This is a genomic window from Acinetobacter vivianii (assembly GCF_014635885.1).
Lineage (GTDB): Bacteria > Pseudomonadota > Gammaproteobacteria > Pseudomonadales > Moraxellaceae > Acinetobacter > Acinetobacter vivianii.
Window position 1 is genome coordinate 1 of the sequence record NZ_BMDR01000008.1, and the last position, 115343, is coordinate 115343.

Below are 115343 nucleotides of genomic sequence, written 5' to 3' on the forward strand. Positions count from 1 at the left end.
CTCTTAGCGCTGATGGTAGTGTGGCACTTGCCATGTGAGAGTAAGTCATCGCCAGCTTTTAAATCTAAACACCCCTAACCTTACGGTTAGGGGTGTTTTTTATTGGCTATAAAAAATAAGATTGGAAGCTTTATTCTTGATTCAGTTCTTTCAAAATAGCTTCATTAAACTGCGGGATATCATCTGGACACCGTGAGGTGATAAGAGGCCAGTCATTGGTATTACAACGATGTACGGCTTCATCTACCCAGTGTGCACCTGCATTTTCTAGATCTAAACGGATACTTTTATAGGAAGTCAGATTTTTATCCTTAATCCGTTTTGCATTTATCAGCGCCCAAGGCGCATGGCAGATTGCAGCAATAGGTTTCTTCTGATCAGTGAAATATTGAATGATGGCATGCGCATTTTCATTTAGGCGCAATGTATCGGCATTTACTGTACCACCAGGAATAATCAAAATATCGTAGTCTTCTACAGAAACCTGATCTAAAGAGGCTTGTGGGGAGTAACTTGGCCCTAATGCCTTATCACTTTTCACCGTTTGCACAGCGTCAAATGTTTCTGCGGCATGGATGACTTCAATGCCTTTTCCTTTTAAAAACTCAAGTGGTTGAATCAATTCATCATGTTCAACACCTATATTTGATGTGATGATCAATGCTTTTTTAACCATTGTTACGACCTCAAAATCATTTTTATTTTAGGGTAACAAGCTAAAAACATGAAAAATGTAGGGCTTTCTGGGGCAGATTGTATCTTGCGGGATACGAAGTCAAGTTCTGTTACATGCTTTAAATAGGCAAAAAAGAAGCCCCATCATCCTGACGGGGCTTCTTCGTATTCAGCTTATGTCGTTAATATCCTATTAACGACCACTTCCTGTGTGTCTTATTATTCTCAATGAGACTTCCTGTCTCTCTATGCTTTGTATATTAAAGATAAAGCAGAGTAGAGAATAGAGGTGAATGTAGCTTGTCTATGTACGCTTAGGCTTACATCTACACAACATTATATTTCTGTAATTTGCTGATAAGTGCTGCCAAGCCTTTGACCTCAAACTCATTGGCTTCAAACGTTTCTTCTTTATTACGTTTAAAAATATCACGGATTTCAAGAACAGCATTGCTGTCAACCAAGCCGATATAGGTCGCGACCTGACGGAGTTGATCAATTGAGCGAGAGCCATTGGTGGCACCGTAGCCTACGTAAGCAGCAGGCTTGCCTTGCCATTCCTTAGCCACGTAATCCAATGCATTTTTGAGTGCTGGGCTGTAGCCATGATTATATTCAGGGCTAATAAAGATAAATGCATCGGCTGCCGCAATTTTATCAGCCCATTGTTGTTGCTTAGGTTGGTCGTAAACGCCTGTCGCTGGCGGATGAGCGCCTGCAAATATAGGTAACGCCCATTCTTTCAGATCGACGATTTCTGTTTGAATATCAGCTAATGAAAGTTCATTGATGGCTTGATTGACCCAATTGGCGATTTTAATTGCAGTTCGGCCTTCACGGATACTACCGACGATAATATAAATGAGCATATTTGTATTCCTATGTATTATTGCTTTGAATCAAAATGAATGTCTTTTAATGATCTTATACTTTTATTCAGGGTTAAAAAAAGCTCTCATTTGAGAGCTTTTGTGTTACATCAATTTAATGCCTTGCTGTCCAGCAGGGGTGACCTTAAAGATTTCCACTTCAAAGGTAATATTTTTGCCCGCCAGTGGATGGTTAAAATCGATTTCAGTGGTGTCATCATTAACCGATTTTACAATTCCAAATAAGGTTGCTTTGGCTTTATCTTCAAATTCGATCATATGACCAACGATTGGACGTTGTTCAAACTTAACTGTATCGAAGATCTGGATATTTTCAGCATTCCAAGGCCCAAAAGCATCTTCAGGTGGTAAATGTACAGTACGACGATCGCCTGCACGTAAACCAAATAAAGCCTTTTCAAAGCCTGGTAACAGATTACCATCGCCAATGACCAGACTTACGGGTTCTTCACGACTACGCGTATTATCAATTTCAACACCATTTTCGATTGAAACCGAAAAGTGTAAGTCGACTTTTGAGCCGTCCTGAATACGAATTTCTTCGTTTGGGTGGATAATTTCGTTCATCTTATACATCCGCATTTTGGTTGCGTTTCTTCTCTAAGAAGAAAGTATCGATCAGCAGCAAGATCGTTCCCAATGTAATGGCACTATCTGCAAGGTTAAATGCTGGAAAATGGCTGTTCTGGTAATAGACATGGATAAAATCGACCACATAACCCAAGCTGACACGGTCAATCAGGTTGCCAATTGCTCCACCGAGAATCAACGCAATCGCCATAGGCAAAACGATCATTTTCTTTGGCATGCGCATGAGCCAGAACACAAAAATAACCGACACAATGCCTGCTAGAGACGTAAAAAGATAACGTTGCCAGCCACCCGCATCAGATAAAAAGCTAAATGCTGCGCCATGATTGTGAAGTAATGTCCAGTTTAAAAAAGGCAGAACTGGAACAGGATCAGCATAATTTAAATGCGAACTTGCAATCCATTTGGTCCATTGATCCAGCACAATGGCAAGGACAGAAAGTCCAAGCCACATTAAGTTGTGCGGGTAAAACTGGAATAAGCCTTTTTTTGCGGGGCTTGTTTGCACAGAATTATGCATATTTTCTCACTTCGCCACTGCCAGTGACATTGATAATACAACGAGCGCATAAACCAGCATGACCAACGTGTGTATTTACATCTGGCAGCACATGCCAGCAGCGTACACATTTTTCACCATCCGCAGCTGAAACCTGAACACGTAACCCTGCAAGGTCCGTGCTTTCACCTTGTTCAGCATAAGGATGCACAATGACTTGAGAGGTGATCAAGACAAAGCGTAATTCATCAGCCAATTGGTTCAACAATTTCTGTAATGCTTCATCTGCCCAAAGTTCAACTTTTGCAGATAAGTTACTGCCAATCAGTTTAGCGTTACGTGCTGCTTCAATCTGTTTATTTACTGCTGATTTTACGCTAATCAATGTTTGCCAATCTGCTTCAGACAGTAAGTTTGCTGTTGATGCCGTTGGAATGTCATACCATTCAGCGGTAAACACATATTTTTCAGTTTGTTCTGGAATTAATGGCCATGCTTCTTGCGCTGTAAAGCTGAGAATTGGCGCCATCCAGCGGACAAAGGCTTGAACGATATGATACAGCGCTGTTTGTGCAGAATGACGTGCTTGAGAATCTGCCTTGGTGGTGTATTGACGATCTTTGATGATGTCGAGATAGAAACCACCCAAATCATTGATACAGAAGTTGGTGAGGGCATTGGTCACAATATGGAAGTTCATCTCTTCATAGGCTTGCTGAATGGTTTTTTGAACTTCAGCAGCACGTTGAAGGATGTATTGATCCAATGCAATCAATTGGTCCACTGGCAGCGCATCTGTTGATGGTTTGAAGCCATTCAGGTTTGCCAGCAAGAAACGTAAGGTATTACGGATACGACGGTAACCATCTGAAGCACGGCTAAAGATTTCTTTACCAGCCGTCATTTCATAACGGTAGTCCGCAGAAGCGATCCAGAAGCGTAAACCATCTGCACCCATATCTTTAATAATGTCTTGTGGGGTAATGATATTACCTAATGATTTAGACATTTTACGGCCTTTCTCATCGACCACGAAACCGTGTGTGAGCAAGCCTTTATATGGCGCACGTTCATTGATTGCAATTGATGTCAGCAATGAAGACTGGAACCAGCCACGGTGTTGATCTGAACCTTCAAGGTACAAGTCAGCAGAATCTTGCAGGTCTTCACGTTCACGTAGCACAGCATAGTGTGTTGTGCCAGAGTCAAACCAGACATCAAGCGTGTCGCGGATTGCATTGTAGTTCTCGGCATCTGTACCAATGAAGTCACTTGCTTCACGGTTATACCAGCCATCGATCCCTTCTTGCTCGATCAACTTAGCCACTTCTTCAATCAGTTCAGGCGTGCGAGGATGCAATTCATTGGTATCTTTATGAACGAAGAACGGGATTGGCACACCCCATGTACGTTGACGTGAGATACACCAGTCAGGACGACCTTCAATCATGGACTGAATACGGCTTTGACCCCAATCAGGCACAAATTCGATGTCATTTTCAATCGCGTTTAATGCATTTTGGCGTAGACCATTGGCATCCATGCTGATAAACCATTGTGGTGTCGCACGGAAGATAATTGGTGTTTTGTGACGCCAGCAATGCGGATAGCTATGCTTGATTGGCTGATGCGCCCATAAACGGCCCACTGCACCCAATGCTTCGATGATTTGTGGGTTGGCTTTATAGATGTGCTCACCTGCAAAAATTGGCGATGTTGGTAAATAAACACCATTGCCGCCTACAGGATTTTCAACTTTCAATTGATAGAGCAAGCCAACTTTATAGTCGTCTACACCGTGGCCTGGTGCGGTATGTACTGCACCTGTACCACTGGTTGCAATCACGTGTTCGCCTAAAATCACAGGCACTTGACGATCAGTTAAAAGCGGATGTTGCAAAAGAAGATTTTCGATTGCAGCACCTTTGAAATCAGCAAGTACAACTGGGTTTTCAAGCTTATAACGCTCGATTGCTGATTCCACCAGATCTTTGGCAAGAATAAAGTTTTGCGTACCACAGTCGGTCGTAACCTGTACCAGTTGATAGTCGATTTCAGCATGCAATGCTACGGCTTGGTTTGCAGGCAAAGTCCACGGTGTCGTGGTCCAGATCACGATATCAGTCGCATCTTTAACCTCGACATTCAAACGTGTGCTGAGATCTTTCAGATCAACCACGGTGAAGCCGACATCAATGGCATCTGATTTTTTATCTTCGTATTCAACTTCAGCTTCAGCCAGTGAAGAACCACAGTCCATACACCAGTTTACGGGTTTTAAACCTGGCTCAATATGACCTGCTTTGGCAATAGCACCGAGTGCACGTACGATATCTGCTTCTTGTTTGAAGTTCATGGTGAGGTATGGATTGTCCCAGTCACCAAACACGCCCATACGTACAAAGTCTTTTTTCTGTAATTCGACTTGAGTGTATGCATATTCACGACATGCTTTACGGAAAGTAGATGCATCAACTTTGACGCCAACTTTACCAACTTTTTCTTCTACTTTAAGTTCGATTGGCAGACCGTGACAGTCCCAACCTGGCACATATGGTGCGTCAAAGCCATCTAAAACGCGGCTTTTGATAATGATGTCTTTTAAGACTTTATTAACAGCATGACCTAAATGGATTTGACCATTGGCATACGGAGGGCCGTCATGAAGTACATATTTTTTCTTGCCAATACGCGATGCACGAATCTGCTGATAAATGTTGTCGGCATACCACTCTTCTAACCATTTGGCTTCACGCACAGCCAAGTTTGCCTTCATGGCAAATTCAGTCGCTGGCAAATTGAGTGTGGCTTTATAATCCACTGCATTTTCAGGAGTTTGCTTATCGCTCATGCAAGTTTTCTTCCAGTTTGATCAGTTTGTAAACTGACATGTATTACAAATGAAAATTAAATTTAAAAAGGAAATTCTGGTGTGCTGCTACGATAATCTCGTAACTTTTGCACATCACCATTAATTCCAGCTTTGAGGGCTTCAAGCGAAGGGTAATTCAGCTCACCATGCAAATAGTGAAGGAAAGTTACCCGCATCAATAAGCCATACAGATTAGCAGAAACATCGGGGAAATGTACCTCTAATCGCCATTCAGGTTGGACTTGTTTGATGGCTGGGCGTGTCCCCACATGACCTGCGCCAAATAAACTGTCGGCTTGATAGCCAGAGATGCCATTAAGAGCAGGATCTGTATGTTTTATTTTTGCCGTAAGAGAGGCGTCTTCACACACTACATCGACTGCATAAATCCCGTTTAAGCACGGTTTATGACGGTTTAAACGAACATTAATCGTTGGAAAATCAAGGGTGCGACCAATTTGATCACCATACTGGACACGGCCAGTGATGCTATACGGACGACCTAGTAATTTTGCAGCTAAAGCCAGATCACCTGCTTGTAGGACCTGACGAATACGGGTTGAACTCACCCGTTCACCATTCAAGGCAATGGTATTTAAATTGGTAACATCAAAGCCATAGTTGCGTAGAAATTCGCTGTTGCCTTGACGGTCTTTACCAAAATGGAAGTCATCGCCAAGAACGAGACTTTGTGCATTGAGTTTTAATTTGAGTAAATCTGCAAATTCAGTGGCATTTAAGCTTCTGAAATATTGATCGAACTTCGCGACCGCAATGTAATCAACACCAAGCTCAGTTAAATATTCTACTTTTTCACGTAATGAGCTAATGCGTGGCGGAGCATCATAACCTTTAAAAAATTCAAGCGGTTGCGGCTCAAAAATCATCACCAATGTTTTTAAGCCTTGAGCAGAAGCCAACGTTTTGAGTTGAGCAATCATCGCTTGATGGCCGAGATGGACACCATCAAAATTGCCGATCGTTACCGCAGTCGGAGGTAACTGAAAATCTGGCGATAAAGCGTTGAGACGAAGCAACTTCATGGGCGTTAAATACAGTGATTTTTGCAAAGGCTATATATTGCCATATTCTCAGCGTTTCGTCTTGTTGTTGTGTTTTTACACAGAAAAATTTCAGGATTTAGAAGTTTTATATCAATAAAACTGATTCATTAAATAAAAATAAATCAATTTTTCTTATTTAAAAGCTCAATTAAAATTGCTTTATAGTCGCTTTACATAGAGATCGAGATGAAAAAGCCGTTTTATCAGCTGGAACAGACGAAAGATGTGATTCGTCATTTTACCCCGAACTGGTTTACTGCCACCATGGGCACGGGTGTTGTGGCCATGATTTTAACACAGCTTCCTTTTGCTTCGTCTCTTTTGTTCACAATTGCGACTAAATTGTGGCAATTCAACATTCTGTTATTTACGACCTTTACTGTGCTGTATGCCTTGCGCTGGATCTTGTTTCCACATGAAGCGAAACAGATTTTTAGCCATCCCAATATGAGTCTGTTTTTGGGTGCGATACCAATGGGTCTAGCAACAATTGCCAATGGTTTTCTCAGTTTCGGGACACATTTATATGGTGATATTGCTATACAGATTGCGACTTACCTTTGGTACATCGATGTAATTCTTGCCGTTGTAATCGCTTGGGTCGTGCCATTTTGCATGTTTAGCTGTCAGGACCATCAATTGCAACGCATGACCGCCGTATGGCTGTTGCCGATTGTGGCATGTGAAGTTGCTGCCAGCTCAGCAGGTCTGTTGTTGCAACATTTAGCAGCCGATCAACATGCCTTGACGATTTTGATCACAGGCTATGTGTTGTGGGGCATTTCTGTGTTACCTGCTTTTGCGATCCTAACCATTCTGATGTTACGTCTGGCTTTGCATCAATTGCCCGAGAAAGAAGTCGCGATTTCTAGCTGGCTATGCTTGGGCCCGATTGGGACAGGGGCGTTAGCGTTATTATTACTCGGCGAGCAGGCACCACGGATCATGCAAGCGATGGGATTCGAAAGCTTGGCTACCTTGTTGCCTGCTTTGGGAATCGTGGCGAGCTTGGTGTTATTAGGCTTTGGTGTATGGTGGTTCGGTATTGCGATTTTGACCACACTGCGCCATGCCCGCACTGGCATTCCATTTAACCTAGGTTGGTGGGGACTCACTTTCCCATTCGGTGTATTTATTCTGGCAATTTTTAATCTGGCGCATCAACTACACATCGACTTCTTACAGTATGTGGCTGTGGTTTTAAGTCTGTTGTTGGTTGGGTTATGGGCATTGGTCGTGAAGAAAACAGTGGCAGGAGCGTATAGCGGTCAGTTATTTTTCTCTCCTTGTTTAGTCGCCTTACAGCAGAAGATGCAATAATATCAAGATGTGCCTGAGCACACCTTGATGTGTCTCTCATTTTATTTGAACGAGTCTTTTTATGAATGCTAATGTTGCTCTGATTATGGCCTTGCCAAATGAATCTAAAGGTTTGTTTGAGCAAGCAGGAATAGACGTTCATTACAGTGGAATCGGAAAAATTAATGCAGCATTCAAAGCCTTTGAGGTCATTCAAAAAACGGGCTGTAAAACGCTAATCAATTTAGGCAGTGCAGGCAGTTCTCACTTTGATGCGCACAGTTTGGTTGAGGTGATTACTTTCGTGCAGCGCGATATGGATGTGTCTCCACTGGGTTTTGCCGTAGGCGTGACACCGATGGATGATGAGATTCCTGCGGAGATCCATACCCAACCGCATTTTGAGCTTTTACCTAAAGGGATCTGTGGAACGGGTGATTCTTTTGAAACAGGTGTTCCAAAGGTCAACTGTAACTTAGTCGATATGGAAGCTTACGCCTTAGCCAAAGTATGCCAAAAGCTCGGGGTACGTTTGATTTCAGTCAAATATATTACAGATGGTGCCAATGATACTGCGCATCTGGACTGGGAAGAGAATCTGTTGCTTGGCGCACAAAAATTATTGGCGTTGTATCAAGCGCATTTTTAAATGCAAAGGTTTAATGTAGTTATGTGCATGGATAAAATAACGAATATACTTAAGTTGTGGAACTAAAGTGCTATTTTGTTTGGTTTCGCATAAGAGATTTTATGTTAACTGATTAGATTTTGATGAAAATTATTAATTCAATTCGGGGGATATGCTTTACTTTATTTCTACTCTATTATGAAATGTGAAAATTAGTCAACTTAGTTTAATAAATATGTCCGATTACGATTTTAGTACACTTAATGATAAAGATTTTGAAGAATTAGTTGTAGATCTACTTTCAGCAGAATTCGGTAATAGAATAGAGCGCTTCAAATCTGGGAAAGATGGTGGCGTTGATGGACGTTTTTTTTCTATTGATGGTAAAGAAGAAATTATTCAGTGTAAACATTGGATAAAATCTGGTGTTAGTGCGCTAATACAATCATTGTCGAAAACAGAATTAGCTAAGGTACATAAGCTTAAGCCTCAGAAATATTTTTTGATTACATCGCTATCTCTTTCACGAGATAATAAAATAAAAATAAAAAATATTTTTAAAGATTATATTAAAATAGATAACCAAATTTTGGGTAAAGAAGATTTGAATGATCTTTTAAAAAAGCATTCAAATGTTGAACGTAATCACTATAAGTTATGGATTTCAAGTACAACAGTTTTAGAAACAATTATTCATGCAGATATAATTGGAACTAGTAGATATAAGCTAGATGAAATAAACAGTAAATCAATTAAATATGTTGTTACAGAGAACCATAGTGAAGCAATTAATATTCTTGAAGAAAAAGGTTCTTTAATTATATCAGGATTACCTGGAATTGGTAAAACCACATTGGCTGATCAGATATGTAGAAGCTATTTAGCACAAGGATTTGATTTTTACTATATTGAAGATAGCATTTCTAGTATAGAAAAAGTTTATAAAGAGGAAAAAAGTCAAATTTTTTATTTTGATGACTTTTTAGGGAGTAATTATTTAGAGGCTATTGAAAATAAAGAAGATTCTAAAATTTCCGCCTTTATTAGGAGAGTAGAAAAAATAAGAACAAAAGATTTATATTAACATCAAGAACAAATATACTTAATCAAGGAAAAAGATTAAGTTCAGCATTTTATGATCAGAATATTAATAGAAATGAATATGAATTGCTTATAGGAAGTCTAAAATCTATAGATAAAGCTAAAATTTTATATAATCATATATTTTTTTCTAACTTATCAGAAGATTTTATAGATGAATTATATATAGATGAACGTTATAAAGAAATTATAAATCATAAAAACTATAATCCACGAGTAATTTCATTTATTACGGATTCACAGCGATTAATAGAAATTAAAAAGGATGATTATTGGTCATATATTTTATCTACTTTAGAGGATCCAGCTCAAATATGGGAGAATGTATTTGATAGACAAACTGATGAAATATCTAAGGATATTATGGTAGCAGTCGTTTTACATAAAGGGCGTATATCGGAAAAGGAATTAGAAGAAATTTACTACAAATTATGTGCTGAAAAAAATGGAGAATATGGAAAAACTTTTTCTTTTGTTATGAAAGCACTAACTGGATCACTATTAAATAGAAATATAGTTGGAAAGGAAATCTATTATGATCTTTTTAATCCATCTATCTCTGATTTTATTACATTAAATTATTTATCTAATAAGTTTTATATTTTAAAATTAATAAATTTATCAAATAAAATTTTATGTTTAGAAACGCTAATTGATTTAGGTAAAAATAATATTATTGATAAGGTAATTGTTTCTTATGTTTTAAAAGAATTTTTAAATAAAAATAAAAATAAAAATTTATGGTCTGAATTTTCATTGGTGTCTTTAAGTGGGTTTTTAGAAGTTTCAGATATAAAAGAAATTTTTAATTTGATAAAGAGTAGCTTTTTTGTCGATAAAAACTATTCAATAAGATCATTTAAATTTATATTACATTTAATGAATAATGGTATTATTGTTAGTGATAACACTTTTTTTGGATTACTTTCTGAAGTGAAATCAATTTTCATAGACTCAGGAGATTATTATTTATTATCCAATTTAAGTAATATTTTTAGTCTAATAAAATTAGATGAAAATTCTGAATACTACATTCTTTTAAAAAAAGAAATATTAGAATATTTTTATTCAGAAATTACATCAATGGTTATTCAAGATAATGTTGTAGATGGAATATATCTAGCAGATGATTATTATGAAGAATTAGTGGTTGATTATGTTGATAATATTTTAAAAAATGACTTCCCTATTAAATTTAATGAAGATGATATTTATAATATAATTAGTTTTCTAGATGTAGATGATGCTATACAAGCTAATATGAATGGTGCCTATAATCATGAACATGATAAATTTGAGAGTAGCAGTTTCAGTCAAAGTGATTATATAGATCCAATAACAGATCTATTTGATCGAAGTTAATAAAAGGGAAGTTATCTGACTTAATAAAAATGAAATTGTTTGGGATACAATATCAAATTTTAGAATAATTTAAGTTATTCTAAAATTAACATAATACGGCTTATACGAAATGCTTGAGCTTTTCTTATTTGCATCAATATCTTAGCCTAAACCGTTCTAGGGTTCAGCGAACTAGAACGGCTTTTTCTTCACTTTTCACGTTCCACGTATGTTTCTTAATCAATGTTCCACATTTTTGATTAGCTCAGTTGAATAATCGCCTTAACCATTTGGCAAGAAAAAAGCGACTAACAAAGCCGCTTTTTCTATTTCAATCGGTAAAATTAAGGCTTATGAAGAAAATTTAGCGTGGTAATACGCCGTATAACATCACATGCACAGTATGTTCGATTGTACGTTGAAACATACTACGGTTACGTAAGGTTTTCCCTGTCACCATTTCAATTTGAGTTGAGAAATCCGCGTAATTCTGTGTAATGGCCCAGATATTCAGAATCAACAGTTCTGGATCAATATCTGGTGATAATTTGCCTTGTTCTTGCCATGTTTGAATGACTTTAGCTTTACGTTTAAACAGCTTTTTCAAAGGGCCTTTTAAGATTGGCAAAATATGTGGTGCACCTTGAATGATCTCAAGTGCAAATAAACGTGAGGCCTTAGGCTGGTCACGTGAGCTTTCGATTTTTTGAATTAAATAATGCGTGAGTGCTTCTGTGGGTTCAAGTTCTGACTCCAATGTCTGTAAAGGCGCCAACCATTTTTGCAGAACGGTGGTGAGCACTTCGACATACAGTGACTCTTTATTTTCATAGTAGTAGAAAATATTGGATTTATGCATGTTTGCGAGCTGTGCAATCTCATCCAGACTTGCGCCACTAAACCCATAGACGGAAAAAACATCTAGGGCAGCATTCAGCAGTTGATTGCGCTTTTGTGTACTTTTTTTCTGTTCCATCTGCGAGCTTGATTCAAAAAATGTCATTGACATTGTAAGATAAATTGTCGGATTTGTGCACAGTAACACAATTTTTTTATCGAAAAAAATATACTTTTCAGGCCAATGTTGGGGATGTATTTGATAATTATTGAAATCTAAAAACGGCCATACATATTTTGTAAATAATTCATGTGCTGGTCATCAATTTGAATTGTAGTTTTTAATGATTTGACGCCTTTTTTAGAAAAAAATAATGCGGTTTTAGGTCGCTAAAACCGCATCAAGAACTTGTTGTTCGAGTTGTGCAAAAGCAATACTCTTTTTACGTGGACGAGGCAGATTCACCTGAAAACTATGCGCGATATGACCTTGATCTAAAAGAATAATTCGATCAGCCAACTGAACTGCTTCACTCACATCATGCGTGACCAGAATTGCGGTAAAGCCTTGTTCTTTCCAGAGACGTTCAATTAGGTTTTGCATTTCCAAACGGGTCAGGGCATCTAAGGCACCTAAAGGTTCATCCAAGAGCAAAATACGTGGTGAATGCGAGAGGGCGCGAGCCAGTGCCGCACGCTGACGTTGCCCGCCTGAAAGCTGTGCAGGCCATTGCGACGCCTTTTCTTTTAAACCGACTTTCTCCAGTAAGGTCGCTGCGAGTTGGTGCTGGTCTTTTGGTAGACCGAGTTGAACATTTTGCAGAACACTTTTCCACGGCAACAGGCGAGGATCCTGAAACATTACCCGAATGTCTGCATTGGTGATGCCTTCACGAAAATGACGTGCAGACTGGAATTTGATTTCACCATAACTGGCTTTTTCAAGTTGGGCAATGAGACGGAGCAGGGTGCTTTTACCACAGCCACTGCGTCCGACAACGGCAACAAATTCACCTGCTTGAATATGCAAATCAAGATCTTCGAGAACCTTGACCTCACCATAAAACTTATAAAGCTGCTCAATCAGAATATCTGCGCCATTGGCAGGTGCCTGAGCTGTTTCTGGTTCAGTCACAGGTTGAACCAGATTATTGTCATAGAAATTTAGATTTAAATTACTCATCTTTATCTTCCTTTTATTTCTGGTAGCCTGCATGCCAGCGTAATAAATAACGTTCTAAACCTTGAGCCAATACATCTGCTAATTTGCCCAGTAGTGCGTAGAGTAAAATACCGACCAGAACAATATCGGTCTGTAAAAATTCGCGTGCATTCATGGTCATATAACCAATTCCTGATTGTGCAGAGATCGTTTCAGCCACAATCAAAAGTACCCAGACCAGCCCTAAAGAGAAACGTAGGCCGACTAAAATAGACGGCATTGCACCCGGTAAAATAATTTCTTTATACAACTGCCAACGGCTTAGCCCGTAGCTTTTACCCATTTCAATCAGTTGAGGATCGACAGAACGAATGCCGTGATAGGTATTGATATAGATCGGGAAAAACACACCCACAGCAACCAGAAACAGTTTGGCAGTTTCATCAATACCGAACCATAAAATGACCAATGGAATCAGCGCCAATGCAGGGATATTACGGATCATTTGCAATGTGGTATCGAGCAGGGTTGAAGCAATCCGTGATGAGCCATTTAATAGACCTAAAATCAGTCCCAAGCCCCCACCAATGAGTAAACCGAGTAGGGCACGACCAGCACTGACTTTAACATGCAGCCAAAGTTCTCCACTGAGCAGTAAGTGCCAGAAAGCACTCACCACAGCAGTTGGGGCTGGTAACACCCGATTTTGTAGTAAACCTGCGCTTGAGGCAGCTTGCCAAATCAGAATCAGTAAAATTGGAAATAGCCAAGGCAATAAACTTCTGCCTATTTTTTGTGTTCCACGTGAAACATTATTGACGGAAACTTTGGTGCTCATACAGTCTCCTTAGCCAAGGTCTTAGGTTCCTTGACTTCAGGCACATAGTTATTGGCAATGATTTCACCAAATGGGCCTGTTAAATGTGGTTGCGCCAGTTTCTCTCGGGTTTTAAGTGGTAATAATGGGAACACCAGTTCAGCAAAACGAATGGACTCTTCCAGATGCGGATAGCCTGAGAAGATAAAGGTATCAATGCCTAAATCAGCATATTCCTGAATACGTGCCGCAACAGTTTCAGGATCGCCGACCAAGGCGGTTCCTGCACCGCCGCGCACGAGGCCAATGCCTGCCCAGAGGTTAGGTGAGACTTCAAGTTGGTCTTTACGTCCGCCGTGAAGTGCAGCCATACGTTGCTGACCGACTGAATCCATTTGAGCAAATTTTTTCTGCGCCGCGGCAATGGTGGCATCATCCAGATATTGAATCAGTTCATCTGCCGCCGCCCAAGCCTGCTCGTTGGTTTCACGGACAATCACATGTAAGCGGATACCATAATTAAGGGTGCGACCCTTTGTAGCCGCTTTGGCACGTAAATGTTCAATTTTTTCTTTTACCGCAGCAGGGGGCTCGCCCCAAGTCAAATAAGTATCGACCTGTTCTGCCGCCAATTCGGTTGCCGCTTCTGATGAACCACCAAACCACAGTGGGGGATAAGGTTGCTGTACAGGTGGGTAGAGCAGTTTGGCGTCATCGACACTGAGACGTTCGCCGTGGAATGTAAATGATTCACCTGTATGTGAGCGAGTCAGGATTTCACGCCAGATTTTGACGTATTCAGATGCTGTCTGGTATCGGGTACTGTGATCTTCATATAAACCATCACCCTTTAATTCCTGTTCATCACCACCCGTTACGAGGTTGAGCAAAATACGGCCATTGGAAAGTCGGTCAAAAGTAGCAGCCATGCGTGCAGCAAGTGCTGGAGTGGTAATGCCGGGACGCAGTGCGACGAGGAATTTAAGCTGTTTGGTGGCATCAATCAGACTGGCAGCAGTAATCCACGGATCTTCACAAGAGCGACCTGTCGGAATCAGAACCCCTGCATAACCGAGATTATCCACGGCAACGGCAATTTGTTTCATATAAGCATGATCGACCTGACGAGCACCCTTGCTGGTGCCTAGATAACGACTGTCACCATGAGTGGGAATAAACCAGAAAATATTCATGTCGATGTTCCTTATGAAAATGAAATCAATGTTTATTGGGCAGACCAGACGCTATGCTGAATATCGATCTGCACAGGGATAAGCTGCTCTTGTTTAAATAAATCGGCGATTTGTTGCTGACTCTGTACGACCTCTGGTGTGAGGATGTGTACAGGTGATGGTTTTGGACGTTTGTCTAAAACACGTTGCGCTACGGGAAGGCTCAAGCCCGTACTTTGTGCGTAAATCTGTAGCGCCTGATCTTGATGTTGAACGATCCATTGATCAGCAAGGTTGATGCTTTTAATGAGCTTTGGCGCAGAATCGGGATGCTTTTTAATATAGTCAGGATTACCAATATAAAAAGAATACGTGGTTGGAAAAGCAGAGCCATCTACCAAGGTTTTGGTATGACCTTGAAGTTCGGCTGTACCCAAGTAGGGCTCCCAAATGGCCCATGCATCAACAGCCTGTTTGTCAAATGCTGCACGTGCATCGGCAGGAGGTAACCAGATGGGCTGAATGTCTTGCCAAGATAGACCCGCTTTTTGCAGGGTTTTAGCCAGCAATTCGTGTGCACTTGAGCCTTTTTGTACCGCGATACGTTTGCCCTTTAAATCTTGCAAAGTGCTGATTTTATCGTTGGCATGTACCAAAACAGCCTGTCCCGTCGGCGCAACCACTTCATAAGCCACATAGCTCAATGGTTTAGCCGCGGCCTGAGCAAAGATCGGTGGCGTATTGCCGACATAACCAAAATCAACGGCCCCGACTGCAAGTGCTTCAAGCATCTGTGGGCCAGCAGGGAATTCACGCCATTCAATTTTGGCATTTGGAAATTCTTGCTCAAATAGCTTTTGTTGTTTGGCAACCAACAAATTGAGTGAAGATTTCTGGAAACCGATCGAGAGTGTTTTTACCGCTGTATTTTCAGTTGTTGAAGTTGCTTTCTCCGTATGCTGTTCGGGTTTCTGGCAACCACTCAGCGAAAATGTAGAGATCAGCACACCCAGAACAGAAACTTTAGATAACAACTTCATGGTGATCCTCAATTATTTAACTTCGTTCTTCAATAAGGCATCTTGGATCACAAGCTGCTTTGGAATCAGTTTCTGGGCAAAAAATGCATCAGCTACATATTGCTGTTCTTTGGCGACCTTTTCAGAAATAGGTTGAACCCCAAAACCCATACGTGAAATTGATGTTTTTAAAATGTCGAATTCAAGTGCGGTCGGTTTTTCTAACAGTTTTGCAGCATCATCAGGGTGGGCTTTCACCCAGTCCGTTGTTTGATTGAGTGTCGTTACCACGGTATTTAACACCTGCGGATGACTTTCAGCGAACTGGCGATCAGATAGATAGAATTGATGGTTACTTACAAGGTGCTCACCATTGGCAATGACACGTGCATGAATCTGATGTTCAGCCGCAGCCAAGAATGGATCCCAGATCACCCATGCATCGACAGCACCTTTTTCAAATGCCGCACGTGCATCTGAAGGCGGCAAATAAACAGGCTGGATATCATTTAAGGTGAGATTATTTTCTTCTAGCAACTTGAGTAACAGGTAGTGCACGTTGGAGCCTTTATTTAAGGCAATGCGTTTACCTTTTAAATCCTGAACAGATTGAATCGGAGAGTCTTTTTGTACAATCAAGGCTTCTGCGCTTGGTGCAGGTGGCTGGTTGGCAACATAGATCAGATTCGGATTGGCGGCTTGCGCAAAGATAGGTGGGGCTTCACCAGCCTCACCCAATACGACGCTGCCAACATTCAAGCCTTCTAATAATTGTGGGCCAGCGGGAAATTCGACCCATTTAACTTGTACACCTTGAGCAGCAAGGGTTTTTTCTAATTCACCTTTTGCTTTGACGATCGGCAAGATGCCATACTTTTGAAAGCCGATATTTAATGTTGTGGTTTCTTGTTTTGTTGTACCTTGCTGCTCAGGTTTTTTTGCACAGCCTGTCACACCCATTAGACTGGCAAGACTTGCCGCAATGAGAGTAGATGTTGCCCATGAGCGATTGATTGAAACAGCCATGTTGGTTGTGCTCCCCGAAAAATCAAAAGATTTAAATAAGATGAGCAACTAAGCTAAAACTTTTTTTATTGCATAAAAAATAACTAATCGGGCTTTGCTTATGATGAAAAGTGCAAAATAGAAGATCGAATAATCTTATCTGTAGATTGAATAAGAGAAAGTGATTTATTTTTAACTAAGATTATGTTTTTTAATTAAATTTTAAATATTTTAATGTTTGTTTAAATTTTTATCGAAATTGTCTTAAGCAGAGATCATGATGATAAGGAGATATTCTTATCAAAAATAAAAATATCTCCAACGGCCTTATTTTGCAGGCAAGGTTTTCTTAAAGACCAGTGAATTACGCTGATAGTTATATAACTCTTGGCGGGCATTGGGTAAATCATCCACACTGGCAGGGCTAAAGCCTTGTTCCAGAAACCAGTGAGCGGTTCGGGTGGTGAGTACGAAGAGCTGTTGAATCCCTTGTTGCTTGGCTTTGCTTTCAAGGAATTGCAAAATCTGGCTGCCGCGATTTGATCTACGATAACTGGCATCGACAGCCACACAGGCAATTTCAGCAGAACGGATTTCATTAGTTTCGGCAGGAATTGGGTACAGTGCTGCACAAGCCAGAATCATACCGTCACGCTCAATCACCGCAAAATGTTCAATTTCACTTTCAAGGCGTTCGCGTGAGCGATAAACCAGAATGCCTTCCTGTTCGAGTGGGCGTAACAGATTAATCAAGCCACCAACATCATTGATATTGGCGATACGGACTTCTTCATAGTGTGCATCGGTAATCAAGGTGCCGACACCATCGCGGGTGAACAGTTCTTCAATTAGTGCGCCGTCATAGGCATAAGAAATCAGATGTACGCGATGTACGCCTGACAAGGACGCTTGTTGAGCTTGTTTGAGATGTAAGGCAAATTCTGGATATTGTTGTTGGTTCTGTTGAATATACGGTTCTAGTTGATGCGGATTTAATTCACGTAATAGCTGTTGCTGTTTATTCATCAGTCCTTGCTTTTCGCCTAGGAAAATCAGCTTATCCGCTTTTAAAGCAATAGCCGTTTTGGTCGCAACTTCTTCTGCCAGTAAATTAAAGACTTCCCCAGTGGTTGAATAGCCCGTGGGCCCGAGCAGGACGATGTTGTGATTATCTAGATGGCGTTGAATGGCATCGGTATCTACAGAACGGACTTCACCAGTGAGCTGGAAGTCGATCCCATCACGAATACCATAAGGTTTGGCAGTCACAAAATTACCAGACACCACATCAATGCGAGCACCATACATAGGTGAATTCGCCAATCCCATAGACAGCAGGGCTTCAATTTCTAAACGGATCGAACCCACAGCATTCATAACGCCACGTAAAGACTCACGTGTGGTAATGCGATGGTTTTGATGAAATGGGGTCTCAATATGACGTTCGAGCAAATTCTGATTGATTTGCGGACGTGCGCCGTAAACGAGAATCAAGCGGATGCCCAGCGAGTGTAACAAGGCAATATCATGAATAATATGCTGGAAATTTTCGTGCTGAACCGCTTCGCCCGCAAACATCAGGATAAAGGTTTTATCACGATGGGCATTAATATAAGGTGCGGAATGGCGAAACCAATGTACATAATCTTGTGTTGTACTATGTAAAGTTTCAGTCATTTGGGTCGCCATGTGAATCTCAGAGATGTACCAATTGATCTGATTTTAACGAAAAAAACGAAAAGATAAATCTATTCTGAAAACAACAACCCAACTTTAATATCATTCGCCTTTTGAAAAGTGCTTAGAAGCCCATGATACGGATAATACTGTTATCCTCTGAGTTGACTAAAATATAGTCGTTGTTGATCTTGTACCATTGTTCGTTACGGCTCGGTCGAGGAAGGTTATTGTCTTTATAATCGACTTTATAACCATTACCACGATAATGCTGTGGCATGACATAACCTGCCTGCCAACGATGTTGTTTTAGGCGCTCCACACCACGTTCTTCGCGCATACGGCGTTCACGTTGACGATTTTCACCATCTGGACGATCAAAGCCACGACCATTTTGCCAGCCGCCACCACGCGAGTCTTCGTCACGATCATGCGGACCTGCAAAACTCCCCATGCTACTGAATAGGGTCGTCGAACCTAAAACCAAGATAATGAAAATTTTTTTCATGATGCACCTTATTGACTTCGGATGTCTCTCATGTGAACTACTGTACGTTAAAAATGCAGAGAAACTGTGAAGATCAATTCATTGTTCCATTAAAAAGATGAAGATTCTTCGCCCATTTCTCTGAAAAAAGCAGTTTTAACGTCAGTGTCCAATGTTATTTAGAATTATTTTAATGTGTGAATTAAGCTTGAGCATCAATACTTTGGCCATTCATCTCCAGACTATCGTCACCCATCAGGTACAGGTAGGCTGGCATAATGCTATCTGGTGTTGGAAGTACTTTTGGATCTTCCTCTGGATAGGCCTTGGCACGCATCGCTGTACGTGTACCACCTGGATTGATGCAGTTAAAACGAATATTTGGATAAGTATTTTCTGCGGCAAAGATTTTGCTCATGGCTTCAGTTGCAACTTTAGACACTGAATAAGCGCCCCACAATGCACGTGCTTCGCGACCGACACTCGAGCTGGTGAATACCACAGAGGCGTGTTCAGATTTCTCTAACAACGGCAATAAAGCTTGAGTCAGGGCAAAAGGCGCACGTAAATTGACGGCCATGACATCATCCCAGACATCGACTGGATATTCTGCCAGTTCAACACGATCACCCAGCATGCCTGCGTTATGCAAGATGCCATCAAGACGACCGAATTGCTGTTCAAGCGTATTGACCAGAAGCTCGTAATCATGTGTTGACGCTGTTGAAAGCTGCAAAGGTAAAATTGCAGGTTGAGGCGCACCCAAACCTTCAATTTCGTCATAAATCACTTCAAGTTTATTCAAGGTACGACCGTGTAGCACAACGGTTGCACCATGAAGGGCATAACTCATAGCAGCAGCACGTCCAATACCGTCACCAGCACCGGTGATCAGGATAATACGGTCTTTCAGCAAATCTGGACGAGGTTGATATTCTGAATATTTCATTGTTATGCCTCCTGTTTTTATCATCAATATTTAACCCATCATACCCTGATTTTCTGACAAAACAGTGATTTTCTGTTTGAGCAGTTGGTGTAATTCGGGGATGGTGTGAATAATGGCATCTGCCTGCCATGCCGCCAGATCATCACGTGATCCTACGGGTAAATAGCCATAAGCTGCCAGAATGGTATACATATCTGCATTGCGACCTGCATCGATATCACGTGGATGATCGCCCACATAAATGATGTCTTTGGCATCAAGATTGAGCTTTTGTGCAGCGAGATACATTGGTTCTGGATCGGGTTTGGTTTTGCTGACATCTTCCGGGCAAACCAAGACCGCACAACGCTCTGTCAGGTTTAATGCTGCGAGCAGCAGTTCACTTAAACCACGAGGTTTATTGGTCACAATACCCCACGGAATCTGATGTGCTTCGAGTTCTTCCAGTAAAGGGTACATGCCTTCAAACAGTTCGGTATCGACAACAATATTGGCACCATAGGTATCTAAAAAGCGCTGACGATGTGCGAGGAAAACCTCATCGGTGATCTCTAATTCTGGATAAACCAGTTTCACCATGGCACGTGCGCCTTCAGACACTTGAGTGCGAATGGCTGCAGCATCTACGACAGGACGTTGTTCATCACGGCACATTTGTTGAATGATACGGATAAAGTCTACAGCGGTATCGATCAACGTACCATCAAGATCAAATAAAACAGCTTTCATCATGCACCTGTATTTGTCGTATGAACCATGTAATTCACATCAACATTTGGCGCTAACCAGTAATGTTTGGTGATCGGGTTGTAATGTAAACCTGTCATTTCTTTCAGGCTGAGTCCTGCATTGCGGATATCGTGTGCCATTTCTGAAGGACGAATGAATTTATGATAGTCATGCGTTCCTTTTGGTAGTAAACGAAGGACGTATTCAGCACCGATAATGGCAAATAAATAAGATTTTGGATTACGGTTAATCGTCGAGAAGAACACATGACCGCCTGGCTTAACCAAAGCCTGACAGGCTTTGACGATTGAAGCAGGATCAGGTACATGTTCCATCATTTCCATACAGGTCACGACATCATATTGACCTGCCTGTTCTTGTGCCAGTTGCTCAACTGGAATCTGACGGTATTCAATATTTTCAACATTGTCCTGCTGCGCATGCAAACGTGCCACAGCAAGTGGTGCTTCGCCCATATCAATGCCGAGTACTTCCGCCCCACGACGCGCCATGCTTTCTGCCAGAATTCCGCCACCACAGCCAACATCGAGTACTTTCTTGCCAGCCAGACCGCCAACACGTTCATCTACCCAGTTTAAGCGTAAAGGGTTGATTTGATGCAACGGGCGGAATTCAGAATGTTGATCCCACCATTTGGCAGCCAATGCTTCAAATTTTGCGATTTCTTGCGGGTCAACATTCAATTGCGACATAGTGTCACCTCTATATAAGGATGATTATTTAGGTTTAATCTGTTGGTAGTGTAGCGATTCTGGCAAAAAAAGCGATAAATCCAATAAAAAACTTCACAGAAGCAAAACGAATTGCTCGTGTTTGTTTTATATTAAGCATATAAACTTACGAAAAATGCTTAGAGGAAAAGCAAAGTCAATGAAAAAGTTAGTATTAAGTGGTTTGAGTGTAGCTGCATTGGCATTTTCAATGAATGCGATGGCAGCAGATTTTGTGGCTGGTAAAGACTATACCGTTATTGCAAATCCAGGCAAAACGGTTGCGCCAGCAGGCCAGCTCGAAGTGCGTGAGTTCTTCTGGTACGGCTGCCCGCACTGCTTTAAGCTTGAACCACATATGCAAGCATGGTTGAAGCAGATTCCGAAAGACGTTTATTTCCTTCGTACACCAGCAGCCATGAATAAAGTATGGGAACAAGGTGCTCGTGGTTACTACGTTTCTGAAGCATTAGGTGTGCGTAAAAAGACCCATATTCCACTTTTCCATGCGATTCATGAAGGTGGTCAGCAAATCTTTGATCAAGCTTCTCAAGCAAAATTCTTTGCGCGTTACGGCGTACCTGAGCAAAAATTTAACAGCATGTTTAACTCTTTCCCAATTACTGCAAAAATTGCCGAATCAAATAAACTGGCGCAGCAGTACCAGTTGACGGGTGTTCCTGCTGTGGTTGTGAATGGTAAATATGTGGTTCAGGGTGAAGATGGTAAAGTCACTCAAGTGGTGAATTACTTGTTAGAAAAAGAGCGTAAAGCGAAATAATTGATGCATTTTCAAATAAAAAGGACTGCCATGACAGTCCTTTTTTTTATTTAGTCTTGATCCAGTTGAAAGTCTTTTAAATCAATCTGAACTTTCTGTGTCGGAAGTGATAAGGCCTGATTGACATACAGGTTAATTAACTTTTCACGTGAACCAATCGAGCGCTGGTAATAGCTTGAATTCAACAATAATGCTGCGCCGTAGGTCAGGGACCAGATATAAGAAAGATAATCACGAATCGACATATCATAATTCTGTGATTTTAAATATTTTTCAGTCATGTCTTTTAACGACACGATACGTTGTTGACGGATCGAGTAAAGCTCATCAAAAAGATGCTTTAACTTGGATTCAGTCATGGTCAGATGTTCTTCTAACTGATGCAGCAGAATGGTACGGCTTGGTGAGGTGAGATGATAGAGCATGTAACGTGGCGCATACTCTTTGACATCTGTATTGTATCTATCTGAAATTTTTAAGATTTCTTTTTCATTCTGGATAATCAGTTCCAGCAATAATTCATTTTTGCTACGGAAATGTTTATATAAAGTGCCTTTGGCAATATCCAGTTCAGCAACCAGTTCATCGAGGGTCATTTCTTGGTTGTTTTCTAATAACAGCTTTTCTGCAACCTGCAAGATTTTTTCTTTACGAATTAAGAACTGAGTATGACGATCTGGATTCATGATGCTTATAAGCTCCTCATAGTGTTCCACACTGCATTTGCATTAGTGTCCAATGCATCATAACGCGAAGCAATGCTTTTATATATCAAACTTTGGTTTGGATATGGTCAAGCGTTTTCTGGTTCCCAGTTGGAAATCCCACTGAATAATAAGCGCACTTGGGTCGCTGCATTATCAATAAACAGGTTTTGTTGTTCGAGTAAATGATCAATCGTGAACTGTTTTGGCAAATTGATCCAAGTCATGGCCCAGGTAAATGACATATTAATCAAAATCGTAGAAAGGACCTGTAAATGCTTGGCTTCCTTGATGTGTTTGAAGGTTTCGAGCTTGCACAGATCAATGGCTAGATCTTCGATCAGAAACTCAATTTCCCGTGCAATCGCAATACGGACGGTTTCAGATCCACCCCAGCGTTCCGCAATCATAAATTGCCATTGCTGCGGGCTGTGATTAACCGCCTGTACGAATAACTCAATGCTGGTGCGGGTTTTGGCCGAACCACTGTGTAACAGGTAGCTTTGCCCCAATTGATGAATCAGGCTTTTTAAATGCAAAGAGACCTGATCGACCAGCTCTTGTCCGAGCGCATCCATGTCTTGAAAATGACGATAAAACGCCGTTGGTACCAAACCAACTTCACGTGCAACTTCACGCAAGCTAATGCTACTAAATGAGCGTCCTGCGGTACTCAGGTGGAGGGCTGCATCCAGTAAAGCCTGTCGACTCTGTTGTTTTCGTTCATCTCTAATCGACATGAATAAGATCCATTAAAACCATACCAAAGAGTCTAGCAAAAAAAACAGAAACTTTTTAGTCTTCGTACATTGCTAAATACAGATGTTTTTGATCTTTACACGCGCAACAGATGTGCAAATGATAAGCAGAATCTGAGAGAAGCGTTTTATTTTCCCCGTATTTTGAGTGGCTTATAACGAGTATAAAAAATATTCAAAAAATTAGTGAACAAGTGTTGACTCAGTGAACACAAATAAATATAGTGTACACATGTTCACTACATGAACATTTGTTCACTCAAAATAAATAGCCAGATACAAAACGAGGAACGTATGAACGCAGAGTTAAGTTATCAGCCACATTGGATTCGAGAAGATTTCGTTGATTTTATCTTGCAAAAGATCAAGCCAACCTTCGCCTGGAAACGCATTCTTGCGCAAGTCACTGCTGTGCAGCCGCTGAGCGAAGATATGGTTTCACTCAGCTTAAAGCCAAATCATAATTTTGATATTCGCCAAGTTAAAGCAGGTCAAAGCGTTTTAATTACCCTCATGATTAACGGGGTATATCAACAACGTAGCTATTCCATTATTGAGGTCACGCCACAAGGTGAAATCCGTCTAGGCATTAAAGTTCAAGGTTTGGTGTCTAAGGCAGCACAACAATTGCGTGTTGGAGACAGCTTCGAGATTTCTCAGCCGCAAGGGGATTTCGTCTTACATCAAGGTCAGCAACCTGCATTACTGATTGCTTCAGGTTCTGGTATCACTGCAATTTATTCTTTATTAAAACAAGCATTACAACAGCAGCTTGAACAAGTGCATGTGGTATATTTTAACCGTGCTGAAGTATTGCATCAGGACATCTTGGCCTTGGCTGAGCAATATCCACAACTGAATTATCATTTCTTTAATACGGCGCAGCAAAAACAGCATTTAGATGCAGCATTGTTAGAGAAACTCGTCCCTAATTTTAAAGATATTCAAGCCTATGCCTGTGGTCACCACAACATGATGAAACAGGCGCAACAGATTTATACGCAGCATGGGGTCGTGGAAAACTTTCATCAAGAATTTTTCCAACCCGTACAAGTCGAGCATTCCAGTGAAGCTCAACCGATTACGTTTCGTCGTGCGCAACAAAATTTTATTGCAACGACCAATCTCCTGAGTAGTGCAGAGCAAGCAGGTTTACGTCCACAACATGGTTGTCGTATGGGCGTGTGTAACCGCTGTAGCTGTACCAAAGTCAGCGGTGTGACCCAGAACGTCCTCACTGGCGAAATTGATGATCAACCGAATCGTCCAATCAAGTTATGTGTGAGCCAGGCGCTGAGCCCAGTCACGATTGACCTATAAAAACAAAGATATTTGAGGATCCAACACAATGAATATGGCATTAGAATTTAAAACCGTATCAAAGTCAGCACATTTAACCCCAGAACAAGTCGAGGAGTTTGGTCGCCGTGTCGAGAAAATTCGACTAGACGTGATGCAAAACCTCGGTGAGCAGGACTCGAAATATATTTATAAAGTGCGTAATTTCGTGCGTTATACCGAAATTGCATCCCGTGGCATGTTGATGTTCGGTGGCTGGATTCCACCCGTATGGTTGCTGGGGACAGCCATGCTGGGTGTGTCTAAAATCGTCGAGAATATGGAACTGGGCCATAACGTGATGCATGGTCAGTTTGACTGGTTGAATGATCCAAGTTTACGTGGTGAAGATTACGATTGGGACAATACCTGCTCAGGCAATGACTGGCGCTATACCCATAACTATATGCACCATACTTATACCAATATTGTCGGTAAAGATCATGATGTGGGTTATGGCATTTTACGTGTCACAGAAGACCAGAAATGGGAAGTACGTCATTTGGCCAATATCCCATTGGCACTTCAGCTCATGTTCTTTTTCCAGTGGTATGTGGGTGTACAAAACCTGCATCTGGAAGATGCGTTGGTGTATAAAACCAAAACATGGAAACAGGTTTGGGCAGATGCGGCGGAGTTCCGTAAAAAAGCCAAACGCCAAGTGTTAAAAGACTATGTGTTCTTCCCGGCGATTGCCACAGTAAACTTTATTCCCGTATTGGCGGGTAATGCAGTCGCAAACATCATGCGTAACTTATGGTCGTCAGCAGTGATTTTTAATGGTCACTTTACTGAAGATGCTGAAACCTTTGAAGCAGACAATACCGAGAACGAAACCAAGGCACAGTGGTACCTTCGTCAGATTCGTGGTTCAAGCAACTTCACAGGTGGGAAATGGATGCATTTTATGAGTGGTAATTTGAGCCATCAGATTGAGCATCATTTATTCCCTGATATGCCTGCCAATCGTTATGAACAGGTTGCACCACAAATTAGAGCATTATGTGCCGAATATGGAGTGAACTATAACGAAGCCAACTTCATGAAGCAGTTCTGGACGGTGTGGGTGCGTTTGGCTAAATGTTCATTGCCGAATGATTTATCCGCACAACTGGCACAAGGCTGGAGCAATCTGAAAGCGAAGTTTAGATTTGCTTAATTGGGTGAATTGTAACGAATAAGTAAAACTGAAAGCACGTGTAATTGAGCTATACTATGGCGCAATGATATTTGAGCCATAGTTTTAAGGAATCGTTATGCGTATTGACCAAAGAGCATTAGACCAATTACGTGAGGTAAAAATTACCCGTAACTATACCCGTTACGCAGAAGGCTCAGTTTTGGTTGAGTTTGGTCATACTAAAGTGTTGTGTACTGCGAGTATTGATAACTCGGTACCACGCTTCCTGAAAGGTCAGGGTCAAGGTTGGGTAACAGCTGAATATGGCATGTTGCCACGCTCAACGCATACGCGTAGCGATCGTGAAGCGGCTCGTGGTAAGCAAACGGGTCGTACTCAAGAGATCCAGCGTCTGATTGGCCGTAGCTTACGTGCAATGGTGGATTTGAAGAAGTTGGGCGAGAACACCATTACAATCGACTGTGATGTGATTCAGGCAGATGGCGGTACCCGTACTGCGGCGATTACGGGTGCAGCAGTGGCTTTGGTTGACGCAATGAATGTATTGCTCAGCAACAAAAAGATTAAACAGGATCCATTAAAGAGTTTAGTGGCAGCAATTTCGGTGGGTATGTATAAAGACGAAGTACTCCTCGATCTATGCTACGAAGAAGATTCAAATTGCCAAACGGATTTGAACGTGGTGATGACACAAGCGGGTGAATTTATTGAAATTCAGGGAACGGCAGAAGACAAACCGTTTACCCGTCAACAGTGCAATGCCATGTTAGAGCTTGCAGAAAAAGGAATCGCGGAATTGATTCAAAAGCAACAGCAAGCACTCGGTTGGTAAGTTCCAGTTGATAGTGCGGGCGGTCTGGTGTGTTTAGACCGCCTTTTTTTTATCTTATTTTTCTGTCATCAAACTGCGATCAAATCATCATCTCACTGTCATTTATATTGTATTGACTATCTGCACTGATATTTTAACGGATAGTAAAATGCGAAATTTCTTTTTAGCGTTACTGAGTAGTAGCTGCTTTTTACTCAGTGCCTGTAATGATAGTGATCAAGGCGATAACAATAATTCCACGCCAAATCCACAGCCGCCCACCACAAGCTGCAAAATTCACTGCGCGCCCTAATGAATAACAATAAGGAAGTTAATAAGATGAATCGTCGTGACTTTGTATTAAATTCAAGCAAAGCGTTGTTTGGTACGGCTGCATTGACCAGTTTTCCAATGAGTATTCAAAAAGCACTTGCGATTGATGCCAAGGTAGAAACAGGCACCATCAAAGATGTTAAGCACGTGGTGATTTTGACTCAGGAAAACCGTTCTTTTGATAATTACTTTGGAACCCTGAAAGGTGTACGTGGTTTTGGCGACCGTTTCACGATTCCACTGAGCCAAGGCCGTAAAGTCTGGGAACAATACGACGCCAATAAGAATAAAGTTTATCCCTATCATCTGGACAGCAGCCGTGGCAATGCACAGCGTGTGAGTGGCACACCACATTCATGGACTGACGGGCAATACGCGTGGGATCATGGTCGCATGGGCAATTGGGTGCAATACAAGCAACCACAATCTATGGGCTATTACAAACAACAGGAAGTTGAATTCCAGTTTGCCTTAGCCAATGCTTTTACGTTGTGCGATGCCTACCACTGTGCGATGCATACCGGCACCAATTCTAACCGTATGTTTATCTGGACGGGAACCAATGGCCCAACAGGGGCGAATGTTGCCAGTGTGGTTAATGATCTGGACTCGATTGGGACATCTCTCACAGGTTATGACTGGACTACTTATCCTGAGCGCTTACAGGAAGCGGGCGTGAGCTGGAAAGTTTATCAAAACATGCCAGACAACTTTACCGATAACCCATTGGCAGGATTTAAAAAGTACCGCCGTGCCAACGAATTATCAGGTAAGCCAGTTAATAACAGTACGATTTGCCCAGCTTATGATCCAGCCATTGATGCCAGACAACCCTTATATAAAGGCATTGCCAATACCATGCCAGATGGTGGTTTTCTCGGTTCATTTAAAGAAGATATTGCCAAAGGGCAGCTACCACAGGTGAGCTGGCTGGTGGCGCCTGCAACCTATAGCGAACATCCTGGGCCTTCAAGCCCTGTGCAAGGTGCATGGTATATTCAGGAAGTGTTGAATGCGCTGACTGAACGTCCAGAACTGTGGAGCCAGACGGTTTTCCTGATTAACTTTGATGAAAATGATGGTTTCTTTGACCATGTACCTTCACCAAGTGCGCCTTCGATGGATATTTCAGGTGAAGTCTATGGTAAATCGACATTAAGCAAGGAACAAATGTCTTATGAGTATGCGACGCATGCCAAAGCATCCAATGGACAACCGAATTTTACCGATCCAAAAGTCAGTAATGGGGTTGGGGTCTATGGGCCAGGGATTCGTGTACCGATGTATATCATTTCACCGTGGAGTCGCGGTGGCTGGGTCAATTCACAAGTGTTTGACCATTCTTCCGTAATTCGCTTCCTAGAACAATGTTTTGGCGTACAGGAACCGAATATCAGTCCATATCGACGTGCGGTATGTGGCGATTTAATGTCAGCCTTTAACTTTAAGACCCCGAATTTACTCCCAATGCCAGATTTGGCGGGGAAGAAGAGCAAAGCTGAAGCAGATGCCATCCGTAAAGCACAGGAGCGTTTGGGGCAGGTGAGTCGTCCAGAAAGTCAGACCTATCCTGTGCAGGACATGGGTATCCGTCCATCTCGTGCCTTACCTTATATTCTGCACACCAGTGCTAAAGTGGACGTTACGGCGAAAACTGTCAAACTGATGTTCTCGAATACGGGTACGCATGCAGCCGTGTTCCATGTCTACGATAAATTGAATCTGGATGCTGTGCCGCGCCGTTATATGGTTGAGGCAGGCAAGCAACTGGATGATATCTGGCAGACTCATGATAATCGTTATGATCTATGGGTATTGGGGCCGAATGGCTTCCACCGTAGTTTTACGGGTAATCTGGCTCAAGCGATACAGATTCAGGCATTGCCAGAGATTCGGGTCTGTATGGAAGAGTGTGATCCTAAGCTGTTCTTAAAAGTACGTAATGACGCAGCACAGGTTGCAAAACTGGTGATCAAAGCCAATGCTTATTTACCCAACAAGCTCTGGCAGATTGAAACAGCGGCTTCTGAAAAAGAACTTGGCTGGGACATGAGTGAGTTTGGCGGCTGGTATGATTTCACTGTTACCATTGAAAATGATCCAAGTTATAGCCGTCGTTTTGCTGGACGTATTGAAACCAATGAAGACTCCATTTCTGATCCATATATGGGCTTTATTGAGCTATAAATTGTAGGATTAGATGAGAAAAAGCAGTCTAGGTGGGTACTTAGGCTGCTTTTTAGATTAAATTAGTGCAATAAAAAATAAAGACACAATATTATCAGTAGCAGCAAACTGAAAAAACCAGCTACAAATACTTCTGTACTGTCAAAATCCACCCGTTGCCCAAGCCGATAACAGCGGACTACTCCATAACCGATGCAACGAATTAATCCTTCAAAAATAATTTCAAAGATTACATTAATAAATACAAAGCGGAAAAACTTAAAAAGTAAGTGGAATAAAGCCTCAAATATGCTGTCCATCGTTATTATTTTAATCAATAGTGTTGCTGAGCATTATGAGCTTACACAGATCGAAATGAAAGCAAACATATAGCTATCATCTTCAACAGAATCTCACTGAGTGTTTTCATGCTGTTACATAGCACTCAGATTTGGCTCATGTTCGTTTGATACAGTGAGCAAAAATTGAAAGTAAGATATTTCGGGGTAAGGATGTTACAAGTTTTTCTCGTGTTATTAACCGCAGTAACTTTTGTTTTAATGGCGGCAGATCCACGACCAACTGATTCGACCGAAGCCAAATCAGCGTGGCAAGTTGAAACAACAGAAGTTTCTAAGAAAACAGAACTTTTAGCTTCACAAAAGCATGAGTCTCAAGACAAAGAGACAGATCAGGCTTAAGCGTTAAAACGCATGGATAGATCAACCGCTCTTACATCTTTGGTCAATACACCCATTGAGATGTAGTCGACCCCTGTGGTCGCCACTTCACGTAAATTTTCGATGGTAATATTGCCCGATGCTTCTAGCTTACAGCGACCTGCAACATGTTTAACCGCATCAATCATTTGTTGCTGACTAAAGTTATCCAGCATTACGATATCAGCACCAGCTTCAAGTGCCTGATTTAACTCATCCCAAGTTTCAACTTCAACTTCGACAGGTTTGCCTGGCGCGATTTGGTGTGCTTTGGTAATGGCCTGGGCAATACCGCCAGCAGCCATAATATGATTTTCTTTAATCAGGAAAGCATCAAATAAACCTAAGCGGTGATTTTGCCCCCCCCCGATTGCTACGGCATATTTTTGTGCGATACGTAGTCCTGGTAAGGTTTTACGGGTATCCAGCAGTTTGGTATGTAAACCATCAAGCTGTTTGACATAGCTAGCAGTTTTAGTCGCAACCGCAGACAAGGTCTGGATAAAGTTTAAAGCTGGACGTTCTACTGTGAGTAAGCTGCGCGCTGAACCAGCGAGTTTTAAAAATGCTTCATTTGCACCAACCACGTCGCCTTCTTGCTTTAACCATGTCACTTGCACGGTATTGTCATAGGTTTGAATCAAGGCATTCACCCATGGTTGACCTGCCAGCACCATCTCTTCACGACTAATAATGGTTGCTGTAGCTTGCTCATCGACTGGTGTAAGCATGGCGGTAATATCGCCGTCCCCAATATCTTCTTGTAATGCTTGCTGAATATTGATTTGAATAGATTGTTCAAGCAAAGATTGAGGAATACTCATACCAGTTCCAGTGTATGTTTGACTAAAAAACGTGTGTCATATATTAACATCCTCCCTGTAAAAAATAAGTATTTCATCTCGATTATTCTGGATAAAGCATGGCAGAATGGCATCTATAAAGATTAAATTGTTGATTCGAGTCACAATGCAACACGCTAGATTTGCTCAAGTACAAGAGGGTGTATTGGTGGGGGCGGCCCAGATTGCATCGCCTAATTTCAATACACGTCCTGCTGGAACCGATATTCAACTGATCGTTATTCACAATATCAGTTTGCCGCCTTCCCAGTTTGGTGGGGGCTATATTCAGCAATTTTTTCAGAATCAATTAGACTGGTCGCTACATCCTTATTTCCAGACCATTGAAGGGATGCAGGTCTCGGCACACCTGTTGATTTTGCGGACAGGTGAAGTGATTCAGTTTGTGAATTTTAATGATCGTTCTTGGCATGCCGGACGTTCGAGTTATCTTGCACAGAAAGAATGTAATGATTATTCGATCGGGATCGAGCTGGAGGGTAGTGATGATTTGCCTTTTGAGCCAGCACAGTATCAAGCATTGGTTGAGGTTGTGAAAACCTTACAACAGACCTATCCAAAAATTCAAAATCATATCGCAGGCCATTCTGACATTGCGCCAAAACGTAAAACCGATCCAGGTGAACATTTTGATTGGCAATTATTTCGAAATTTGCTCGCTCAACAGAAGTTAGCCGAAAAAACATCGATAGATTTATAATTTCACAACGAAATCTGTTGGGACTTTCATTACAATAACGCTTTTTAAAAGATAAGCCGTAGGTGAATGCGATGGCATTGTGGCGATCGACTGTAATTGTCAGTGCAATGACAATGTTATCTCGGGTATTGGGTTTGGTACGTGATGTGGTACTACTCAATGTATTTGGTGCGGGTAAGGACTTCGATACCTTTGTTGTTGCCTTTCGTATTCCCAACTTTTTTAGGCGCTTATTTGCAGAAGGGGCTTTTTCTCAGGCCTTTATTCCTGTTTTAACTGAATATAAAACTAGCCGTGCCCATGCCGAAGTCCAGATTTTAATTAGTCGAGTATTTGGTTGCCTGCTTACGGCTATGTCATTACTGACCTTTGTGGCGATGGTTGCCGCACCAGCGATTATTTATCTCTACGCACCTGGTTTCCATAACGACCCAGAGAAGTTTGAGCTTGCGGTCGATATGTTCCGCCTGACCATTCCGTATCTGATGTTTATGTCTTTGACGGCTTTTGCCAGCAGTATTCTGAACAGTTACGGTTCTTTTGCCTCACCTGCATTTTCTCCAGTACTGCTCAATGTTGCGATGATTGCAGGGGCATGGTGGTTGACGCCGTATATGGCGGAGCCGATCATGGCTTTGGGTTGGGCTGTGGTTGCGGCGGGTGTTCTACAGTTGGCGATTCAGATTCCGGAATTATGGAAGAAGAATTTGCTGATTCCACCTAAAGTTGATTTTAAACATGAAGGGGTGGATCGCATCTTAAAATTGATGCTGCCTGCCTTATTTGGTGTATCCGTTACCCAGATTAACTTGTTGCTGAACACCATTTGGGCTTCCTTTATGCAGGATGGTTCGGTCTCCTGGTTATACAGTGCCGAGCGTATGACTGAGTTACCATTGGGGCTGATTGGTGTTGCGATTGGTACGGTCATCTTACCTTCGCTCTCTGCACGTCATGCAGAGCAAGACCAAGCTAAATTTAGAGGAATGATTGATTGGGCTGCGAAGATTATTATGCTGGTGGGAATTCCTGCGAGTATTGCCTTATTTATGTTGTCGACGCCGATCATTCAAGCGTTATTCCAACGTGGTGAATTTACTTTAGAAGATACCAGAATGACGGCTCTGGCATTGCAATGTATGAGTGCAGGTGTAATCTCCTTCATGCTGATTAAAGTCTTTGCACCTGGTTTCTATGCTCAGCAAGATACCAAAACACCTGTTCGAGTGGGGTTAATGGCGGTTGCTGCCAATGCCATTTTAAACGTGATTTTTATTGGCTTCTTTAAGTTGATCGACTGGCATGCAGAACATATGGCTTTAGCTTTGGCATCTTCTGGTTCTGCTTTGGTGAATGCGGGCATGCTGTATTTCTATCTGCATAAACGTAATATTTTCCGTTTTGGTGCGCATTGGAAAAAACTTGCGTTTCAATATGCCGTTGCCAATATCGCGATGATTGCTGCACTTTGGTATGGCTTAACGTGGTACCAAGGCGATATTTCACAATGGTTACGCATTGCTGAAGTGGCTGGCTTATGTGTGGTTGGCGTGGTGGCTTATGCTATTGGGTTACTGGTGACAGGTTTTAGGCCAAGACATTTAAAGGCATGATGTAATATATAGGTGTGTAGGAAAGGGCTATACACCTGATAAATAATCTAAAATAATATGAAGAAAAGATGTAAACTATTTATACAAAATACTATGGAATTTCTAGTTGTAGCTTGAGATCATAAGTAAATTTTTTGAGAATGAACTTATGAATTTCATTTCTTATGCATCATTTGTTTTTTTAATAATTATTTCTCCAATCACTTCTGCTGATAGTGGTAATTTTCAAAATAATTCAGATATTACTGATTTGATAAATAGCCAAATAAAAGAAAATACTTTGATAAAAATTCCCGCTGGAAATTTTAAAATCAATGCAGAAAAATCAATTATTCTAAAAAATAATGTCAGTATTGAGATGAGTCCTGAAACTATTTTAAATGTTATACCAAATAATAAGGGTGGTTATCAGGTTTTTAGAATTCATAACGTTAAAAATGTAAAAATTTCTGGAGGGATGATTTTAGGGGATAAATATACACATCTTGGCAATGGAGGAGAGTGGGGAACAGGTATAGAAATAAAAGATTCACAAAATATATATATATCTAATATGAGTATCAAAAGAATGTGGGGAGATGCTATTTATATTGGTAATAATGGCAAAAATTCTAATTCCAATTTGAATTTAAATAATTTGAAGTTAGATGATAATAGACGACAAGGGATCAGTGTTGTTAGTGTTAATGGGTTGTTTGCTAATAATATATTAATATCTAATACAAAAGGTAAAAGTCCAATGAGTGGTATAGATATTGAGCCTAACAATAATAGAAACATCTTAAAAAATATAAATTTTTCTGAAATAATATCGCTAAAGAATGCTGGGGATGGTTTTCAAATATCTTTAAAAAAATATAATGACTCTCCAGAAAAAATATCAATTAATTTAAAGGGCTATAAGGATTCTGGTTCACGATCTGGGATAAGGATACAGGGAGTAGAAACACCTGTTTTAGGTGAGATAAATATTGATAAAGTTGAATTAAAGAATAATAAAATATCAAACTACTGTTTTAAAAACTGGGGTAATAATAGGATTAAAGTGAAAGTAACTAATCTTATTCATGATAAGGACTATATAAAAAATCAAGACAAATGGTGTTCGCCTTATAGAAATAATGAATTTTTAGAAGTTATAAAAAAGAGATAACTAAGTAGTATCAATTATCTCTCTTTGATTTGTGAGATCAATGATTTATTTATTTTTTGAGGAAATCTCCAATAACTCAATATCAAAAATTAAAGTACTGTTTGGTCCGATGGCATCACCTGAACCAACATCGCCATAAGCGAGGTTTGCAGGAACGAAGAAGCGGGTCTTACCACCTTCTTTCATCGTTTGCACACCCTCAGTCCAGCCCGCAATAACTTGGCTGAGTTTAAATTCTACAGGATGATTACGGGCGATAGAGCTATCAAACACTGTGCCATCTAATAGTCGGCCTTCATAATTCACTTTTACCGTAGAAGAGGCTCTGGGAGATTTTCCCTGCCCTTGTTGAAGCACTTGATACTGTAATCCTGATTTCGTCGTTACGATATCTGCTTTTTTACCATTTTCAGCTAAGAACGCTTTTCCTGCCTGATCATTTTTTTGGGCCTGCTCCTGAAACTCTACCAGTTGCTTGGCTTCCAGACGCTTTTTATATTGATTCAGAACATTTGCCATTTCTTCATCAGTTAAAGAGGCTGGCTTACCTTGCATGGCTTCTTGTAAGCCTTGTACAAAAGTCTCGATATTCAAATCTTTGAGTGTTTCTGCATTCCCTCGACCCATCAGATAACCATAGCTATAGCCGAGTTGCTCTTTCTGTGGGCTTTTTGTAGAAATGGGAGCTGCTTGAACCGTTCCGATGGTCGAGGCAATTAAAATCAGGCCTAATCTTTTCATTCTATCTTCCAAAAAATAAAGGAGGACTCTAGCCCTCCTTAAATCATTTATTTTACAGCGATTAATTCTACATCAAATACTAGTGGGCTATTTGGTGGAATTGAACCAGGGACACCTTGTTCACCGTAACCTAGATTTGCAGGAATATAAAGCGTTGCCTTACCACCTTCTTTCATTAGCTGTAGACCTTCAGTCCAACCTGGAATCACTTGATTCAGTGGGAATTCAATTGGCTCGCCACGATCATAAGAGCTATCAAACACTTTGCCATCAGGGAGTTGGCCTTTGTAATGCACTTTTACAATAGAGCTTGCGGTCGGTTGCTTACCTGTACCTTCTTTGGTGATTTTATATTGCAAACCAGAAGCTGTTGTTTTCACACCTTCTTTTTTCGCATTTTCTGCCAAGAAGCTGCTATTGGTTGCTTCAACTTTTTTAGTTTCATCCATTTGCTTTTGTTGTAGTTCCTTTTGGAATTCTACATAAGCTGCCTGTAACTCTTCTTCTGTATATGCAGCAGGTTTTTGCGCATGGGCATCACGGAAACCTGTGATAAATGCACTTGTTTCTAATTCTGGTGGTGTTTGCTTAGCAACTTCATAGCCGAGTGCGTAGCTGATTTTTGCGACAGGCGCTGCATTTTTATCAGCTTTTGCCCCAAGTTCAGTCGCTGGGTGTTGAGTTGCATAGTAGACAGGAACGAGTGCTGCACCGCCTAATACGGCTGCGACAACGAAAGGTAAAGCTTTACTCATGAGATGTCCCAAAGTGAGATTGGAATAAAAAATATGGCAATGATCTTAGCATGTCTACGCTTAAGCATTGAATAACTAAGCGCAAAAATGCGTGGGTTTTTTATAAGATTTATGTGTTTAAATAACAAACCAGATCATGGGATCTGGTTTGTTAACAATCAACTACAAATATTTTTAGTCATCTTTATTTGCTTTATAAGCGTATGAATAATTATAACCATATCCGTAACCAGCACTAGAACGTTGAATGTCATTTAGAATGAAGCCATTCACTTTCACATTCGCCTGTTCAAAACGATTCAAACTTAGTTCAAGCTCTTTCATTTGTGATTTGGCATAACGCGCCACTAGTAAGTTCACACCTGCATATTGCGAAATAATAATACCATCGGTCACCGCCAGAATCGGTGGTGTATCGATAATAATATGATCATATTGCTGGCTGAGCTGTTCCATCAAGGCTTTAAATTGTTCAGAACTCAGCATTTCAGAAGGATTCGCCGGATTTTTACCACGAGCAATAACACTTAAACCACTAACATCAGTTTGATGGATGACTTGGTTTAAGTCTGCAAGATTACTTAAATATTCTGCTAAACCAGGTTTAACGTCTAAATTAAAATACTTATGCATGTAGCCACGACGCATATCGGCATCAATCAGTAATACTTTTTTATTACTTTGTGCAAAAATCGTCGCTAAATTGGTCGAGATAAATGATTTACCTACTTCTGGTGACGGTCCCGCAATCATAATAATGTTGTTCTTGGCACTGCTGAGTGCAAAATGGATCGCAGTGCGGATACTGCGTAAACTTTCTACCGCAATATCATCATTATGTTTAACTGCCAAAATTGGAATGGATTTCTTTTTCTTCAAGATACTCATACGGGTTTCTTGAACAGGGGAGCGTGGTACAGTTGCATACACTGGCAAATCAAACTCATTCTCGATTTGCGCTGAATCTTTTACACCAGTACGTAACATATTACGTATTAGAGCAATCAATGTTCCGAAGAAACCACCGAGGAATATCGAAAGTATTAGTATTTGTAGTTTTTGTGGCTTAATCGGTTGGACGGGCTCAACTGCCGTATCGACAATACGCACATTACCAATTTCACCTGCTTTAGCAATACGTAGTTGCTGGTAAGAATTTAATAAAGCAGTATAAAGCTGGGTTTTTACTTCTACTTCACGATAGAGTTGTAGATATTGGCGCTGAATATCAGGTAACTGTTTTAAGGTAGTATTTAATTCTGTAATTTGTTTATTCAATGCAGCAATTTGAGCATTAATTTCGCGTATTGCTGGATGTTCAGTCGTATATTTAGCGGTAAGGTCTGCCTGTTTTTGCTGTAATTCAATCTTTTTAGTTTCGAGAGCAATACTTTGAGTTAGATATAGTTCTGACTCTTTGGTCACATCGACTGTATTATATTCTTGACGAAATTTATTGAATACACGTTCCGCATCATCTAACTGCTTTTTCAGATCAGGTAATTGTTCATCCAGAAATTTTAAGGTTTGAGCGGTTTCAGCTGAACGGCGTTCGACATTTTGGGCACTATAAGCTGCTAAAATTGCATTTAAGACCTTAGTGATATGCCCTTTATCTTGGCCTTGATAATTTAGTCCTAAAATTCCAGTCAATTTTCCTTTTTCTGCTACAGAATAATTAGCATTAATAGCTTGTACTGCAGCAGGTAATGATTTCTTTTGTATTAAATAGTGCGTATCAAACTTATCGGTTGTAAATATAGCAATTTTCCAAACGCCAAAGCTGGTACTGAGTTGATTTAATTGATTCAGTGGAGCCGTTAAAAGTACTTCATCTGTTGCTGGATTAGTCAAACTAAAATTATTATTTTTGAAACTTAAGCTAAGTTTTTTATCCAGATAGTAGGCCGGTATTTCAAATGTTTGAATATCAAATGTTTTTTCCTCATCGTGAAAAGTGACTGCTTTAGGGCCATATTCAGTGGCATAGTCGGCTTTATTGAATAGACGATGAGAGAAAGTATCTTCTGGACTGGAAATATTCAGATCTAGATGAAGCGCCTGAATTACTGAGCCAAGTACCAGACGCGATTTTAAAATTTCGATTTCAGATTGGGCCGGTGACTTTTGCTCCATCATTTGAGAGAGTTCACCAAGTAAAGCGGCGGATGCACCTTTACTATCTTCCACTTGAACCAAGGCATCCACTGAATAAGTATCAGGTGTTGCACGTAGGTAAAGCAAAGCAAGCACCAAGCTTAGAATAATACACAATGCAATGAGCTTCCATTGTGCAATCAAAGCAAAGAAAAGCTCTTTTAGGTCAATTGTATCTTCAGTATTGGTATTTTGGCTCATAATCTTAATCTAAAAAGTTAAATATAATTTTTCCAGTCAGTCACACATTGTTGAATTAACTGGCAGGTATTATCAAAAAAAGCTTGGTCATGTTGATAAGGGTCAGGTACATTTTTATTTTGCCAATGCCCTAGTCTAAAAATTTTCCCTTTTGCAAATGGCCACATCTGTTCAATATGTTTTTGCTGATTATGACTCATCACTAAAATCAGGTCTGCTTGTTTTAAGTGCTCTGCATTCAGTTTTTTTGCAACATGTAGGCTCATATCAATATCTAGACGTTGCATACACAGTTGAGCCTTATCATCTGCTGGATGGCCGATCAGTCCAGAAATACCAGCAGATTCCACTCGCAGATTTGGGTGTTGCTGTTTGATCAAGTACTCAGCCATAGGACTACGGCAAATATTACCTACACAAACGACCAAAACGCTTTTAATCTCCATTGTAATTATTGCCCCAAACGATCTATGTTATACAAGGCATTTGAGAATGGAATAATCTGGTTGACAATTCGTTGCCAGCGGGTCAGTCCCGTTGCATCCACATAAACGATATCATTACTACGTAGCTTAAACTGATTTGCAAGACCAAAATCGCCCAGACTTAATAAATTCAAATGATAAAGTTCAGTATGGCGATCATTAGGATTGGTTCGGAGGACATAAATACGACTGGCGCTAGCAGAATTTGGGTTAATACCTAAACTTTCACCAAGCGCATCACTTAAGGTCATACCTTGATCGCGTATTGGTAGAGCTTGATTTTTGCCAGACTCACCCATTACATAAATTTTCTGATTTTCTCGGCTACTTACATAAATTGTATCATTGGGTTGCACTAACAATTTATGTAAGGAGTAGCCCGCTTTCTCAAGCTCGATCGTATTTAAATCATACGTCTGTCCATTACGAACCAGTTGGACGTAGGTATTTGCTCCTTTATCATTAATGCCGCCTGCCATACCTAACGCAGTATAAATACTAGTAGGTTGATCATTTAAATAGAACTGCCCACCTTTGAGTACACTACCTTGTACTGAATAACGTTGTCCTTGGTATGACAAAACACGTACGATGACATCTGGGTTTTTAAGATATTGAGCAAATTGCTTGCGTAAGTCCACATTCAGTTGCGCTAAGCTTTTACCAGCTGCTTTATAACGTCCAACCAGTGGTAGTTGTATATAACCACTTGAATCAATTGGATACCCATTTGCTTGAACTGCCTGTTCATTATTTATTGTCGTGGTTGGGGGGGTAATTTCTGGGTAAGCCCAAAGTTGAATCGAGAGTATATCTCCTGAACTTAGGCGATAAGTTGGCCGTTGTTGTTTAAACAACGCTTCATAATTATTTCGATAGTTGATTTGGGCCGGTTGAAGAGCCATTAAGTTATCTTGAGTAATTTTTATTACATCGACATTGGTTCCTTGATCAGTCTTATATGTACCTTCACTTGGAATATCATAGGTTTGTAAGCCTGAAGTAACAGCACAAGCTGTAGCACTAAGACTAATCGCAAGAATGGAAAAAAGTTGATAATGCTTCACACTCGACCCTTAATATTTATGTCTAAAATAAGATCCGTTGCCCAAAATAGCGAGGGTTTAGACTTAGAATTTTGCCCATTCTAGCCGAAAAAAGTTAAAAAAACAGCGCAAAATCTTTTCGCTTTGTATGCTTAGTATTGCTGAAAAAATTTTCAAGAACATTTGTCTATAATTACAATATAAATTTCGTTGGTATAAGTAGCTATTAGTGAAGGTGATTGTAGTTAATTTTTTCTAATACTTTATAAGGCATATATGTTGTAAATAAGGTGCAGTATGATAAGTGCTGAATAATGAAATAATAGAGAAGAGGCGAATGAAAAAAAGAATTTTACTTATATTTGGTACGCGACCTGAAGCAATAAAAATGGCGCCTTTAGCGTTAGCTTTACAAGGGTTTATACAAGATTTTGACACTAAAGTCTGCGTAACTGGACAACATCGACAAATGTTGGATCAAGTCTTAGAACTTTTTAATTTAGTGCCTGATTTTGACCTGAATTTAATGAAACCAGGACAAACTTTGTCAGATGTCACTTCTGGCGTACTTAAAGGTTTGGAACAAGTATTTGAACAATGGAAACCGGATCTTATTTTAGTGCATGGAGATACTGCAACAACATTTGCAGCTTCATTAGCTGCTTATTATCACAAAATAAAAGTTGGACATGTAGAAGCTGGCTTGCGTACAGGAGACTTGTATTCACCTTGGCCAGAAGAAGCCAATCGACGATTAACAGGTGTGTTGGCAAATTATCATTTTGCTCCGACACTGTCCTCTTATGACAACCTTATTAAAGAAAATGTTAACCCTGCGAATATTGTAGTGACTGGTAATACTGTGATTGATGCTCTATTGCAAGTGAAACAAAAGGTTGAGCAAGACCAAATGCTTGTGAGTCAATTTCAGAAGCAGTTTCCATTTCTAGATACGAACAAAAAAATGATTCTTGTGACAGGCCATCGACGTGAGAATTTTGGGCAAGGCTTCTTAAATATTTGTTCAGCTTTGGCTAATCTTGCCAAAAAGTATCCAGATATCCAAATTGTGTATCCAGTACATTTGAACCCAAATGTACAGCAACCTGTGAATGAGCTTTTAGCTGGTATAGAGAATATTCAACTGATCGCTCCTCAGGATTATTTACCGTTTGTATATTTAATGAATCGCAGTTATTTGATCCTTACAGACTCAGGAGGTATTCAGGAAGAAGCGCCATCTTTAGGTAAACCAGTGTTAGTGATGAGAGAGACAACAGAACGGCCAGAAGCAGTCGAAGCAGGAACAGTAAGGTTAGTAGGTACGGAAGTAGAAGTCATAGAAAATGCTGTAGGTGATTTGTTAGAAAATCTAAAGACCTATACTATTATGTCGGAAGCTCACAATCCTTATGGTGATGGCACAGCTTGTCAACAAATAATTGATTTTATAAAGACTACATTAACTTAAAATATCAATTATAAGTTTGGCCTAATATGTCAAAATAGTGATGAATTTCACTGTATTTTTAGAGAATGTAAGGATGTTGAAGGCTTGTAAACACATTCATACAATTGAAATATGGAGGCTATAAAAAATCTCCTATATAGTACGCGCAATTATTTCATTGCTGTTATACGCAGTATCTACAGATAAAAAATTGTAAGGGATAAGGCTTTATTTATGCTAACACTTGCCGAGTTAAAAATAGCAATTATTGGTTTAGGATACGTTGGTTTACCACTAGCGGTTGAGTTTGGAAAAAAGGTGCCAGTTGTTGGCTTTGATATTTATCAGAAACGTGTAGATGAACTAAAGAGTGGACAAGATCACACTTTGGAGGTCTCTCCAGAAGAGCTAAAACAAGCTACTCAACTCAGCTATACTGCAAATTTAGATGATCTAAAAGACTGTAATTTTTTCATTGTTACAGTACCTACTCCTATTGATGACTACAAACAACCAGATTTAACCCCGCTTGTAAAAGCCTCAACTAGTATTGGTAAAGTGCTAAAAAAAGGCGATATCGTTGTTTATGAATCAACTGTTTATCCTGGCGCAACAGAAGAAGAATGTATTCCTGTACTTGAGCAAGTATCTGGGCTGAAATTTAATCAGGACTTTTTTGCTGGCTATAGTCCTGAACGTATTAATCCTGGTGATAAATTACATCGTGTCACTAATATTTTAAAAATTACTTCGGGATCAACACCTGAGGTGGCTGATTTTGTTGATCAAGTTTATAACTTAGTTATTGAGGCTGGTACGCATAAAGCACCAAGTATCAAAGTTGCTGAGGCGGCTAAAGTGATCGAAAATACTCAGCGCGACGTTAACATTGCATTAATTAATGAACTTGCCTTAATTTTTAATAAAATGGGTATTGATACAGAGGACGTGCTCAAGGCTGCTGGAACAAAATGGAATTTTTTACCTTTCCGTCCTGGTTTGGTTGGTGGTCATTGTATTGGTGTTGATCCGTACTATTTAACGCATAAAGCACAAGCAATTGGTTATCATCCGGAAATTATTCTTGCTGGTCGACGTTTAAATGACAATATGGGTGCTTATGTGGTAACTCAGTTAGTCAAAGGGATGATTAAGAAAAAAATTCAGGTCGAAGGTGCCAAAGTATTAGTTTTAGGTTTAAGTTTTAAAGAAAACTGTCCTGATATACGTAATACAAAGATTATAGATATTGTTACAGAGTTAAAAGAATATCAAATGCAAGTCGACGTATATGATCCATGGGTTGATACAGCAGAAGCTCAACATGAGTACGGTATTACGCCTGTACAAACGGTTGAGTCGAATAATTATGATGCTATCGTTCTAGCCGTCGCTCATAATGAATTTAAAGAAATGGGTACAGAGTCTATTCGTAATTTAGGTAAAACAAGTCACGTTTTGTATGATCTAAAATATGTACTACCTGCAGCTGATGTTGATATTCGCTTGTAATATTTAATAAAGGAATTTTAAGAGATGAGCCAATATCAAATAGTATGCGAACAATTAAAACAATCACCTAAAACATGGTTAATCACAGGGGTGGCTGGTTTCATCGGCTCTAACTTGTTAGAAACTTTGTTGAAATTGAATCAAAAAGTGATAGGTCTGGATAATTTTGCAACAGGGCATCAATACAATTTAGATGAGGTACAAAGCCTAGTCACGTCTGAACAATGGTTGAATTTTAGCTTCATTCAAGGTGATATACGTAATTTGGAAGACTGTCAAAAGGCATGTTTTGAAGTAGATTATGTATTGCATCAAGCAGCATTAGGCTCTGTACCTCGTTCCATTGCTGATCCGATTACAACAAATGCAGCAAATATTACTGGCTTTTTAAATATGCTGGTAGCAGCGCGAGATGCGCAGGTTAAAAGCTTTACATATGCTGCTAGTAGTTCTACTTATGGTGATCATCCAGCATTACCTAAAGTTGAAGAAAATATTGGTAATCCATTATCTCCATATGCAGTAACCAAGTATGTTAACGAGTTATATGCTGATGTATTTGCTCGTACATATGATTTTAAATGTATTGGATTACGCTATTTCAACGTATTTGGAAAACGCCAAGATCCGAATGGTGCATACGCTGCTGTAATTCCAAAATGGACAGCTGCAATGATCCAAGATGAAGAAGTTTTTATCAATGGTGATGGGGAGACAAGCCGAGATTTTTGTTTTATTGAAAATACAGTTCAAGCTAATATCCTCGCAGCAACAACGACAAATGATGAAGCAAAAAATCAGGTGTATAATGTTGCTGTAGGTGATCGAACTACTTTAAATGATTTGTTTAATGCAATTAAAAACGCATTGGGTGAAAATGAAATTACGTATGCTAAAAATCCTATTTATAGAGAATTTCGTAAAGGCGATGTAAGGCACTCACAAGCATCTGTTGAAAAAATTGAGACTTTGTTAGGTTATAAAGCTCAATATGTGATTTCTCAAGGTGTTGATTTAGCAATGAAGTGGTATGTAAAGAATATTTCATGAATCTTCGATTGTTGATAACCAAATACAAATCGATTGGTGTTATAACATCAAGTTTATTGGTTGGTGCGATAATAACTTTTATCGCACTTCCAATCTTGACTCGTTTATATAGTGTTAAGGATTTCGGGCAATATGGTGTTGCATTAGCTATTGTAAGTGTGATGTCAACAATTGCTAATTTACGTTTAGATCAGGCAATATTAATTGCACAAGAAAACGAAAAGAAAAGTTTGATTTCTGAAAGTATAATATTAACATTTTTGTTTTGTCTGCTTTCGTCAGTGGTGATGATATTTATATTTAGTCCGTTAATGATATTGGCAATTAATTTTGGAGTTTTTGCAAACATTATAATCCAATGTGTTTATAATTATAATTTTTCTATTGAAGAAGAAAAGTTTTGTGCGGTATTAAATATCCTTCGTAGCTTGATAGTTGTTTCTATACAAATCGCTTTCCCGTTTTTTTATGAGGCGAACTTATTGTCAAGCTATTTAATTAGTTCTTTAGTTATAATTTTTTTATTGTCAATATATATATGTAAGTATAGGCTGTATAGTTTTAATTTTTCTACTTTTAAGAATTATAAAGATTTTATTTTTTCAAATACACCGCATGCACTGTTAAACAGCTTCTCTCATAATTTACCTTATTATGTGGTTTCTCATTTTTTAAGTTACCAAGTTGCAGGTTTCTATTCAATTGTGGAGAGAACACTTAGACTGCCCATTAATTTAATGTCACAGACTGTAAGGCAGTTTTTTATTCGTAAATTCAATACAGAAGGTAATTATAAGGAAGCTTTAAAAAGTAGTTTGTTTTTAAGTGTAGTCTCTCTTCCTTTCTTTCTAATATTTTTTATTTTACCCGAATCTCTTTATACTTTGATTTTTGGTAGTGAATGGAATGGTATTTCTACATATTTTAAGATACTTACGCTGGGGTACTGGGCAGTCTTTTGTAACCCACCAATCTCAGGCTTTTTAATTGCAAAAAGAAGAAGTGATATATTATTAAAACTGCAAATTGTTGAGTTGGTTATTAAGGCATTGTTTTTTATTCTTATTTATACTTTATTGGACGATAAGAATATTATGTTGTATGCGATTCCATTGAGTTTGATTTTTTATAATTTTTCTATTTATTTTGCTGTAGGGAAGATGAAAAAATGTTAATTATGAAGATTATGAAATTATTTACGATATTTTTCACTTCATTTAGAACATACTTTTATAGTATTGCTTTTGGAAAAAAGTTAAAAAAAATTGGGAAAAATGTCAAATTTGATATAAATGGAAAGGTAGTATTTGGGAAAAACTTAACAATAGAAAATGGAGCCACCATTATTGTTGAAAAAGATGCAAAATTGGAAATAGGTGATAATGTTTTTATAGGAGAGAATACTTACATAAAATGTTATGGTGGAAATATTAAGATTGGTGATCATGTTAGTGTTAACTCTAAATCATTTTTAAATGGTGCAGGTGGATTATTGATTGGTGACAATACAAGAATAGGCACGCAAACTATTATGATATCAAGTAATCATATTTTTGAAGATAAAAATGTATTAATTAAGGATCAAGGTACAAGTAGAGCTGGAATATCAATTGGAAAGGATGTTTGGTTAGGCGCTAGAGTAACTATTTTAGATGGTGTTTTTATTAAAGATCGTATAGTTGTTGGTGCATGTAGTCTAGTAAATAAAACTATTGCTGAGAATGGAGTATATGTTGGTATCCCTGCTCGGAAAGTTAAAGACATTTAAGATTAGGTAAAAACTATGATTATAGATAAGAAGTTAATAATATATTTTATAGTTTTTCTATTTTTAAATACCTTTTCTGCTATCTATTTTGAAAACGGTAAGGTTGGTGATTTTTTAGTAACTAATTATGATGAGCTACGTTATTTGTTAGCGAGTGATTCAATAATTCAGGACACTAGAACATATGGGATTATTTTTACATTAGAGAATTTTTATAATTATTCTCAAAGTATTCATTTTTTGCATTACTTTATTTTATCTTTTTTTAGATATTATTTTAGTGATTCTATGGTTGCATGGAATATATATCAATTATCAGTTTATATGGTAGGTAGCTACTATTTTGGTAAGTTTCTTCGTTTAGAGTATGATTTTGTTTCTAGTAATGAAGAGTTGCTAGGAACTTTTTTGCTATTATTCTATCCGGTATTTTATTTTTTAACTTTCTCTTTAATGCGTGATATAGCAATCTTTTCTCTTCTAGCTGTCTGTCTTTATCATTATAAATCGAATAATTATAAGCTTTTAGTTCTTTTTCTTTTAATTATTTCTTTATATAGATTGAATATGATGCTTTGTATTTTGGTTTATATTATTGTTGATCAATTCAGAGGGAAAGGTTTTAAGTCTATATTGAAGTATATAACTTTGACATCTTTAATACTTTTTGTGGTAGATAAAATATCTATTAACTTCTTATCTAGACATGTGAATAGAATTTATGAATTTAATTTGTTAGGTTTTATAAATGAGTTTTTAGTTTTTCTACTATCTCCTTTACCAATTTCAGTTGATCCTTCATTACCACCATATCTGCGTTTATGGTTTATGCTATCCTTCTGGATATGTATATTGTTATTGTTTGTGTATATGGTTTTTCTTTTTCAAAAGAAAAATATTCAACTGGTTTTGAAATTTCCAATTTTATGTATGAGTTTATTTTATGTGGCTACATATAGTATTGAAGCTGGGATAGGGTTCAGACAGTCGGCAATACTTTTACCTTTTATTTATATTCCTATTTTTTTATATTTTATTAAACAGATTTTTCCTGTTAAAAAGTTATTATGATTTAAAAGAGGATTAATGGATGAAAAAAATACTTCGTATTTTTAGTTATGTTTATGATATTTACTATTTTCTTATGAAAGGAAGTATTGCCTATGCAAGAAAAAAAGGAGTTAAGATAGGTAATGATTGTAGGATTTATATAAAAGAGTGGGGTTCAGAACCATTTCTCATTTCTATTGGTGATAGAGTAACTATTACCTCTGGTGTACGTTTAGTAACACATGATGGAAGTACTTGGCTAGTTAGAGATGAAAATAATAACAGATATCAAAAATATGCTCCAATAAGTATAGGTTCAAATGTATTTATAGGTCTCAACACAATTATTATGCCTGGCGTAACAATTGGTGATAATGTTGTAATTGGTGCAGGTAGTGTAGTCACTAAAAATATTCCTATGAATAGTATAGCTGTAGGAAATCCTGCTCGTATTATTTCGACATATGATAAATTTCACCATAAAATTGAAACTTCTTGTGTGAATAATAAAGAAATTCAGCATATTAGTGATTATAAAGATCGCGTATATAAGGCAATTGAAATAGGTAGATCTCGAGATGGTAAATAATCACCTTTTTGTTTTTCCAACAGCAATTTTAGGAGGAGCAGAACGTGTTATGTTTAATATCATTTACCACCTTCTATTGGAGAAACAGGATGTTACTGTCGTAATCATGTCTCGTGGTAAGCAAAGCGGATGGGAGAAATTAGAAAGCTTCCCTAACTTGAATTTAATCATTTATAACTATTCCTCAGAAAAAAAAGCAATTATTCCTTTGGTTGTGAGATTAGTACGATTGAGTTTTGCCTATAAGTTTAATTATATATTTTCTTCTCATACGCACATTAACGGATTGTTAAGCTTTTTAAAGAAAATCTGTTTTTTTAGAGGTTCGGTTTTAGTCTCTAGAGAGTCAACTTTTATTTTTGATAGATTTTTTGGTGTAAAGCGTTTTATTTTTAAATTTATATATAAATATTTATATGGGCAACAAGATTTAATTATTTGCCAAACTAAGAAAATGAAAGATTCTTTAGAGAATTCTCTGGGATATATACCAGCAAAAAAAATGGAAGTTATATCAAACCCAGTAAATATTGATTATATAAATTCATCAATCTCAACTGTTATTAAAGAAAATATTATTGTAGGTTGTGGTCGTTTTATCCCTTTAAAAAAATTTGACTTTTTACTCCAAGCATTTGCACAGTTAACTTCAAAGTATGATTGTTATAAGTTAGTACTTATTGGTGATGGGCCAGAAGGTGAAAGGCTAAGAACAATGGCTGAAGACTTAGGGGTATCAAAAAAAGTTATATTTACTGGGAAAATTAATAACCCAATTCAGTGGTTTGCAAATGCAAAAATAGGTGTCATTTCTTCTGAAATTGAAGGTTTTCCAAATGTACTTATTGAAATGATGGCTTCTGGTATTAATTGTGCTATTTCTACACCCTGTACTGATGGAGTTTATCAATTACCAAATGTAATAGTAACAGCTGATTGTTCTATTGTGGAGATTGGAAAAGCCTTAGAGGAAGTGTTAGAAAGTCAATTAAATTACTCGGTAGATTATAAAAAATACATTGAACAGGAACGCTCAGTTTCTTATTTTTGGAATCAGGTTTTAGAGCTTACAAAGTCATGAAGTTTTTAATTATTGCTAGTTATCTACCCTCTGTTCTAAATTTCCGAGGCAAGCTTCTTGAGGCAATTGCGGGAAAAGATATTCAAGTTTATATCTTAAGTCCCGATTTAGACTTATTTCCTAATGAAGTGAATCAATTAAGAAATTTGGGTTATAGTGTAGATGAAATTCCAATGCAGCGTACAGGAACTAATCCGCTTTCAGATATTAAAACCTTATTGGCTATATATAAATGTATAAGAAAAATAAAACCAGATTATGTATTGTCTTATACTATCAAACCTGTCATTTACGGGACGTTGGCTGCTAAATTAGCAAAAGTCCCTCATCGTTTTGCGCTAATTACAGGATTGGGCTACGCTTTTCAAAATGTAGAACAGGGCAGTAACCGTAGTTTCTTTCAAAAACTCGTACATGGATTGTATCAATATGCGCTTTTCCATACTCATAAAGTTTTCTTTCAAAATCCAGATGATCAACAACTATTTATAGAATTAAACTTAATTGATTCTAATAAACCAACTGTAGTTGTAAATGGTTCTGGAGTGAATGTTCAGGATTTTAGTTTAGTGGCACCCCCTAAAAGTGATTCTGGCGAAATTAAGCAATCCTTCTTACTTATTGCTCGTTTATTAGCTGATAAAGGTATAAGAGAGTATGCCGAGGCTGCTAAACACATTAAGCAAATGTATCCAGAAGTTGAGTTTCATTTGGTAGGATGGATTGATGAAAATCCAGCAGCAATTGCTCAAGAAGAGTTGGATGTATGGATCGCCGATGGCAGGCTAAATTATTGGGGTAAACTTTCAGATGTTCGTCCTGCAATCGCGGCTAGCTCAATATATGTTTTACCTTCTTATCGTGAAGGAACCCCTCGGACAGTCTTAGAAGCAATGGCGATGGGCAGAGCTGTTATTACAACGAATGCACCTGGATGTAAAGAAACTGTAATTCATGGTGAGAATGGATTCTTAATTGAAGTAAAATCAAGTGAAAGTTTAATAAAAGCAATACAACAATTTATTATTGATCCAAGCTTAATTGAAAAAATGGGAAAAAGATCGCGTGAAATTGCTTTAAATAAATATGATGTTGATGCAGTGAATAAACATATGCTAAGTGAAATGGGATTATGAAAATGATTAAACGTATTTTAGATATCATTATTGCATCAACTGCCCTAATTCTGCTTTCACCTTTATATTTCTATGTTGCTTATAAAGTAAAAAAGAACTTAGGTTCGCCAGTTTTATTTCGGCAAGTTCGTCCAGGTTTACATGGTAAGCCATTTGAAATGATCAAGTTTCGCACCATGAAAGATGCAATCGATGAGCGAGGCAATCCATTACCAGATAGCGAGCGTCTAACGCCTTTTGGCAAGATGTTACGTTCAAGTAGTCTGGATGAAATGCCTGAACTCTGGAATGTGATCAAAGGTGATATGAGTATTGTAGGCCCACGTCCATTATTGATGGAATACCTGCCATTGTATAATAAAGAGCAGGCAAAACGTCATGACGTACGTCCAGGTATGACAGGACATGCTCAGGTCAATGGGCGTAATGCGATTAGTTGGGAACAAAAGTTTAAGCTTGATACTTGGTACGTTGAAAATCGATCGCTTTGGCTAGATTTTAAAATCATGCTACAGACAGTGAAAAAAGTCATTGCCAAAGATGATATTAATGAAGCTGGCGAAGCGACAATGACAAAATTTACTGGCACCCCATCGGAAGAGAAGGAATGAGCCAATCTATCTATGCAATCTATGGGGCATCAGGTTGTGGTCGCAGTCTGATGCCTGTAGCTCGACAGCAATTGCGACGTTTGAACATTACAGCTGAGATTTACTTCATTGATGATAGTTTACAAGAAGAAAAAATCATAAATGGACATAAAGCTTTAAATTATCAAACATTTAAAAAATTAGATGCGATAGATAAATACGTTTTAATCGCGATCGCGAATAGCCAGATTCGTGAGAAAATAGCAAATCAACTCGCCAGTGATGATATCCAGTTATGGACAGTTCAAGCTGATAATACGGTCATGATGGATAATATTGAGATTGGTGAAGGCGCGGCATTAAGCCCTTTTGTTTCAATTACATCAAACATAAAAATCGGCAAATGCTTTCATGCTAATTTATATAGTTATGTTGAGCATGACTGTGTGATTGGTGACTATGTTACCTTCGCCCCTGGCGTCAAATGTAACGGTAATATCCATATCGAAGACCATGCTTATATTGGGACGGGTGTTGTGATCAAGCAGGGAACACCAGATAAGCCATTAGTGATTGGTAAAGGTGCTATCGTTGGTATGGGCGCAGTTGTGACTAAAAGCGTGCCTGCAGGAGTCACTGTAGTCGGTAACCCTGCAAGAATTTTAGAAAGAAAGTAAGATATATTTTTAATAGGAAATCATAATGTTAAATACTGCATTTGAACCATGGCCAAGTTTTACCCAAGAAGAAGCAGACGCAGTTAAAAATATATTACTTTCAAATAAAGTAAATTATTGGACAGGGCAAGAATGCCGTGAGTTTGAAAAAGAATTCGCGAATTTCGCTGGTACTCAATATGCAGTGGCGCTAACCAATGGCACTGTTGCTTTAGATGTGGCTTTAAAAGCTTTAGGTATTGGTGCTGGTGATGATGTTATCGTGACCTCACGTACCTTCCTTGCATCAGCTAGTTCGATTGTTACAGCGGGTGCCAATCCTGTGTTTGCTGATGTTGAGTTAGATTCCCAGAATATTTCGCGTCGTACGATTGAAGCCGTTCTTACACCAAATACCAAAGCCATTATTTGTGTGCATCTGGCGGGCTGGATGTGTGATATGGACCCAATTATGCAGCTTGCTCAAGAAAAGGGTTTGTCTGTCATTGAGGACTGTGCACAAGCGCATGGTGCAAAATACAAAGACAAACCTGCAGGTTCAATTGGACATATTGCGGCTTGGTCTTTCTGTCAGGATAAGATTATGAGCACGGGTGGGGAAGGCGGTATGGTCACCACCAATGATGAAGTGCTGTGGAAGAAAATGTGGTCTTATAAAGATCATGGTAAAAGCTATGATAGTGTTTATAACAAGCAACATCCGCCAGGTTTCCGATGGTTGCATGATTCCTTTGGTACAAACTGGCGTATGATGGAAATGCAGGCGGTAATTGGTCGTATTCAGTTAACACGTATGACTGGGTGGACACAAAAACGTACTGAAAATGCAGAGAAAATCTTAAAGGCTTTTGAGGGTTCTCCTTACTTTACTGTTCACTTGCCTTCAAATGATTATGTACATGCGCACTATAAATGTTATGTACAGGTCAATTTAGCTGCATTACCTGAGGGCTGGTCGCGTGATCGAATTATGCAAGAGATCAATGCACAAGATGTGCCTTGCTTTAGCGGTTCCTGTTCAGAAGTCTATCTGGAGCATGCATTTGATGGAACGCCATGGCGTCCAGAACAGCGTTTGCAAAATGCACAGCAACTCGGTGAGACAAGTCTCATGTTCTTGGTGCATCCAACACTGAGCACAGAAAGCATTGATAAAACAATTAGTGCAATTGACAAGGTAATACGCGCAATTCAATAAGGTTAAAAAAGTAAGGGGAAGAGTGTAATAATCTTTCAAATGCTTCCCCTTATGATTGTGTAATCAATATGTAAAAGTCATTTCTAGTTCTGTCAGAAATGCGTATAAAGATCAAACTGTAAAATGGAATGATTAGAAGATCATTGTGAAAAAGATTATTCATCAATTCGCCTCAGCACCAAGGCTTTTTAAGCAAATTTTCCTTGTTCTTTTGGATGCTCTAGCTTTCCCTATAATTTTATGGTTGTGCTATGTGATCCGTTTATTTGACTTGGGTGCAGATGTTATTCCTGGTATTCCTCATGGAATCATGCTGGTCAGTTTTATTACGGTTTTGAGTCTGGCACTTACAGGCGTTTATCATTTTATTGTACGCACATTTAACGAAGTCTTTATTGTTAAATTGGCGATTTCCGTGGCATTGACCATGGCAACCTTGTACATCCTGAATGTGATTACGCCAGCCTATATCCCAATGTCGATTCCATTCATGTATGGATTTATGATGTTTGCCTGGGTATGGCTCAGTCGTGCAGTGATTCGTTTTATTATTAAAGCTTCTTTTTATTCTGAGATTGGTCGTAAACGAATCGCAATTTATGGAGCGGGTGACGCAGGGCAGCAAATCGCAGCGGCATTACATCGTTCAGATGACCATTTACCAGTATTCTTTATTGATGACTATACTTCTTTACAGGGTCAAACTGTTGGTGGTTTAAAAGTTTATTCGGTTGAGAAGGCATTACAGCGCTTTAAAAAAGACCGTATTGATGAAATTCTACTGGCACTTCCTTCTGTTGGACGGGTGCGTAAAGCTGAAATTATCCAGCAATTTGAAATCGCACGTTTAAAAATTACGGAATTACCTGGTCTAACCCGTTTAGTGGATGGCGAAATTCAAGTTTCTGATATTCAGGAAGTTGATATTATTGATTTATTGGGCCGTGATCCAGTTCCACCGATTTCACATCTGATTGCCAAAAATATCCAGAATAAAGTGGTCATGGTGACAGGTGCGGGCGGTTCAATTGGTTCTGAACTGTGCCGTCAAATTATTAAGAATAAGCCTAAAATGTTAGTCATTTATGAGCTAACAGAATTTGCGTTATACGATATTGATAAAGAGTTAAGACAAACAGCGACTTGTGAAATTGTTCCGATTTTGGGAACGGTACAAGATCAGCAAAAACTTGAACGTATTATTGAACAATATCATATTCAGACGGTTTATCATGCCGCAGCTTATAAGCATGTCCCTCTGGTTGAATGTAATCCAATTGCAGGCTTAAAAAACAATGCGATTGGTACTGCGAATAGTTTGAATGCAGCCGTGAAAAAAGGCGTTGAAACCTTTGTTTTGATCTCAACAGATAAGGCGGTGCGACCAACCAATGTGATGGGTGCATCAAAACGTATGGCTGAGCTCTATTGTCAGGCGGTCGCTGAAACTAAACCTGATACGCAAATCAGTATTGTTCGTTTTGGTAATGTCTTGGGATCTTCTGGTTCAGTTGTTCCACTCTTTAAGCAACAGATTGCAAAAGGTGGTCCGATTACGGTAACTCATCCTGAGGTGACCCGTTACTTCATGACCATTCCTGAAGCATCTCAGCTCGTCATTCAGGCGGGGGCATTGGGCACTGGGGGCGATGTATTCTTGCTCGATATGGGTGAGCCCGTCAGAATTCAGGATCTTGCTCGTCAAATGATCAAACTCAGTGGTTTGAAAGTGAGAGAAACTGGTTCACTAGATGGTGATATTGAAATTGCCTATAGCGGTTTGCGTCCAGGTGAAAAACTGTATGAAGAATTGCTGATTGATCAGGACAATACCGAATATACTGAACATACCCGTATCTTACGTTCGTTTGAAAAACATTTTCCATTAGAAGAAATTCAGTGTGTATTTGGTAAAATCAATCAAATGACAGCAATCGATCATGATGTTGACTGGGCTTTAACACAGCTTGAGCATTATGTTGATGGCTATAAACGTAGTGACGAAGTTCGAGTTAACTAATCTGAGAAAGCAATGATCAAAAAAGCAATTTTACCTGTGGCTGGTTTAGGTACACGTTTCTTACCTGCAAGTAAATCTATTCCAAAGGAAATGGTGACTGTTGTTGATCGCCCTGCAATTGAATATGTGGTGAGAGAAGCGGTTGAAGCAGGTATTGAGCAAATCATTTTGGTGACTCACTCTTCAAAAGCATCGATTGAAAACTATTTTGATCGTAATTTTGAGCTGGAAACGACGTTAGAGCAGAAGAAGAAATTTGATCTTCTTAAAGAAATCACAGATATTTTGCCAAAGCATGTCAGTGTCGTGAGTGTACGTCAGCCCCAGCCGCTGGGGCTTGGTCATGCGGTACTCTGTGCAAAAGATATTGTAGGTGATGAAGCCTTTGCGGTGCTTTTGCCTGATGTGTTAGTAAAAAATGCAACCTCTGAAAATGATCTGTCTTTGATGATTCAGCGCTTTGAAGCATCTCAAGCTGCGCAAATTATGGTTGAAGCAGTGCCTGACCACTTAGTTGATCAATATGGGATTGTAGACGTTGCTGTATCACCGAATGAAGGTGAAAGTATCGTTATGCAAGGCATTGTTGAAAAACCTGCCGTGGGAACAGCACCTTCAAATTTATCTGTGGTTGGACGTTATATTTTACCCGCACAAATTATGGGTCTTTTGGAAAATACACCGCGTGGCGCTGGAAATGAAATTCAGCTGACGGATGCGATTGCGACTTTACAGCAAGCACAGGTCGTTGAAGCATATCGTATGAAAGGGCAGACCTTCGATTGCGGTAGCAAACTTGGTTATCTGAAAGCTGTGTTACATTATGGTGTTGAGCATCCGAAACTGGGCGCAGAATTTAAGGGCTTAATCAAGGAATTGGCCCTCTAATCATTGAGGGCAAGTATTTTATGAAAGTCGCGATCTTTGGTAATACTTTATATGCAGGTGTTATGTCTGCATTATTGTCTGAATCTGGTCACTTGGTATATTGGTGTTCACAGCTTAATAGAGAAGTAGATGATCAACAATATGCCTTCCATGATGAAAACGTCAGTCATTTATTGCAGAAACAGCTGAGCAGCGGTTTTCTGCATTATAGTGATTTAGCGGGCATACCTTTAGATATTGATGCTTATCTATTTAGTTTTAACCAAACGCAAGAGCAACAAGTCTTTCAACTGTTACACTCTTTGAAACAACGTCCAATTATTCATCCTAAATTGATGATTAATGCATCCACTTTTGGTTTGCGTGGTACTGAGAAATTTCAACAGATCCTTTGTGATGATGATTGGGCTTATTTGCCTGATACCATGCAGGAAGGAAACGCCTTACAGAGCTTAACTCAGGCAAAACAATTGATTGTGGGCTGTACACGAACCGAAGTACAGGTGAAGGTCAAAGAGTTATTAAGACCTTTCTTTCCCTTAGAGCAACAATATCTATTTATGCCAATTCTGGATGCCGAGTTTACCAAGCTGAGTATTTCGGGCATGTTGGCAACACGCATTAGTTATATCAACGATTTGGCTGTCGTGGCGGAAAAGTTGGGTATTGACATTGCCTCTGTGCGTCAGGGTATGGCTGCTGATAACCGGATTGGATCAGCTTATCTGGCACCCGGTGCTGGTTTCGGTGGTGAAAACTTTTCTCATGATATTTTAACCCTTGCCAACACGGTTGCGAATACTGGAGTGAAAAGCCAGTTACTTGCTCAGGTTTGGGATATCAATGAGCAACAGAAAGAAATTCTGTTTCGCAAGTTCTGGAATTATTACCACGGGGATTTGCAAGCCAAATCGATTGCGATCTGGGGTGCATCTTTTAAAGAAAATACCTCAAGTATTCAACAATCTCCAATTCATCAAATGCTTGCCGCTTTATGGGCTCAAGGTGTAACCGTTCATCTGCATGATCCACAGGCCTTAGATGAAATTGAAATGATGTATGGGCAGCGTAGTGATTTGATTTTGCATCATAATCAATATGATGCTGTTAAAGATGTGCATGGCTTATGCGTTTTAACAGCTTGGAAACAATACTGGAGTCCGGATTTCAAACAATTAACACAATTGATGGAACATCCCTTGATTTTAGACGGTCGAAATATTTATGACCCACACTATGTAAAAGCCCAAGGTTTTGCTTATATGGGAGTGGGACGTTAATGATGACTAAGCAGATTCATCCTTTCGCTGTTAAAGCACAGTCCTCTGTTTTGGAAGAGCTGGCTGTTTTACAAAAGCAGTTTAAGGCGCTTCATCTAAATGCTTTATTTGCAGAGGATCCTACTCGCTTCAAGCATTTTTCAGTCGAATATGATCAGATCGTTTTAGATTTTAGTAAACATCGTATTGATCAGCAGGTGTTAAATCAATTGGTGGATTTGGCTCATGCTCAGGATCTAAATGGGTGGATTAAACGACTATTCTCATGTGAGCAGATTAACTACACCGAACATCGGGCTGCGATGCACTGGGCCTTACGTCTGCCTAAATCAAGTCCAAAGCTGCCAGAGGTCAATCAAGCCGTTCAAGATCAGCTGGAGCAAATGTATGCGCTGGTTGAAAAAATTCATGCTGGCCAATGCCGCGGTGCAACGGGTGAAGTGATTCAGGATGTGGTGAACATCGGAGTCGGTGGATCTGATCTGGGCCCCCTCATGGTCACCCATGCGCTTTCAGACTTTAAAGTCAAAACGGCAAAGCCTTTAGATATTCACTTTGTTTCAACCATGGATGGCAGCCAACTCTCTGAATTGTTACATCAGCTTCGCCCTGAAACGACCTTATTTATTATTTCTTCCAAGTCGTTTGGTACCATTGATACACTTTCGAACGCCCAGACCGTACGACAATGGTTAGAAAAAGCGTTAGGAAGCAACGAAAAGATTCTGAAGAATCACTTTGTTGGTGTCTCGACTAAACCAGAAAAAATGACGGAATGGGGTATTGCACCTGATAAGCAGCTTTTGCTTTGGGATTGGGTCGGCGGTCGCTATTCACTGTGGTCATGTATTGGTTTACCGATTGCGCTAACGATTGGTGTCGAAGGGTTTAAACAACTGTTGGCAGGGGCTTATGCCATCGATCACCATTTCCAGACGGCTTCATTTGAACAGAACATTCCTGTATTGATGGGGCTGTTAGGGGCGTGGAATAATAATTTTCTCGATATCCAAACCCATGCGGTATTGCCTTATGACGGGCGACTCAAGTATTTCGCGGCTTATTTACAGCAGCTTGAAATGGAGTCGAATGGTAAGTCCATTCAACGCAATGGGGAAAAGGTCAATTCAGCCACCTGCCCAATTGTTTGGGGAGAAGTGGGACCGAATGCGCAGCATGCTTTCTATCAGCTATTACATCAAGGCACGCACTCGGTCAGCTGTGATTTTATTGCCCCAGTAAAACGTTATAACGCAAACCAGTTTACCTATGCAGAAAGTGCAGAGGCACTGGTCGAGCAACATCATTTGGCTTTGTCCAACTGTCTGGCTCAATCGCGTTTACTGGCGTTTGGAAATCAGGCTTTAGCCGCTGACGAACTTGAAGCTTTACCTGCATATAAGCAATATGAAGGTAATCAACCGAGCTCAACCATTTTACTTAAAGAGCTCAACCCTTATAGTTTAGGGATGTTGATTGCAATGTATGAGCATAAGGTGTTTGTGCAATCTGTACTTTGGAATATCAACCCCTTCGATCAATGGGGCGTTGAAAAAGGTAAAGAAATTGCCAATCAGCTGTTACCGATTTTAAATCGTGAGCAAGAAGATTTATCTTCATTTGATGCATCAACGCAAGGTTTGCTGAAAATATTGTTAGGAAAGACAGATGGCTAAGATTTTAGTCACAGGTGGTGCGGGCTATATTGGTTCGCATACCTGTTTAGAATTGCTGGATGCAGGCCATGAAGTTATCGCATTTGATAATTTGTCCAATAGTTCGGAAGAAGCTTTGCGCCGTGTCGAAAAACTGGCAAATAAAAGCCTGATTTTTGTAAAGGGTGATATTCGCCATGAGCAGGATCTAGATCAGGTCTTTCACAAATTTCAGATTGATGCGGTGATCCATTTTGCAGGCTTAAAAGCAGTGGGTGAAAGTCAGCAAATCCCCTTAGCCTATTTTGAACATAATATTGCGGGGAGTCTACAACTCTTCAAATCGATGGAAAAAGCGGGTGTTTTTAGCTTAGCATTTAGCTCATCTGCAACGGTATATGGTGAGTTAAATCCTTCACCTTATCAAGAAGATATGTCTCTAAGTTTGCCAAATAATAATTATGGTTATACCAAACTGATTATTGAACAGATGCTAGAAAAGATGGCGCTGGCTGACTCAAGATGGTCGATTGCCTTGTTACGTTATTTTAATCCAGTCGGTGCACATAAAAGTGGGCAGATTGGAGAAGATCCTCAGGGTATTCCCAATAATTTAATGCCCTATGTCACACAAGTAGCGGTAGGACGTCGTGAAAAACTGTCTATTTTTGGCAATAACTATCCAACCAAAGACGGCACTTGTGAGCGGGATTTTATTCATGTGGTTGATTTGGCGAAAGCTCATGTGTTGGCCGTTTCCAATCGTCTCAACAATAAAGGTTGCCGAGCTTGGAATATTGGAACCGGAGCTCCAATTTCAGTTCTACAAATTAAAGAAACCTTTGAGAAAGTGAATGGAATTAAGATTCCGACAGAATTTGCGGAGCGGAGAACCGGAGATTTGGCCGCATTTTATGCAGATGCTTCGCGAGTTAAAGCTGAGCTGGGCTGGCAACCCCAATATACCTTGGAAGATATGCTGGCAGATAGCTGGAACTGGCAAAAGCAAAATCCAAACGGTTTTAACTGAATCGGATGATAATAAAAAAGGAGCATGAAGCTCCTTTTTTATTGGGAGTAAATTAGCCTTGAATCAAAGCTGTTAATTCGTCGATATAATGCTGCATCGGTTGCGGATTTTTGTCTGCACGGCTTTCGATATTTAAGCGCAATAATGGCTCAGTATTTGATGCACGTACATTCAGGCGCCAAGCACCAAAATCGAGGCTAACGCCATCGGTACGGTCTACCTGAGGATTCTGGTCAGCATAATGATCAAAGATTTTTTGTACTGTGGCTTGTGTGTCAGCCACTTTAAAGTTGATCTCGCCACTGCACGGGAATTTGGCAATCATGTTTTCAACCAGTGTTGAAAGCGATTGTCCTGTTTCTGAAAGCAATGCAATGGTGAGTAACCATGGAATCATACCGCTGTCACAATAGGCAAAATCGCGGAAATAATGGTGGGCGCTCATTTCACCGCCGTACACTGCATTGTGTTCACGCATCACGTCTTTAATGAAGGCGTGTCCTGATTTTGACTGTACTACAATACCTTGATATTGATCGACGATATCAAAGGTATTCCAGACTAGACGTGGGTCATGCACGATTTTCTCACCTGATTGTTTGATCAGGAAGGCTTGTGCCAATAAACCGACGATGTAATAGCCCTCAATAAACTGACCTTTTTCATCAAACAAGAAGCAACGGTCAAAATCACCATCCCAGGCAATGCCCATATCAGCTTGATGTTGCAGTACTGCATCACGGGTACTGTCGCGGTTTTCAATTAAAATTGGGTTAGGAATACCATTTGGGAAGTTGCCATCAGCTTCATGATGAATTTTAATAAATTCCACAGGGATGTTGAGTTGCTGGAATTTTTGTTCAATGGCATCAATCACATGACCTGCTGCACCATTGCCCGCATTGACCACTAGCTTGAGCGGACGAATTTTTTGCGGATCGATATAAGTGAGTAGATGCTCGATGAACTCAGGCAAAATATTGTAGTTTTGCGTGGTGCCTTTATTCGCAACTTCAGTGAATTGCCCTGATTCAGCAAGTGCCTGAATTTCTTTTAAGCCTGTTTCCGCACTGATAGGACGAGCATTTTCACGCACCAGTTTCATGCCGTTGTAATCCATTGGATTGTGGCTGGCAGTCACTTCAATACCGCCTTGCACATCTAAGTGGAAGGCTGCGAAATAGACTTCTTCTGTGCCTGTCATACCCAAATCAAGCACATTGATGCCTGCATCATTCAAACCACGAATGGTTGCCTGTTTTAAGCCTTCGCTACTTAAACGGATATCACAACCAATCACTACAGTTTTAGGTTGATAGATCTGTCCATAGGCACGACCAATGTTATAAGCAATCTCTTCATTCAGTTCTGTGCCGAGTTTGCCGCGAATATCATAGGCTTTAAAACAAGTCAGTTGAGTCATATTGTTCAATTCATAGTGATGTGATTTGAGTTGTGAACACATTATACAGATATCGCCAAGAAGTCATATTTATAGTTCTTTATCGAGTGATTACGGTTGAGTTTAACTTCGTAGAGTTGCCGTAAAGACAACCCTTTCATAAGACTTTAGTCGAATGTGAAATAAGAAGATTGATAGAAAAGGGTTGATTTAGTTTAATTATTATTGGTCATACCAATTATTGTCGTTACAGTGGGGTTGATCCTGATAATTCATATAATTAAGATGCATAAAGATTGCAAATGGGTGGGATTTGCTTATTTATGGAATATTGGTCATACCAATATTGGAAAGATTCGTTAAATATCGAAGTGAAAACAAAATGACGCCCAGCATTTCAAGGAGATGAGAATGCTAAATGTGTGGCAACAAATTTATGACCCTTTAAATAATATCTGGCTATCCAGTGCGGTTGCGCTGATTCCGATTATTTTCTTCTTCTTAGCTTTGGCTGTATTTCGCTTAAAAGGCAGTGTTGCGGGAACCTGCACTGTGATTATTGCCATGCTGATTGCTTTATTCTTCTATCAAATGCCCGTTGAAATGGCATTTGCTTCTGTAGTTTATGGTTTTATTTACGGTTTATGGCCAATTTCCTGGATTATTATCGGTGCCGTTTTTCTGTATAAAATTTCAGTGAAAACAGGGCAGTTTGATGTCATTCGCTCCAGTATTTTATCGATTACTGAAGACCAGCGCTTACAAATGCTACTGGTCGGTTTCGCTTTTGGGACCTTCCTTGAAGGTGCGGCAGGTTTTGGTGCACCAGTTGCAATTACCGCGGCATTATTAGTCGGACTAGGCTTTAAACCACTTTATGCCGCAGGTCTTTGTTTGATTGTGAATACAGCACCTGTGGCCTTTGGGGCGATGGGGATTCCGATTATTGTGGCAGGGCAGGTATCTGGTGTAGATACCATGGAAATCAGCCAGATGGTGGGGCGCCAGTTGCCGTTTTTAACCATCATTGTGCTGTTCTGGATTATGGCGATCATGGATGGCTGGCGTGGCGTGAAAGAAACTTGGCCTGCGGTATTGGTCGGTGGTAGTGCTTTCGCCATTGCACAGTATCTAACCTCGAATTTTCTGGGGCCAGAACTGCCTGATATTACGGCTGCGATTGCCTCATTGGTCAGTCTCACCCTGTTATTCCGTGTCTGGAAGCCGAAGCATATTTTCCGTTTTGAGGGCGTAGATCCACAAAATACAAGCTCCGCAGAGCATACACCACAACGCTATAGCATTGCGCAGATTGCCAAAGCATGGTCTCCGTTTATGATTTTAACCGTGATGGTGACCATCTGGAGTATTCAACCGTTTAAAGCTTTGTTTGCTAAAGATGGTGCATTGGCGGACTGGATTTTTAAAATTGAAGTGCCGTATCTGCATAAGCTGGTAGAAAAAATGGCGCCGATCGTGCCAGAAACCACAGCCTATGAAGCGATCTATAAATTTGACTGGTTCTCTGCCACAGGTACAGCGATTTTTATTGCGGCCATCATTACCATCATTTTCCTGAAAATGAAAACGCGTGAGGCGGTCACTACCTTTGGCGAAACATTGAATGAATTAAAAACGCCAATTTATTCGATTGGGATGGTGTTGGCCTTTGCTTTTATTGCCAATTATTCAGGTCTTTCTGCGACTTTGGCTCTAGCATTATCACACACAGGTCATGCTTTTACTTTCTTCTCGCCATTCTTGGGTTGGCTGGGAGTATTCCTGACGGGTTCAGATACGTCATCAAATGCCTTGTTCTCGGCTTTACAAGCGACCACAGCCCAGCAAATTGGGATTCCAGAAGTATTGCTGGTGGCTGCCAATACCAGTGGCGGCGTAACGGGCAAGATGATTTCACCACAATCGATTGCGATTGCCTGTGCAGCAGTAGGTCTCGTTGGAAAAGAGTCAGACTTGTTCCGTTTCACGGTAAAACATAGCATCATATTTACTGTCTTTGTTGGCATCATCGTCACGGTTCAGGCTTATCTGGTGCCGTGGATGATTCCATAACTCGAGTAAAGGGAATGTGATGAGAATCTCCGATCAAGTGGTCATGAAATTACAGGCGCTCATTGAGCAGCGCCAGATGAAAAAAGGTGATCGTTTGCCAGCCGAGCGTCAGCTTGCAACCAGCTTGGGGGTGTCTCGTCCGTCCTTACGTGAAGCGATTCAGCAATTGAATAGTCAGGGCGTGCTCAGTAGCCGCCGTGGTGATGGGACCTATATTCAGCAATTGCCAGAACAATGGTCACAACAGTTGATTGTGAATCCGATTAGTAACCTGATTGAAGAAGATCCGCTGTACCGTTTTGATGTGCAAGAAGCCCGTTTGTTACTGGAAGGTGGAACAGCTTGGTATGCAGCATTGCGTTCAACGTCTGAAGATCGCGCCAAAATCCATCATTATTTTGATGAGATTAGCCGCCATCAAAATGCAGGGGATTCGGCTCAGGCCGCGGTTGCAGATGCAGAATTTCATTTGGCGATTGCTGAGGCCTCACACAATATTGTATTGATCCAGATGATGCGCGGCTTGTTTGACTTGTTGCAATACAACGTCTTACTGGGACGCAAGAAAGTTTATAACGATCCTGTTAATGGTGATTTGCTCAGTGAGCAGCATTTTCAGGTGATGGATGCGATTGATCGTAAAGATCCCGAAGCTGCACGCCAAGCGGTGTGTGGGCATATTGAATTTGTGATTAATCATGTACGTGCGCTGGACGAAGATGAAGCTCGCCAGAAACGTGCAACACGTTTAACAAGAGTTGACTCAAAATGATTATTTCTTCTGGCAATGATTATCGTGCTGCGGCACAACGTCGTTTACCGCCATTTTTATTTCATTACATCGACGGTGGTGCCTATTCGGAATATACCTTAAAACGCAATGTACAGGACCTTTCTGACATCGCTTTGCGTCAACGGGTACTGAACGATATGTCAGCACTTAGTCTGGAGACCAAGCTGTTTAATGAAACGCTTTCAATGCCGGTGGCTCTGGCACCTGTAGGTTTAACAGGTATGTATGCGCGTCGCGGCGAAGTTCAGGCGGCAGTGGCAGCGGATAAAAAAGGAATTCCATTTACCTTGTCGACGGTTTCGGTTTGTCCGATCGAGGAAGTTGCACCTGCCATTAATCGCCCAATGTGGTTCCAGCTCTATGTCTTGCGTGACCGTGGCTTTATGCGTAATGCCTTGGAACGTGCCAAAGCGGCAGGGTGTTCGACACTGGTGTTTACCGTGGATATGCCTGTACCAGGGGCGCGTTATCGAGATGCACATTCAGGTATGAGTGGTCCAAATGCAGCGATGCGTCGTTATATGCAATCGATGTTGCATCCGCATTGGGCATGGAATGTCGGCATGTGTGGCCGTCCCCATGATTTGGGCAATATCTCGAAATATCTGGGCAAACCGACTGGACTTGAGGATTATATCGGCTGGTTAGGTTCTAACTTTGATCCGTCAATTTCTTGGAAAGATTTGGAGTGGATTCGTGAGTTTTGGGATGGCCCGATGGTGATTAAGGGGATTCTTGATCCTGAAGATGCCAAAGATGCAGTGCGCTTTGGTGCAGATGGCATCGTGGTCTCCAATCATGGTGGTCGTCAACTCGATGGCGTGATGTCTTCTGCACGGGCTTTGCCTGCGATTGCTGATGCAGTGAAGGGTGATCTGGCGATTCTGGCGGACTCTGGTATTCGTAATGGTCTGGATGTGGTGCGGATGTTGGCCTTGGGTGCGGATACGGTGTTATTGGGACGTGCCTTTGTGTATGCCTTGGCGGCAGCAGGTGGACAAGGGGTATCGAATTTACTTGATCTGATTGATAAGGAAATGCGGGTGGCAATGACGTTGACGGGTGCGAAGTCGATTCAGGAGATTAATGCGGATTGTTTGGTGCAGGCAAGTAAATTGGGTGTTTAACCGACAGAACAGGTGCAGCATAAGCGAGATAAAGTGGTTGTCGCTTTTTGTCGAATTGTCAGTCATTTAGTACTAGGCACAGCCGCAAAGTCTGGTGACATGCTTATGTCTGAGGTAGAGGCATTTGTCACTTTTGAAGGATCAAAAGTAACCAAAAATCCTCTATTCCGATGACGGTACTTCCCTGCTACCGCATCGGAACAGGCGGCATCCTTGCCGCCGACGTGTAGCCACTTAGGTTAAGAAATTAGTTGCTGGTGCTAAACGTCACTTACAGCCTGCGTGGTGTTGGTAAGATATTGTTTTTGCAATGTAACTTGAAAAATGGATACAGTGAACAGGTTCTGTAAGTGACAATGCCTTTGGTTACTTTGGGCAAAACCAAAGTAACAGAATGAGTTACTTTCATCATAACTTATATACCGTAAGACCCTGCCGTGCTGATCTAGTTTTAGCATGCATAAGATATAGCTAGATTTTATATGGATGATCCAAAGGAGCCATCATGCAAACATTTTCTCCCAAAGCGGTGATTGATCGTTTACAGCAGATTGTTGGACGTCAGCATGTACTGAGTGATGATCAAAGTACCCGCCAGTATCGGCAAGGTCGTCGTTTTGGTGAAGGTAAAGTCTTTGCAGTGGTCATCCCGGGTACCTTGCTGGAACAATGGCAGGTGCTGCAAGCGGCGATTGATGCAGATTGTATTGTCATCATGCAAGCCGCCAATACAGGACTAACGGGTGGTTCAACACCTTATGGCGATGATTATGATCGTCCTGTGTTGGTAATGAGTACGCGCCGTTTAAAGGGCATTCAGGTCATCCATGACGGTAAGCAGGTGATTTGTTTGCCTGGGGCGACTTTGGATAATCTGGAACAGCTATTGAAAGGCTATGATCGGGAACCACATTCGGTGATTGGTTCTTCCTGCATTGGCGCTTCGGTATTGGGTGGGGTCTGTAATAACTCAGGCGGTGCACTGGTACGTCGTGGGCCTGCTTATACGGAACTGGCGCTATATGCGCAGGTCAATGCACAAGGTCAGTTGGAATTGGTGAATCATCTCGGCGTGAACTTGGGCTCAACTCCTGAAGAAATCCTGACCCGTTTAGAGCAGCAGCAATATCAAGCGACAGATATTTTAGATGATGTTGAAAAGCAGGCATCCGATCAACGTTATGCGCAAGATGTCACTCAAGTCGATGCTGATAGTCCAGCGCGTTTTAATGCTGATCCATCACGTTTGTTTGAAGCCTCGGGTTCGGCAGGAAAAGTCTGCGTGTTTGCGGTGCGTCTCGATACCTATGAGAAGGTAGAGAGCAGCGTTTTCTATATTGGCACAAATGATGCCGATGACCTAACCGCGATCCGTCGTTATTTACTCACGTCGTTGCCAAGCTTGCCGATTGCAGGGGAATATATTCATCGTGATGCTTACCATATTGGCGAAAAATACGGTAAAGATACCTTTCTGTTTATTGAAAAATTTGGCACCGCCAATGTACCGAAAGCTTTTGCACTGAAAGACAAGGTCGATGGCTTTTTAGAAAAATTTAAAATCAAAGGGCTGACCGATCATCTTTTACAAGCGGTCACGGCCTTGTTACCGAGTCATTTACCCAAACGGATGACCGAATATCGTGATCGTTATGAACATCATCTGATGTTACGCGTTGAAAATAATTGCAAAGCCCAGACCGAAAAATTTTTACAAGACTATTTTACGGTGCATGCTTCAGGCAATTTCTTTGTCTGTGATGCGGATGAAGGACGTAAAGCCTTTTTGCATCGCTTTGCGGTGGCAGGTGCAGCGATCCGTTATCGTGATACCCATCGGGACGAGGTTGAAGATATTGTGGCGCTCGACATTGCGTTACGTCGTAATGATCGTGAATGGGTCGAGCAGCTGCCTGAGGAGATGGAACAGCAGATCATTCATAAGCTTTATTATGGGCACTTTTTCTGCCATGTCTTTCATCAGGATTACATCCTTAAAAAAGGCAATGATCCTTTAGCGATGGAACATCAAATGTGGCATTTGCTGGATGCACGCCGTGCTGAATATCCAGCCGAGCATAATGTCGGTCATCTGTATATTGCCAAGCCTACATTGGCGAATTTCTATCAGAAACTTGATCCGAATAATTGTTTTAATGTCGGGATTGGACAGACCTCTAAATTGAAGTATTGGGGCAAAGCCAAGCCCTAAATTCACATAAAACCAGCAATAAAAAAGGCGCTTTAAGCGCCTTTTTTATCTGTTACAACTTAAGCTGTTGCAGCAGATTTTGCTAAAACTTCAGCCACTGCTTTTGCAACTTTGTAAACGTTATTCATGTTCAGACCCGCAACACAGATACGACCACTGCGTACCAAGTAGATTGCATATTCTTCACGAAGAATGTCCACTTGCTCAGCCGTTAAACCGGTGTAGCTAAACATGCCTTTTTGGTTCACAAGGTAGCTAAAGTCACGGTCAGGAAGGGCTTTAGTCAATTCATCTTTCAAGATGCTACGCATTTTGATAATACGCTCACGCATCTCTTTCACTTCGCCTTGCCATTGTTGATTGAGATCAGCGTCATTTAATACTTGATCAACCAACCATGCACCTGTTGTTGGTGGGCTAGAGTAGATACGACGTACTGTTGCTTTCAACTGACCGAATGTGCATTTTGCTGCTTCAGCATCGTCACATACGAAGGTCAAACCGCCAACACGCTCACCGTAAAGTGAGAAGATTTTAGAGAACGAGTTGCTGACAATAAAGTTCAGACCTGCTTGGTCTAAAGCACGAATTGCATAGGCATCCTGTTCCATACCATCGCCAAAACCTTGATACGCGATGTCGAGGAATGGAATGAGGTTACGTTCTTTTAATACCACAATCACTTGATCCCATTGTGCTGGGTTCAAGTCTGCACCTGTTGGGTTATGGCAGCATGGGTGTAATAACACAATGCTTTGTTCTGGCAATGTTTTTAAAGTAGACAACATACCGTCAAAATCAACGCCACGTGTTTCAGCATCGAAGTACGGGTAGAAGTTGCTCTTGATGCCTGCACCATTGAAGATCGCAACGTGGTTGTCCCAAGTTGGCTGGCTTACCCAAACTTCTGAATTCGGGAAGTAGGTTTTTAAGAAGTCTGCACCCACTTTTAATGCGCCAGAACCACCAAGCGTTTGAATTGTAGCAACACGACCTTGTTGAATTGCAGGGCTATTTGCACCAAACAATAACGCTTGAATCGCATCACGGTAAGGCTTGAAACCTTCCATTGGTAAATAAAGCTTGGTTTGCGTGTTTTTAGGAGCAATACGTTTTTGCGCTTCGATAATGGTATCAAGCTGAGGAACGATACTGTCTTCGTTATAGTACAAACCAATACTAAGGTTAACCTTTTCAGCACGCGAATCAGCATTGAACTGTTCCATTAATGAAAGGATCGGATCGCCTGCATAAGGTGGGATATGTTGAAACATTAACAATGTCCTTTTCTTCAACAAAGTGCATAGATGTCTGGGGAAGTTGCGCTGCATGAGCGGAACCTTCGATGCCCAATAATGTATCAATAAAGACTGCATGAAGCACGCTGTTATTTACATTTTGGTGCAGTATTTACTTACAAAATTTGTCGGGATTGCTCAATTATAAAGATTGTCTACAATCAAGCTGTCATACCATGGTCGTAGGATAAAAAGTAGCAGCTCTGAAAGGGCAGTGAAAAGACCTAAGATCCGATCCTGTATTTTGAATTTAAGTTATTGTTTTATATTTTATTTTAATAATTCTGCCAAGAGACAATATACGTGTGTCAAGGCCATTGGATTGACAGCATCAGTCTAATTTATTGTCGACAATCCTATTGCATTTTTTGTTATACCTCGTTATAAAATCATCAAAACTGTAGAGATTGTCGACAATATGCAAGATACCCTTGTTCCTCAAGCCATCAGCACCAGTCAGGGAATGACCCTGACGGAACACGTATTTAAGCAAATTCAGTCGGCAATTGTGTTGGGACAAATTCCTGCGGGCAGCAAGATTTCAGAACCTGAGCTGGCACGTATTTATGGTATTAGCCGTGGCCCGCTACGTGAAGCCATTCACCGTCTGGAAGGGCAGAAACTGGTTGAGCGTACTGCCCATGTTGGTGCGCGTGTGGTGTCATTGTCACTGCAACAGTTTCAAGAGCTCTATCAAATTCGTGCATCATTAGAAGGCTTGGCCTGCAAACTGGCGGCCCAGCATATTGATAAAAAACAGATTCTAGCCTTGCGTGATGTATTGCGTATGCATGCCGAAGATGAAAATTTTAAAGCAGGCAAAGGCTATTATCTGCAAGAAGGTCAGGACGATTTCCATTACTGCATTATCAAAAGCAGTGGCAATAAAACCCTCGAAAAAATGTTATGCGATGAGCTGTATCACCTCATTCGTATGTATCGCATCCAGTTTTCAAATACCCCAGATCGTCCGAGCAAAGCTTGGGACGAACATATCCGCATTTTAGATGCGATTGCCGAAGGTGATGGTGAGCTGGCTGAAATGCTGATGCACCGTCACATCAATGCATCCTACAAAATTGTTGAGCAAACATTGCTACAAAATCAAGGAGAACAACAACATGGCTAAACAGTCTGCTGGTCAGCTATTCCGCGACGCGGTCGCAAATGAAAAACCATTACAAGTGGTGGGTGCGATCAATGCCAACCATGCTTTATTGGCAAAGCGTGCAGGTTATAAAGCGATCTACTTGTCTGGTGGTGGTGTTGCGGCAGGTTCTTTGGGTTTACCTGATTTGGGTATCAGTAACCTTGATGATGTATTGACCGATGTACGCCGTATTACCGATGTGTGTGATCTGCCATTGTTGGTCGATGTGGATACAGGTTTTGGGGCATCTGCGTTTAATATCGCACGTACCACCAAGTCGATGATCAAGTTCGGTGCTGCTGCGATGCATATTGAAGATCAGGTTGGCGCTAAACGTTGTGGTCACCGCCCAAATAAAGCCATCGTAACCCAGCAAGAAATGGTAGACCGTATCAAAGCCGCAGTCGATGCGCGTACTGACGACAGCTTTGTGATCATGGCACGTACCGATGCACTTGCAGTTGAAGGATTACAGGCTGCAATTGACCGTGCGGGTGCTTATATCGAAGCAGGTGCAGACATGCTGTTTCCAGAAGCAATCACTGAATTGGCAATGTATAAGCAATTTGCAAATGCGACCAAAGTGCCTGTTTTAGCCAATATCACTGAGTTTGGTTCTACGCCATTATTTACCACTGAAGAATTGGCTTCTGCCGATGTCAGCATCGCGCTCTATCCACTTTCTGCATTCCGTGCCATGAACAAGGCAGCAGAAAATGTCTATGAGACTTTGCGTAAAGAAGGCACGCAAAAGAATGTGGTCGACACTATGCAAACCCGTCAAGAATTGTATGAACGCATTAACTACCACGCGTTTGAACAATATCTTGATGGAACTTTTGCGAAGAATAAATAAGTAAATCCTTAATTCATAAGAATTTAGGTTGAAATTTGCTATGCAGAAAAGTCATCTGCAACCTGCGCGGTTTAAACAATATATTGTTTCTGCGATAGATTGATTAAATGGTGTTATTGGACAGGTTTTGCAGATGACAATGGTTTTGCCTACTTTTCCCGAATGAAAAGTAGGTCGAACCGAAGGTTTATCCTGAAAAAGGATGAGAACTCGGCACGACTCCGTTGAGTTGCTCAAAAATAAATTAAATAGATAGAAAAGGACAATCTTATGAGCAGTAATGAAACAACAACAGGCTTCAAACCAAAAAAATCAGTTGCACTCAGTGGACAAGTTGCAGGCAACACTGCACTCTGTACCGTAGGCCGCAGCGGCAACGACTTACACTACCGTGGCTATGACATTCTCGATCTTGCTGTCGGCAGCCAATTTGAAGAAGTGGCACACTTGCTGGTGCACGGCAAATTGCCGAACAAAGCCGAACTCAAAGCCTATAAAGCAAAATTAAAAGCATTACGTGGCTTACCCGCAGCATTGAAAACCGCACTTGAGCAACTGCCACCATCTGCACACCCAATGGATGTGATGCGTACGGGTGTATCTGTGCTCGGTTGCTTAACACCAGAACATGAAGACCATAACGAAGCAGGCGCAAAAGATATTGCGGATAAATTGATGGCAAGCTTAGGCTCAATGTTGTTGTACTGGTATCACTTCAGCAACAACGGTCGTCGCATTGAAGTTGAAACCAATGATGATTCGATTGCTGCGCATTTCTTACATTTACTGCATGGCGAAGCGCCATCGGAAGAATGGATTCAAGCCATGCACACCTCATTGATTCTGTATGCAGAGCATGAGTTCAATGCATCTACCTTTACTTCACGTGTAGTGGCAGGTACAGGTTCTGATATGTATTCAGCAATTACGGGCGGTATCGGTGCGTTACGTGGCCCTAAACATGGTGGCGCGAACGAAGTTGCTTTTGTGATTCAACAGCGTTATGACAATGCCGATGAAGCAGAAGCTGACATTCGTAGCCGCGTTGAGAAAAAAGAAGTGGTGATTGGTTTTGGTCACCCAGTCTATACGGTTTCTGATCCACGTAACGAAGTCATCAAGAAAGTGGCACACGACTTGGCGCAAGCACAAGACAACACCAAGATGTACTTGATCGCTGAGCGCCTAGAAGCCGTGATGAAAGAAGTGAAGAACATGTTCCCGAACCTCGACTGGTTCAGTGCGGTGAGCTATCACTTGATGGGCGTTCCAACTGCAATGTTCACCCCATTATTCGTGATTGCACGTACTGCGGGTTGGTCTGCGCATGTAATTGAACAACGTCAGGACGGCAAGATTATCCGTCCAAGCGCCAACTATACCGGTCCTGAAAATCTTGAATTTAAACCATTGGCGGAGCGTGGTTAATGAACACAAAATATCGTAAACCGCTGGCGGGTACCCAGCTCGAATACTATGACGTGCGTCAAGCCGTTGAAGATATTCAGCCAGGCGCATATGCGACTTTGCCGTACACATCGAAAGTGTTGGCTGAACAGCTGGTGCGTAAAGCTGATGCAGAAAATTTAACAGAATACTTAAAGCAATTGATCGAACGCCGTCAAGATACCGATTTCCCTTGGTATCCAGCGCGCGTCGTCTGTCACGACATCTTGGGTCAAACGGCACTGGTAGACCTTGCTGGTTTGCGTGATGCGATTGCCGATAAAGGCGGTGATCCTTCCAAAGTGAATCCTGTGGTGCCAACTCAGTTGATCGTCGATCACTCTTTGGCAGTGGAATACGGTGGCTTTGACCCTGAGGCGTTTGAGAAAAACCGTGCAGTGGAAGACCGTCGTAATGAAGACCGTTTCCACTTTATTGAGTGGACCAAAACTGCCTTTAAAAATGTCGATGTCATCCCAGCGGGCAACGGCATCATGCATCAGATCAACTTGGAGAAAATGTCTCCAGTGATTCAAAACCGTGATGGCTTGGCTTTCCCTGATACCTGTGTCGGTACAGATTCACATACCCCGCATACCGATGCGCTTGGCGTCATTTCAGTCGGTGTCGGTGGCTTAGAAGCTGAAAATGTCATGCTCGGTCGTGCATCTTGGATGCGTTTACCTGACATCATTGGGGTTGAATTTGTTGGTCAATGTCAAGCAGGTATTACTGCAACCGATATCGTGTTGGCATTGACTGAGTTCTTACGTAAAGAGCGTGTTGTCGGTGCTTATTTAGAGTTCTTTGGTGAAGGCGCTGACAGCATGTCTGTGGGCGACCGTGCCACCATCTCAAATATGACCCCAGAATATGGCGCAACTGCTGCGATGTTCTATATCGACCAGAACACGATTGATTATTTACGTCTGACCGGTCGTGAAGATGCGCAGGTGGCTTTGGTTGAGCAATATGCCAAAGAAATTGGTCTTTGGGCATCTGATATGACCCAAGCACAATACCCACGTGTGCTTCGTTTTGACCTTTCAACGGTGACTCGTAACATCGCAGGCCCATCAAATCCGCATGCACGTGTGTCTACGGCTGACTTGAAAGAGAAAGGTATTGCTGGTGTAGTTGAGAACCGTACCGATGGTTTAATGCCAGATGGCGCGATTATCATTGCTGCCATTACCTCATGTACCAATACTTCAAACCCGCGTAATACCGTTGCCGCAGGCCTATTGGCACGTAAAGCCAATGAACTCGGCTTGGTGCGTAAACCTTGGGTGAAATCATCATTTGCACCGGGTTCAAAAGCGGCTGCGCTATATCTTGAAGAAGCGGGTGTACTCAAAGATCTTGAGAAACTTGGTTTTGGTATCGTGGCTTATGCATGTACCACTTGTAACGGCATGTCAGGCGCACTTGACCCAGTGATTCAACAAGAAATCATTGATCGTGACTTATACGCCACTGCGGTACTTTCGGGTAACCGTAACTTCGATGGTCGTATCCATCCATATGCAAAACAAGCGTTCTTGGCATCTCCGCCGTTGGTTGTGGCCTATGCAATTGCAGGAACGATTCGTTTTGATATCGAAAAAGATGCATTAGGTACAGACAAAGACGGTCATCCAATTTACCTGAAGGATATCTGGCCTTCAGATGCTGAAATTGATGCACTTGTGAAAGAGGCGGTGAAGCCTGAACAATTCCGTAAAGTCTACATTCCAATGTTTGACTTGGGCGAATTTGAACAAGCTGAAAGTCCGTTATATGACTGGCGTCCGCAAAGTACTTACATCCGCCGTCCACCCTATTGGGAAGGGGCGTTGGCTGCACCACGTACTTTAGCCAATATGCGTCCGTTGGCAATTTTGGGGGACAACATCACCACCGATCACTTGTCACCATCGAATGCGATCCTGATGGATTCGGCTGCGGGTGAATATCTGCATAAAATGGGCGTACCTGAAGAAGACTTCAACTCATACGCAACCCATCGTGGTGACCATTTGACGGCACAACGTGCAACCTTTGCGAATCCGAAACTGTTTAATGAAATGGTGGTCCGTTCAGATGGCACCATTAAGCAAGGTTCAAAAGCACGTGTCGAGCCTGAAGGCGAAGTAATGCGGATGTGGGAAGCGATTGAAACCTACATGAACCGTAAGCAACCGTTGATCATTGTGGCGGGTGCGGATTATGGTCAGGGTTCAAGTCGTGACTGGGCTGCGAAAGGTGTTCGTCTTGCAGGGGTTGAAGCGATTGTGGCTGAAGGTTTTGAGCGTATTCACCGTACTAACTTGGTCGGTATGGGTGTTTTACCGCTTGAGTTTAAAGCTGGTGTCAACCGTAAAACCTTAAAGCTAGATGGTACTGAGCTGTATAGCGTGATTGGTAATATTGCACCGCGTTCGACGTTAACTTTAGTGATTGAACGTGCCACAGCGGATGGTAAGGAAGAAATTCTGGAAGTACCTGTGACGTGTCGTTTAGATACAGAAGAAGAAGTTTCTGTTTATGAAGCGGGTGGGGTATTACAGCGTTTTGCGCAAGACTTTTTAGAAGGTCAAGTGGCGTAAACAGTGTTGTTACCTTATTCAGAAAAAGCCCTATCATTTAGATAGGGCTTTTTTATATTTTAAGTAAGTTCAATACGATCAGTAAAAGTTCTTTTAGTGTTTTATTTAACACTTTATATATTTTCTTTGAGCTGCTTCTTGTTCTAGATTATACTGCCGAAAATAAATAAACTACTAGGTTGTATAAATAATGTTGTTGAAAAAAAACAAATTAGGAAAAATAGTATTTCCATTATTTTCGGCTATTTTCCTTACCGCCTGTGGGGGCGGAGGTAGTGACAATTCTAATAAAGCGACAAATAATTCGACTGAACAACCTGAAACAAAACCTGAAACAAAACCTGAAACAAAACCTGAAACAAAACCTGAGTATATTCTGCTGAAAGGTAATGCTCGTGCTTATGGGAATGTTTTGGATAATGTCAAGCTGAATGTCACAGCAAAATGTGTAAATGATACTGGCTTTGAGAGTACAGTAATCAGTGATCTTCATGGGACATGGTCAGGTGAAGTAGAGCAAAAAAAACTTCCATGTAAATTAAAAGTTGTTTCAGAAAAAGATACTTATTATTCTTATGTTTTTGATAAAGATACCTTTGTAAATATTAATCCTATAACTACCTTGGTGGTTGCTTTGGCATCTCAACAAAAATCTGAAGATTGGTTTAATTCCAAACTTATATTTACTAAAATGGATCTAAATAAAGCAAGTGAAGCGATAAAACAAGAATTAATCAAAAAAGACTATGCTATTGATCAAGATCTAAATTTAATCACAGATGATGTGATGAGCAATAGTTCTTATTATTCGGGATTAAGTAAATTGGAAGAAGCAATTCATGGCGAAACTAGATTTGCAAAATACTCTGACTTAGTCGATTTAGTAGCGAAAGGGCAACTTAATGCAATTCCAGCAATACCTGAGGATTATGCACGTTTAAAAATTAATTATCAGGCTTGTGCTGGAGAACAGTATCAAGGGAGTACCAAAATATTAACGCATTGTTCTTCAAGTTTATTACCTGATTTTAAGTCTAAAAAATTAAGACAAAAAGATAAGCAGGTTTGTGAAATTCAAAAGAGAGGAGATCTGCTTTCAATTAAAAGTGGTCAAGCTAATTATCAAGTCAAAATAAATCAGCAAGAAAATGACAAAATTACAGATGATTATCCAGTTATGAATACTTTATTACTTGCCGAAGGAAATCAGCGAGTAGAAATCCTTTTCCAATATGATTTGTTGGTTATGGCGGCTGCATATCACGTAGATAGTCAAGGAAGTCAGAGTGATCTTATTTCTTGTGATGGTATATATACGCGATAAAAAATCAGTGGAAATTTTATATAGTTATAATTTTAATTGGAATAAAGCTTAGCTCCTACACTAGATAGGTAGGAGTTGTCATATTTGATGAGGTATTGGTGGACAATAACGATATTTTTAAGACAGTTTTTGAACTTGAACAAGCTATTAAAGATTATTTTAAAGATTTAAATAATCATGGAGTCTGGTTGTTTTTAGCAAATTTAGGTGCTTTCAGTGCACCAAATAATTATTTGAAATGGTTAGCTTTTACTATTATTGTCACAATGGTTTCAGTACAGTTAGTTCGTACAAAATTATGGCATTTAACAGGTAGAAATAGCTTTAAAACGGCATTAAAGTTTTATAATCAAAAAATTGATGAGAGTGATATTGAATTTATTTATAAAAAACAATTAAAAGGGATTCTTATTGATTTAGAAAAGACATATTTTACATTTGGATTTTCTATTCTGAAAATAGGCTATAATTTTTTTCTTTCTATAATATTTTTATCTGCATCAATGGTTTATATGATTTTAGGGGGAGCATAAACCTTCTATAAATAATGTAAGTTTATTAAAAATTGATATGAATTTTAGATCTTAAAGAAACACACTTGAGGTATATGTAAAAAGCTTCTTCTTCACCTTTCCGCCATCACCACTCGTCGGAAAGGTCAATAAATAATCAAAACTATCACGCTATAGTATATGTACCATTTCTAAAATCTATGGAGAGCAAAGATGGTAACTGCTGGCGAAAAACCTGGAACAGGCTTCTATTTTTGTGTTCAATGCGGACACCGCACCTATTTAGAAATTGGTACTGATCGTTTACCTCCGTGTACCAAATGCCTTGGCAATCAATTCAACAGTAAGAATGCCTAAGCCGCAAAATACCAAACAGTTACCCACTGTTTGAATAAAAGCCCTATCCCTTGATAGGGCTTTTTGTTACCTTAAAAATAAGATTTAAATAACAAGACCTGTCATAGGCATAGAAAGGTAATCCGTGATGGAAACAATTTTAGGACTCTGTATTGGCGTTGGACTCAGCGCAGCCTGTGGTTTTCGTATCTTTGTGCCGCTATTGGCGATGAGCATTGCCACCTTAATGGGATGGTATCAACCTGCCCAAGGCTTTGAATGGCTGGCACTTCCATCGGTGTGTATGGCATTGGGCTTTGCCACAATCTGTGAAATTGCAGCTTATTATGTCCCGTGGGTAGATAACCTATTAGATACCATTGCGACACCTGCGGCTGTGGTGGCAGGTACATTGACCACGATGGCGGTGAGCAGTGGTGAAATGTCCCAGTTTGCGACTTGGGCAGCGGCACTGATTGTTGGTGGTGGAACAGCAGGCGTGGTTCAAATGAGTACCGTAGCGGCACGGGGTGTCTCGACGGCAACCACAGGTGGACTGGGTAATTTTGTGGTTGCTACAGGTGAACTGATTGGCTCGATCTTATTGTCGATTCTGGCTTTTATCATGCCTGTGGTGATTACAGTTTTGGTGATTATTTTAGTGATCCTCACAATACGCTGGATTCGCTCAAAACGCCAAGAGAAACTCAGCCATTCTATATAAATGTCATAACACCAATAACAACCTGAATGAAGAACTAAAAATGATGATAAGAACACAATGTATTGCACTCATCTTGGCTTGCTCAAGCCTATCTGCACTGCCACAAGTCAGCTTTGCTCAAGAACAACCGACAGCAGAAGAACTGAAACTCCGCAAAGATAAAGTCACCTATAAAGCCTATGTCCCTGCGAAATATCAACTCTTTCAATCCATTGAAGGCGACCTCAATAAAGATGGTTTGAAGGATGTGGTGTTGATCGTCAAAGCCACTGATCCCAAAGCCTTTGTGCATGATGAATATCGTGGACATTTAGACCGCAACCGCCGTGGAGTAATTGTATTGCTGAATGAAAAAGGCAAATACAAAGCTATTGTCAGCAATCTAAATTGTTTTAGCTCAGAAAATGAAGATGGTGGCGTCTATTTCCCACCTGAGTTATGGATGGAAATTAAAAATAATCTATTGAGTGTCTATTATTCGCATGGACGTTATGGTTATTGGCGTTATCTGTTTCGCTTAGAAGGCAATGATCTACGTCTGATTGGCTATGATGATTCAAGCAATCATGGCCCCCTTATTGAAAGCCAAACCAGTATTAACTTTTTAACAGGTAAAAAAGTGATACGGAAAAATATGAGTGAAGATGAAGAAGCGGATCCAAGGTTTAAAGAAACGTGGAGCAAAATCGATCAGGCACCCATCTATTTGTCCAAAGTGAAAGACTTTGATGATTTAAGTTTTTAAGAGCTGGCGACTATCGAAAAACCAGTCAGAACAGCGTAAATTAGCTTCACTTTTGATATTGCGTTCAAGCTTATGATGATCACTTGGATTCTGTTCACCCTGATGGCTGCATTCATGCAGGCTTGGCGCAATGCATTTCAAAAACAACTCAGCACCACCGTGGATGTGTACGGTACTACGCTAGCGCGATTCATCTTTTCGCCCATTTTTGCCTTTAGCTATTTGGCCTTTCTCTATCTACATCAGCCCGTCACCGCATCCGTGCATTTTTCCGATAAATTCTGGTTCTATATCGTGATTGCAGGCATTAGCCAGATCTATGCCACTGCATTGATGGTGAAACTGTTTCAACAAAAGAACTATGCGATTGGCGTGGGACTCGCCAAAAGTGAAGCGATCTTGGCTGCCTTGGTTGGGGTACTGTTCTTGCAAGAACATCTCAGCACATGGGGCTGGGTCGGGGTAGTGATTGGGGCACTGGCGGTATTTTTACTCAGTAAAGGTAAGCAACAATCTGATTTGTCCTTAAAAACCTTGATGATTGGATTGGGCAGTGGGCTGTGCTTTGCCATCACCTCTTTATTGGTGCGTGAAGCCAGTTTAGAGCTGGGCATGTTGCCATTTTTGCATCGGGCGGCTTGGGTGTTGTGCAGTCTGATCAGCTTTCAATGTATCGTACTGTTGATCTATCTCGGATTTTTTAGCCGACCGACGCTGTATAAAATGTGGCAGCGTGTCGGACTGACCTTGAGAGTGAGTATTTGTAGTTTTCTGGCTTCGGTGGGCTGGTTTAGTGCCATGAGTATGCAAACCGTGGCGATTGTCAAAACACTGGGTCAGGTGGAAATTTTATTTAGTTTATTGATATCGGCCTTCTTCTTTAAAGAAAAGCTCGCCAAAACTGATCATTTGGGTCTGTGGCTGGTCATTGTCGCCGCGATTATGGTGATTTGGGCCTAAATTAGAGGCCATATTTGAAAAAATACACATGTAAATTTGAATTTATCGAAATATAAATCGTAGTTTTTTAATGAAAGTGGGAAATATTTCAATATTTGTCTTTTAGTATGCAAATTTATTTCATAGAGCGTTAAAAATAGCAGTTTTTAGGAAAACAATCCCACCGTGATCTGCCTAAACTATGTCTCAAGGGTGTGAAAGGGATCGAAAAGAGTAGCATGCACCGACGCTTACAAAGCAAGTGTGTACGTACCCAAAAGGTCTCGATTCGGCTTAGGACGCTATAGATCAAAAGTTTATAGGCAAAGGTTATGGCTTACAAAGTCATAGGTGTTGAAGTAAACAACCTCTGTTTTCCCTTGATACCCTAAAAAATTTAACCAAATAGAAAATAATAATCAGCGCTAAATAATAAAAACTGCATCAATAAAATCAAAAACGAATGTGACCTCCATCCTGTAATCCTGCCAATATGAAGATAAATCGATATTTTTATATTAAAAAACAAAATGATATAATTTTTCTATACCTAAAAATCAAAACATGATCACAGGAACAGGTCAATACAATAATGAATCAGTTTGAACTTAAAATTCGCTATCCACATCAGATGAATCGCAATGAAATTGATGCGATGGGGGCATTTGACCTGACCACGATTTTAAGCAAATTTGAAGAGATGAGCTGGCGTCAGCAACTGGTTCGTCAATTACAGCTCAATGGTGCGGATACTAGTTTTATAGTGACCGATCTTGATACCGATCAAACCCTTGCAATTACGCTGGACGCCTATGCCAAATCACAACAACTGGAATTTAAGCTGAATAGTAATCTTGTGGTGATTGTTCCTAAAAAAGATGTCTTTGGATTGGTGACTCGTAAAACCAAAGAAACCATTGCATTTAAACAGTTGAGTCTGGCGCGGGCAAAAGACTATCTGATTGCCTTTTTAAATCGGGACATTGCCATTCTGGAAGAGAAATATAAAGATAACTTAAGCAAAGGCATTAAAGTCCATTCTTAATGATTCAACTGCCTTGCCTAAAAAATAAGCCTGTTGCGAAACTGTTTTGCAGCACTATAATCGCTGCTCATTTTGTCCCTTTGTCTGCCTGCTTATTTTCTTATGCCTTTAAACGACAACTTTATTTATGCTCCTCCGCAACATGCTTTAGAAATCATCTATGAAGATGAGGACTTAATTATGGTGAATAAGCCTGCGGGACTATTGTCTGTCATGGGGCGTTTACCCGAGCATCAAGACAGTGCTTATTTACGGGTTTTAGAACAGCATCCAGCTGCCAAAGTGACGCATCGTCTGGATATGGCGACCTCTGGATTGTTGATGTTTGCCAAGCATCGGGAAGCAGAAGTGGCGGTCAGTAAAATGTTTCAGGCACGAACCGTCAAAAAATACTATGAAGCACTGGTACAAGGTGAAATTCAGGCCGAGGGGAGTGTTGACGTTCCACTCATTACCGATTGGGAAAACCGTCCACGTCAGATGGTGCATTTTGAGCTGGGCAAGCAAGCCAAAACCTTATTTCAACGCATCCAGTATGATGCCGCAACTGATCAAAGCCGTGTTCGTTTGGAGCCAGTGACAGGTCGTTCACATCAACTGCGGGTGCATATGATGCACATTGGTCATCCGATCATGGGCGATAAACTCTATCATCCTGAGCCTGCCAAGTTTCATTTAAAACGTATGGCGCTGCATGCTGCCTATCTGGCATTTCAGCATCCACTTAAGTTGCATGAAATTGAAATTCATTCTGAGGTAAAATTCTAAAAGACAACAATAAATAGGCAGGCTGATGTATTCGATTCAACAGGTGCTCTGGCAAACCTTGCTGCCTATGCAACAAGCACAACTCAAGACTTTGCTGCTCGAAGCCGATCCAGATTGGGCGCAAGTTTCAAGTTATCTGTTTCAATCGAATCTATTCCTGATGCTGGATGAGCAGGCACAGATCATTGCTCAGTTATGTTTATTCAAAACGAATGATCAAGCTGAAATTAAAAATCTGACTGTGGCCGAAAGCTATCAAGGACAGGGCTTGGCTAAAAGATTGATTCAACATGCAATAGAATATGCCAAACAGATGCATATCCATACTTTATGGGTCAAGACGGGCAACTCCAGTCTGGATCAATTGGCACTTTATCAAAAATGTGGCTTTCGTATGTCGCACATAGAACGTGATGTGTTTAGAGATTATCCAGCACCAATTTATGAAAATGGGATTCGTTGTTTAGATCAGGTGGTGTTGTGCTTGGACTGTATTGAAATACAGTAAGCCACGATATTTTAGATTGATCGTTTTTTGACTACAATATTCCTATTAACACGTATAAAAATTGAAATAAAAATCGGTTAACCTATAGCCAAATATCAACTCCAAAACACAACAAAGGATATGCATATGACACGTGACTATGACAAATTTCCAGATAATGATAACGGCAACGTATTGTGGCAAATGGTTGAAGATGGCAATGACCTGAATGAGCCACATGAAGTTGAATTTTCGATTGTTTTTGAGAAGCAAGAACAAATTGAAAAATGTGCTTTACACCTTTTGCATCAAGAACAGAAAATTTCCCTGTTTCAGGAAGAACAGCACTCGGACGGCTCTGATCTGTGGGTTCTGAATATTCACGTTAACATGACGCTCGAATACGAAGACATTGCAGATCTGGAAGAATGGATGACCCGTATCGCGCAGGAGTTTAATGGTGAATATGATGGCTGGGGTTGTATGAGTTATATTTACGATGAAGAAGATGAGTAGTCTTACAGCTGTTTGAATAAAAGCCCTAATTAAGGGCTTTTTTATTGCTGGATGCTACACACCCATATCCAGATACAAAGATTCTTTCACTTCTTCCATCACCACATAGCTATGCGAAGAAGCAGAGGCTGGCAGTTTTTTCAGTAAATCCCCTAAGAGACGACGGTAAGCACTCATTTCTTTGAGACGCGCCTTCACCAGATAATCAAACTCCCCTGAAATCAGATGGCATTCCAATACTTCTGGGATATCCACCAAATCACGTGCGACCTGATCAAATACATCGCCTGATTTTGCTGACAGTTTAATTTCCAGAAACACTAACAGGTTACGATCGACATATTCTGGATTAAGTCGGGCGTAGTAACCCATGATGATGCCTTCACGTTCTAAGCGCTTGACCCGTTCTGAACAAGGCGTGGTCGATAAGTTGACCCGTGAAGCCAGTTCACTAATCGCAATACGTCCTTCTCGTTGCAAAATATCTAAAATCAGGCGATCAATACGGTCTAATTTACGCATCATATATTCCCTTTTATTTTAATTTTTTCGTGACGAAAACATCAAATTACCTAGATTATACCCATAAAATCAGTGAAAAAAACTATTGATCCAAAAATATACTAGTTAAATAAACTAGTGTGTGCGTGAGGGAACGACAATGCGCGTAATCGTTTTAGGAAGTGGCGTCATTGGTGTGGCAAGTGCCTATTATCTTGCACAACAAGGTGCGCAAGTGACGGTGCTTGACCGTCAATCAGGACCTGCAAAAGAAACCAGCTTTGGTAACGCAGGCCAAATCTCCCCAGGATATTCGACGCCGTGGGCTGCTCCCGGTATTCCTTTTAAAGCCGTTAAGTGGATGTTCCAGCATCATGCACCATTAGCCATTAATATTGATGGCAGCATGTGGCAGTTGCAGTGGATGGCACAGATGCTGAAAAACTGTAATCCACAAAGCTATGCGGTGAATAAAGAACGCATGATGCGTGTTGCAGAATACAGCCGTGACTGCTTACGTGACTTAAGAGCGAAAACAGGCATCAACTACGAAAACCGTGCCAAGGGTACGCTACAGGTGTTCCGTAGCGAAGCACAGCTTGAAGCGGTGCAGCGTGATATTGAAGTACTCAAAGAGTGTGGTGTTGATTTTGATTTGTTGAACGCTCAAGAGTTGGGTGCTGTCGAACCCGCTTTAGCCTTTACCGATAAACTAGTGGGTGGTTTACATTTGCCGAATGATGAAACAGGCGATTGTTACCTGTTTACCAATGCTTTAGCAAAACTGGCGCAAGACTTGGGCGTGGACTTCAAGTTCGATCAAAATGTCGAGAATCTGATTGTTGAAGGTGATCAGATCAAAGGTGTGGTGGTCAATGGTGAAGTCCTGACTGCCGATCGCTATGTCTTGGCCTTTGGTAGTTATTCACGTGATTTCCTCAAGCCGCTTGAGCTGAATTTGCCTGTTTATCCAGTGAAAGGTTATTCACTGACTATTCCAATTGTAGAACCAAAATTTGCACCTCAATCAACGGTACTGGATGAAACTTATAAAGTTGCCTTAACCCGTTTTGACCAGCGTATTCGTGTCGGTGGTATGGCAGAACTGAGTGGTTTTAACCTAGGTCTGAAAGAAGATCGCCGTGCCACGCTGGAAATGGTGACTCAGGACTTGTTCCCGGGCGGTGACTTGACTCAGGCATCATTCTGGACCGGCTTACGTCCGATGACCCCAGACAGTACCCCGATTATTGGTGCAACAAAATATAAGAATCTGTTCCTGAATACAGGTCACGGTACATTAGGTTGGACCATGGCATGTGGTTCTGGCAAATTGATCAGTGATCTGGTAATGAATCATCGCCCAGATATCAGTACAGATGGTTTATCTATCCAGCGTTATTCACACGCCGCATAAATATGGTTTACAAGGAAGTTTAGTATGCCTCGTCCGATTACTGCGGTGATCCATGCCCAAGCCTTACGCCAGAATCTGGCGGTGGTCAGGCAGTCTGTACCCGACAGCAAAGTCTTTGCTGTGGTCAAAGCCAATGCTTATGGGCATGGGATTGAACGGGTCTATGAATCTTTTAAAAGTGCCGATGGTTTTGCTTTACTCGATATCGAGGAAGCAAAACGTTTGCGCGCTTTAGGCTGGACAGGCCCGATTTTACTGCTTGAAGGAATTTTCTCCCCACAAGACCTGTTTGATTGTGCACAGTACCAATTAAGTTTTACGGTGCATAGCGAGCAGCAAATGGTCTGGTTGCAGCACCATCCGTATCCAGCGCAGTTTGATATTTTCATGAAAATGAACAGTGGCATGAACCGTTTGGGTTTCAAGCCACAGCAATATCGTGAGATCTGGCAGCAACTTAGCCAATCAGACAAAATTGCCAGTATTACCCATATGATGCATTTTTCTGATGCGGATGGAGAGCGTTTTGGTCAGAAGGGCATTGACTATCAACTCAGCGAATTTGAAGCCACGATTCAGGATTTACCGGGTGAAAGATCGGTCAGTAATAGTGCTGCAATCTTAAGATATCAAAATCAATTGCAATCGGATTACGTGCGTGGCGGCATCATGCTGTACGGCAGTTCTCCCGATTATCCCAAACACAGCATTCAGGACTGGGGCCTTGCCCCGACCATGAGCTTGCGCAGCGAAATCATTGCTGTGCAGCAGCTCAATGCCAATGAAAGTGTGGGTTATGGTTCCAGCTATGTGGCCGAACAACCAATCAGGATCGGTATTGTGGCCTGTGGTTATGCCGATGGTTACCAACGGATTTCAGCAACAGGTACGCCAGTACTGGTCAATGGGATTCGAACCCGAACCATTGGTCGTGTCAGCATGGATATGTTGGCGGTGGACTTAACCCCGATCAGTGATGCGCAAGTGGGCAGTGAAGTAGTGCTATGGGGTCAATCCAGCACAGGAACAATTTTACCTATTGACGATGTCGCAGCGACCTCAGGCACGATCGGTTATGAACTGATGTGCGGCGTGACGGCACGTGTCAATTTTATCAATCAGGAATAAGGAAATAATCATGTCAAATTCAGATATTCAAAAGATCAATACCAACGAAGTGATGAGTGCGATAACCGTATTCAATAAGGTGGTGTATTTGTCTGGTCAGGTGCCTAAAAATGCGGATCTGGATATTGAAGGACAAACCCGTGAAGTCCTTGCAACGATCGAACAGTTACTTGCTTCAGCAGGGACAGATAAATCTCGCTTGCTCTCTGCACAACTGTTTTTAAAAGATCTTTCAGATTTCCCTGTGGTCAACACCATCTGGATTGACTGGTTAAAAGGTCATGTTGCGCCTTCACGTGCGACCATTCAGGCTGATCTGGTGAATCCAAAGTGGTTGATCGAAATTGCGGTTGTTGCAGCACAAAAATAAAGCGATCCGCTTTATTTTTGCTTAAAAAATATAAAAAAAGAAGAAAAGTAACGTATTTGCAGTAGATAAAACGTAGTGAGATACGTATTTTCTTGCAATTAAAAATGAGTCAGCCCGCAGGAATGGACGGCTAGCAATAGCACAACAATAACAGGCTGGCTCATGAGGGAATCGTAAAAAGGAACTTTTGTTATGACGGTTACACATCAACAGTCAGAAGGCGAACAGTCGCCCCATGACTTGCAGCGCAAACTCTCTAATCGCCATTTGCAACTGATTGCAATTGGTGGTGCCATCGGTACGGGTCTGTTCATGGGCTCAGGAAAAACCATTTCACTTGCAGGCCCATCGATTCTGTTTATTTACATGATTATCGGTGGGATGTTTTTCTTTTTGATGCGTGCACTCGGCGAGTTGCTGCTGGCAAATTTACACTATAAATCTTTTGTGGACATGGCTCATGACCTGATTGGTCCTTGGGCTGGTTATTATCTAGGCTGGACCTACTGGTTGGGCTGGGTTCTGGTCGGGATTGCCGATCTGGCCGCCGTGATCAATTATTTAACCTTCTGGCTGCCCGAAGGCACCATGTTTACCCCGATCGGGCAGGCCGCGATCAGTGCAGGCTGTGTCCTGTTTGTCCTGTTCTTAAACCTGCTGACGGTACGTTTGTTTGGTGAAGTTGAATTCTGGTTTGCCTTGATCAAGATTCTGGCTATCCTCGGTTTAATTGGTGTTGGTGGCTATATGATCTTTAGCCATTTTCAGGCTCCGCATGGGACGGTCGCATCGCTCAGTAATGTCTGGTCTCATGGCGGGATGTTCCCTAAAGGACTGGATGGTTTTTTGGCGGGTTTCCAGATTGCAGTCTTTGCCTTTGTCGGGGTAGAGCTGATTGGAACGACCGCGGCTGAAACCAAAGATCCGCATAAGAACCTGCCAAAAGCGATTAATGCGATTCCGATCCGTATTATTCTGTTTTATGTACTGGCTTTACTGGTAGTGATGTCGGTCACGCCATGGAATATTATCCGTGCCGACAAGAGCCCATTTGTGGAATTATTCATGAATGCGGGGATTGTGACCTCAGCCATTATCATGAATCTGGTGGTGCTATCTTCGGTCATGTCTTCCATGAACAGTGGGGTATTCTCGACCAGCCGTATGTTGTTTGGTCTGTCTAAAGATGGTCAGGCACCGAATGCATTTGGGCGGTTATCAAAAAGTGCTGTACCTGCTAATGGTTTGATCTTTTCATGTGTGTTTATTATGGGTGGTGCAGTACTGCAATACTTTGTACCGAATACCCTTGAAGCCTTTACTTTGGCAAGTTCGCTTTGTGTGATTCTATTCATCAGTGTCTGGAGTCTGATTATGGTGTGCTATATCCGCTACCGTAAGTTACGCCCAGAATTGCATGCTCAATCGAAGTTTAAAATGCCAGGTGGTGTATTCATGTCCTATGTGGTGATTGCCTTCTTGCTATTTGCACTGGTGATCTTGGCATTGGAACCAGATACCTTAAAAGCACTCTATGTCAGTCCATTATGGGTGATTCTGTTGGCGGTGACCTATCAGTTGCTGTATAAGCCAAGAATGAAAAAACTCGGTCGTGAACTGGTGCAATAAATCATACTGAGTTGATTAAAGGCCGATCTATAGAGATCGGCTTTTTTATGCTTTGGTTGGATCGGTTTAATCTACCAGTAACTGTTGGTATTGATCTGCCTGTTTACGTAAATAGTCCCAAACTAGTTTGATGCGCGGATCATGTTGTAGATCCACAAAAGTCAGCATCCAGAAGGTATGGGTAAAGCGCACTTGCTGTTCTAACACGGCTTCAAGCTCAGGTTTATCATCGGCCAGAAACTTGGGCAAAATGGCCAGTCCTGCGCCTGCACTCACTGCAATTTGTTGTGCGAGAATACTGCTGCTCCGGAAGTTGGCGGTTAGCTTCAAAGGTAAACGTTCCAGACAATACAGCTCAGGGCTATACACCAGATCATCAATATAATTGACGAAACGATGTTGGGTTAAATCATCCAGCCCACGAATTGGCGGGTTTTGTGCCAGATAGTGCTGACTGCCATAAATCTTTAAACAATAATCAGAGAGTCGGGTAATGATATAAGGCCCCGAGGTTGGACGCTCAATCGACACCACAATATCCGCTTCACGATGCGACAACTTAATCATTTTCGGTACGGGAATCAGGTCAATGGTGAGCAATGGATATTGGATCGAAAACTCCGCCAGCAAACGGGCTAAAAATGCGGTACCAAAGCCTTCGGGTGTGCCAATTCGCACACGTCCCTGTAAGGGCTGATGCGGTTTATCGATCTGTAGGAAGGCCTGTTCCATTTGTTCAACACGTGGAACCAGCGCCATACCTTCGAGGGTAAGCTCATACCCCGTTGCTTCACGTTTAAATAAAGTGGTGCCTAAAGCTTGTTCCAAAGCCTGAATGCGTCTGGCGACAGTACTATGTTCGACCCCAATCACGCGTGCTGCATTGGTCAAGGTCTTGGTTCTTGCCAAAACCAGAAAAAATTGTAGATGATCCCAATCCACTTTCATTGTTATTGTATTCCCTGTGCATATTTGCACAATAATCGTGCATGAATTTCCATTGGTGGTCAAAGCTTTCTTTGTTAGTCTCAGATAAAAGCCCAATCAGGAAAATACCACCAAAGTGTATTTCCGATGATTTAACACAATAAAAATACGACCTATGGAGAGGTTATGAATACAATCCAGAACATCCAGTTGGAAACCGCCAAATTACTCATTAACGGCAATTTTATCGAGTCTGAAACACAGCAATGGCAAGACATTGTCAACCCCGCGACTCAGGAAGTGATTGGTCGTGTACCCTTTGCAACGGCTCAGGAAGTTGATGCTGCAATCCAAGCTGCACAAGACGCTTTTGCTTCATGGCGTCAAACCCCGATTCAGGCACGTATGCGTATCATGCTCAAACTGCAAGAACTGATTCGTGCCAACATGAAAGAAATTGCACAGGTACTGACTGCCGAACAAGGTAAAACGCTGGCGGATGCGGAAGGTGATATTCAACGCGGTTTAGAGGTGGTTGAACATGCTTGTTCAGTCGGAACCTTGCAAATGGGTGAATACGTCGAAGGTGTGGCGCGTGGTGTTGATACTTATACCTTGCAGCAGCCGTTGGGCGTGTGCGCGGGCATTACACCGTTTAATTTCCCAGCCATGATTCCGTTGTGGATGTTCCCGATGGCGATCGTTTGTGGCAATACCTTTGTTTTAAAACCATCCGAACAAGATCCACTTTCGACCATGATGCTGGTAGAGCTGGCGATTCAGGCAGGCATTCCAGCGGGTGTGCTCAATGTCGTGCATGGCGGTAAAGAAGTGGTGGATCATCTATGTACCCATACTAATATTAAAGCGATTTCATTTGTCGGTTCGACTGCGGTCGGTACGCATGTGTATAACCTTGCAGGACAACATGGCAAACGTGTGCAGTCGATGATGGGCGCCAAAAACCATGTTGCCGTAATGCCAGATGCCAATAAAGAACAAACCCTGAATGCCTTGGTGGGTGCGGCTTTTGGTGCAGCAGGGCAACGCTGTATGGCGTTGTCAGTTGCGGTGATGGTCGGTGATAGTAAACACTGGATTCCAGAATTGGTTGAAAAAGCCAAGACTTTAAAAGTGAATGCAGGACATGAGCCAAATACCGATATTGGCCCAGTCATTTCAAAACGTGCGAAAGCGCGGGTGTTGGACTTAATTGATAGCGGTGTCGAGCAAGGGGCTGAGCTGCTACTTGATGGTCGCGATGTTCAGGTGCAAGGCTATGAAGCCGGCAACTTTGTCGGGGCGACGATTTTTAGTGGCGTGAATACCGACATGCGTATTTATAAAGAAGAAATCTTTGGCCCAGTACTGTCGATTATTTGTGTTGATACGCTTGAAGAAGCGATTGCGTTGATCAATGCCAATCCATTTGGTAATGGCGTAGGATTATTCACGCAAAGTGGTGCGATTGCGCGTACTTTCCAGAACCTGATTGATATCGGTCAGGTGGGGATCAACATTCCGATTCCAGTGCCTGTACCCTTCTTTAGCTTTACTGGTTCCCGTGGTTCAAAACTTGGTGATTTGGGACCTTACGGCAAACAGGCAGTGCAGTTCTATACCCAAACCAAAACCATTACCAGTCGCTGGTTTGAAGATAGCCACGAAGTGGGCGCTGTAAACACAACCATTAGTTTACGTTAAGGGGATCACGGATGAATATCGCCTTTATCGGTCTAGGTAATATGGGCGGCAGAATGGCCCAAAACCTGCTCAAAGCCGGACTCACAGTATATGGTTATGACCTTAGCGAAGTAGCAATTCAGCACTTTGCCGAGGCGGGTGGTGTGGTTTGCGACAGCCCGCAAGCAGCAGCGAAACAAGCCGACGTGGTGATTAGCATGTTACCTGCGGCAAAGCATGTCAAAGAGGTGTATCTGGGCGAAGATGGCGTGCTGGAAGTGCTGAAAGCAGGCAGCTTATGCATTGATAGCAGTACTATTGACCCACAAACCATTAAAGACATTGCTGCCATTGCCCAAAGTAAAAATATTCATATTTGCGATGCGCCTGTTTCAGGTGGCACCATTGGCGCACAAGCGGGTACGCTGACCTTTATGGTGGGGGCAAATGATCAGACCTTTGATGAAGTGAAACCTGTACTCAGTCACATGGGCAAAAACGTGGTGCATTGTGGCGATGTCGGCGCAGGGCAGATTGCCAAAATATGTAATAACCTGATTCTCGGGATTTCCATGGCTGCGGTGGCCGAAGGGATGGCACTGGGTGCCAAGCTTGGTATTGATCCACATGCTTTGGCAGGCGTGATTAACACTTCAAGTGGCCGTTGCTGGAGTTCGGAAGTTTGTAACCCGTGGCCACATATCAGTGAAAATGCGCCTGCCTCTCGTGGTTATCAGGATGGTTTTGCCACGCAGTTAATGCTGAAAGATTTGGGTCTTGCAGTTGAAGCCGCAGGGCAGGTGAAGCAGCCTGTGGTGTTGGGCGGGATGGTGCAGCAGCTGTATCAGCAAATGTGCATGCGTGGTAATGCACACCTTGATTTTTCTAGCATTATTCAGCAATACCTGCCGCCAGAGGCATAAAAACTAAAGCCAAAGGATGGCTTTTATTCAGAAATTAAACCCTGTCATGAATAACAATGAATCCAGACTGAGGGAAAATAGATGTTGAATTATAAAGAGACGGTACAGGCTTTCGATCTGGAAAGTACTGCAAAACATATGTTATCCGGTTCAATGGATGCCCTGAATGCCTGTTATGAATGTTGTGATCGACATGCGCAAGGCGACAAAATCGCGTTGTATTGGCAAGGCAAAGACGGTCGCAAAGAACAATATACATTTCGCCAGTTACAGCAATGGTCGAGTCAATTTGCCAACTTTTTAAAGTCGCAAGGTGTGGAAGCAGGTGATCGTGTTTCAGGTCTATTGCCGAGAACGCCTGAACTGCTGGTGACGATTTTCGCGGCTTGGCGTATTGGCGCTGTATATCAGCCCTTATTTACAGCCTTTGGGCCCAAGGCAATTGAGCATCGTCTGCAACTGGCACAAAGTAAGCTGGTGGTAACCGATGTGGCGAACCGCAGCAAATTGGATGAGATCGAACATTGTCCAGCGATTGTCACGGTTGCTGATCCACAAGGTGCGCCGCTGAAGTCAGGTGACTTTAACTTTTGGGATGAAGTCAAACAGCAGCCTGATCAATGTGAATTGGTGATGCGAAGCATCCAAGATCCCTTTCTACTCATGTTTACCTCGGGCACCACAGGGCCTGCCAAACCGCTAGAAGTGCCGTTAAAAGCCTTGCTGGCTTTTGGTCGTTATATGCAAGATGCCATTGGTTTGAGAGAAGAAGATTCGTTTTGGAATATTGCCGATCCAGGTTGGGCTTATGGTTTGTATTACGCCATTACAGGGCCATTGTTCTTGGGGCATGCCACCTTGTTCTACGAAGGGGGCTTTAGTACAGATAGCCTGTGTCAGATCGTAAAGGATTATCAGATTACCAATCTGGCGGGAGCGCCAACGGCTTATCGCATGATGATGGCGGCTGATCCTGCCCAGATGGCGCCGTTAAAAGGCCAGTTCCGTGTGGTCAGCAGTGCGGGCGAACCGTTGAATCCTGAAGTGATTCGCTGGTTTAAGCAGGTTCTGGATGCCCCGATTTATGACCATTATGGACAGACTGAGGTCGGCATGGTGGTGTGTAATCATCATGGTTTAAGTCATGAGATTCGTGCAGGTTCCGCTGGTTTTGAGAGTGCAGGTTATCGCGTTGCGGTGGTCAATGAACAGGGTGAGGAGCTTCCAGCGGATACCCCCGGAATTCTAGCCGTGGATATTAGCCAGTCTCCGATGATGTGGTTTGGTGGCTATAAGGAAAGCCGTAAATCCCCTTTTATCGGGCACTACTATCTCACAGGTGATACCGCCGAGTTACATGCGGATGGCAGCATGAGCTTTGTTGGTCGTAGTGATGACGTGATCACCACATCGGGTTATCGGATCGGACCTTTTGATGTGGAAAGTGCTTTGCTGGAGCATGATGCTGTGGTTGAAGCAGCCGTAATTGGTGTACCTGATCCAGACCGTACTGAAGTGGTGAAGGCTTTCGTGATTTTGGCTGCGGGTATTCAACCTTTGGAACAGTTGGCGGAAGAACTGAGCCAATTTGTGAAAAAACGCTTATCAGCACATGCTTATCCACGACTGGTCGAGTTCGTGACTGAACTTCCAAAAACACCAAGTGGCAAGATTCAGCGCTTTTTATTACGTAATCAGGAAATTGCGAAACAGCAAGCAAAGGCAGGGTAAGGAACACAAGATGCAATTGACCGAAGAACAAGTCTTAATACGTGATATGGCGAAAAGTTTCGCCCAAGAACAGCTTAAACCCAATGCCAGTGATTGGGATCGACATGGTACATTTCCAAAAGATGCACTTGCACAAATGGGGCAGCTCGGTTTTATGGGCATGTTGATTCCAGAGCAATGGGGCGGTTCTGACACAGGTAATTTGGCCTATGTGTTGGCACTTGAAGAAGTCGCTGCGGCAGATGGTGCGACCTCAACCATTATGAGTGTACATAACTCGGTGGGCTGTGTGCCGATTTTAAAATTTGGTACCGATGAGCAAAAAGAACGCTTTTTAAAACCATTGGCACAAGGTGAAATGATCGGTGCTTTTGCCTTAACTGAACCGCATACAGGTTCAGATGCGGCAGCCATTAAAACCCGCGCGGTGAAAGATGGCGATGACTACATTCTGAATGGTGCCAAGCAATTTATTACCTCGGGTGATAATGCAGGCGTGATTATCGTATTTGCCGTGACTGATCCAAGTGCGGGTAAAAAGGGCATCAGTGCCTTCCTTGTGCCACGCGAGACAGCGGGTTATGAAGTGATTCGGGTTGAAGAAAAACTTGGCTTACATGCTTCGGATACCTGCCAGATTGCCCTGACAGATGTACGTATTCATAAAAGTCTGATGCTCGGTAAAGAAGGTGAAGGTTTAAAAATCGCGCTTGCCAATCTGGAAGGTGGTCGTATTGGCATTGCTGCACAGGCAGTCGGTCTGGCACGGGCGGCGCTGGAAGAGGCCACCCACTACGCCAAAGAACGGCTGACCTTTGGTAAACCAATCTTTGAGCATCAGGCGCTGGCTTTTCGTCTTGCCAGTATGGCGACCGAGATCGAAGCGGCCCGACAACTGGTGCATTACGCTGCACGGCTCAAAGAAGCAGGGCAACCCTGTCTCAATGAAGCGTCAATGGCCAAACTATTTGCCTCAGAAATGACAGAGCGCGTCTGTTCAAACGCATTACAGGTATTTGGTGGCTATGGCTATCTGAAAGACTTCCCGATTGAACGGATCTATCGTGATGCACGTATTTGTCAGATTTATGAAGGCACTAGCGATATCCAGCGTTTAGTGATCGCACGTAGTCTATAAAAGCAAAGCAAGGAATGAAGCATGCAGTGGAACAGTATTTTATTAGAAAAGCGTAATGGCGTTGGATTGATTACCCTCAATCGTCCGCAAGCCTTGAATGCGCTGAATAGTGAATTGATTAGTGAAATTAATCAGGCGTTGGATGCGTTAGAGAAAGATCGTGAGGTTGGCTGCATCGTATTGGCAGGTTCTGAAAAGGCTTTTGCTGCAGGTGCCGATATTAAGGAAATGGCTGATCTGGCATTTCCAGATATCTACTTCGACGACTTTTTCCATCTGGCAGATCGTATCGCACAACGCCGTAAACCGCTCATTGCCGCGGTGAGTGGCTATGCGTTGGGTGGTGGTTGTGAACTGGCACTGATGTGTGACTTTATCTATTGTGCTGACAATGCCAAGTTTGGTTTACCCGAAGTGACTTTAGGTGTCATACCGGGCATTGGTGGTACACAGCGTTTAACCCATGCGATTGGGAAAGCCAAAGCCATGGAAATGTGCTTTACCGCACGGCAAATGGGTGCAGTAGAGGCAGAGCAAAGTGGTCTGGTGGCGCGTGTGTTTGGCAAAGAAGAATTACTGGAACAAACCTTGCAAGCCGCAGAAAAAATTGCAGCACGCTCTTTAACCGCCAACATGATGCTAAAAGAAACCATCAATCGTGCCTTTGAGGTCAATCTCACCGAAGGTTTGCGTTTTGAGCGCCGTATGTTCCATTCGATTTTTGCAACTTCGGATCAAAAAGAGGGGATGCAGGCCTTTGTGGAAAAACGGCAGGCAAACTTCAAAAATCAATAAGGGATCAAGAAAATGAATACAGAAAATCACTTAATGATTGAGCAACAAGGTAGCTTAGGTATTATCAGTCTGGATCGGGTCAAGCATTTGAATGCGTTATCGCTCGATATGATTGAGGGCATCTGCACACAACTGGAACTGTGGCGTAATGATGCTGCTATTCAGGCGGTTTTGTTCAAATCGAATAGTCCCAAAGCCTTTTGTGCAGGTGGTGATATCCGTTATCTGTATGACAGCTATAAGAATGAAACGGCTGATTATAAAGGCTATTTCAGCGCTGAATATAAAATGCTGAATCTGCTACGCGAATATCAAAAGCCTGTGATCGTGATACTTGATGGCTATGTGCTGGGTGGCGGTTTTGGCTTGGCTCAAGCGTGTCATATTGTGGTGAGTAGTGAAAAGTCCAGATTCGCCATGCCTGAAACTGCGATTGGATTTTTCCCTGATGTCGGTGCGACTCATTTCCTGTCTCGGCTGGATGATATCGGCGTGTATATGGCGATTACGGGAGAGCAGATCAGCAGTAGTGATGCGCTCTATCTTGATCTGATCGATTACCATGTGCCGAGTGAGCAATTGTCTACCCTACAAGAGGCATTGATTGCCGCACCGAACCTGAGCAAAGCCAATATTGAACAGATCATTGCCCGCTTTATTACCCGTCCTGCTGAAAGTGAACTCAAGCAACTCATTGAGCCGATCCGTAAACATTTCGGTTTCCAGCATTTGGATGAGATCGAGCATAGCCTTGAACATGAACAGGAAGAACAGTTCAAAACTTGGGCCAGCAAGATGCTGGATATTTTGCAGCAACGTTCCTTTATCGCCAAACAAACCAGCCTGAAATTACAGTATTTGGGTCGTGGATTATCTTTACAGCAGTGTATGCAACTGGAACGGGATTTACAGGATATCTGGTTTGAGCATGGTGATTTTATTGAAGGTGTGCGCGCCTTAATTGTCGATAAAGATAAACAGCCAAAATGGCAACAGCGTAATCCAGAACTGGAACAGATTCTGGAAAAACTAAGCTAAATTTACTCTCCCTTCTATCTACACACATCAAGGAGTATCAACCATCTGAACATGCTGGTGATCAGGATTGAGCATCAGCACAAAAATATAAAACAAGAATATCCAAGAAAGGAAAATGACGATGCAAACAATACATGGAAACGGTTCATCTCCTAAGAAGTCATCCCATCGACTGGCAGGTATCTCCAGTATGGTCGGGACCACCATTGAGTGGTATGACTTTTTTATTTACGGTGCAGCAGCAGCTTTAATTTTCAATAAATTATTTTTCCCGAATCTTGATCCACTGACGGGCGTACTCGCTGCCTTTGCCACCTATGCGGTGGGATTCATTGGGCGACCTCTGGGCGGTCTGGTATTTGGGCATTTTGGTGACAAGATTGGCCGCAAATCGATGTTACTGTTGACCTTGATGCTGATGGGAATACCCACAGTGCTGATCGGTCTGTTACCAACCTATGAGTCAATTGGTTACTGGGCTGCAATCGGCTTGGTGATCTTGCGATTTATCCAAGGTATGGCGATGGGTGGCGAGTGGGGCGGTGCAGTTTTGATGGCGGTTGAACACGCGCCAGAAGGCAAAAAAGGCTTCTGGGGCAGTCTTCCCCAAGCCAGTACCGGTGGTGGTTTGATGTTGGCCTCTATTGCGCTTGGGCTGGTGTCTTTATTACCTGAACAGGCCCTGTTTAGCTGGGGCTGGCGGATTCCCTTTCTAGCGAGCATTATTTTACTGGCAGTCGGTTGGTACATTCGGGTGAAAGTACCAGAGTCGCCAGACTTTGAAAAAGTGAAACAACAAGCTGAAGAAGTTAAAGTTCCTGCCTTACAGGTATTTAAGCAACATCTAAAGCAATTGATTAGCATTATTGTGGCACGTGCGGCAGAGAATGCATGGTTTTATATTGCCTCTACCTTTACTTTGGCCTACACCACCACACAACTGGGCATCGCCAGACAGGAAATTCTATTTGCCACCATTTGCGGTGCCGCCGTGATTTTAGTGATGACACCATTATGTGGACATTTGTCTGATAAAGTCGGACAGCGCAATATGTTCATGTTTGGTCTGTGCGTGCTGGCACTGTATTGTTATCCGTTCTTTAGTATGCTTAATACCAAAGATCCTGTGCTGGTTTGGATGGCAATTGTATTGGCAATCGGTGTGGTTTTCCCGATTATGTATGCGCCTCAGGCACAACTTTTTGCCCGACAGTTTCCCGCAGAAATTCGCTATAGCGGCATCTCGATTTCGGTACAGCTGGCAGGTGTGGTCGGTGGTGGTCTTGCACCGTTGATTGCGACAAAATTATTGAGCGTTGGCGGTGGAAATCCTTACTTGATCATGTTGTATATCGGTTCGATGGCAGTTGTTGCCATTATTGCCACTTCATTTATGCCACGAGATCACAGTCAGCAGGCATTGGCAACGGAGAACAACAAGCAAGGCGTCAAACTGCAAGCCAAGATGACAGAATAGCTGTTTATTCAAAATGAAATGAAAAGGTGTTGCTCGATGCTGAGGAACGCCTTTTTATTTTTAAGGATTTATAAGCAAAGAAGAGAGATCCAATATTTGCGCTTCATTATTTTTGATGTTCCACGTGGAGCAGAATATTGAGACAAAGAAAAAAGCCCTAATCTTTCGACTAGGGCCTTTTAAATTTGGAGCGGGAAACGAGACTCGAACTCGCGACCCCAACCTTGGCAAGGTTATGCTCTACCAACTGAGCTATTCCCGCATATTGAGCAGTTTTTACTAAAACTTACACTTAAAAAAACCAATCTGGAGCGGGAAACGAGACTCGAACTCGCGACCCCAACCTTGGCAAGGTTATGCTCTACCAACTGAGCTATTCCCGCGTGCCAGCTATAATACATTAAGCAAAATGAGGGTCAACAACTTTATGCAAAGAAATTGTTTAATTGCATAAAATAAAAGCATTTTCATGTAAAAAACAGCTTAAAAGCAAAAAAATGGATAAAAGTTTCGCTTCAAGTGAGGTCATGTATACTAATGAGCTATCTCAATCTGACCGGACAGCCTGACTCATGAACTTAGAACAACAGTTGATTGAACGTTTACAAACACTGGCACCCACCCATCTCGAAGTGCTCAATGAGTCAGCGGGGCATGGCGGTTATTTCCCAGGTAAAGAATCACATTTCAAAGTGATTGTGGTGAGCGATGAATTTAAAGGCTTGCGTCTGGTACAGCGTCATCAAAAAATTTATGCCGTTGCAGCGGAATTAATGAGCCCAGGTCGTATCCATGCTTTGGCAATTCATGCTTATGTACCAGATGAATGGCAAGGTGAAGCACCTGCTAGCCCTGAATGTGCACATGCACCAAAAGGTTAAGGAAGGATCATGGACCTACATTTCATCACTAAAATGATTCATATGATTGCAATGAGCTTGCTGATTATTGCTTTTGTATTACGCGGTTCAACATTATTTGTGGGTGTACAGGATCAGCAACCTAATCTAAAGGCCCGTAAAGCGATGATTGGCTTACAGCATTTATCGTTGACCCTGATTATTGTTACGGGTGCGATCTTACTGGCGATGAAGAACTTTGATGTACAGCCGTGGTTCTATGCCAAAGTCATCTTGTTCTTTGTATTGTGGTCGTCATTGATCAAAACCTATAAGCAAGACAGCAGTATCTTATTGGAACAACGCCGTGCAGGTTTGTTGATTGGTACAGTGGCTATGGTCGGGATTCTCGGTCTTGTGATGATTAAACCGGTTTTTGCCTGATTGTTGGACATTGTTTTAGAAATTGTTTTTGCACTAGGTTAAACTGCGTGCAGTTTAAAAAATAGGGTAGAGGGAAATCATGTTAACGCGTGTGGTGTTTAACCAGAAAGGTGGTGTGGGGAAATCAAGTATTACCGTTAATCTGGCCGCAATTAGTGCAAAACAGGGCCTGAGAACACTGGTCATTGATCTTGATCCACAAGCAAATTCGAGTCAGTACCTGTTAGGTGAAGATGCAACCTATTCTGCGGACAAAGCAGCGTTAGAACCCAATATTGAAAATTTCTTTGATGATGTTTTAGGCACTACACAGCAAAAAGGCCTGATTGGCAATGCCATTGGTTCAATTTTAAAAGCACCTCGTGGCAAAGGTCTGGATAGTTTTGTTCACCGCTCGTCATTTGAAAATCTGGATGTCATTCCTGCCAGTCCAAGTCTGGGCAGTCTAGAGCATGCACTGGAAAGTAAACATAAAATTTATAAATTACGTGATTCAATTCAGTCACTGAGCGCGCGTTATGACCGTATCTTTATTGATACACCACCTGCCTTTAACTTCTTTACTTTATCTGCGCTGATTTCAGCAGATCGCGTGTTGATTCCATTTGATTGTGATGTGTTCTCAAAACGTGCGTTACAAACTTTGATTGAAAATGTCCTCGAAACCCAAGATGATCATAATGATCGCCTTGAGATTGAGGGAATTGTGGTCAATCAGTTCCAGTCTCAGGCAAAATTACCTCGAGAAGTGGTTCAACAATTAAAAGATGAAGGCTTGCCTGTGCTCGATAGCATGTTGCCGCCCTCGATCTTGATGAAAGAATCACATCAAAAGAATTTACCACTGGTTCATTTGGCATCTGAACATAAATTGACGCTTGCTTATGTCACGCTGTTCAATGAGATTGAATCTAAGAAATAAGAGAACACTATGAAACGCTTATATTGGATGCCTGTTTTGGCTGCAAGTATGCTCTTGGGTGCTTGTGCATCAACGGTTAAGCCAGCTTATGTTTCACCTACGCAATATCAGACCTTGAACTGCCAGCAACTACAAGCCGAATACAACCGTATTCAGCTCTATATTGAAAATGGTGTGGAAACACCAAAACGTACCGGTATGGGCGTGGGTGTTGGACTTGGTGGTGGCTGGGGTCGAGGCGGTTGGGGCTTTGGACCATCTATCTCTGTAAATATGGGCCAGTCGATGAATACCAAGAATACCGAGCTTGCCAAAGTGATGGGTCAGCAAGATGCGATTGTGCAGGCTGCGAAGTTTAAAGGCTGCCCGATTATCGTAAAACAACGTCCAAAATCATAATTTTTGCCTCCTTATCACCATAATTCGTTATGGTGATAAGTAACTAAATTATCGCAAAATGTTTCAAAAAATAATGATAAAAATTAAACGCTTAAAAATTTATCTATCCTGAAATCCTATATTTTACCTGCTGTTTTTATTACCGAAATTTGTATTTTTGCCCTAAATTCGTTTAAGGTGGCGCCCATGTATAGTCGTTCGGTATGTGTATGATTGAGAGTTGGTTTTTTGTTTTGGCGATGTTGGCAGTGTTACTAATTCCAGGTCCGACCAACGCTTTACTTGCCAGTGCAACCCACCAACAAGGTGTACCTAAAACCATGAAATTTATTCCAATCGAATGGTTGGGATATTTGTACGGCATTAGTTTATGGGCGCTGTTCATTCATCTTTTTGATCCGATCTGGCCTGCTTTAGACGCGATTTTACATACAGCCAGTTTGCTCTATGTACTTTGGATGGCTTTTCATCTCTGGAAAAGTTCGCATCTACAAAAACACGATCAGCATCATCCGCATATCCGTAAAAGACAACTGTTTATGTCGACCTTAAAGAACCCGAAAACGGTTTTGTTAGCAGCAGGAGTTTTCCCAAGCGAAACCTGGAATTCACTCGAAAATGCAGCCATCGTTTTTGCAGTGTTTAGTCTGGTGCTTTTGCCCGTCAGTATTTTCTGGATGTTATTTGGACGTGCTTTATTGGCAGGAAGCTTGATTGGAATTAAAGCCGATCATTTATATAAAGGATCGGCTGTGTTATTGCTGATTTGTATGTTACCAATGATCTTTCGTTTGTTTTAAACCGAAATTTGATTTATTGGCCTTTGCGGTTACTCAGTTTTTGACGAATAAAACCAATCACGCCCGGTAACACACTAATAATAATAATACCGAAAATTAAGTGAGTGAAATTATCCTTCACGATTGGCATGTTGCCAAATAAATAACCCAGTGTAATAAACGATGCAATCCAGCAGAATGCGCCAATCACGTTATAGGTCAGGAAATACTTATAGTTCATGCTGCCTGCACCTGCAACGAATGGAGCAAAAGTACGGGCAAAGGGTACAAAACGGGCAAAAATAATCGTTTTACCGCCATGACGTTCAAAGAAATGCTGGGTCTTGATCAGATGTTGTTTATTGATAAAACGAGAATTGGTTTCAAAAACGCGTGGCCCAATGTAGCGACCAATGTGGTAATTTACGGTATCGCCGAGTACCGCTGCGATAAATAATAAAATACCTAAAACCCATGGATCCATTGCACCTGTTGAAGCAGCCAACGCACCTGCTGCAAATAACAGACTGTCACCTGGTAAAAATGGCATCACCACCAAACCAGTTTCAACAAAAATAATTAAAAATAAAATGGCATAAATCCACACGCCATAATTGGTAATAAATTCTAAAAGGTGTTCGTCAACGTGCAGAATAAAATCAATGAGTTCCATGAAAATGTTAACACTATAAATGTGGACTAAATCCTAGCAGTGCATCATTAGAATGTCAGTATAAAAAGCTAATTAATTAGTAACTTTGCAAGGGAAACATTTGATCGGGAAGCTGATTTAATCTTTTTATTGTTGCAAATAAAGAACGATATGTTAACTAATATGGTGTTTATTGCATAAACAAAGATACATAAACTGGCTACATGTTAAAAAACAAACAGTGTGGAACCAACCATGTTTAATCCGAATGTTGTTGTAAAAAATATCGTAACGCAATCTGGCGTAGCAAATGGTGTCATTTTAGTTGCACGTTTATTACTGGCTTATATTTTTCTTGTTGCTGGTTGGGGCAAGATTGTAGGTTATGCAGGTACTGCTGGCTATATGGAATCAATGGGCGTACCAGCTGCGTTACTTCCGCTGGTGATTCTGATGGAGTTCGGTGGTGGTCTGGCTTTACTGTTTGGCTTCCAGACACGTTTTGCATCGCTGGGCTTAGGTATCTTTAGCATTCTCACTGCATTTATTTTTCATAACGGTGCCGAAGATGCGATTAACTTTATGAAGAACTTTGCGATGGCAGGTGGTTTCTTCGCGCTTATGTTGTATGGTGCAGGTCGTTTTAGCCTTGATCATCTGATTGAAAAATAACATTGCAATACATTGCCCCGCTTTCATCAGTGGGGCTAAGCCTCTGTATGACTTACATGAATTACGCTTGATTACAAACTTAAGCCGACATGAGCGACTATTTCTGTTTAGATCATAAGACTTTAGAACAAAACAGGAAATGAAATGAAAAAAATCATCGCGAGTTGTGGGATTGTGGTTTTAGCGGGATTATCAACAGCGACTTGGGCAGGTAAAGATGACCATGTCATTGTGCAGGAGGCGGCGAAGAATGTCGTAACCGTCAGTCAGGTGGCAAAACTTGCTGATGAAACTGGCATTACATTGACAGGCCAGATCACTAAACATTTGAAAGGTGATCATTATGAGTTTAAAGACAAGAGCGGGACGATTGGTGTCGAAATTGATGATGATATCTGGCGTCAAGCAAACCTAAAAGTCGGTGATCATGTGCGTCTCGTCGGTGAAGTTGATACGCATCGTTATAAGCCAACTGATATCGAAGTTGTCAAAATTGAAAAACATGCCCATTAATTAAAAAAAGGAAGCTGAAGCTTCCTTTTTTATTGGGTATCATATTTTTTAAAGCATAAAGTGAATCTGCATTTCCCCGACAAGGAAACCAAGCACCGCACCGACAATAATCAAAGACCATTCGTCTTCTTTAAAGGCTGGACGCAGCATTCCTTCGAATTCTTCGGGGCTTAGTTTCTGCATGCGCTCAACCAAGGTATTGCGTACATTCATCGCGTCTTCAGCATAAGATTCAACGTAGCGCATGGTGTCTGGAAGCTGTTTTAAAATACGTTCAGCCACATCAGCTTTCAGGTTTTGATATTTCTCACCGCCGATTGCATAGACCACCAGTGGTCGAACAATACCTGCCTGTAAATCAATTTCCTGTTTGACCTGACGGCTTACCAGTTCAATGACTTTGTCTGAATGTGTACCCGAAAATAGTTCTTCCATCATGTTGCGAGAGGTGAGTAACTGTTTTGAAATCAACGCAGCATAATCAGCCGCCACTTCATTCTGACGTTTAATGAATAAACCTTGCCACGTATAGCCCATGATCTTTTTCGGATATAACGGGCGGAACATCATTTGCAGGGCCATCCAGTCACTAAAGAAACCGACGAAGCCGCCAAACATCGGCAACATCCACGGATATTTACCTTGCGTGACGATCCAGCACAGCATTTGCACCACACCAATCGCGAAACCAAATACAAAACCGACATTACTAAAGAATTTGAATTCCTGTTTGCCGACTTTTTTAAAGATTTCATTCAGAAGACGCTTATCTTTGAGCAGGTTGTTAACCACCATATGCTTGATATCGAAGTACTTGGCAACATCCTTCTGTACTTCACTCATAATGTGTTCAACAATTTCAGGGGCTTTGGCCTGAACCCGCTTAATCAGTCTTTGGCGGGCAAACTCTGGCATGCCTTCCCATAAACCGGGCTGATATTGCTGTGCGACTTCACGAGTAATATCCTCGGCAGCCGCCATTAACGGTTTTTCAATTTCCTGTGCAATACGTTTGGGGTCGAGTCTGGCAAAGATTTCTTCAGGTTTGATGAGCTTGGAGGTCATTAGCTCAACGGCTGTGGTCGCCATTTTTTCAGCTTTGCGTGGCACAATCCCTTGCCATCCGAGTGGAAGTCCAAATAATCTCAACCCTTTAAATTCGAGGGGAGAAAACATCATTTGAATCGCAATGACTTTGGTCACATAACCAATAAAGCCGCTGATAAATGGAATGGAAATATATAGCCAGAAATTTTGGTGAAAATCCGCAATCATTTCTTGAAACATTATTTTATTGGTCCTTCAAGTCCTAATTGTTGCTCGTGGTCGGGCAAGCGCTAGATGATAGTAAAATATTTTAGGACATTGGTGATCTACCAAGACCTTGAGATGCTGTATTACCTTTTTATTTTTCCTTTAATTAAGGACATCACAATCGCATAAAAAGGCAACGATGCTGTCGATTGAATACCTTTCCATGGTAATCCCTATTTCGAGCCATCATCTTAGCACCAATTTTTGTTTTGTGTTGAGCAGAATCGGTGAGTTTTGTTGATTTAAATCGCTTAAATAAGTGGCTTGTGGAGAAATTTTAGTTTAAATATCAGGGCTGATGGCAAGGCCAGATTAAAATGCAAGATAGATGATGAATTGCGGTGCGTCAAAGCGTGAAAAATGTTAGAATGTGGCGCTTAATTCATTTGCCTTTAAGATGAACCATGACGACCAATACTCAAATTACTGAAGATCGTATCCTTATTCTGGATTTCGGCTCTCAATATAGCCAGCTCATTGCACGTCGTGTACGTGAAGCAGGTGTCTATTCTGAAATGTATGCATTCGATATGTCTGAAGAAGACATTCGTGCGTTTAATCCGAACGGGATTATTTTATCAGGTGGCCCTGAGAGCGTACATGAAGAAGGAAGCCCACGCGCACCGCAAGTTGTATTTGAACTTGGTGTACCAGTGTTGGGTATTTGCTATGGTTTACAAACCATGTCTGAACAGCTTGGCGGTAAAGTAGAGCCGGGTACAGTACATGAGTTTGGTTATGCAGAAGTTGATATTCTGGTACGTGACAATCTGATTGGTAACTTGCAAGATCGCGAGAACCAGCTTCACGTATGGATGAGTCATGGCGATAAAGTAAGTGCGATTCCAGAAGGTTTCCAGGTTACTGCAAGCACCCCAAGCTGCCCATTTGCTGCGGTGAGTGATGAAACTCGTCGTTTCTATGGCGTACAGTTCCATCCAGAAGTAACACACACTGCCAAAGGCGCTGAGTTACTGTCTAACTTTGTACACAAGATTTGTGGTTGCCGTGGTCTGTGGACACCTGAACACATCATCGATTTACGTGTAGAACAGTTACGCGCACAAATTGGTGATGAAAAAGTTCTATTAGGTTTATCTGGTGGTGTGGATTCATCAGTCGTTGCTGCGTTATTACACAAAGCGATTGGCGACCAGTTAACGTGCGTATTTGTAGACAATGGTTTACTTCGTTTAAACGAAGGTGATCAAGTGATGCAAATGTTTGCAGACAACATGGGTATCCGTGTGATCCGTGCAGATGCTGAACAACGTTTCTTGTCTGCATTGGCGGGTGAAGTTGATCCTGAGAAAAAACGTAAAATCATTGGTCGTGAATTTATCGAAGTATTTGCAGAAGAAGCACGTAAACTTGATGGCGTGAAATTCTTGGCACAAGGTACGATTTACCCAGACGTGATCGAATCTGCTGCAAGCAAACAAGGTAAGGCGCACGTGATCAAATCACATCACAACGTGGGTGGTTTACCAGAAGACCTAGCGTTTGATCTGGTTGAGCCATTACGTGACTTGTTCAAAGATGAAGTACGTAAATTAGGTACAACACTTGGTTTACCGCACAGCATGATTTACCGTCATCCATTCCCAGGTCCAGGTTTGGGCGTGCGTATCTTGGGTGAAGTGAAAAAAGAATATGCTGATATTCTTCGTCTTGCTGATGACATCTTTATGCAAGAACTTCGTGACAGCGGCTGGTACGACAAAACTGCACAAGCATTTGCAGTATTCCAACCTGTGAAATCAGTAGGTGTTGTCGGTGATGGTCGTCGTTATGCATGGGTGATTGCACTTCGTGCGGTTGAAACAGTTGACTTTATGACAGCGCGTTTTGCTCACTTGCCATACGAATTGGTTGATAAAATCTCAACCCGTATCATGAACGAAATTAAAGATGTTTCACGTGTTGTATATGACGTGTCATCTAAACCACCAGCAACGATTGAGTGGGAATAATGAAATGAAAAGGCAGGATTAAATCCTGCCTTTTTTTATGTCAGTTGCTCGGCTGTTCAGGAGATTGAAAATGTCAGAAAAATTTCAGCTTCAGCAGTTACAAGAATATTTACATGCTCTATTTGCAGAAGCATTATTTGCGATTTACTTGTATGGTTCGGCTGTTGATGGCGGCTTAGGCCCGGAAAGTGATCTGGATCTTCTGGTCGTTGTGACTCAACCTCTGACACACGTTCAGCGACAGCAGCTTGCACAAGCCTTATTAACGCTTTCACATCCAATTGGTGGATTGCAACGAGCACTTGAAGTAACTGTCTTGCTCAAAGAAGAAGTGATTTCAGGCAGATATCCTTTAAATTATGAATTACAGTTTGGGGAATGGTTGCGTGAGGAACTCGTCGATGGAGGTGAGTTGTCAGCACAAAATGATCCAGACATCAGTATCTTGTTAAAGAAAGCGCACATGCATCACCGAACGTTATTTGGGCCTGATTTAACAAGTTGGTCAGATGAGATTCCAGGTCAGCAACTTTGGCAAGCGATGGCAGGCCTTTATCCATCAATAGTGGCACATTGGGATGAAGATGGTGATGAACGTAACCAGATTTTAACCTTATGCCGAATCTATTTTAGTTTGAGTCTGGGGGAGATTGTTTCTAAGTCGCATGCGGCCCAATGGGTGATCGCTCAACTCGAGGAAAAAGATCAGCCTGTTTTACAACGAATGGTGCAAGAGTATAAAGGCGAGATGACAAAACAGGACTGGCCAAGTCAGCATCAAGCGTTACAGCCTATCGTTGATTTTCTGAGTCAGCACATAGAGACTCTTTTTGATAAAAAGGGCCTGAAAATAAAACAATAAAGGATATTTTTCAGGTCGTTTCAGGAATAAGACTGAGTATTGCAATAACAGACTATTCAAATTGGCTTGCTTAGACCTAATATCTGTCTTAAATAAAACCCGCTTTGGGGGTGTGTTTGAATCAGATTATAGAAATGCAGACCTATATTGCTGTCATTGAAGCAGGAAGCATTACCAATGCTGCAAAGCGTTTAGGTATTACAAAATCTGTCGTGAGCCAGCGGATTCAACAACTCGAACAACGTTTGGCTACGGCACTTATTCATCGTGGCAGAACCATGCAATGTACAGATGCGGGACAGGAGTTTTATCAGCAGTCCATCAAGATTTTAGCTGAGCTCAGTCATCTCGAAGAGTCAATCAGCGCTCACCATGATCATTTAAGAGGTAACTTCCGCTTATCTGTACCTCAGGGGTTTAGCATTCGGTATCTGGCTGCTGATCTGGCAGAATTCATGAAAATGTATCCTGATCTGAAACTGGATATAGAGTCGTCTGATTATTTTGTGAATTTGAATAATGGAAATTATGATGTGGCCATTCGTATGGGAGAGTTGCCTGACTCTAACTTGATCAGCCAAACCATTGCTGAAAATCGTCATTATATTTGTGCGAGCCCAGATTATTTACAGACCCATGGTACTCCAACACATCCAAATGAGCTTTTCCGTCATCGAGGTTTGCTTTACTTGCCGCGTGAACCTCATGGGATGTGGCAATTGCCCGTAGATGGGGAAAGGGCGTTTTTCCGGATTTCTCCTTATATGCGGAGTGACAGTGGACATCAATTACTTGAGGCCGCAAAACTGGGGTTAGGGATAGCGATTTTGCCCGGTTTTTTGGCAGCTGATGCAATCTGCCAGCAACAACTCAAAGTCATCTTGCCCGCATTTTCTCCATCGGGAGGCAATATATCCGTCGTTTATCGCGTATCAAATCGGGCTTCACCAAAGATTCAGGCTCTGGTTCAATTTCTATCAAAAAAAATCGGGCATACCCCAAGTTGGGATATCGCCATTCAAAAAAACCTACAGCAGTCGGTTTAAGTGATCGTTCGAAAAAAACGAATCCAGCTTTTGTTGATTGTGGTCTAGTGGATAAAAAACTTCATTTGTTAGGGTATTTTTCTCTCTTTGAAATCGACCTGCTTATCAGTTGACGTCAGAGAAGATTGGGATTTCAGTTGTCAGATTTTACCGAATCAATGCAATGACTCATCCTGTGGCTCATAAAGTCCCTGAGCTGAAGCTAGTCAGAAGGCAGAGTTAAGTACGGTAAAAATAAGAATATTAGATGGAATATCTAAGCTGATCCTCTCTTGTTTTCATTTTAGGATGTACAAATGGATAGACTCGCGAAGAACTGGATTAATGGTGAATGGATTGACTCTCAACAGTACGTACAGTCCATCAATCCTGCAACATATGAAGTAATTGGGCAGTATGCAGATGTCACTACAGAACAGGTAGAACAAGCCATTTCTGCTGCTAAAACCGTATTTAAGAAGTCAGGCTGGAAGCGTGATCGTCATTTGAGAGCAAAAGTCCTGAATGAGATGGCAGATGCGTTTGAGCGATATGCTGATGAGCTGATTGAGATTCTTGCAACTGAAAATGGAAAAATTAAGCCTGAAGCAACTTTTGAAGTCACGATGATTCCTGCCAAGTTACGTTACTATGCTGCTGTGACGTTGACAGAGTATGGACGCGCACTGGAACCCAAGCCAGGAAGCTACTCAATGGTTTTACGTGAACCGATGGGGGTAGCAGGTATTATTGTGCCGTGGAATTCTCCTGTTGTGTTGATGGTTCGTTCACTCGCGCCAGCTTTAGCCGCAGGGGTGACAGCGGTCATTAAGATGCCTGGTCAAACTGCCCAAACAAATGCACTCATTGCCCGAATTTTTTCGGAACTACCCGCTCTGCCAAAAGGGGTGATTCATTTATTTAGTGAATCTAAAAATCTTGGAGCTCGCCTGCTGATTGACTCGCCAGATGTCCCTGTGATCAGTTTTACAGGGAGTACCGCAACAGGCAAGACCATTTCAGCAGCAGGTGCCCAACATTTGAAGAGGTTTGGTCTGGAATTAGGCGGTAAAACTCCAATGATCGTATTCAAGGATGCAGATCTGGATCTGGTTTTGCCGAAGCTAGAAAAAGCAGTGACGATTTTTGCAGGACAATTTTGTATGACAGGTTCACGTTTGCTGGTACAGCGTGAAATTGCAGAGGAGTTGAAACAAAAACTGGCGCAACGTTTAAGTGCAGTCAGCGTTGGCCCAGCCACCGATCCAAACAGTGATATGGGGCCATTAATCGATAAGAATAATGTGGAACGCGTGAATGCCACTGTCGAAAAGGCGATTGCGGAAGGCGCTAAAGTGATTGTTCGTGGTGGGCCAGTCACGGAAGGTGAATTGGCAAAAGGTGCTTTTTATCGTCCTACCTTCCTAGAAGTGCATGACAATTCACTTCAAATTATTCAGGAAGAAACCTTTGGCCCTGTTTTGACTGTACAGGTATTTGATACCGAAGAGGAAGCGATTGAGCTGGCAAATGACAATCAATATGGATTAGCTGCGTCGGTCTGGAGTCGAGATGTTAATTTGCCATTGCGAGTGGCGGCTGAACTTGAAGCTGGAACCGTTTGGATTAACGACTGGGCTGTCGTTTATGACGAGTTTGAAGAAGGTGGTTTTAAAAATTCGGGCTTAGGACGAATGAATGGAATGGCTGCGATGGATGATTTTATTGAGTACAAACATATCACCATTTCAACAGGCATCACTGGATCTGAATAAAGTGTGAGGGGGACGGCTAGCGTCTGCCTGATGCGCTTTATTTATGATGAGAACAGCTTAAAACAAACCTGTCTTAGCCATTGGTTACTTGGTGTCTGATGCACACGCGAGTGCCAATGCTGCTTTACACTGAACTGAGGAAATTGATAAGGAGGATCAAAACTTTTGAATCCTCCTTGTGACATTAATACCTGAGCCAGATAATTTGGGATCGTCGCAATCGCATCTGTATCTCTGACGATAAGCCCCACGCCTAGATAGCTGGGTAAACGCACCAGAATATTTCGATTCACGCCATGTTTTTGTAGTTCATGCTCAACCACAAAATGTCCTCCAGTTGCCAAAATGTCAACATGTAACTCCTGGCAAAAATCCTCGGATGAAAGGTGTGTACCTGTAAGCCTTGGATGTTGTTGACTGGCAATACAAGTGTAATGTTGCTGAAAAAAGGTCTGCTGATAAAAACCCGCTTCGAGCTGTGGTAGGAAACCAATGGCGAGGTCAATATCTCCATTCGACATCATAAGTGCGGTCTGGCTATCAATGGGTAGAATTTCCAGACGAATTGAAGGTGCATGCTGACGTAAATAATTAATCAGACGAGGTAAAAACACCAAATGACTGATATCGGTCATGCTAATGCGAAATTGATAGGCTGAGGTCTGCGGGTCAAAATCGATATTGTAATTTTCTACCAGTTTTAAGCGGTTCAAGATTTCTACGATCATTGGGTAGAGTTGTTGAGCCAATTCGGTGGGCTGCATTTTATTTCCAATGCGTACAAACAATGGATCATGAAAATGTGCTCTCAGTTTATTCAGGGCAATGCTTAAGGTTGGCTGCCCAATTTCAAGTTGTTCAGCCGCTTTGGAAATACTTTTGTATTGATAGATTTCAAAGAAAATTTTGAGCAGTCGTGTATCCAGATCAAACATATCAATGAATCACCGTATTGATTTTATCAATACAGCCTATTGTTTTTTGTGCATAGATTCAACACATCCTGATTGTTACATTGAGCCAATACCAGATTTTGATGAAATTATGGGCATTGGGATTGCGCTTAATGCAACAAGAAAGGAATGAAAAATGGAACAGTTAGGCACATTAGAAGAACTACCTGAACGTTATCGTGAACAACTTGAGGCATCTAATCTGGTGCCATTATGGCCTAATTTAAGAAACTTTATCCCCCCTCATGCCCCACAGCCACACACTCTCGCAACTGCTTGGTATTTCCACCAAATTAAACCTTTGTTATTACAGGCGGGTGAGCTAGCCCCGATTGAAAAGGCCGAGCGTCGAGTTTTGGCTCTCGCAAATCCAGGGCATGGTTTGGACAATATGAAAGTCAGTCCTGCCATGTATTTGGGGATGCAATTGTTACTTCCTAAGGAATGGGCACCAGCGCATAGACATACACCGAATGCGGTGAGATTAATTATCGAAGGTGAGGGGGCTTACACCACGGTTGAAGGACAAAAATGCCTCATGGAGCATGGTGATATGATCCTGACGCCTTCTGGGCTGTGGCACGAACATGGGCATGACGGGGATCAGCCAGTCATCTGGATGGATATTCTGGATCTCCCTCTGGTTTATTACATGGAGGCTTCTTTTGTAGAAGAAGGACGCCGTCAAGAAGTTGATCGGATTAATCAGGGAAGCACCCATAATTATGCGGCAGGGATTGTCCCAACCCCTCATTTCATTCGTGAAGACGCTGTTTATCCAATGTTGCGTTATGCATGGAAGGATACCAAAAAAGTGCTGGACGCTTTAGCTGCAGGCACAACGCGGCAAGAGGTGATACAGGTCGCATATGTTAATCCTGAAACAGGCCGCGATTGTCAAAATATTTTGGGCTATTCCGCTTTATTGTTACGTGCCAAAGAGACGGTATCTTTACCTTTGCGTTCTACTGCACAGGTCTTTCATGTCATTGAAGGCGAGCTAAAGATCAATATAGATCAGCAACATTTTAGTTTGGCCAAAGCCGATACCGCATGTGCCCCTTGTTTTGCTGCTATTGATTTAATCAATACATCTGAGCAGCCATGTTATGTCTTTATTGCAGATGAAGCCCCTTTGCAACGTAAGTTAGGACTTTATTCAGTACGTGAGCGTCAGCTGAGCCATGAACGCTTTACAAAGGTTGCGGTTGAGGAGGCTGGAATATGAAACTTTATAGTTTTTTCCGCAGCGGGACATCGCATCGTACCCGTATCATCCTGAATCTAAAAGGATTGAATTATGAGATGGAATATATCTCTCTGGCCAAAAATGAACACCATCAATCGGAATTTAAGGCGCTGAATCCACAAGGTTTTGTGCCAGTACTGGATACAGGATCCGAGAGATTATTACAAAGTCCCGCGATCATTGAATGGCTTGAGGAGCAATACCCTGAGCCGGCCTTGTTGCCTACAGATGCGCTTGCTAAAGAAAAGATACGTGCTATTGCGGCCTTGATAGGCTGCGATATTCATCCTCTAAACAATAAGCGTGTACTGGAGTATCTACGCCAGCTTGGTCTGGATGAGAGTCAGGTAAATGCGTGGTGTACCAGATGGATTCAGGATGGATTTGCTGCTTTAGAGCATATTTTGGAACAAGACCAGAATCGAGGAAAGTTCTGCTATGGCAAGCAACCGACCATTGCAGATGCCTATTTAGTTCCACAAGTTGTATCTGCCCAGCGTTTCAACCTCGACCTTTCAGCCTATCCACTGATTCATGAAGTTTATCAGCATTGTATGACGCTTGAGGCGTTTCAAAAAGCTGCACCTGAACAGCAGGCAGATGCTTTTTAAGTCTCGTATGTGAATCTATTATCAAAAAGGAACAAGCCATGTCATTTATTTTCCAGCCAATGACACCAGCGGGCCTATTTATTCATGGCTCAGAACTGCGATTTCCCGTACGTCGTGTTTACTGTGTGGGGCGTAATTATGCAGCACATGCCCGTGAAATGGGCTTTGATCATCGTGATCCTCCCTTCTTTTTCTGTAAGCCAAATGATCTGGAATCAATTGTACCTGTTCAAAAGGAAGCGGTAGATATTCCATATCCAACTGAAACGTCTAACTATCACTATGAAATTGAGCTTGTGGTTGCGATTGGACAAGATGCCAAGAATGTCTCGGTAGAGGATGCAGCAAAATATATTTATGGCTACGCAGTAGGCTTGGACATGACGCGCCGTGATTTGCAAATGAATATGCGTGAACAGGGACGGCCATGGGAAGTTGGAAAGGCTTTTGATTTTTCTGCACCCATTGGTCCAATTCATCCAATTTCGGAAGTCGGTGAACTCAATCAGGCGGATATTCATTTAACCGTCAACGGTAAAACTGAACAGCATAGTGATATTAGTCATTTGATTTGGTCTGTTTCTGAAACCATTGCCAACCTGTCAACTTTATTTGAACTTAAAGCTGGTGATTTGATTTTTACAGGAACACCTGAAGGCGTAGGTGCTGTGGTGCGTGGTGATGTGATGCGTGCCGAAATTACAGGGCTGACGGGTATCACTGTAAACGTCAAGTGATCGTCCTAATTTGAGGAGATAACCAGATGTCCAGATCAAAGAATAAATAAAACTGGACATCTTCGCTAAGGATTGCAAGTGCCATGGTATTGGCAAAAGGAGTAAATATGTCTAGGCAAAGCATGGATGTACAACATTTTATTGATGAAATGCCGTTATCAACCCTACAGAAACTCATTACTTGTTTATGCTTTCTCATTGTTGCAATTGACGGTTTTGATACCGCAGCAGTGGGCTTTATTGCGCCTGCATTAAAGGCTGAGTGGGGATTACAAACCACTGAACTCGCGCCGTTATTTGGCGCAGGTTTATTTGGACTGATGGCGGGCGCACTTATTTTTGGCCCTTTATCTGACAAATTAGGACGTAAACCGATTTTGATTGGTTCGGTGATCATGTTTGGTTGTGCCAGTATTTTTGCAGCCTTTTCATCCGACCTTCAAACGCTGATTATTTGGCGATTTGTGACTGGATTAGGTCTAGGGGGAGCGCTGCCGAATGCGATTACCTTAACCTCAGAATATGCGCCTACTTCTCGCCGTTCTAATTTGGTCACCATGATGTTTTGTGGATTTACGATTGGTTCAGCACTGGGCGGGATTTTTTCTGCTCAACTTTTACCGCAGATGGGTTGGCAGGGCATTTTATTGATCGGGGGCTTTGCGCCGTTATGTATGGTTCCATTTTTGTATTTTCTATTACCTGAATCGCTTCGCTTTTTAGTTTTGAAAAAGAAAAGTATAAAGAAAATTGAAAGTATCATGCACCGTATTGCGCCGCACGCCAGCAACATTCCAGCTCTGGTAGCCCCTGTAAATGAAGTGGAAAAGTCGAGTTTAAAAGACTTGTTCGGTAAAGGGCTGGCTTTGGGCACTTTTTTGATTTGGTTCACCTTTTTTATGAGCTTGCTGATTATTTATATGATCTCAAGTTGGATGCCAACTTTACTGACCAATGCAGGTTTTAATTTGTCTCATGCATCGTGGCTCACTTCTATCTTTCAGGTGGGTGGAACCATAGGTGCCATCGTATTGGGCTTACTCATGGATAAGTCAGATGCCACCAGAATCCTCAGCAGTGCTTATGTTTTAGGCGGGATGTTCCTCATCTGTTTAGGTTTTGGGATTGAACATGCGAATACCTTGTTATTGATGCTTGCCATGTTTGGGGTGGGCGTAGGGATTAGTGGTTCACAAGTGGGTGCAAATGCTTTTTCATCGGGTTTTTATCCAACCCATTGCCGTGCTACAGGGGTAAGTTGGGCCAATGCGGCTGGACGGGCAGGCTCTGTCGTCGGATCAATCATGGGGGGCTGGTTAATGTCATTAGATCTATCCAGTTTTACGATTTTGAGCCTTCTTGCGATCCCTGCATTTTGTGCCGCTATCTCAATGCTATTGATTAAACGCCTTAAAAAAGACCAGCCTAAGATTGCAACCGCTTTAGGCTAAGGTCAAATAATCACCCTAAAAATAAATTGCTGTCTCAAAGGATGATACAGCATCTTTGCTATGGATGACCTATCTTATGTACACGCTAAAAAGACATACGCTAACGTTTGGTTTATGCACATTGATTTCTGGTGTAAGCCCGACATTGTGGGCTTTTGATCCAAATCAGCCTATTCAGGATGAATGGAAATTTACTTTAAAGAATGCGCTGATCAATCGAGATTATCAGAATCCAGAGGTCAAAGATTTTGGAAGCTGGTCTCAAGGGGCTTCATTGTTTTATACCTCAAATTTGCGCGATACCCCTTTACATATTTTAGATCAGCCGATTCGGATTGGGGCTGATGCTTCGGTTCAATATGCTGTCCGTTTAAGTGCCGATAAGCATGTCTCTGATACAGTTTTACCTTTTGATAGACAAACTCAATCGCAGGCAAGTGACTATCTAAAATATGGAGCGACTTTAAAACTCGCTTATGACAAAACTCTGCTGAGTGTGGGTGAATTATGGCTAGATTTGCCCGTAACCACTTCAGATGCTAGCCGTCAGTTAATTACGTCTTACTGGGGAACAAATTTAAAGTCGCAGCTTTCTGATCAGTTGTATGCTGAAATTGGACGGGTAGAAAAAGTTTCTCCACGTAATGAAGAGGACTTTCGGCGCTTCTCCTTTACCTCGAATGGTCAAACTGAATACTCTGATGGCTTGAATTATCTTGATCTGCGTTATCAGTTCACACCTAGCCTAAAAGGGGAGTACTATTTTGGAAATCTGGAAGATTTATATAACAAACACTATGTTGGTCTAGAGCATATATGGAAACAGCCAAGTTTTTCGCTTAATTCCAAGCTTAAATATTTTAATGCCAAAAATGATGGCAATCACTTCAAGATTGATGCCCAAAATCTTGGGTTGCTGGAAATGCTAAAAGTGAATAACCAGAGCTTTGGCATGGGTTACCAGCAAATTATTGGTGAATCAGCGTATCCTTTGCCTGATGGTTTTTTGCCTGAACTGTATTTTATTAACTGGAATACCACAGGATTCTTTAAAAAGGATGAAAAGTCATATCATGTGATGTACGGTTATGATTTTAAAGATTATGTTCCGGGTCTGAATGCTCTAGTCAAATATGTGTATGGACATGACTTTAAAACGGCCAATGGTGAGAAAAACCATGAAACTGAATCAAATGTTATTTTAAATTATGCATTTCAACAGCCCTCTTTAAAAGGCTTTGCACTTCAGTACTTACGTATTGATTATGATGTAAAACATGGAAATGACTTTAGTGAAAATCGTTTTTTTGTGAGCTATACAAAGCGGTTTTAATCGAGATGAATGTTGTTAAAAGAGTGCTTATGCACTCTTTTTTATGACTTAACTTTTCTAAATCTCTATTTTTAAAATAAATAACTCATTCAATATCAGAATCTTAAAATTTAAAGATATATCTTAACTTGTTTTAAGATAAATTAAGATATATCTTAATATTTATAATTTGAGCAATACGAGAAAAATAAAGATGAAACACGCATCCGATCATCACGAAAGCGAACGTGATCTCCAGCATAGAGAACATCACCGTTCTGGTCGTCGTGGGCGTCTATTCGAATCTGGCAGAATGAAACTGTTGGTGCTGCATCTTATTCAGCAAAGCCCAAAGCATGGTTATGAAATTATTAAAGAAATTAGCGATCTGGTCGGCGATGGTTATTCACCCAGTGCAGGCACGATTTATCCAACCTTGACTGCATTGGAAGAAATGAATTGCATCTCATTACTCGATGCTGAACGTAAGCAATATCAAGTCACCGAATATGGCGAAACTTATCTAAAAGAACAGCAAGAGATGCTGCTGGCGCTCCTGCAAAAATTACGCTTGAGACGTGAAATTCATAATAATGATCAACTGATTGATATCCATCGTGCTATGGAGAACCTTAAAACCGCATTGCGTTTAAAGCTGAATGTTGCGGATTTAAAGCCTGAACAGATTCATCAAATTGCAGAACACATTGATCAGGCTGCGATTGCCATTGGGAGGCTATAGGCGGGAACTAAAGCTGTTAGCGCGACAGCAGAAAATC

General features: G+C 41.5%; 107 protein-coding genes, 2 tRNA genes and 1 pseudogene. 75 read left to right on the forward strand and 35 right to left on the reverse strand.

Annotated features, from left to right (window positions below; genetic code table 11):
• Positions 1-130 precede the first annotated feature (130 nt).
• The 6 genes from IEV36_RS15075 to ribF all read right to left on the reverse strand — a co-directional run bounded on the left by IEV36_RS15075 (position 131) and on the right by ribF (position 6570).
• Positions 131-676, reverse strand: coding sequence for a type 1 glutamine amidotransferase domain-containing protein (locus IEV36_RS15075; protein WP_005255878.1), 546 nt, complete (start codon positions 674-676; stop codon positions 131-133).
• Between the two features lie 325 nt (positions 677-1001).
• Positions 1002-1544 (reverse strand): NADPH-dependent FMN reductase, encoded by a 543-nt coding sequence (locus IEV36_RS15080; protein ID WP_005255877.1) that lies wholly within the window; start codon positions 1542-1544, stop codon positions 1002-1004.
• 105 nt (positions 1545-1649) lie between these two features.
• Positions 1650-2132 carry an FKBP-type peptidyl-prolyl cis-trans isomerase gene (locus IEV36_RS15085; protein WP_005228218.1) on the reverse strand — a complete coding sequence of 161 codons (483 nt, stop codon included), beginning with the start codon at positions 2130-2132 and terminating at the stop codon, positions 1650-1652.
• A gap of 1 nt (position 2133) precedes the next feature.
• Positions 2134-2664 carry a signal peptidase II gene (gene lspA / locus IEV36_RS15090; RefSeq protein WP_171067036.1) on the reverse strand — a complete coding sequence of 177 codons (531 nt, stop codon included), beginning with the start codon at positions 2662-2664 and terminating at the stop codon, positions 2134-2136.
• A gap of 4 nt (positions 2665-2668) precedes the next feature.
• Entirely contained in the window at positions 2669-5506 is a 2838-nt protein-coding gene (ileS, locus tag IEV36_RS15095) for an isoleucine--tRNA ligase (protein ID WP_005255876.1), read from the reverse strand.
• 62 nt (positions 5507-5568) lie between these two features.
• Positions 5569-6570: a riboflavin biosynthesis protein RibF gene (ribF, locus tag IEV36_RS15100; protein ID WP_005255875.1), complete on the reverse strand. Its 1002-nt coding sequence runs from the start codon at positions 6568-6570 to the stop codon at positions 5569-5571.
• 207 nt (positions 6571-6777) lie between these two features.
• Between ribF and IEV36_RS15105 the strand changes: the two genes are divergently transcribed.
• From IEV36_RS15105 to IEV36_RS19000, 3 genes and pseudogenes are all read left to right on the forward strand, one after another.
• Positions 6778-7911, forward strand: a complete 1134-nt coding sequence (locus IEV36_RS15105) for a TDT family transporter (protein WP_005255873.1) — start codon at positions 6778-6780, stop codon at positions 7909-7911.
• A gap of 61 nt (positions 7912-7972) precedes the next feature.
• Positions 7973-8539 carry a phosphorylase family protein gene (locus IEV36_RS15110; protein ID WP_005255871.1) on the forward strand — a complete coding sequence of 189 codons (567 nt, stop codon included), beginning with the start codon at positions 7973-7975 and terminating at the stop codon, positions 8537-8539.
• Positions 8540-8753: 214 nt separating this feature from the next.
• A pseudogene (locus IEV36_RS19000) lies at positions 8754-10981 on the forward strand (nSTAND3 domain-containing NTPase).
• Positions 10982-11324: 343 nt separating this feature from the next.
• Here IEV36_RS19000 and IEV36_RS15125 read toward each other — a convergent pair.
• The 11 genes from IEV36_RS15125 to ubiG all read right to left on the reverse strand — a co-directional run bounded on the left by IEV36_RS15125 (position 11325) and on the right by ubiG (position 21527).
• On the reverse strand, positions 11325-11936 hold the full coding sequence (locus IEV36_RS15125) for a TetR/AcrR family transcriptional regulator (RefSeq protein ID WP_005255861.1): 612 nt from the start codon (positions 11934-11936) through the stop codon (positions 11325-11327).
• 243 nt (positions 11937-12179) lie between these two features.
• Positions 12180-12980 (reverse strand): ABC transporter ATP-binding protein, encoded by an 801-nt coding sequence (locus IEV36_RS15130; protein WP_005255859.1) that lies wholly within the window; start codon positions 12978-12980, stop codon positions 12180-12182.
• A 13-nt stretch (positions 12981-12993) separates the two neighbouring features.
• Positions 12994-13797, reverse strand: coding sequence for an aliphatic sulfonate ABC transporter permease SsuC (gene ssuC, locus IEV36_RS15135; protein WP_005255857.1), 804 nt, complete (start codon positions 13795-13797; stop codon positions 12994-12996).
• Positions 13794-14969, reverse strand: a complete 1176-nt coding sequence (ssuD, locus tag IEV36_RS15140) for an FMNH2-dependent alkanesulfonate monooxygenase (RefSeq protein WP_005255856.1) — start codon at positions 14967-14969, stop codon at positions 13794-13796. Before ssuD ends, ssuC begins: the two co-directional genes overlap by 4 nt.
• Before the next feature lie 32 nt (positions 14970-15001).
• Positions 15002-15988 (reverse strand): aliphatic sulfonate ABC transporter substrate-binding protein, encoded by a 987-nt coding sequence (locus IEV36_RS15145; RefSeq protein WP_005255854.1) that lies wholly within the window; start codon positions 15986-15988, stop codon positions 15002-15004.
• 12 nt (positions 15989-16000) lie between these two features.
• Positions 16001-16993 carry a sulfonate ABC transporter substrate-binding protein gene (locus IEV36_RS15150; protein WP_005255847.1) on the reverse strand — a complete coding sequence of 331 codons (993 nt, stop codon included), beginning with the start codon at positions 16991-16993 and terminating at the stop codon, positions 16001-16003.
• A gap of 306 nt (positions 16994-17299) precedes the next feature.
• Positions 17300-18661 carry an amino-acid N-acetyltransferase gene (gene argA / locus IEV36_RS15155; RefSeq protein ID WP_005255845.1) on the reverse strand — a complete coding sequence of 454 codons (1362 nt, stop codon included), beginning with the start codon at positions 18659-18661 and terminating at the stop codon, positions 17300-17302.
• Positions 18662-18773: 112 nt separating this feature from the next.
• Positions 18774-19157: an RcnB family protein gene (locus IEV36_RS15160; protein ID WP_005228238.1), complete on the reverse strand. Its 384-nt coding sequence runs from the start codon at positions 19155-19157 to the stop codon at positions 18774-18776.
• Between the two features lie 181 nt (positions 19158-19338).
• Positions 19339-20085, reverse strand: a complete 747-nt coding sequence (locus IEV36_RS15165) for a YciK family oxidoreductase (RefSeq protein WP_004773414.1) — start codon at positions 20083-20085, stop codon at positions 19339-19341.
• Positions 20086-20115: 30 nt separating this feature from the next.
• Positions 20116-20817: an HAD family hydrolase gene (locus IEV36_RS15170; protein ID WP_171067967.1), complete on the reverse strand. Its 702-nt coding sequence runs from the start codon at positions 20815-20817 to the stop codon at positions 20116-20118.
• Positions 20814-21527, reverse strand: coding sequence for a bifunctional 2-polyprenyl-6-hydroxyphenol methylase/3-demethylubiquinol 3-O-methyltransferase UbiG (gene ubiG / locus IEV36_RS15175; RefSeq protein ID WP_005255840.1), 714 nt, complete (start codon positions 21525-21527; stop codon positions 20814-20816). Before ubiG ends, IEV36_RS15170 begins: the two co-directional genes overlap by 4 nt.
• A gap of 178 nt (positions 21528-21705) precedes the next feature.
• Here ubiG and IEV36_RS15180 point away from each other — a divergent pair, with 178 nt between their 5' ends.
• Entirely contained in the window at positions 21706-22326 is a 621-nt protein-coding gene (locus tag IEV36_RS15180) for a thiol:disulfide interchange protein DsbA/DsbL (protein ID WP_004773408.1), read from the forward strand.
• A gap of 50 nt (positions 22327-22376) precedes the next feature.
• Here the strand turns inward: IEV36_RS15180 and IEV36_RS15185 are convergent, their stop codons facing one another.
• Positions 22377-23012, reverse strand: a complete 636-nt coding sequence (locus tag IEV36_RS15185) for a TetR/AcrR family transcriptional regulator (RefSeq protein ID WP_005255839.1) — start codon at positions 23010-23012, stop codon at positions 22377-22379.
• 107 nt (positions 23013-23119) lie between these two features.
• The gene (locus IEV36_RS15190) at positions 23120-23770 is read right to left on the reverse strand and encodes a TetR family transcriptional regulator (protein ID WP_004773404.1); all 651 of its coding nucleotides are present in this window, start codon (positions 23768-23770) and stop codon (positions 23120-23122) included.
• Between the two features lie 312 nt (positions 23771-24082).
• Here IEV36_RS15190 and IEV36_RS15195 point away from each other — a divergent pair, with 312 nt between their 5' ends.
• The 4 genes from IEV36_RS15195 to IEV36_RS15210 all read left to right on the forward strand — a co-directional run bounded on the left by IEV36_RS15195 (position 24083) and on the right by IEV36_RS15210 (position 29598).
• On the forward strand, positions 24083-25108 hold the full coding sequence (locus tag IEV36_RS15195; RefSeq protein WP_005255837.1) for a flavin reductase family protein: 1026 nt from the start codon (positions 24083-24085) through the stop codon (positions 25106-25108).
• 34 nt (positions 25109-25142) lie between these two features.
• The gene (locus IEV36_RS15200) at positions 25143-26285 is read left to right on the forward strand and encodes a fatty acid desaturase family protein (RefSeq protein WP_171067976.1); all 1143 of its coding nucleotides are present in this window, start codon (positions 25143-25145) and stop codon (positions 26283-26285) included.
• Between the two features lie 97 nt (positions 26286-26382).
• Positions 26383-27099, forward strand: coding sequence for a ribonuclease PH (rph, locus tag IEV36_RS15205; RefSeq protein ID WP_004773398.1), 717 nt, complete (start codon positions 26383-26385; stop codon positions 27097-27099).
• A 318-nt stretch (positions 27100-27417) separates the two neighbouring features.
• Positions 27418-29598, forward strand: a complete 2181-nt coding sequence (locus IEV36_RS15210; RefSeq protein ID WP_005255830.1) for a phosphocholine-specific phospholipase C — start codon at positions 27418-27420, stop codon at positions 29596-29598.
• Positions 29599-29660: 62 nt separating this feature from the next.
• Here IEV36_RS15210 and IEV36_RS18935 read toward each other — a convergent pair whose 3' ends face one another.
• On the reverse strand, positions 29661-29897 hold the full coding sequence (locus IEV36_RS18935) for a hypothetical protein (RefSeq protein ID WP_081401142.1): 237 nt from the start codon (positions 29895-29897) through the stop codon (positions 29661-29663).
• 192 nt (positions 29898-30089) lie between these two features.
• Here IEV36_RS18935 and IEV36_RS15215 point away from each other — a divergent pair, with 192 nt between their 5' ends.
• Positions 30090-30278, forward strand: coding sequence for an ABZJ_00068 family colistin stress protein (locus tag IEV36_RS15215; protein ID WP_004773394.1), 189 nt, complete (start codon positions 30090-30092; stop codon positions 30276-30278).
• On the opposite strand, the gene nadC is transcribed toward IEV36_RS15215, so the two are convergent.
• Positions 30275-31120, reverse strand: a complete 846-nt coding sequence (gene nadC, locus IEV36_RS15220) for a carboxylating nicotinate-nucleotide diphosphorylase (protein ID WP_005255828.1) — start codon at positions 31118-31120, stop codon at positions 30275-30277. The genes IEV36_RS15215 and nadC overlap by 4 nt on opposite strands.
• A 145-nt stretch (positions 31121-31265) precedes the next feature.
• Here nadC and ampD point away from each other — a divergent pair, with 145 nt between their 5' ends.
• From ampD to IEV36_RS15235, 3 genes are all read left to right on the forward strand, one after another.
• Positions 31266-31859, forward strand: coding sequence for a 1,6-anhydro-N-acetylmuramyl-L-alanine amidase AmpD (gene ampD, locus IEV36_RS15225; RefSeq protein ID WP_005255825.1), 594 nt, complete (start codon positions 31266-31268; stop codon positions 31857-31859).
• A gap of 62 nt (positions 31860-31921) precedes the next feature.
• Positions 31922-33472, forward strand: coding sequence for a murein biosynthesis integral membrane protein MurJ (murJ, locus tag IEV36_RS15230; RefSeq protein WP_171067966.1), 1551 nt, complete (start codon positions 31922-31924; stop codon positions 33470-33472).
• Between the two features lie 148 nt (positions 33473-33620).
• Complete coding sequence (locus IEV36_RS15235; RefSeq protein WP_005255820.1) at positions 33621-34625, forward strand: hypothetical protein; 1005 nt, start codon at positions 33621-33623, stop codon at positions 34623-34625.
• A gap of 45 nt (positions 34626-34670) precedes the next feature.
• Here the strand turns inward: IEV36_RS15235 and bamJ (IEV36_RS15240) are convergent, their stop codons facing one another.
• The 5 genes from bamJ (IEV36_RS15240) to IEV36_RS15260 form a co-directional block, all read right to left on the reverse strand.
• A complete protein-coding gene (bamJ, locus tag IEV36_RS15240; protein ID WP_005255818.1) occupies positions 34671-35366 on the reverse strand; it encodes a BamJ family beta-barrel-assembly machinery protein in 696 nt (231 codons plus the stop codon).
• Between the two features lie 47 nt (positions 35367-35413).
• On the reverse strand, positions 35414-36121 hold the full coding sequence (bamJ, locus tag IEV36_RS15245; protein WP_004773385.1) for a BamJ family beta-barrel-assembly machinery protein: 708 nt from the start codon (positions 36119-36121) through the stop codon (positions 35414-35416).
• Positions 36122-36295: 174 nt separating this feature from the next.
• Positions 36296-38479, reverse strand: coding sequence for a polysaccharide biosynthesis tyrosine autokinase (locus IEV36_RS15250; RefSeq protein WP_005255817.1), 2184 nt, complete (start codon positions 38477-38479; stop codon positions 36296-36298).
• Positions 38480-38496: 17 nt separating this feature from the next.
• Positions 38497-38925: a low molecular weight protein-tyrosine-phosphatase gene (locus tag IEV36_RS15255; RefSeq protein ID WP_005255816.1), complete on the reverse strand. Its 429-nt coding sequence runs from the start codon at positions 38923-38925 to the stop codon at positions 38497-38499.
• A 5-nt stretch (positions 38926-38930) separates the two neighbouring features.
• Positions 38931-40031, reverse strand: coding sequence for a polysaccharide biosynthesis/export family protein (locus IEV36_RS15260; RefSeq protein ID WP_188393552.1), 1101 nt, complete (start codon positions 40029-40031; stop codon positions 38931-38933).
• 316 nt (positions 40032-40347) lie between these two features.
• Here IEV36_RS15260 and wecB point away from each other — a divergent pair, with 316 nt between their 5' ends.
• From wecB to galE, 17 genes are all read left to right on the forward strand, one after another.
• On the forward strand, positions 40348-41481 hold the full coding sequence (gene wecB, locus IEV36_RS15265; protein WP_005255813.1) for a non-hydrolyzing UDP-N-acetylglucosamine 2-epimerase: 1134 nt from the start codon (positions 40348-40350) through the stop codon (positions 41479-41481).
• A 213-nt stretch (positions 41482-41694) separates the two neighbouring features.
• On the forward strand, positions 41695-42972 hold the full coding sequence (tviB, locus tag IEV36_RS15270; RefSeq protein WP_005255812.1) for a Vi polysaccharide biosynthesis UDP-N-acetylglucosamine C-6 dehydrogenase TviB: 1278 nt from the start codon (positions 41695-41697) through the stop codon (positions 42970-42972).
• A gap of 24 nt (positions 42973-42996) precedes the next feature.
• Positions 42997-44022 carry an NAD-dependent epimerase/dehydratase family protein gene (locus IEV36_RS15275; RefSeq protein ID WP_005255811.1) on the forward strand — a complete coding sequence of 342 codons (1026 nt, stop codon included), beginning with the start codon at positions 42997-42999 and terminating at the stop codon, positions 44020-44022.
• Positions 44019-45197, forward strand: coding sequence for a lipopolysaccharide biosynthesis protein (locus IEV36_RS15280; RefSeq protein WP_005255808.1), 1179 nt, complete (start codon positions 44019-44021; stop codon positions 45195-45197). The genes IEV36_RS15275 and IEV36_RS15280 overlap by 4 nt, the downstream gene beginning before the upstream one ends.
• Positions 45191-45790, forward strand: coding sequence for an acyltransferase (locus IEV36_RS15285; RefSeq protein ID WP_005255806.1), 600 nt, complete (start codon positions 45191-45193; stop codon positions 45788-45790). Before IEV36_RS15280 ends, IEV36_RS15285 begins: the two co-directional genes overlap by 7 nt.
• 15 nt (positions 45791-45805) lie before the next feature.
• Positions 45806-46861, forward strand: coding sequence for a hypothetical protein (locus IEV36_RS15290; protein WP_005255805.1), 1056 nt, complete (start codon positions 45806-45808; stop codon positions 46859-46861).
• Between the two features lie 19 nt (positions 46862-46880).
• On the forward strand, positions 46881-47429 hold the full coding sequence (locus IEV36_RS15295; RefSeq protein WP_005255802.1) for an acyltransferase: 549 nt from the start codon (positions 46881-46883) through the stop codon (positions 47427-47429).
• Positions 47419-48510, forward strand: a complete 1092-nt coding sequence (locus tag IEV36_RS15300) for a glycosyltransferase (protein WP_005255800.1) — start codon at positions 47419-47421, stop codon at positions 48508-48510. The genes IEV36_RS15295 and IEV36_RS15300 overlap by 11 nt, the downstream gene beginning before the upstream one ends.
• Entirely contained in the window at positions 48507-49646 is a 1140-nt protein-coding gene (locus IEV36_RS15305) for a glycosyltransferase family 4 protein (protein ID WP_005255798.1), read from the forward strand. The genes IEV36_RS15300 and IEV36_RS15305 overlap by 4 nt, the downstream gene beginning before the upstream one ends.
• 2 nt (positions 49647-49648) lie before the next feature.
• Positions 49649-50257 (forward strand): sugar transferase, encoded by a 609-nt coding sequence (locus IEV36_RS15310; RefSeq protein WP_005255796.1) that lies wholly within the window; start codon positions 49649-49651, stop codon positions 50255-50257.
• The gene (locus IEV36_RS15315) at positions 50254-50913 is read left to right on the forward strand and encodes an acetyltransferase (protein ID WP_005255794.1); all 660 of its coding nucleotides are present in this window, start codon (positions 50254-50256) and stop codon (positions 50911-50913) included. The genes IEV36_RS15310 and IEV36_RS15315 overlap by 4 nt, the downstream gene beginning before the upstream one ends.
• 25 nt (positions 50914-50938) lie before the next feature.
• The gene (locus IEV36_RS15320) at positions 50939-52111 is read left to right on the forward strand and encodes a DegT/DnrJ/EryC1/StrS family aminotransferase (protein ID WP_005255792.1); all 1173 of its coding nucleotides are present in this window, start codon (positions 50939-50941) and stop codon (positions 52109-52111) included.
• 145 nt (positions 52112-52256) lie between these two features.
• Positions 52257-54131, forward strand: a complete 1875-nt coding sequence (locus IEV36_RS15325) for a nucleoside-diphosphate sugar epimerase/dehydratase (protein WP_005255790.1) — start codon at positions 52257-52259, stop codon at positions 54129-54131.
• A 12-nt stretch (positions 54132-54143) separates the two neighbouring features.
• Complete coding sequence (gene galU, locus IEV36_RS15330; RefSeq protein WP_005255788.1) at positions 54144-55019, forward strand: UTP--glucose-1-phosphate uridylyltransferase GalU; 876 nt, start codon at positions 54144-54146, stop codon at positions 55017-55019.
• A 20-nt stretch (positions 55020-55039) separates the two neighbouring features.
• Positions 55040-56299, forward strand: coding sequence for a nucleotide sugar dehydrogenase (locus tag IEV36_RS15335; protein WP_005255786.1), 1260 nt, complete (start codon positions 55040-55042; stop codon positions 56297-56299).
• A 2-nt stretch (positions 56300-56301) separates the two neighbouring features.
• Positions 56302-57975 (forward strand): glucose-6-phosphate isomerase, encoded by a 1674-nt coding sequence (gene pgi, locus IEV36_RS15340; protein ID WP_171067965.1) that lies wholly within the window; start codon positions 56302-56304, stop codon positions 57973-57975.
• On the forward strand, positions 57968-58984 hold the full coding sequence (galE, locus tag IEV36_RS15345) for a UDP-glucose 4-epimerase GalE (protein WP_005255782.1): 1017 nt from the start codon (positions 57968-57970) through the stop codon (positions 58982-58984). The genes pgi and galE overlap by 8 nt, the downstream gene beginning before the upstream one ends.
• A 52-nt stretch (positions 58985-59036) precedes the next feature.
• Here galE and IEV36_RS15350 read toward each other — a convergent pair whose 3' ends face one another.
• Complete coding sequence (locus tag IEV36_RS15350; RefSeq protein WP_032863794.1) at positions 59037-60407, reverse strand: phosphohexomutase domain-containing protein; 1371 nt, start codon at positions 60405-60407, stop codon at positions 59037-59039.
• A 384-nt stretch (positions 60408-60791) separates the two neighbouring features.
• On the opposite strand from IEV36_RS15350, the gene lldP reads away from it, so the two are divergent.
• The 4 genes from lldP to dld all read left to right on the forward strand — a co-directional run bounded on the left by lldP (position 60792) and on the right by dld (position 66591).
• Complete coding sequence (gene lldP, locus IEV36_RS15355; RefSeq protein WP_171067964.1) at positions 60792-62459, forward strand: L-lactate permease; 1668 nt, start codon at positions 60792-60794, stop codon at positions 62457-62459.
• Between the two features lie 19 nt (positions 62460-62478).
• The gene (gene lldR / locus IEV36_RS15360; RefSeq protein WP_005255779.1) at positions 62479-63231 is read left to right on the forward strand and encodes a transcriptional regulator LldR; all 753 of its coding nucleotides are present in this window, start codon (positions 62479-62481) and stop codon (positions 63229-63231) included.
• Complete coding sequence (lldD, locus tag IEV36_RS15365) at positions 63228-64379, forward strand: FMN-dependent L-lactate dehydrogenase LldD (protein ID WP_005255777.1); 1152 nt, start codon at positions 63228-63230, stop codon at positions 64377-64379. Before lldR ends, lldD begins: the two co-directional genes overlap by 4 nt.
• Positions 64380-64884: 505 nt before the next feature.
• Entirely contained in the window at positions 64885-66591 is a 1707-nt protein-coding gene (gene dld / locus IEV36_RS15370) for a D-lactate dehydrogenase (protein WP_005255775.1), read from the forward strand.
• A gap of 59 nt (positions 66592-66650) precedes the next feature.
• Here dld and IEV36_RS15375 read toward each other — a convergent pair whose 3' ends face one another.
• Positions 66651-67865: an amino acid aminotransferase gene (locus IEV36_RS15375; protein WP_005228320.1), complete on the reverse strand. Its 1215-nt coding sequence runs from the start codon at positions 67863-67865 to the stop codon at positions 66651-66653.
• Positions 67866-68307: 442 nt separating this feature from the next.
• Here IEV36_RS15375 and IEV36_RS15380 point away from each other — a divergent pair, with 442 nt between their 5' ends.
• From IEV36_RS15380 to IEV36_RS15445, 14 genes are all read left to right on the forward strand, one after another.
• Complete coding sequence (locus IEV36_RS15380) at positions 68308-69018, forward strand: GntR family transcriptional regulator (RefSeq protein WP_005255772.1); 711 nt, start codon at positions 68308-68310, stop codon at positions 69016-69018.
• Positions 69011-69895, forward strand: a complete 885-nt coding sequence (gene prpB / locus IEV36_RS15385; protein ID WP_004773358.1) for a methylisocitrate lyase — start codon at positions 69011-69013, stop codon at positions 69893-69895. Before IEV36_RS15380 ends, prpB begins: the two co-directional genes overlap by 8 nt.
• A gap of 270 nt (positions 69896-70165) precedes the next feature.
• A complete protein-coding gene (gene prpC, locus IEV36_RS15390) occupies positions 70166-71323 on the forward strand; it encodes a bifunctional 2-methylcitrate synthase/citrate synthase (RefSeq protein WP_004773356.1) in 1158 nt (385 codons plus the stop codon).
• On the forward strand, positions 71323-73929 hold the full coding sequence (gene acnD / locus IEV36_RS15395) for a Fe/S-dependent 2-methylisocitrate dehydratase AcnD (protein ID WP_005255770.1): 2607 nt from the start codon (positions 71323-71325) through the stop codon (positions 73927-73929). The genes prpC and acnD overlap by 1 nt, the downstream gene beginning before the upstream one ends.
• A 190-nt stretch (positions 73930-74119) precedes the next feature.
• Positions 74120-75253 carry a hypothetical protein gene (locus IEV36_RS18850; RefSeq protein WP_005255768.1) on the forward strand — a complete coding sequence of 378 codons (1134 nt, stop codon included), beginning with the start codon at positions 74120-74122 and terminating at the stop codon, positions 75251-75253.
• 98 nt (positions 75254-75351) lie between these two features.
• Positions 75352-75786: a hypothetical protein gene (locus IEV36_RS15405; RefSeq protein WP_005255766.1), complete on the forward strand. Its 435-nt coding sequence runs from the start codon at positions 75352-75354 to the stop codon at positions 75784-75786.
• Between the two features lie 192 nt (positions 75787-75978).
• Entirely contained in the window at positions 75979-76122 is a 144-nt protein-coding gene (locus IEV36_RS15410; protein WP_004637424.1) for a zinc ribbon-containing protein, read from the forward strand.
• A 127-nt stretch (positions 76123-76249) separates the two neighbouring features.
• Entirely contained in the window at positions 76250-76825 is a 576-nt protein-coding gene (locus tag IEV36_RS15415; protein WP_005255764.1) for a DUF4126 domain-containing protein, read from the forward strand.
• Between the two features lie 43 nt (positions 76826-76868).
• Positions 76869-77570, forward strand: a complete 702-nt coding sequence (locus IEV36_RS15420; RefSeq protein ID WP_032863825.1) for a hypothetical protein — start codon at positions 76869-76871, stop codon at positions 77568-77570.
• 72 nt (positions 77571-77642) lie between these two features.
• Positions 77643-78530, forward strand: coding sequence for a DMT family transporter (locus IEV36_RS15425; RefSeq protein ID WP_005255760.1), 888 nt, complete (start codon positions 77643-77645; stop codon positions 78528-78530).
• 571 nt (positions 78531-79101) lie between these two features.
• Complete coding sequence (locus IEV36_RS15430) at positions 79102-79554, forward strand: hypothetical protein (RefSeq protein WP_005255757.1); 453 nt, start codon at positions 79102-79104, stop codon at positions 79552-79554.
• Between the two features lie 102 nt (positions 79555-79656).
• On the forward strand, positions 79657-80322 hold the full coding sequence (locus tag IEV36_RS15435) for an RluA family pseudouridine synthase (protein ID WP_005255755.1): 666 nt from the start codon (positions 79657-79659) through the stop codon (positions 80320-80322).
• A gap of 25 nt (positions 80323-80347) precedes the next feature.
• A complete protein-coding gene (locus IEV36_RS15440) occupies positions 80348-80830 on the forward strand; it encodes a GNAT family N-acetyltransferase (protein ID WP_005255752.1) in 483 nt (160 codons plus the stop codon).
• Between the two features lie 126 nt (positions 80831-80956).
• Positions 80957-81325, forward strand: a complete 369-nt coding sequence (locus tag IEV36_RS15445) for a ribonuclease E inhibitor RraB (RefSeq protein ID WP_005255750.1) — start codon at positions 80957-80959, stop codon at positions 81323-81325.
• A gap of 54 nt (positions 81326-81379) precedes the next feature.
• Here IEV36_RS15445 and IEV36_RS15450 read toward each other — a convergent pair whose 3' ends face one another.
• Positions 81380-81847: an Lrp/AsnC ligand binding domain-containing protein gene (locus IEV36_RS15450; protein ID WP_004773316.1), complete on the reverse strand. Its 468-nt coding sequence runs from the start codon at positions 81845-81847 to the stop codon at positions 81380-81382.
• A 139-nt stretch (positions 81848-81986) separates the two neighbouring features.
• Between IEV36_RS15450 and IEV36_RS15455 the strand changes: the two genes are divergently transcribed.
• The 4 genes from IEV36_RS15455 (at position 81987) to IEV36_RS15470 (ending at position 86370) form a co-directional block, all read left to right on the forward strand.
• Positions 81987-83243, forward strand: a complete 1257-nt coding sequence (locus IEV36_RS15455; RefSeq protein ID WP_005255748.1) for a D-amino acid dehydrogenase — start codon at positions 81987-81989, stop codon at positions 83241-83243.
• 24 nt (positions 83244-83267) lie between these two features.
• Positions 83268-84371: an alanine racemase gene (gene alr / locus IEV36_RS15460; RefSeq protein WP_005255747.1), complete on the forward strand. Its 1104-nt coding sequence runs from the start codon at positions 83268-83270 to the stop codon at positions 84369-84371.
• A gap of 10 nt (positions 84372-84381) precedes the next feature.
• A complete protein-coding gene (locus IEV36_RS15465; RefSeq protein ID WP_005255739.1) occupies positions 84382-84741 on the forward strand; it encodes a RidA family protein in 360 nt (119 codons plus the stop codon).
• Between the two features lie 192 nt (positions 84742-84933).
• Entirely contained in the window at positions 84934-86370 is a 1437-nt protein-coding gene (locus IEV36_RS15470; protein WP_005255738.1) for an amino acid permease, read from the forward strand.
• Positions 86371-86436: 66 nt separating this feature from the next.
• Here IEV36_RS15470 and IEV36_RS15475 read toward each other — a convergent pair whose 3' ends face one another.
• Complete coding sequence (locus IEV36_RS15475) at positions 86437-87318, reverse strand: LysR family transcriptional regulator (RefSeq protein WP_004773305.1); 882 nt, start codon at positions 87316-87318, stop codon at positions 86437-86439.
• A 165-nt stretch (positions 87319-87483) separates the two neighbouring features.
• On the opposite strand from IEV36_RS15475, the gene IEV36_RS15480 reads away from it, so the two are divergent.
• The 7 genes from IEV36_RS15480 to IEV36_RS15510 all read left to right on the forward strand — a co-directional run bounded on the left by IEV36_RS15480 (position 87484) and on the right by IEV36_RS15510 (position 96082).
• Positions 87484-89001 carry a CoA-acylating methylmalonate-semialdehyde dehydrogenase gene (locus IEV36_RS15480; RefSeq protein ID WP_005255736.1) on the forward strand — a complete coding sequence of 506 codons (1518 nt, stop codon included), beginning with the start codon at positions 87484-87486 and terminating at the stop codon, positions 88999-89001.
• An 11-nt stretch (positions 89002-89012) separates the two neighbouring features.
• The gene (gene mmsB, locus IEV36_RS15485; protein ID WP_005255734.1) at positions 89013-89903 is read left to right on the forward strand and encodes a 3-hydroxyisobutyrate dehydrogenase; all 891 of its coding nucleotides are present in this window, start codon (positions 89013-89015) and stop codon (positions 89901-89903) included.
• Positions 89904-89984: 81 nt separating this feature from the next.
• On the forward strand, positions 89985-91634 hold the full coding sequence (locus IEV36_RS15490) for an AMP-binding protein (protein WP_005255732.1): 1650 nt from the start codon (positions 89985-89987) through the stop codon (positions 91632-91634).
• 10 nt (positions 91635-91644) lie between these two features.
• Positions 91645-92772: an acyl-CoA dehydrogenase family protein gene (locus tag IEV36_RS15495; protein WP_005255730.1), complete on the forward strand. Its 1128-nt coding sequence runs from the start codon at positions 91645-91647 to the stop codon at positions 92770-92772.
• Positions 92773-92793: 21 nt separating this feature from the next.
• Positions 92794-93567 carry an enoyl-CoA hydratase gene (locus tag IEV36_RS15500; RefSeq protein WP_005255728.1) on the forward strand — a complete coding sequence of 258 codons (774 nt, stop codon included), beginning with the start codon at positions 92794-92796 and terminating at the stop codon, positions 93565-93567.
• 12 nt (positions 93568-93579) lie between these two features.
• Entirely contained in the window at positions 93580-94605 is a 1026-nt protein-coding gene (locus IEV36_RS15505) for an enoyl-CoA hydratase/isomerase family protein (protein WP_005255727.1), read from the forward strand.
• Positions 94606-94726: 121 nt separating this feature from the next.
• Entirely contained in the window at positions 94727-96082 is a 1356-nt protein-coding gene (locus tag IEV36_RS15510; RefSeq protein ID WP_005255725.1) for an MFS transporter, read from the forward strand.
• 186 nt (positions 96083-96268) lie between these two features.
• On the opposite strand, the gene IEV36_RS15515 is transcribed toward IEV36_RS15510, so the two are convergent.
• Both IEV36_RS15515 and IEV36_RS15520 read right to left on the reverse strand, forming a co-directional pair.
• Positions 96269-96344 (reverse strand) — tRNA-Gly (locus IEV36_RS15515).
• Positions 96345-96389: 45 nt separating this feature from the next.
• Positions 96390-96465: transfer RNA gene (locus tag IEV36_RS15520), tRNA-Gly, on the reverse strand.
• Positions 96466-96654: 189 nt separating this feature from the next.
• Between IEV36_RS15520 and IEV36_RS15525 the strand changes: the two genes are divergently transcribed.
• The 5 genes from IEV36_RS15525 (at position 96655) to IEV36_RS15545 (ending at position 99486) form a co-directional block, all read left to right on the forward strand.
• Positions 96655-96963 (forward strand): BolA family protein, encoded by a 309-nt coding sequence (locus IEV36_RS15525; RefSeq protein WP_004773293.1) that lies wholly within the window; start codon positions 96655-96657, stop codon positions 96961-96963.
• A gap of 9 nt (positions 96964-96972) precedes the next feature.
• Positions 96973-97365: a SirB2 family protein gene (locus tag IEV36_RS15530; RefSeq protein ID WP_005255723.1), complete on the forward strand. Its 393-nt coding sequence runs from the start codon at positions 96973-96975 to the stop codon at positions 97363-97365.
• A gap of 79 nt (positions 97366-97444) precedes the next feature.
• On the forward strand, positions 97445-98287 hold the full coding sequence (locus tag IEV36_RS15535; protein ID WP_004773290.1) for a ParA family protein: 843 nt from the start codon (positions 97445-97447) through the stop codon (positions 98285-98287).
• 9 nt (positions 98288-98296) lie between these two features.
• Complete coding sequence (locus tag IEV36_RS15540; protein ID WP_004773289.1) at positions 98297-98686, forward strand: hypothetical protein; 390 nt, start codon at positions 98297-98299, stop codon at positions 98684-98686.
• 209 nt (positions 98687-98895) lie between these two features.
• The gene (locus tag IEV36_RS15545; RefSeq protein ID WP_005255722.1) at positions 98896-99486 is read left to right on the forward strand and encodes a LysE family translocator; all 591 of its coding nucleotides are present in this window, start codon (positions 98896-98898) and stop codon (positions 99484-99486) included.
• Between the two features lie 13 nt (positions 99487-99499).
• Here IEV36_RS15545 and IEV36_RS15550 read toward each other — a convergent pair whose 3' ends face one another.
• On the reverse strand, positions 99500-100138 hold the full coding sequence (locus IEV36_RS15550; protein WP_004773285.1) for a DedA family protein: 639 nt from the start codon (positions 100136-100138) through the stop codon (positions 99500-99502).
• 234 nt (positions 100139-100372) lie between these two features.
• Here IEV36_RS15550 and IEV36_RS15555 point away from each other — a divergent pair, with 234 nt between their 5' ends.
• Together IEV36_RS15555 and IEV36_RS15560 are read left to right on the forward strand one after the other, a co-directional pair.
• Positions 100373-100789, forward strand: coding sequence for a DoxX family protein (locus tag IEV36_RS15555; RefSeq protein ID WP_004773284.1), 417 nt, complete (start codon positions 100373-100375; stop codon positions 100787-100789).
• Positions 100790-100933: 144 nt separating this feature from the next.
• On the forward strand, positions 100934-101302 hold the full coding sequence (locus IEV36_RS15560) for a NirD/YgiW/YdeI family stress tolerance protein (protein ID WP_005255721.1): 369 nt from the start codon (positions 100934-100936) through the stop codon (positions 101300-101302).
• Positions 101303-101350: 48 nt separating this feature from the next.
• Here the strand turns inward: IEV36_RS15560 and IEV36_RS15565 are convergent, their stop codons facing one another.
• A complete protein-coding gene (locus IEV36_RS15565; RefSeq protein WP_171062171.1) occupies positions 101351-102577 on the reverse strand; it encodes a DUF445 family protein in 1227 nt (408 codons plus the stop codon).
• 443 nt (positions 102578-103020) lie between these two features.
• Here IEV36_RS15565 and guaA point away from each other — a divergent pair, with 443 nt between their 5' ends.
• The 4 genes from guaA to IEV36_RS15585 all read left to right on the forward strand — a co-directional run bounded on the left by guaA (position 103021) and on the right by IEV36_RS15585 (position 108251).
• Positions 103021-104589, forward strand: coding sequence for a glutamine-hydrolyzing GMP synthase (guaA, locus tag IEV36_RS15570; RefSeq protein ID WP_005255720.1), 1569 nt, complete (start codon positions 103021-103023; stop codon positions 104587-104589).
• A gap of 70 nt (positions 104590-104659) precedes the next feature.
• Entirely contained in the window at positions 104660-105451 is a 792-nt protein-coding gene (gene ant(3'')-IIb, locus IEV36_RS15575) for an aminoglycoside nucleotidyltransferase ANT(3'')-IIb (RefSeq protein WP_005255718.1), read from the forward strand.
• 116 nt (positions 105452-105567) lie between these two features.
• Positions 105568-106497: a LysR family transcriptional regulator gene (locus tag IEV36_RS15580; protein WP_005255716.1), complete on the forward strand. Its 930-nt coding sequence runs from the start codon at positions 105568-105570 to the stop codon at positions 106495-106497.
• 296 nt (positions 106498-106793) lie between these two features.
• Positions 106794-108251 carry an aldehyde dehydrogenase family protein gene (locus tag IEV36_RS15585; RefSeq protein ID WP_005255710.1) on the forward strand — a complete coding sequence of 486 codons (1458 nt, stop codon included), beginning with the start codon at positions 106794-106796 and terminating at the stop codon, positions 108249-108251.
• 41 nt (positions 108252-108292) lie between these two features.
• Here the strand turns inward: IEV36_RS15585 and IEV36_RS15590 are convergent, their stop codons facing one another.
• The gene (locus IEV36_RS15590) at positions 108293-109186 is read right to left on the reverse strand and encodes a LysR family transcriptional regulator (protein ID WP_004773269.1); all 894 of its coding nucleotides are present in this window, start codon (positions 109184-109186) and stop codon (positions 108293-108295) included.
• A 154-nt stretch (positions 109187-109340) separates the two neighbouring features.
• Between IEV36_RS15590 and IEV36_RS15595 the strand changes: the two genes are divergently transcribed.
• The 6 genes from IEV36_RS15595 (at position 109341) to IEV36_RS15620 (ending at position 115306) form a co-directional block, all read left to right on the forward strand.
• Entirely contained in the window at positions 109341-110432 is a 1092-nt protein-coding gene (locus IEV36_RS15595) for a cupin domain-containing protein (RefSeq protein WP_005255708.1), read from the forward strand.
• Positions 110429-111064 (forward strand): maleylacetoacetate isomerase, encoded by a 636-nt coding sequence (gene maiA, locus IEV36_RS15600; protein ID WP_005255707.1) that lies wholly within the window; start codon positions 110429-110431, stop codon positions 111062-111064. Before IEV36_RS15595 ends, maiA begins: the two co-directional genes overlap by 4 nt.
• A 38-nt stretch (positions 111065-111102) precedes the next feature.
• Complete coding sequence (locus IEV36_RS15605; protein WP_005255704.1) at positions 111103-111801, forward strand: fumarylacetoacetate hydrolase family protein; 699 nt, start codon at positions 111103-111105, stop codon at positions 111799-111801.
• A 107-nt stretch (positions 111802-111908) separates the two neighbouring features.
• Entirely contained in the window at positions 111909-113252 is a 1344-nt protein-coding gene (locus IEV36_RS15610) for an MFS transporter (RefSeq protein ID WP_032863786.1), read from the forward strand.
• A gap of 64 nt (positions 113253-113316) precedes the next feature.
• Positions 113317-114585 (forward strand): OprD family outer membrane porin, encoded by a 1269-nt coding sequence (locus tag IEV36_RS15615; RefSeq protein WP_373869384.1) that lies wholly within the window; start codon positions 113317-113319, stop codon positions 114583-114585.
• 193 nt (positions 114586-114778) lie between these two features.
• Entirely contained in the window at positions 114779-115306 is a 528-nt protein-coding gene (locus IEV36_RS15620; RefSeq protein WP_005255696.1) for a PadR family transcriptional regulator, read from the forward strand.
• Positions 115307-115343 lie beyond the last annotated feature (37 nt).

Excerpts from the sequence above, each read along its gene's own strand:
- guaA (WP_005255720.1), top strand. The coding sequence starts at position 103,021 with ATGACGACCAATACTCAAATTACTGAAGATCGTATCCTTATTCTGGAT.
- IEV36_RS15125 (WP_005255861.1), bottom strand. The coding sequence starts at position 11,936 with ATGGAACAGAAAAAAAGTACACAAAAGCGCAATCAACTGCTGAATGCT.
- IEV36_RS15110 (WP_005255871.1), top strand. The coding sequence starts at position 7,973 with ATGAATGCTAATGTTGCTCTGATTATGGCCTTGCCAAATGAATCTAAA.
- IEV36_RS15145 (WP_005255854.1), bottom strand. The coding sequence starts at position 15,988 with ATGAAGTTGTTATCTAAAGTTTCTGTTCTGGGTGTGCTGATCTCTACA.
- IEV36_RS15375 (WP_005228320.1), bottom strand. The coding sequence starts at position 67,865 with ATGTTTCAACATATCCCACCTTATGCAGGCGATCCGATCCTTTCATTA.
- galU (WP_005255788.1), top strand. The coding sequence starts at position 54,144 with ATGATCAAAAAAGCAATTTTACCTGTGGCTGGTTTAGGTACACGTTTC.
- IEV36_RS15320 (WP_005255792.1), top strand. The coding sequence starts at position 50,939 with ATGTTAAATACTGCATTTGAACCATGGCCAAGTTTTACCCAAGAAGAA.
- rph (WP_004773398.1), top strand. The coding sequence starts at position 26,383 with ATGCGTATTGACCAAAGAGCATTAGACCAATTACGTGAGGTAAAAATT.
- nadC (WP_005255828.1), bottom strand. The coding sequence starts at position 31,120 with ATGAGTATTCCTCAATCTTTGCTTGAACAATCTATTCAAATCAATATT.
- IEV36_RS15335 (WP_005255786.1), top strand. The coding sequence starts at position 55,040 with ATGAAAGTCGCGATCTTTGGTAATACTTTATATGCAGGTGTTATGTCT.
- IEV36_RS15530 (WP_005255723.1), top strand. The coding sequence starts at position 96,973 with ATGGACCTACATTTCATCACTAAAATGATTCATATGATTGCAATGAGC.
- IEV36_RS15500 (WP_005255728.1), top strand. The coding sequence starts at position 92,794 with ATGCAGTGGAACAGTATTTTATTAGAAAAGCGTAATGGCGTTGGATTG.
- IEV36_RS15555 (WP_004773284.1), top strand. The coding sequence starts at position 100,373 with ATGTTTAATCCGAATGTTGTTGTAAAAAATATCGTAACGCAATCTGGC.
- IEV36_RS15300 (WP_005255800.1), top strand. The coding sequence starts at position 47,419 with ATGGTAAATAATCACCTTTTTGTTTTTCCAACAGCAATTTTAGGAGGA.
- IEV36_RS15315 (WP_005255794.1), top strand. The coding sequence starts at position 50,254 with ATGAGCCAATCTATCTATGCAATCTATGGGGCATCAGGTTGTGGTCGC.
- maiA (WP_005255707.1), top strand. The coding sequence starts at position 110,429 with ATGAAACTTTATAGTTTTTTCCGCAGCGGGACATCGCATCGTACCCGT.
- ssuC (WP_005255857.1), bottom strand. The coding sequence starts at position 13,797 with ATGAGCACCAAAGTTTCCGTCAATAATGTTTCACGTGGAACACAAAAA.
- IEV36_RS15430 (WP_005255757.1), top strand. The coding sequence starts at position 79,102 with ATGAATCAGTTTGAACTTAAAATTCGCTATCCACATCAGATGAATCGC.
- IEV36_RS18850 (WP_005255768.1), top strand. The coding sequence starts at position 74,120 with ATGTTGTTGAAAAAAAACAAATTAGGAAAAATAGTATTTCCATTATTT.
- IEV36_RS15280 (WP_005255808.1), top strand. The coding sequence starts at position 44,019 with ATGAATCTTCGATTGTTGATAACCAAATACAAATCGATTGGTGTTATA.
- pgi (WP_171067965.1), top strand. The coding sequence starts at position 56,302 with ATGACTAAGCAGATTCATCCTTTCGCTGTTAAAGCACAGTCCTCTGTT.
- IEV36_RS15170 (WP_171067967.1), bottom strand. The coding sequence starts at position 20,817 with ATGATGAAAGCTGTTTTATTTGATCTTGATGGTACGTTGATCGATACC.
- IEV36_RS15085 (WP_005228218.1), bottom strand. The coding sequence starts at position 2,132 with ATGAACGAAATTATCCACCCAAACGAAGAAATTCGTATTCAGGACGGC.
- IEV36_RS15075 (WP_005255878.1), bottom strand. The coding sequence starts at position 676 with ATGGTTAAAAAAGCATTGATCATCACATCAAATATAGGTGTTGAACAT.
- IEV36_RS15585 (WP_005255710.1), top strand. The coding sequence starts at position 106,794 with ATGGATAGACTCGCGAAGAACTGGATTAATGGTGAATGGATTGACTCT.
- IEV36_RS15210 (WP_005255830.1), top strand. The coding sequence starts at position 27,418 with ATGAATCGTCGTGACTTTGTATTAAATTCAAGCAAAGCGTTGTTTGGT.
- IEV36_RS15130 (WP_005255859.1), bottom strand. The coding sequence starts at position 12,980 with ATGAGTAATTTAAATCTAAATTTCTATGACAATAATCTGGTTCAACCT.
- tviB (WP_005255812.1), top strand. The coding sequence starts at position 41,695 with ATGCTAACACTTGCCGAGTTAAAAATAGCAATTATTGGTTTAGGATAC.
- IEV36_RS15185 (WP_005255839.1), bottom strand. The coding sequence starts at position 23,012 with ATGAATCCAGATCGTCATACTCAGTTCTTAATTCGTAAAGAAAAAATC.
- ileS (WP_005255876.1), bottom strand. The coding sequence starts at position 5,506 with ATGAGCGATAAGCAAACTCCTGAAAATGCAGTGGATTATAAAGCCACA.
- IEV36_RS15350 (WP_032863794.1), bottom strand. The coding sequence starts at position 60,407 with ATGACTCAACTGACTTGTTTTAAAGCCTATGATATTCGCGGCAAACTC.
- prpB (WP_004773358.1), top strand. The coding sequence starts at position 69,011 with ATGGCTAAACAGTCTGCTGGTCAGCTATTCCGCGACGCGGTCGCAAAT.
- lldD (WP_005255777.1), top strand. The coding sequence starts at position 63,228 with ATGATTATTTCTTCTGGCAATGATTATCGTGCTGCGGCACAACGTCGT.
- IEV36_RS15615 (WP_373869384.1), top strand. The coding sequence starts at position 113,317 with ATGACCTATCTTATGTACACGCTAAAAAGACATACGCTAACGTTTGGT.
- IEV36_RS15595 (WP_005255708.1), top strand. The coding sequence starts at position 109,341 with ATGGAACAGTTAGGCACATTAGAAGAACTACCTGAACGTTATCGTGAA.
- IEV36_RS15235 (WP_005255820.1), top strand. The coding sequence starts at position 33,621 with ATGAATTTCATTTCTTATGCATCATTTGTTTTTTTAATAATTATTTCT.
- IEV36_RS15560 (WP_005255721.1), top strand. The coding sequence starts at position 100,934 with ATGAAAAAAATCATCGCGAGTTGTGGGATTGTGGTTTTAGCGGGATTA.
- IEV36_RS15540 (WP_004773289.1), top strand. The coding sequence starts at position 98,297 with ATGAAACGCTTATATTGGATGCCTGTTTTGGCTGCAAGTATGCTCTTG.
- IEV36_RS15505 (WP_005255727.1), top strand. The coding sequence starts at position 93,580 with ATGAATACAGAAAATCACTTAATGATTGAGCAACAAGGTAGCTTAGGT.
- dld (WP_005255775.1), top strand. The coding sequence starts at position 64,885 with ATGCAAACATTTTCTCCCAAAGCGGTGATTGATCGTTTACAGCAGATT.
- IEV36_RS15305 (WP_005255798.1), top strand. The coding sequence starts at position 48,507 with ATGAAGTTTTTAATTATTGCTAGTTATCTACCCTCTGTTCTAAATTTC.
- IEV36_RS15510 (WP_005255725.1), top strand. The coding sequence starts at position 94,727 with ATGCAAACAATACATGGAAACGGTTCATCTCCTAAGAAGTCATCCCAT.
- IEV36_RS15605 (WP_005255704.1), top strand. The coding sequence starts at position 111,103 with ATGTCATTTATTTTCCAGCCAATGACACCAGCGGGCCTATTTATTCAT.
- IEV36_RS15470 (WP_005255738.1), top strand. The coding sequence starts at position 84,934 with ATGACGGTTACACATCAACAGTCAGAAGGCGAACAGTCGCCCCATGAC.
- IEV36_RS15590 (WP_004773269.1), bottom strand. The coding sequence starts at position 109,186 with ATGTTTGATCTGGATACACGACTGCTCAAAATTTTCTTTGAAATCTAT.
- bamJ (WP_004773385.1), bottom strand. The coding sequence starts at position 36,121 with ATGAGTAAAGCTTTACCTTTCGTTGTCGCAGCCGTATTAGGCGGTGCA.
- IEV36_RS15465 (WP_005255739.1), top strand. The coding sequence starts at position 84,382 with ATGTCAAATTCAGATATTCAAAAGATCAATACCAACGAAGTGATGAGT.
- ribF (WP_005255875.1), bottom strand. The coding sequence starts at position 6,570 with ATGAAGTTGCTTCGTCTCAACGCTTTATCGCCAGATTTTCAGTTACCT.
- IEV36_RS15275 (WP_005255811.1), top strand. The coding sequence starts at position 42,997 with ATGAGCCAATATCAAATAGTATGCGAACAATTAAAACAATCACCTAAA.
- IEV36_RS15545 (WP_005255722.1), top strand. The coding sequence starts at position 98,896 with ATGATTGAGAGTTGGTTTTTTGTTTTGGCGATGTTGGCAGTGTTACTA.
- IEV36_RS15215 (WP_004773394.1), top strand. The coding sequence starts at position 30,090 with ATGTTACAAGTTTTTCTCGTGTTATTAACCGCAGTAACTTTTGTTTTA.
- IEV36_RS15310 (WP_005255796.1), top strand. The coding sequence starts at position 49,649 with ATGATTAAACGTATTTTAGATATCATTATTGCATCAACTGCCCTAATT.
- alr (WP_005255747.1), top strand. The coding sequence starts at position 83,268 with ATGCCTCGTCCGATTACTGCGGTGATCCATGCCCAAGCCTTACGCCAG.
- IEV36_RS15550 (WP_004773285.1), bottom strand. The coding sequence starts at position 100,138 with ATGGAACTCATTGATTTTATTCTGCACGTTGACGAACACCTTTTAGAA.
- IEV36_RS15290 (WP_005255805.1), top strand. The coding sequence starts at position 45,806 with ATGATTATAGATAAGAAGTTAATAATATATTTTATAGTTTTTCTATTT.
- IEV36_RS15255 (WP_005255816.1), bottom strand. The coding sequence starts at position 38,925 with ATGGAGATTAAAAGCGTTTTGGTCGTTTGTGTAGGTAATATTTGCCGT.
- IEV36_RS15475 (WP_004773305.1), bottom strand. The coding sequence starts at position 87,318 with ATGAAAGTGGATTGGGATCATCTACAATTTTTTCTGGTTTTGGCAAGA.
- IEV36_RS15180 (WP_004773408.1), top strand. The coding sequence starts at position 21,706 with ATGAAAAAGTTAGTATTAAGTGGTTTGAGTGTAGCTGCATTGGCATTT.
- IEV36_RS15440 (WP_005255752.1), top strand. The coding sequence starts at position 80,348 with ATGTATTCGATTCAACAGGTGCTCTGGCAAACCTTGCTGCCTATGCAA.
- acnD (WP_005255770.1), top strand. The coding sequence starts at position 71,323 with ATGAACACAAAATATCGTAAACCGCTGGCGGGTACCCAGCTCGAATAC.
- IEV36_RS15450 (WP_004773316.1), bottom strand. The coding sequence starts at position 81,847 with ATGCGTAAATTAGACCGTATTGATCGCCTGATTTTAGATATTTTGCAA.
- IEV36_RS15250 (WP_005255817.1), bottom strand. The coding sequence starts at position 38,479 with ATGAGCCAAAATACCAATACTGAAGATACAATTGACCTAAAAGAGCTT.
- IEV36_RS15380 (WP_005255772.1), top strand. The coding sequence starts at position 68,308 with ATGCAAGATACCCTTGTTCCTCAAGCCATCAGCACCAGTCAGGGAATG.
- IEV36_RS15445 (WP_005255750.1), top strand. The coding sequence starts at position 80,957 with ATGACACGTGACTATGACAAATTTCCAGATAATGATAACGGCAACGTA.
- IEV36_RS15415 (WP_005255764.1), top strand. The coding sequence starts at position 76,250 with ATGGAAACAATTTTAGGACTCTGTATTGGCGTTGGACTCAGCGCAGCC.
- IEV36_RS15195 (WP_005255837.1), top strand. The coding sequence starts at position 24,083 with ATGAACGCAGAGTTAAGTTATCAGCCACATTGGATTCGAGAAGATTTC.
- IEV36_RS15150 (WP_005255847.1), bottom strand. The coding sequence starts at position 16,993 with ATGGCTGTTTCAATCAATCGCTCATGGGCAACATCTACTCTCATTGCG.
- bamJ (WP_005255818.1), bottom strand. The coding sequence starts at position 35,366 with ATGAAAAGATTAGGCCTGATTTTAATTGCCTCGACCATCGGAACGGTT.
- IEV36_RS18935 (WP_081401142.1), bottom strand. The coding sequence starts at position 29,897 with ATGGACAGCATATTTGAGGCTTTATTCCACTTACTTTTTAAGTTTTTC.
- IEV36_RS15610 (WP_032863786.1), top strand. The coding sequence starts at position 111,909 with ATGTCTAGGCAAAGCATGGATGTACAACATTTTATTGATGAAATGCCG.
- IEV36_RS15620 (WP_005255696.1), top strand. The coding sequence starts at position 114,779 with ATGAAACACGCATCCGATCATCACGAAAGCGAACGTGATCTCCAGCAT.
- ubiG (WP_005255840.1), bottom strand. The coding sequence starts at position 21,527 with ATGTCGCAATTGAATGTTGACCCGCAAGAAATCGCAAAATTTGAAGCA.
- IEV36_RS15165 (WP_004773414.1), bottom strand. The coding sequence starts at position 20,085 with ATGAAATATTCAGAATATCAACCTCGTCCAGATTTGCTGAAAGACCGT.
- IEV36_RS15080 (WP_005255877.1), bottom strand. The coding sequence starts at position 1,544 with ATGCTCATTTATATTATCGTCGGTAGTATCCGTGAAGGCCGAACTGCA.
- IEV36_RS15200 (WP_171067976.1), top strand. The coding sequence starts at position 25,143 with ATGGCATTAGAATTTAAAACCGTATCAAAGTCAGCACATTTAACCCCA.
- lldP (WP_171067964.1), top strand. The coding sequence starts at position 60,792 with ATGAGAATGCTAAATGTGTGGCAACAAATTTATGACCCTTTAAATAAT.
- IEV36_RS15105 (WP_005255873.1), top strand. The coding sequence starts at position 6,778 with ATGAAAAAGCCGTTTTATCAGCTGGAACAGACGAAAGATGTGATTCGT.
- IEV36_RS15490 (WP_005255732.1), top strand. The coding sequence starts at position 89,985 with ATGTTGAATTATAAAGAGACGGTACAGGCTTTCGATCTGGAAAGTACT.
- IEV36_RS15285 (WP_005255806.1), top strand. The coding sequence starts at position 45,191 with ATGTTAATTATGAAGATTATGAAATTATTTACGATATTTTTCACTTCA.
- IEV36_RS15190 (WP_004773404.1), bottom strand. The coding sequence starts at position 23,770 with ATGTCGATTAGAGATGAACGAAAACAACAGAGTCGACAGGCTTTACTG.
- IEV36_RS15160 (WP_005228238.1), bottom strand. The coding sequence starts at position 19,157 with ATGAAAAAAATTTTCATTATCTTGGTTTTAGGTTCGACGACCCTATTC.
- wecB (WP_005255813.1), top strand. The coding sequence starts at position 40,348 with ATGAAAAAAAGAATTTTACTTATATTTGGTACGCGACCTGAAGCAATA.
- argA (WP_005255845.1), bottom strand. The coding sequence starts at position 18,661 with ATGGCGACCCAAATGACTGAAACTTTACATAGTACAACACAAGATTAT.
- IEV36_RS15495 (WP_005255730.1), top strand. The coding sequence starts at position 91,645 with ATGCAATTGACCGAAGAACAAGTCTTAATACGTGATATGGCGAAAAGT.
- IEV36_RS15420 (WP_032863825.1), top strand. The coding sequence starts at position 76,869 with ATGATAAGAACACAATGTATTGCACTCATCTTGGCTTGCTCAAGCCTA.
- IEV36_RS15480 (WP_005255736.1), top strand. The coding sequence starts at position 87,484 with ATGAATACAATCCAGAACATCCAGTTGGAAACCGCCAAATTACTCATT.
- IEV36_RS15435 (WP_005255755.1), top strand. The coding sequence starts at position 79,657 with ATGCCTTTAAACGACAACTTTATTTATGCTCCTCCGCAACATGCTTTA.
- IEV36_RS15410 (WP_004637424.1), top strand. The coding sequence starts at position 75,979 with ATGGTAACTGCTGGCGAAAAACCTGGAACAGGCTTCTATTTTTGTGTT.
- prpC (WP_004773356.1), top strand. The coding sequence starts at position 70,166 with ATGAGCAGTAATGAAACAACAACAGGCTTCAAACCAAAAAAATCAGTT.
- ampD (WP_005255825.1), top strand. The coding sequence starts at position 31,266 with ATGCAACACGCTAGATTTGCTCAAGTACAAGAGGGTGTATTGGTGGGG.
- IEV36_RS15535 (WP_004773290.1), top strand. The coding sequence starts at position 97,445 with ATGTTAACGCGTGTGGTGTTTAACCAGAAAGGTGGTGTGGGGAAATCA.
- ssuD (WP_005255856.1), bottom strand. The coding sequence starts at position 14,969 with ATGAATATTTTCTGGTTTATTCCCACTCATGGTGACAGTCGTTATCTA.
- IEV36_RS15565 (WP_171062171.1), bottom strand. The coding sequence starts at position 102,577 with ATGATTGCGGATTTTCACCAAAATTTCTGGCTATATATTTCCATTCCA.
- galE (WP_005255782.1), top strand. The coding sequence starts at position 57,968 with ATGGCTAAGATTTTAGTCACAGGTGGTGCGGGCTATATTGGTTCGCAT.
- IEV36_RS15425 (WP_005255760.1), top strand. The coding sequence starts at position 77,643 with ATGATGATCACTTGGATTCTGTTCACCCTGATGGCTGCATTCATGCAG.
- IEV36_RS15525 (WP_004773293.1), top strand. The coding sequence starts at position 96,655 with ATGAACTTAGAACAACAGTTGATTGAACGTTTACAAACACTGGCACCC.
- IEV36_RS15455 (WP_005255748.1), top strand. The coding sequence starts at position 81,987 with ATGCGCGTAATCGTTTTAGGAAGTGGCGTCATTGGTGTGGCAAGTGCC.
- IEV36_RS15295 (WP_005255802.1), top strand. The coding sequence starts at position 46,881 with ATGAAAAAAATACTTCGTATTTTTAGTTATGTTTATGATATTTACTAT.
- lldR (WP_005255779.1), top strand. The coding sequence starts at position 62,479 with ATGAGAATCTCCGATCAAGTGGTCATGAAATTACAGGCGCTCATTGAG.
- mmsB (WP_005255734.1), top strand. The coding sequence starts at position 89,013 with ATGAATATCGCCTTTATCGGTCTAGGTAATATGGGCGGCAGAATGGCC.